Source organism: Yoonia sp. 2307UL14-13 (genome assembly GCF_037572755.1).
Taxonomy (GTDB): domain Bacteria; phylum Pseudomonadota; class Alphaproteobacteria; order Rhodobacterales; family Rhodobacteraceae; genus Yoonia.
This window is the reverse complement of sequence record NZ_JBBIFZ010000006.1, coordinates 152,501-238,658: the sequence shown is the minus strand read 5'-3', so window position 1 is coordinate 238,658 and position 86,158 is coordinate 152,501. Positions and strand designations below refer to the sequence as shown.

Annotated in this window: 94 protein-coding genes and 1 tRNA gene; 49 read left to right on the top strand and 46 right to left on the bottom strand. The window is 59.9% G+C overall.

Annotated elements, in window-relative coordinates; all coding sequences use genetic code 11:
- Positions 1-160 precede the first annotated feature (160 nt).
- Positions 161-1,021, bottom strand: a complete 861-nt coding sequence (locus V8J85_RS15680; RefSeq protein WP_339954699.1) for a replication-relaxation family protein — start codon at positions 1,019-1,021, stop codon at positions 161-163.
- A gap of 289 nt (positions 1,022-1,310) precedes the next feature.
- Positions 1,311-1,751, bottom strand: a complete 441-nt coding sequence (locus V8J85_RS15675) for a hypothetical protein (protein WP_339954698.1) — start codon at positions 1,749-1,751, stop codon at positions 1,311-1,313.
- A 496-nt stretch (positions 1,752-2,247) separates the two neighbouring features.
- Here V8J85_RS15675 and V8J85_RS15670 point away from each other — a divergent pair, with 496 nt between their 5' ends.
- Positions 2,248-2,448, top strand: coding sequence for a hypothetical protein (locus V8J85_RS15670; RefSeq protein WP_339954697.1), 201 nt, complete (start codon positions 2,248-2,250; stop codon positions 2,446-2,448).
- Positions 2,449-2,664: 216 nt separating this feature from the next.
- Here V8J85_RS15670 and V8J85_RS15665 read toward each other — a convergent pair whose 3' ends face one another.
- Together V8J85_RS15665 and V8J85_RS15660 are read right to left on the bottom strand one after the other, a co-directional pair.
- Positions 2,665-2,970: a hypothetical protein gene (locus V8J85_RS15665; RefSeq protein WP_339954696.1), complete on the bottom strand. Its 306-nt coding sequence runs from the start codon at positions 2,968-2,970 to the stop codon at positions 2,665-2,667.
- A gap of 49 nt (positions 2,971-3,019) precedes the next feature.
- Positions 3,020-3,778 carry a hypothetical protein gene (locus tag V8J85_RS15660; protein WP_339954695.1) on the bottom strand — a complete coding sequence of 253 codons (759 nt, stop codon included), beginning with the start codon at positions 3,776-3,778 and terminating at the stop codon, positions 3,020-3,022.
- Between the two features lie 233 nt (positions 3,779-4,011).
- Between V8J85_RS15660 and V8J85_RS15655 the strand changes: the two genes are divergently transcribed.
- The gene (locus V8J85_RS15655; RefSeq protein WP_339954694.1) at positions 4,012-4,635 is read left to right on the top strand and encodes a tyrosine-type recombinase/integrase; all 624 of its coding nucleotides are present in this window, start codon (positions 4,012-4,014) and stop codon (positions 4,633-4,635) included.
- 59 nt (positions 4,636-4,694) lie between these two features.
- Here V8J85_RS15655 and V8J85_RS15650 read toward each other — a convergent pair whose 3' ends face one another.
- From V8J85_RS15650 to V8J85_RS15630, 5 genes are all read right to left on the bottom strand, one after another.
- Positions 4,695-4,871, bottom strand: coding sequence for a helix-turn-helix transcriptional regulator (locus tag V8J85_RS15650; RefSeq protein WP_339954693.1), 177 nt, complete (start codon positions 4,869-4,871; stop codon positions 4,695-4,697).
- A gap of 204 nt (positions 4,872-5,075) precedes the next feature.
- Positions 5,076-5,151: transfer RNA gene (locus V8J85_RS15645), tRNA-Thr, on the bottom strand.
- Between the two features lie 44 nt (positions 5,152-5,195).
- A complete protein-coding gene (locus V8J85_RS15640; RefSeq protein WP_339954692.1) occupies positions 5,196-6,647 on the bottom strand; it encodes a heme biosynthesis protein HemY in 1,452 nt (483 codons plus the stop codon).
- Between the two features lie 11 nt (positions 6,648-6,658).
- Positions 6,659-7,861 carry a COG4223 family protein gene (locus tag V8J85_RS15635; protein WP_339954691.1) on the bottom strand — a complete coding sequence of 401 codons (1,203 nt, stop codon included), beginning with the start codon at positions 7,859-7,861 and terminating at the stop codon, positions 6,659-6,661.
- 87 nt (positions 7,862-7,948) lie between these two features.
- Positions 7,949-8,650 carry a uroporphyrinogen-III synthase gene (locus V8J85_RS15630; protein ID WP_339954690.1) on the bottom strand — a complete coding sequence of 234 codons (702 nt, stop codon included), beginning with the start codon at positions 8,648-8,650 and terminating at the stop codon, positions 7,949-7,951.
- 70 nt (positions 8,651-8,720) lie between these two features.
- Between V8J85_RS15630 and tsaD the strand changes: the two genes are divergently transcribed.
- From tsaD to V8J85_RS15605, 5 genes are read left to right on the top strand one after another with little or no spacing between them, the layout of a single operon-like run.
- On the top strand, positions 8,721-9,800 hold the full coding sequence (tsaD, locus tag V8J85_RS15625; protein WP_339954689.1) for a tRNA (adenosine(37)-N6)-threonylcarbamoyltransferase complex transferase subunit TsaD: 1,080 nt from the start codon (positions 8,721-8,723) through the stop codon (positions 9,798-9,800).
- The gene (locus V8J85_RS15620; protein WP_339954688.1) at positions 9,797-10,759 is read left to right on the top strand and encodes an NAD(P)H-dependent glycerol-3-phosphate dehydrogenase; all 963 of its coding nucleotides are present in this window, start codon (positions 9,797-9,799) and stop codon (positions 10,757-10,759) included. The genes tsaD and V8J85_RS15620 overlap by 4 nt, the downstream gene beginning before the upstream one ends.
- On the top strand, positions 10,760-11,032 hold the full coding sequence (locus V8J85_RS15615) for a YciI family protein (RefSeq protein WP_339954687.1): 273 nt from the start codon (positions 10,760-10,762) through the stop codon (positions 11,030-11,032). It begins immediately after the preceding gene.
- Positions 11,032-11,451 carry an EVE domain-containing protein gene (locus tag V8J85_RS15610; RefSeq protein WP_339954686.1) on the top strand — a complete coding sequence of 140 codons (420 nt, stop codon included), beginning with the start codon at positions 11,032-11,034 and terminating at the stop codon, positions 11,449-11,451. Before V8J85_RS15615 ends, V8J85_RS15610 begins: the two co-directional genes overlap by 1 nt.
- 56 nt (positions 11,452-11,507) lie before the next feature.
- Entirely contained in the window at positions 11,508-11,906 is a 399-nt protein-coding gene (locus V8J85_RS15605; protein ID WP_445285911.1) for a DUF1761 domain-containing protein, read from the top strand.
- Positions 11,907-11,961: 55 nt separating this feature from the next.
- Here the strand turns inward: V8J85_RS15605 and V8J85_RS15600 are convergent, their stop codons facing one another.
- From V8J85_RS15600 to ahcY, 3 genes are all read right to left on the bottom strand, one after another.
- Entirely contained in the window at positions 11,962-12,303 is a 342-nt protein-coding gene (locus V8J85_RS15600; RefSeq protein ID WP_339954685.1) for a DUF2853 family protein, read from the bottom strand.
- Positions 12,304-12,443: 140 nt separating this feature from the next.
- A complete protein-coding gene (locus V8J85_RS15595) occupies positions 12,444-13,229 on the bottom strand; it encodes an extensin-like domain-containing protein (RefSeq protein ID WP_339954684.1) in 786 nt (261 codons plus the stop codon).
- A gap of 6 nt (positions 13,230-13,235) precedes the next feature.
- Entirely contained in the window at positions 13,236-14,624 is a 1,389-nt protein-coding gene (gene ahcY / locus V8J85_RS15590) for an adenosylhomocysteinase (protein WP_339954683.1), read from the bottom strand.
- Between the two features lie 136 nt (positions 14,625-14,760).
- On the opposite strand from ahcY, the gene V8J85_RS15585 reads away from it, so the two are divergent.
- From V8J85_RS15585 to V8J85_RS15570, 4 genes are read left to right on the top strand one after another with little or no spacing between them, the layout of a single operon-like run.
- Complete coding sequence (locus tag V8J85_RS15585) at positions 14,761-15,324, top strand: HD family hydrolase (RefSeq protein ID WP_339954682.1); 564 nt, start codon at positions 14,761-14,763, stop codon at positions 15,322-15,324.
- Complete coding sequence (locus V8J85_RS15580; protein ID WP_339954681.1) at positions 15,321-15,818, top strand: GNAT family N-acetyltransferase; 498 nt, start codon at positions 15,321-15,323, stop codon at positions 15,816-15,818. Before V8J85_RS15585 ends, V8J85_RS15580 begins: the two co-directional genes overlap by 4 nt.
- Positions 15,815-17,020 carry an NAD(P)/FAD-dependent oxidoreductase gene (locus V8J85_RS15575; RefSeq protein WP_339954680.1) on the top strand — a complete coding sequence of 402 codons (1,206 nt, stop codon included), beginning with the start codon at positions 15,815-15,817 and terminating at the stop codon, positions 17,018-17,020. The genes V8J85_RS15580 and V8J85_RS15575 overlap by 4 nt, the downstream gene beginning before the upstream one ends.
- The gene (locus tag V8J85_RS15570; protein WP_339954679.1) at positions 17,017-17,790 is read left to right on the top strand and encodes an HpcH/HpaI aldolase family protein; all 774 of its coding nucleotides are present in this window, start codon (positions 17,017-17,019) and stop codon (positions 17,788-17,790) included. Before V8J85_RS15575 ends, V8J85_RS15570 begins: the two co-directional genes overlap by 4 nt.
- Here the strand turns inward: V8J85_RS15570 and hemH are convergent.
- The gene (gene hemH / locus V8J85_RS15565; RefSeq protein ID WP_339954678.1) at positions 17,782-18,867 is read right to left on the bottom strand and encodes a ferrochelatase; all 1,086 of its coding nucleotides are present in this window, start codon (positions 18,865-18,867) and stop codon (positions 17,782-17,784) included. The genes V8J85_RS15570 and hemH overlap by 9 nt on opposite strands.
- Positions 18,868-18,919: 52 nt before the next feature.
- Positions 18,920-19,747: a methyltransferase domain-containing protein gene (locus V8J85_RS15560; protein WP_339954677.1), complete on the bottom strand. Its 828-nt coding sequence runs from the start codon at positions 19,745-19,747 to the stop codon at positions 18,920-18,922.
- Positions 19,748-19,770: 23 nt separating this feature from the next.
- Between V8J85_RS15560 and V8J85_RS15555 the strand changes: the two genes are divergently transcribed.
- The 6 genes from V8J85_RS15555 to V8J85_RS15530 are packed head-to-tail and all read left to right on the top strand — an operon-like array spanning position 19,771 to position 23,229.
- Positions 19,771-20,493 carry a ComF family protein gene (locus V8J85_RS15555; protein ID WP_339954676.1) on the top strand — a complete coding sequence of 241 codons (723 nt, stop codon included), beginning with the start codon at positions 19,771-19,773 and terminating at the stop codon, positions 20,491-20,493.
- Between the two features lie 33 nt (positions 20,494-20,526).
- A complete protein-coding gene (grxC, locus tag V8J85_RS15550; RefSeq protein WP_339954675.1) occupies positions 20,527-20,784 on the top strand; it encodes a glutaredoxin 3 in 258 nt (85 codons plus the stop codon).
- Positions 20,781-21,611, top strand: coding sequence for a carbon-nitrogen hydrolase family protein (locus V8J85_RS15545; RefSeq protein WP_339954674.1), 831 nt, complete (start codon positions 20,781-20,783; stop codon positions 21,609-21,611). Before grxC ends, V8J85_RS15545 begins: the two co-directional genes overlap by 4 nt.
- Entirely contained in the window at positions 21,611-22,054 is a 444-nt protein-coding gene (locus V8J85_RS15540; RefSeq protein WP_339954673.1) for a MarR family winged helix-turn-helix transcriptional regulator, read from the top strand. Before V8J85_RS15545 ends, V8J85_RS15540 begins: the two co-directional genes overlap by 1 nt.
- Positions 22,051-22,833, top strand: a complete 783-nt coding sequence (locus V8J85_RS15535) for a GNAT family N-acetyltransferase (protein ID WP_339954672.1) — start codon at positions 22,051-22,053, stop codon at positions 22,831-22,833. The genes V8J85_RS15540 and V8J85_RS15535 overlap by 4 nt, the downstream gene beginning before the upstream one ends.
- Positions 22,834-22,854: 21 nt before the next feature.
- Complete coding sequence (locus V8J85_RS15530) at positions 22,855-23,229, top strand: DUF1428 domain-containing protein (protein ID WP_339954671.1); 375 nt, start codon at positions 22,855-22,857, stop codon at positions 23,227-23,229.
- On the opposite strand, the gene ubiG is transcribed toward V8J85_RS15530, so the two are convergent.
- Positions 23,226-23,966 carry a bifunctional 2-polyprenyl-6-hydroxyphenol methylase/3-demethylubiquinol 3-O-methyltransferase UbiG gene (ubiG, locus tag V8J85_RS15525; RefSeq protein ID WP_339954670.1) on the bottom strand — a complete coding sequence of 247 codons (741 nt, stop codon included), beginning with the start codon at positions 23,964-23,966 and terminating at the stop codon, positions 23,226-23,228. The genes V8J85_RS15530 and ubiG overlap by 4 nt on opposite strands.
- A 52-nt stretch (positions 23,967-24,018) precedes the next feature.
- Here ubiG and pip point away from each other — a divergent pair, with 52 nt between their 5' ends.
- The 10 genes from pip (at position 24,019) to V8J85_RS15475 (ending at position 34,474) form a co-directional block, all read left to right on the top strand.
- The gene (gene pip, locus V8J85_RS15520) at positions 24,019-25,014 is read left to right on the top strand and encodes a prolyl aminopeptidase (RefSeq protein ID WP_339954669.1); all 996 of its coding nucleotides are present in this window, start codon (positions 24,019-24,021) and stop codon (positions 25,012-25,014) included.
- Between the two features lies 1 nt (position 25,015).
- Positions 25,016-26,491: an ABC transporter substrate-binding protein gene (locus V8J85_RS15515; protein ID WP_339954668.1), complete on the top strand. Its 1,476-nt coding sequence runs from the start codon at positions 25,016-25,018 to the stop codon at positions 26,489-26,491.
- Positions 26,492-26,696: 205 nt separating this feature from the next.
- Positions 26,697-27,272, top strand: a complete 576-nt coding sequence (gene rimP / locus V8J85_RS15510) for a ribosome maturation factor RimP (RefSeq protein WP_339954667.1) — start codon at positions 26,697-26,699, stop codon at positions 27,270-27,272.
- A complete protein-coding gene (nusA, locus tag V8J85_RS15505; protein WP_339954666.1) occupies positions 27,272-28,888 on the top strand; it encodes a transcription termination factor NusA in 1,617 nt (538 codons plus the stop codon). Before rimP ends, nusA begins: the two co-directional genes overlap by 1 nt.
- Positions 28,889-28,913: 25 nt before the next feature.
- A complete protein-coding gene (locus V8J85_RS15500; protein ID WP_339954665.1) occupies positions 28,914-29,543 on the top strand; it encodes an RNA-binding protein in 630 nt (209 codons plus the stop codon).
- On the top strand, positions 29,540-32,020 hold the full coding sequence (gene infB / locus V8J85_RS15495) for a translation initiation factor IF-2 (RefSeq protein ID WP_339954664.1): 2,481 nt from the start codon (positions 29,540-29,542) through the stop codon (positions 32,018-32,020). The genes V8J85_RS15500 and infB overlap by 4 nt, the downstream gene beginning before the upstream one ends.
- A 144-nt stretch (positions 32,021-32,164) precedes the next feature.
- Complete coding sequence (locus tag V8J85_RS15490; protein WP_339954663.1) at positions 32,165-32,863, top strand: hypothetical protein; 699 nt, start codon at positions 32,165-32,167, stop codon at positions 32,861-32,863.
- A gap of 143 nt (positions 32,864-33,006) precedes the next feature.
- Positions 33,007-33,348 (top strand): hypothetical protein, encoded by a 342-nt coding sequence (locus V8J85_RS15485; RefSeq protein WP_339954662.1) that lies wholly within the window; start codon positions 33,007-33,009, stop codon positions 33,346-33,348.
- Positions 33,336-33,926: a protein-glutamine glutaminase family protein gene (locus tag V8J85_RS15480; protein ID WP_339954661.1), complete on the top strand. Its 591-nt coding sequence runs from the start codon at positions 33,336-33,338 to the stop codon at positions 33,924-33,926. The genes V8J85_RS15485 and V8J85_RS15480 overlap by 13 nt, the downstream gene beginning before the upstream one ends.
- An 83-nt stretch (positions 33,927-34,009) precedes the next feature.
- On the top strand, positions 34,010-34,474 hold the full coding sequence (locus tag V8J85_RS15475; RefSeq protein WP_339954660.1) for a hypothetical protein: 465 nt from the start codon (positions 34,010-34,012) through the stop codon (positions 34,472-34,474).
- Between the two features lie 2 nt (positions 34,475-34,476).
- Here V8J85_RS15475 and V8J85_RS15470 read toward each other — a convergent pair whose 3' ends face one another.
- A complete protein-coding gene (locus V8J85_RS15470; protein WP_339954659.1) occupies positions 34,477-35,667 on the bottom strand; it encodes an alpha-D-ribose 1-methylphosphonate 5-triphosphate diphosphatase in 1,191 nt (396 codons plus the stop codon).
- On the opposite strand from V8J85_RS15470, the gene V8J85_RS15465 reads away from it, so the two are divergent.
- Entirely contained in the window at positions 35,666-36,337 is a 672-nt protein-coding gene (locus V8J85_RS15465; protein WP_339954658.1) for a DUF1045 domain-containing protein, read from the top strand. The genes V8J85_RS15470 and V8J85_RS15465 overlap by 2 nt on opposite strands.
- Here V8J85_RS15465 and phnN read toward each other — a convergent pair.
- From phnN to phnG, 8 genes are read right to left on the bottom strand one after another with little or no spacing between them, the layout of a single operon-like run.
- Positions 36,319-36,861 (bottom strand): phosphonate metabolism protein/1,5-bisphosphokinase (PRPP-forming) PhnN, encoded by a 543-nt coding sequence (gene phnN, locus V8J85_RS15460; protein WP_339954657.1) that lies wholly within the window; start codon positions 36,859-36,861, stop codon positions 36,319-36,321. The two genes, V8J85_RS15465 and phnN, sit on opposite strands and share 19 nt — an antisense overlap.
- Positions 36,858-37,541, bottom strand: coding sequence for a phosphonate C-P lyase system protein PhnL (gene phnL / locus V8J85_RS15455; protein WP_339954656.1), 684 nt, complete (start codon positions 37,539-37,541; stop codon positions 36,858-36,860). The genes phnN and phnL overlap by 4 nt, the downstream gene beginning before the upstream one ends.
- A gap of 2 nt (positions 37,542-37,543) precedes the next feature.
- The gene (gene phnK / locus V8J85_RS15450) at positions 37,544-38,314 is read right to left on the bottom strand and encodes a phosphonate C-P lyase system protein PhnK (RefSeq protein ID WP_339954655.1); all 771 of its coding nucleotides are present in this window, start codon (positions 38,312-38,314) and stop codon (positions 37,544-37,546) included.
- Positions 38,311-39,162 carry an alpha-D-ribose 1-methylphosphonate 5-phosphate C-P-lyase PhnJ gene (locus V8J85_RS15445; RefSeq protein WP_339954654.1) on the bottom strand — a complete coding sequence of 284 codons (852 nt, stop codon included), beginning with the start codon at positions 39,160-39,162 and terminating at the stop codon, positions 38,311-38,313. Before V8J85_RS15445 ends, phnK begins: the two co-directional genes overlap by 4 nt.
- Entirely contained in the window at positions 39,162-39,758 is a 597-nt protein-coding gene (locus tag V8J85_RS15440; RefSeq protein WP_339954653.1) for an HAD family hydrolase, read from the bottom strand. The genes V8J85_RS15445 and V8J85_RS15440 overlap by 1 nt, the downstream gene beginning before the upstream one ends.
- Positions 39,755-40,840 (bottom strand): carbon-phosphorus lyase complex subunit PhnI, encoded by a 1,086-nt coding sequence (locus V8J85_RS15435; RefSeq protein WP_339954652.1) that lies wholly within the window; start codon positions 40,838-40,840, stop codon positions 39,755-39,757. The genes V8J85_RS15440 and V8J85_RS15435 overlap by 4 nt, the downstream gene beginning before the upstream one ends.
- On the bottom strand, positions 40,840-41,403 hold the full coding sequence (gene phnH, locus V8J85_RS15430; RefSeq protein WP_339954651.1) for a phosphonate C-P lyase system protein PhnH: 564 nt from the start codon (positions 41,401-41,403) through the stop codon (positions 40,840-40,842). Before phnH ends, V8J85_RS15435 begins: the two co-directional genes overlap by 1 nt.
- The gene (gene phnG / locus V8J85_RS15425) at positions 41,403-41,843 is read right to left on the bottom strand and encodes a phosphonate C-P lyase system protein PhnG (RefSeq protein WP_339954650.1); all 441 of its coding nucleotides are present in this window, start codon (positions 41,841-41,843) and stop codon (positions 41,403-41,405) included. The genes phnH and phnG overlap by 1 nt, the downstream gene beginning before the upstream one ends.
- 86 nt (positions 41,844-41,929) lie before the next feature.
- Between phnG and phnF the strand changes: the two genes are divergently transcribed.
- Positions 41,930-42,652 carry a phosphonate metabolism transcriptional regulator PhnF gene (gene phnF, locus V8J85_RS15420; protein WP_339954649.1) on the top strand — a complete coding sequence of 241 codons (723 nt, stop codon included), beginning with the start codon at positions 41,930-41,932 and terminating at the stop codon, positions 42,650-42,652.
- Between the two features lie 55 nt (positions 42,653-42,707).
- On the opposite strand, the gene V8J85_RS15415 is transcribed toward phnF, so the two are convergent.
- From V8J85_RS15415 to V8J85_RS15390, 6 genes are all read right to left on the bottom strand, one after another.
- A complete protein-coding gene (locus V8J85_RS15415) occupies positions 42,708-43,325 on the bottom strand; it encodes a chloramphenicol acetyltransferase (RefSeq protein WP_339954648.1) in 618 nt (205 codons plus the stop codon).
- On the bottom strand, positions 43,325-44,644 hold the full coding sequence (gene phnE / locus V8J85_RS15410) for a phosphonate ABC transporter, permease protein PhnE (protein WP_339954647.1): 1,320 nt from the start codon (positions 44,642-44,644) through the stop codon (positions 43,325-43,327). The genes V8J85_RS15415 and phnE (V8J85_RS15410) overlap by 1 nt, the downstream gene beginning before the upstream one ends.
- Positions 44,641-45,492: a phosphonate ABC transporter, permease protein PhnE gene (phnE, locus tag V8J85_RS15405; protein WP_339954646.1), complete on the bottom strand. Its 852-nt coding sequence runs from the start codon at positions 45,490-45,492 to the stop codon at positions 44,641-44,643. The genes phnE (V8J85_RS15410) and phnE (V8J85_RS15405) overlap by 4 nt, the downstream gene beginning before the upstream one ends.
- Before the next feature lie 58 nt (positions 45,493-45,550).
- Positions 45,551-46,459 carry a phosphonate ABC transporter substrate-binding protein gene (phnD, locus tag V8J85_RS15400; RefSeq protein ID WP_339954645.1) on the bottom strand — a complete coding sequence of 303 codons (909 nt, stop codon included), beginning with the start codon at positions 46,457-46,459 and terminating at the stop codon, positions 45,551-45,553.
- 32 nt (positions 46,460-46,491) lie between these two features.
- Positions 46,492-47,304, bottom strand: a complete 813-nt coding sequence (phnC, locus tag V8J85_RS15395) for a phosphonate ABC transporter ATP-binding protein (RefSeq protein ID WP_339954644.1) — start codon at positions 47,302-47,304, stop codon at positions 46,492-46,494.
- 131 nt (positions 47,305-47,435) lie between these two features.
- Positions 47,436-48,278, bottom strand: a complete 843-nt coding sequence (locus V8J85_RS15390) for a LysR family transcriptional regulator (protein ID WP_339954643.1) — start codon at positions 48,276-48,278, stop codon at positions 47,436-47,438.
- A 78-nt stretch (positions 48,279-48,356) separates the two neighbouring features.
- Between V8J85_RS15390 and V8J85_RS15385 the strand changes: the two genes are divergently transcribed.
- The 3 genes from V8J85_RS15385 to V8J85_RS15380 are packed head-to-tail and all read left to right on the top strand — an operon-like array spanning position 48,357 to position 50,318.
- A complete protein-coding gene (locus V8J85_RS15385; protein ID WP_339954642.1) occupies positions 48,357-48,494 on the top strand; it encodes a hypothetical protein in 138 nt (45 codons plus the stop codon).
- A gap of 12 nt (positions 48,495-48,506) precedes the next feature.
- Complete coding sequence (locus V8J85_RS20090; protein WP_445285913.1) at positions 48,507-48,653, top strand: YciI family protein; 147 nt, start codon at positions 48,507-48,509, stop codon at positions 48,651-48,653.
- 36 nt (positions 48,654-48,689) lie between these two features.
- Complete coding sequence (locus tag V8J85_RS15380) at positions 48,690-50,318, top strand: GMC family oxidoreductase (protein WP_339954641.1); 1,629 nt, start codon at positions 48,690-48,692, stop codon at positions 50,316-50,318.
- A 45-nt stretch (positions 50,319-50,363) separates the two neighbouring features.
- Here V8J85_RS15380 and V8J85_RS15375 read toward each other — a convergent pair whose 3' ends face one another.
- Positions 50,364-51,953 carry a hypothetical protein gene (locus V8J85_RS15375; protein WP_339954640.1) on the bottom strand — a complete coding sequence of 530 codons (1,590 nt, stop codon included), beginning with the start codon at positions 51,951-51,953 and terminating at the stop codon, positions 50,364-50,366.
- A 218-nt stretch (positions 51,954-52,171) separates the two neighbouring features.
- Here V8J85_RS15375 and V8J85_RS15370 point away from each other — a divergent pair, with 218 nt between their 5' ends.
- Positions 52,172-53,086: a hypothetical protein gene (locus V8J85_RS15370; protein ID WP_339954639.1), complete on the top strand. Its 915-nt coding sequence runs from the start codon at positions 52,172-52,174 to the stop codon at positions 53,084-53,086.
- Between the two features lie 238 nt (positions 53,087-53,324).
- On the opposite strand, the gene V8J85_RS15365 is transcribed toward V8J85_RS15370, so the two are convergent.
- From V8J85_RS15365 to V8J85_RS15355, 3 genes are all read right to left on the bottom strand, one after another.
- Positions 53,325-55,073 (bottom strand): peptidoglycan -binding protein, encoded by a 1,749-nt coding sequence (locus V8J85_RS15365; protein WP_339954638.1) that lies wholly within the window; start codon positions 55,071-55,073, stop codon positions 53,325-53,327.
- Between the two features lie 3 nt (positions 55,074-55,076).
- The gene (locus V8J85_RS15360) at positions 55,077-56,153 is read right to left on the bottom strand and encodes a biopolymer transporter ExbB (protein WP_339954707.1); all 1,077 of its coding nucleotides are present in this window, start codon (positions 56,151-56,153) and stop codon (positions 55,077-55,079) included.
- Positions 56,154-56,309: 156 nt separating this feature from the next.
- A complete protein-coding gene (locus V8J85_RS15355; RefSeq protein ID WP_339954637.1) occupies positions 56,310-56,834 on the bottom strand; it encodes a gamma-glutamylcyclotransferase in 525 nt (174 codons plus the stop codon).
- A gap of 72 nt (positions 56,835-56,906) precedes the next feature.
- Here V8J85_RS15355 and V8J85_RS15350 point away from each other — a divergent pair, with 72 nt between their 5' ends.
- Positions 56,907-57,584 carry a DNA alkylation repair protein gene (locus tag V8J85_RS15350; RefSeq protein ID WP_339954636.1) on the top strand — a complete coding sequence of 226 codons (678 nt, stop codon included), beginning with the start codon at positions 56,907-56,909 and terminating at the stop codon, positions 57,582-57,584.
- Between the two features lie 18 nt (positions 57,585-57,602).
- Here the strand turns inward: V8J85_RS15350 and idi are convergent, their stop codons facing one another.
- The 5 genes from idi to V8J85_RS15325 form a co-directional block, all read right to left on the bottom strand.
- The gene (idi, locus tag V8J85_RS15345) at positions 57,603-58,136 is read right to left on the bottom strand and encodes an isopentenyl-diphosphate Delta-isomerase (protein WP_339954635.1); all 534 of its coding nucleotides are present in this window, start codon (positions 58,134-58,136) and stop codon (positions 57,603-57,605) included.
- Positions 58,133-59,314, bottom strand: a complete 1,182-nt coding sequence (locus V8J85_RS15340) for a geranylgeranyl diphosphate reductase (RefSeq protein ID WP_339954634.1) — start codon at positions 59,312-59,314, stop codon at positions 58,133-58,135. The genes idi and V8J85_RS15340 overlap by 4 nt, the downstream gene beginning before the upstream one ends.
- A 2-nt stretch (positions 59,315-59,316) precedes the next feature.
- Entirely contained in the window at positions 59,317-60,597 is a 1,281-nt protein-coding gene (locus tag V8J85_RS15335) for a BCD family MFS transporter (protein ID WP_339954633.1), read from the bottom strand.
- A gap of 1 nt (position 60,598) precedes the next feature.
- Positions 60,599-61,513, bottom strand: coding sequence for a chlorophyll synthase ChlG (gene chlG, locus V8J85_RS15330; protein WP_339954632.1), 915 nt, complete (start codon positions 61,511-61,513; stop codon positions 60,599-60,601).
- 152 nt (positions 61,514-61,665) lie between these two features.
- Entirely contained in the window at positions 61,666-61,839 is a 174-nt protein-coding gene (locus tag V8J85_RS15325) for a hypothetical protein (RefSeq protein ID WP_339954631.1), read from the bottom strand.
- A 247-nt stretch (positions 61,840-62,086) separates the two neighbouring features.
- Between V8J85_RS15325 and V8J85_RS15320 the strand changes: the two genes are divergently transcribed.
- The 8 genes from V8J85_RS15320 to V8J85_RS15285 all read left to right on the top strand — a co-directional run bounded on the left by V8J85_RS15320 (position 62,087) and on the right by V8J85_RS15285 (position 70,324).
- Positions 62,087-62,869, top strand: coding sequence for a ThuA domain-containing protein (locus V8J85_RS15320; protein WP_339954630.1), 783 nt, complete (start codon positions 62,087-62,089; stop codon positions 62,867-62,869).
- Entirely contained in the window at positions 62,866-63,915 is a 1,050-nt protein-coding gene (locus V8J85_RS15315) for a Gfo/Idh/MocA family protein (protein ID WP_339954629.1), read from the top strand. Before V8J85_RS15320 ends, V8J85_RS15315 begins: the two co-directional genes overlap by 4 nt.
- A 120-nt stretch (positions 63,916-64,035) precedes the next feature.
- Positions 64,036-64,398, top strand: a complete 363-nt coding sequence (locus tag V8J85_RS15310) for a hypothetical protein (RefSeq protein ID WP_339954628.1) — start codon at positions 64,036-64,038, stop codon at positions 64,396-64,398.
- A 104-nt stretch (positions 64,399-64,502) separates the two neighbouring features.
- Positions 64,503-65,342, top strand: coding sequence for a flagellar motor protein MotB (locus tag V8J85_RS15305; protein ID WP_339954627.1), 840 nt, complete (start codon positions 64,503-64,505; stop codon positions 65,340-65,342).
- A gap of 84 nt (positions 65,343-65,426) precedes the next feature.
- A complete protein-coding gene (locus V8J85_RS15300; protein ID WP_339954626.1) occupies positions 65,427-66,761 on the top strand; it encodes a flagellar hook protein FlgE in 1,335 nt (444 codons plus the stop codon).
- Between the two features lie 15 nt (positions 66,762-66,776).
- Positions 66,777-68,213, top strand: coding sequence for a flagellar hook-associated protein FlgK (gene flgK, locus V8J85_RS15295; RefSeq protein ID WP_339954625.1), 1,437 nt, complete (start codon positions 66,777-66,779; stop codon positions 68,211-68,213).
- A gap of 3 nt (positions 68,214-68,216) precedes the next feature.
- Positions 68,217-69,224 (top strand): flagellin, encoded by a 1,008-nt coding sequence (locus V8J85_RS15290; RefSeq protein ID WP_339954624.1) that lies wholly within the window; start codon positions 68,217-68,219, stop codon positions 69,222-69,224.
- Positions 69,221-70,324, top strand: a complete 1,104-nt coding sequence (locus tag V8J85_RS15285) for a flagellar basal body P-ring protein FlgI (RefSeq protein ID WP_339954623.1) — start codon at positions 69,221-69,223, stop codon at positions 70,322-70,324. Before V8J85_RS15290 ends, V8J85_RS15285 begins: the two co-directional genes overlap by 4 nt.
- A 232-nt stretch (positions 70,325-70,556) precedes the next feature.
- On the opposite strand, the gene V8J85_RS15280 is transcribed toward V8J85_RS15285, so the two are convergent.
- Both V8J85_RS15280 and V8J85_RS15275 read right to left on the bottom strand, forming a co-directional pair.
- Positions 70,557-72,083, bottom strand: a complete 1,527-nt coding sequence (locus tag V8J85_RS15280; protein ID WP_339954622.1) for an ABC-F family ATP-binding cassette domain-containing protein — start codon at positions 72,081-72,083, stop codon at positions 70,557-70,559.
- A gap of 218 nt (positions 72,084-72,301) precedes the next feature.
- Positions 72,302-73,555, bottom strand: a complete 1,254-nt coding sequence (locus V8J85_RS15275) for a DNA polymerase IV (RefSeq protein WP_339954621.1) — start codon at positions 73,553-73,555, stop codon at positions 72,302-72,304.
- Between the two features lie 25 nt (positions 73,556-73,580).
- Between V8J85_RS15275 and V8J85_RS15270 the strand changes: the two genes are divergently transcribed.
- The 3 genes from V8J85_RS15270 (at position 73,581) to V8J85_RS15260 (ending at position 75,312) form a co-directional block, all read left to right on the top strand.
- On the top strand, positions 73,581-74,018 hold the full coding sequence (locus V8J85_RS15270) for an NUDIX domain-containing protein (protein WP_339954620.1): 438 nt from the start codon (positions 73,581-73,583) through the stop codon (positions 74,016-74,018).
- Between the two features lie 128 nt (positions 74,019-74,146).
- Positions 74,147-75,040, top strand: a complete 894-nt coding sequence (locus tag V8J85_RS15265; protein WP_339954619.1) for an SPFH domain-containing protein — start codon at positions 74,147-74,149, stop codon at positions 75,038-75,040.
- On the top strand, positions 75,040-75,312 hold the full coding sequence (locus tag V8J85_RS15260) for an NfeD family protein (RefSeq protein WP_339954618.1): 273 nt from the start codon (positions 75,040-75,042) through the stop codon (positions 75,310-75,312). The genes V8J85_RS15265 and V8J85_RS15260 overlap by 1 nt, the downstream gene beginning before the upstream one ends.
- Positions 75,313-75,668: 356 nt before the next feature.
- On the opposite strand, the gene pyrF is transcribed toward V8J85_RS15260, so the two are convergent.
- Complete coding sequence (gene pyrF / locus V8J85_RS15255) at positions 75,669-76,385, bottom strand: orotidine-5'-phosphate decarboxylase (protein ID WP_339954617.1); 717 nt, start codon at positions 76,383-76,385, stop codon at positions 75,669-75,671.
- 75 nt (positions 76,386-76,460) lie between these two features.
- Between pyrF and V8J85_RS15250 the strand changes: the two genes are divergently transcribed.
- Entirely contained in the window at positions 76,461-76,907 is a 447-nt protein-coding gene (locus tag V8J85_RS15250; RefSeq protein ID WP_339954616.1) for a HEAT repeat domain-containing protein, read from the top strand.
- A 58-nt stretch (positions 76,908-76,965) separates the two neighbouring features.
- Here V8J85_RS15250 and V8J85_RS15245 read toward each other — a convergent pair whose 3' ends face one another.
- Positions 76,966-77,139, bottom strand: a complete 174-nt coding sequence (locus V8J85_RS15245; RefSeq protein WP_339954615.1) for a hypothetical protein — start codon at positions 77,137-77,139, stop codon at positions 76,966-76,968.
- Between the two features lie 205 nt (positions 77,140-77,344).
- Here V8J85_RS15245 and clpB point away from each other — a divergent pair, with 205 nt between their 5' ends.
- Positions 77,345-79,957 (top strand): ATP-dependent chaperone ClpB, encoded by a 2,613-nt coding sequence (clpB, locus tag V8J85_RS15240; RefSeq protein WP_339954614.1) that lies wholly within the window; start codon positions 77,345-77,347, stop codon positions 79,955-79,957.
- Between the two features lie 30 nt (positions 79,958-79,987).
- Here the strand turns inward: clpB and V8J85_RS15235 are convergent, their stop codons facing one another.
- The 3 genes from V8J85_RS15235 to V8J85_RS15225 form a co-directional block, all read right to left on the bottom strand.
- Positions 79,988-81,109 carry an aminotransferase gene (locus V8J85_RS15235; protein WP_339954613.1) on the bottom strand — a complete coding sequence of 374 codons (1,122 nt, stop codon included), beginning with the start codon at positions 81,107-81,109 and terminating at the stop codon, positions 79,988-79,990.
- A gap of 103 nt (positions 81,110-81,212) precedes the next feature.
- Positions 81,213-83,234 (bottom strand): fasciclin domain-containing protein, encoded by a 2,022-nt coding sequence (locus V8J85_RS15230; protein ID WP_339954612.1) that lies wholly within the window; start codon positions 83,232-83,234, stop codon positions 81,213-81,215.
- 69 nt (positions 83,235-83,303) lie between these two features.
- Entirely contained in the window at positions 83,304-83,780 is a 477-nt protein-coding gene (locus V8J85_RS15225; protein ID WP_339954611.1) for a fasciclin domain-containing protein, read from the bottom strand.
- Positions 83,781-84,058: 278 nt separating this feature from the next.
- On the opposite strand from V8J85_RS15225, the gene msrP reads away from it, so the two are divergent.
- Entirely contained in the window at positions 84,059-84,958 is a 900-nt protein-coding gene (msrP, locus tag V8J85_RS15220) for a protein-methionine-sulfoxide reductase catalytic subunit MsrP (RefSeq protein ID WP_339954610.1), read from the top strand.
- Between the two features lie 3 nt (positions 84,959-84,961).
- On the top strand, positions 84,962-85,573 hold the full coding sequence (msrQ, locus tag V8J85_RS15215; protein ID WP_339954609.1) for a protein-methionine-sulfoxide reductase heme-binding subunit MsrQ: 612 nt from the start codon (positions 84,962-84,964) through the stop codon (positions 85,571-85,573).
- Positions 85,574-86,158: the final 585 nt, after the last annotated feature.

Genomic DNA, 86,158 nt, shown 5'->3' with positions numbered 1-86,158 from the left:
CCGCACCGTGATCTGATGCACCGCATCCCGCTTGAAATCGTCGCTGTAATTGCTTGTCCCCATGTCGGCCTCCTCGCCTCAAAGTTAGGGGGCAAAGCGTCTACAAATCTAGGGGCACCTCAAACTGACTTCTGCACGTGGTTAATCGTTACCTTCATCTCTAACTCCCTTTGATCAATCGATAGGTGGTTTGGTCTGCATGATCCCTCGATAACCAGCCATCATGCAGGACATTGCGGCACACAGTGTCGAGGGTGGAAAAGCGGTATAGGTGGTGAAAGGCGGCAGGCAGGGTAGCGGAAGCACTGCGCATATTCGCGACCCGCTGGTCGCTGGTGGTGACCATCAGGACATGAAAGCCCGTGAAGTGGCCCAGATGTGCAAATCGCTCTGTTACGCGGCCCGAAGCCAAGTATCGATCATACTGCGCCAGTTTGGCCACGATCGGCTTCACGTCAGCTTCATCTTGATCACTGGTTAGCGGGGTGGTGCCCCGATCCACCTCAATCATGAACAGAGCGCGTTTGCCACTAGCCACATGCTCCAACGAAAAGCCTGCATCGGGTACAATCCGGTTCTCTGCAATCTTGGTGTCGGTCACATAGTCGGTGGTTTCGCGCCGCCAGCGCGACCCGACCTTTTCGCGCCGATACTCAAACAAGGTGTCAACCAAGCGATACTCCGAGAGTGCCGCGCAATCCCGCTCCACTGCTGCCAAGACATCCAGCGTGGCCAGCCGATGATACATCACCGGCGACCACCGGCTGTTCGTCTTCTCTTGCTTGAATGGTGCTGTCTCAAGGCCGTCCGCCGACCGCTGCTCAACTAGGTGTCGATAGCCCGTGCGGGTAAGGAAGTAGACCTTGGGTGTCTTCCCGAACCCCCTGATCCCGGTATTGCCGAAACTACCCAACAGGTGATGTCGTTCCAGCCGCAGCAGTATCTCCGAAGCGGATTTTTCGGTAACGCCGACCATCACCGCCACCTGCTTCACGGTCAGGTATCGATACGCAAAGATCACGCTAAGGGCAGAGACAATCACCGGAGTGATTGAAAGGATAACAACCTGAGACACAGCAACACACCAAATACTCTACCTGAAATGGTGACGGATTTCGTACCGATCTGTCTAGCCCAAAGAATCTTTGTTTATCAGTGGCTTATCGCTTGCAGCACTGCCCGAGATAGAGGCCAAAGGCCGTCTATCCCGCCCACCACCCGTCGCGACGCAAGGGGATTCGGTGATGAACAGAGACGTAAGACTGCGCGGCAACAGGAAAAGGCCGATGATAAGTTTCCGGTCTATTGGCTCAGCTGTCCAAGTCTAGGCGCATCTCGTTGTATCGTTTTGCCCACCGCTCCAAGTCTTCGGCTTCGAACGTGCCTCGATCAATCTCTTGGGGTAGTATCTTCAAGAACGACAGGAGGTGTTGAACCTCGGTGATGAGGGCAAGCGGCAGGTCGTTTGCTTTTTCTTGTTCACTGCGCAATCGCGAAAATAAGAGTAGCAAGAATGTTGGCACCTCGTAGTGACTTGCGATGGCTTCAAGGTGTGAGTATTTCAGTGCTGTTCTGTCGTCTACGATGTTGTACAACGCGTCTTTGGTAAAAGGATTTGTTTTTGTCCGCAACCTATCTACCGGCTTGATCTGTTCAGCCGCCACATCATAGTTGCCACCGAATTTCGCTTCGACCACCTCGAATATTAGTTGTCTGAGCACCTGTGGATTAAGCCGATCCCCCGGCTCCACAGACCGGGCCTCTGTTCGTTTACGACCCCTCACAAGTTCCTCACTTTTTACGTACCGCTCGCAATTTTTGCGTCATAAAGTCGTGGATATGTCAATCAAAAAAGTTGCGTATTGTTATCTCGGTGCCATAATGCCGACGATGTGTAGTATGCGGCAACGATCCGCAAGGGGACAAGAACAATGTTCACGAAATTGAAAAAATTCGCTCTTTATCCAAGCTCACCCACGATGAGGTATTTGTCATGGACAAACCCACCAACGTAGCCGCATCCGAACGCTACAAGCGTCAAGCGCCGACGTCTTCGGCGTGTCTATGGTATATTGAAAAAACCCGCGACCTTTCGGACGCGGGTTTCGTTTATTTTCGCCGAGGTATCTCGGCGAAATGGCGGTCAAGGCAATGATGCCTTGATCTAACCGGAGGGACGGTGCGGGAATAAGTTTGACGGCTCAACCCGCATCGCCCTCCTTTTTCAGAAGCACAGGAGTTTAAACAATGCCTCTGATTCTTTGTTACCTCGCGCGGCTGTGTGCCAAAATCCAATCCGGTTTCCAACCGCATAATTTCACCCTCTGGTGCATTCATGCGACGGAAATCTACCACACCGCTGCTCATCACCCTGAGCAATGGACCCATCTGCACATGACCGTAGGTTATGCGTTGCTGGCCACGGCGGTAGATTGGCTTAAGGCTTAAGCCACAAGCTGTAAAATGGCGCTGTCGGCCAAGGACGTTTTCGTCGGTGGTCGGCAGCAAAGACTGATAACGCTGGCAGGGCCGGTCTGTCATGTCTTCGCTTTCTTAAGGTGCTCTAAACGTAAGGACTGACAGATCAAGCGTCAATATATCTCACGTTCTTGCCCACTTAGATGTTATCACAACCGAGGGCGTATTTAAATGTAAAACACACACTTAAAATGGCCGACGCTGCCGGATCGGCTGCCCATTCGGAGCGCAATCCGGCGGATTGGTCAGCCCAAAAGCCAGCGGCCCTCCGCCAGTGATGACACAGTTATACCGCCGTCCGTTGCTGGCACGCACGCTGTAATAGGTTCCGCTGCCAAACTCTGACCGCCTTTCTGTCACCGTCAGACTAGCTGGGCTAACCCCCAGGACGCCAGCGGCTTCGGAGGCGAGGCGCTGGTCGGTCAGGGTGGTTTCGGCGCAGCCGGTGATCAGTAAAGCGGTTAGTGCAGTGGCACATATCTTGATGTTCATGGAAACCCTCATGTTGGTCTGGTGAAAAGCGATAGGTTGAAGTGTTGGGTCAGTCGGCAGCGAAGACACCGTTCTCAAAGACCGCGCGATTGCCGGTGGCAGCACCGCGATGCTCCATGGTCACCGTCCCCACCGCACCATCTTGGAACACCAACCCCACGGTCGCGCCAACGCTGTCGCCGCCGGTTTGCGTGCCCCGGATCACCCCATCGGCATCAACCGTACCCAAAAACGCTAAACTCTCTTCCAGCTGGGCATTGTCGTACCCTGAGACATCGAAGTCCGTTTCGCGGTTGGTGATCGCCACTACCGCCGTCCCGGTGCTGAAGTTGGCAGTGACACGGGCATCACCCGTCACCGAATAGAATTGCGAGGTAAAAGGGCCATTGAGTTCGGCGTTGTATGAGCCCGTGTGATTGACGCTGCCGGTCGTGGGAGCAGCGGTCGCACCGCTGAGATACGAGCCAAGGTGTTCACCGGTGAAACTCATCCCGACGATCGCGTAGCTGACACCATCACTACCCGACGCGACCCGAAACACGTTGGTGCCATCGCTATAGATGTTTGAGTTGGCCACCGCCTGCAGGACGGGCGAGGATACGCCATCGACGGTCATACGGGTAGGGACAGCCATACCGTTCTCAAACGACACGCTGGCTGCTTCCAAATCGCCGGTGCGCACAATCTCAGCGCTGGTCGGGTTCGAGGTGTCGCTTCCACCGCCGCCGCCACCCATGCAAGCTGCTAAAACACTGCTGCTCGCCAGAGCCAGGCATGTCGTTTTGATCTGTCTTTGCACCGTCTTCATACCCAATACCTTCACACTCATTTGGTGGGAACGCAGCGGCATTCAGATCGGTGAATTTGCACCACTATTCCCAATTTTGTACAGTATTGGGAACGCTGAGTATTTTGGGATTGCGTGATCGAGTTCCCGCGCCTAAGCTGCTTAGTACTGCAGGCAAGTTGTTGGTTTTATTTGCTAATCAGCTCGCGTGCACCAAAATTGGGAATAGTGGTGCACACTCAAAACGGAGTGCTTTGACCAATCCCAACGCTTCCACACACATGTCATCTTCAGAGCCAGCGCCGCGCCAGATGCGGCTGTATGATCAAGCAGCCCGGCGGTTGTATCTCAACGCCGCTGAACGCACGCGATTTATCAATGCCGCCCGCCGCGCAACATTAGCACAGGAGAGCTTTGGTCTGACCCTACTCTATACCGGCTGCCGCATTTCTGAGGCGCTGTCACTGACCACAAGCTGCATCCAATTTGAAACCGAGGTCTTGACCATTCAAACCCTCAAACGCCGCCGGACAGATCACTTCCGAGAAATCCCGATCCCACCCGAACTGGCCGCAGTCTTGCAAGCCCAAGCAAGGGATGCCGAAGCAGATCAACTGCTTTGGAAGCACCAGAAGCAAACCCTCAATCGCAGCACCGGGTATCGCTGGATCAAGCGGTTGATGCGTGAAGCGGGCATTATCGGAGTACACGCTTCACCCAAAGGCCTGCGCCACGGATTTGGCATTCACGCGCTGCAATCAGACGTCCCGCTCAATCTGCTGCAGAAATGGATGGGCCACGCTGATATTGAGACGACCGCGATATACGCCAATGCCTGTGGCCCGGAAGAGCGAGCCATTGCCGCTAGGATGTGGTAAACGGTGGTCGGGCTGTGCACGCCCGACCACCAAACGCTCTTGTGGAGCGTCGGTTGGGTCTATCGGTTGTTCAGGCGGCTTTCGATCCAGTCCAAGACTTCCGCTTCAAGCCACCCCACCCGGTTTGGGCCAAGTTGTATCCGCTTGGGGAACGTCCCAACCTTCTCCAGACGGGCAATGTGTTGAGGGGAATAAAGAACCAAATCACTCACCTGACGTTTTGATAGTATCCGCATCACGATCTCTCCATGATTGAAGAGCATCGCGATGCCCTAGGGTTCAAATGAGCCCAGGCCGTACAACCCTAGATGCCAGCGTCTCACCTGCCAAGGCAGAACATAGTAACGTACTGTTTCGCACAAAATGGGGTGGACTAAAGGGTGGACCAGTATCGTCCTATACGGAAAATTTCAATAAAATCAGAATTTTGCGGGAGGAAGTGGTGCCTCAAGAGGGACTCGAACCCCCGACCTTGTCCTTACGAAGGACCTGCTCTACCAGCTGAGCTATTGAGGCATTTCGGCGTGTCTGTTAGCACCAAGCCCGCAAACGGAAAAGCCCTATTTTTCCGGTGTGTCTTCCACCACTTCGGCTTCGACCACATCCACGACGGCAGGCAAATCCTCTGCCTCTTTCTTCTGCCCCACAATTAGCGGCAGCATCTCCGTCCCCGCAGGCATCGACACCTCGGTTGCAGGCGGCGTCCGCCAGCTAAGTGTATCGAATGATTTGCAATTATCGCAGGTCGCCGCCCATTGCGCGTGAATATGCTGGCAGTTGTCACAAATCCATTGCGGGCCGCGCGGCGCTATCAATGCGCGGGTCAGCCAGCCACGCACGACCGAGTCATCCGCCCCCTCACCGCGCTCGATCGCAGCCATCAGCGTCAGGTTGCGCGCCGTCGGATCGGTCTCGACCAGATCACCCAAGGCCCGCTTGGCTTCGGGGAAATCCTCCGCGGCAATGTATAATTCCGCAAGCAACATCTTGGTTTCCGCATGATCCGGAGCCGTCTTGACCAGCGCCTTGAACCGCTTCAAACGGGCCTGCGCATCCTCCTCCGGCACGATATCCGCAAAGGCGGCGGCAAGATCAGGATGTGGCTGCACACTCCATGCCTTCGTCAGAACGCGGGCAGCATACCGGGCATTGCCGTCTTCGATATAACCACGGGCCGCCATCACGGCGGCGGGGATCAGATCGGGCGACAGCCTGTTCGCCTCGATCGCGGCCTCCTTGGCGTCGATACCTTTGTCGCCATCGACTACATCTTTCGCCTCAGACAAAGCCAGCACCGCATCACGCCGCTTGTGCACGTCACGCGGCAGATAACCGGCCTTCAGCTTGGCATTCAACGTCTCGCGCGCACCGCCCCAATCGGCCTTTTCCGCCTGCAGTTTCAGCAGGACATCCTGCGTCTCTTCATGCTTGGGCTTCAGCGCAAACGCCTTTTTGGCAAGGGCCATCGCCGTGTCGGTATCTCCATCCGCCAGCTTCTGCTTCATGATCCCACGCACACCGACAAAGCGGGTCTTTTCGTCGGTCAACAGCTGCTTATAGGTCTCTTCCGCTTTACGCTTATCGCCCGTCAACTCTGCCGCCTGCGCCGTGAGCAGGTTCGTCAAACGCGGCTGCTGCAGGTACTTTTCCGCACGCGCCGCCTTGGTCATCGCAAGGTGACCCTCACCCGAAGCAAGGGCCATCATCCCTTCGGACAGCGCCTCATACCCTTTCCGTTCCCGATTGCGGTCGAAATAACGCGAAATCGCAGTCTCGTCGCCGTTCAAAAACCGGAAGGTCGCGGCAAGCAGGGCCAGCACTTTCAGCCCCAGCCACACCAGAACCACCAAGGCGACAAAGGCAAAGACCAGTTGCAGCGGACTTAGCTCAAAGGCAATCCCGGCCACTTCGATGTTGGCACCCCCCTCGACATCCAGCAGCATCGTCGCACCGAATGTCAGCGCGGTGACGGCGGCAACGAACAGGATAATTTTTATCAAGGACCAAAGCATATGTTGCGCCTTCAGCTATCGTTCAAAGAGGTGGACAGGACTTCGACCGCATCGATGGCCGCTGCACGGGTTTCGGCCTGGGCCAGCCAATCCGACATTTCAACCCGGGCCTCTTCGGGCAAAGCCGCGATCTCGGCCAATGCATCGGACAGACGGCCAGCCTTCACCGCCGCTTCGGCGCGTGACAGGATCGCATCGGTCGTCGCGCCTTCTTGCGGTGTGGTCGAACGGACATTGAACTGGTTGCGGAAAAACGCCCCGGCACCGCCTGTTTCTTCGCCGGAAACACCTGCACTGCGGGCTGCGGCAAGGGCTGCTGTTGCGACCTCCGGGAAACTTTCCTGCAGGGCGGCAAGCGTCGGCACACCGCCTTGCGCATTCAAGAGGGCATTGGGCGCTGGTGCCGCGATCGCATCCTCCAGATCACCCAAAGCGGCCCCAAGCGGCGCGCCATCATTCAAAGACGTGCGGATGCGGGCAAGCGCGGCCCGTCCGGCGGCGGCCCGTGCCGCGGCTTCGGCGTTTTCTTCGATCGATTCTGCTTCGGCCCGAGCTTCGGCCAGCTGCGTCGCGGCACTATCCGACATCGTGGCCAGTTCCGCCCGCAGCGCGTCCAGCTCAGCCTCGAACGCGGAAATCGCACGTTCGGACATGGTGCCATCGCCCACAGGCAGGTTCTCCAGTGCCGCGAGCCGCTCATCAAGCTCGCTCAGGCGATCGCCAAAACCCGCAATTTCGGTTGCGAAATAATTTTGCGCCGTTTCGATCCCGCTGATATCGACGGTCGGCATATCGGCGACCTGGCTTTCAAGCGTGGCGATGCTTTCACCTTGCGCCGCGACCTGTTCGGACAATGCACCATCCGTCCCGTTCGGGTTCAGTACCCCGACAGCAAGGCCGATCGCACCGGCCAATAAACCGCCAAGCAGCAATGGAAAGAACCCACCACGTCGGGCCGGCTGCGGTTGGCTTTTGGGCGTTTCGGCACGCTTCGGGGCTGGTTTTTGTTCTTCGGCTGTCGCTACTTTTTCTGGCTCCGGCGCAGGCTTGACCGGCTTTTCCAACGCCAACGGCGCCGAAACCGCATGCACCTCGGGCGGGATCGCGTCGATCCGCAATTCCGTCACTAGCGATTCGTCTGTGGATTTGGCGTTTGCAGCCGTGTTTGTCGGCTTTTGAGGCGTCTTGCGCCCCTTGGCAGGCTGTTTTGCCACGTCTTTCACCCTTTCAGCGCCCCCACCTGCTGAATGACAGGTGATAGGGTACATTATCTCGCCTGTACCGCACCCTCAAGCAATGGGTCAAACCACATCGTTTGATAACGCATTGAGGCGGATGATGGTTGCATCCAACATCCCGCCGCCATCCGGGCGCGGGGCGATGATGACGTCCGCTGCAGCCAGATCGGGCACGGCGGCCTCACTGATCGCGACGACATGCAAAGGGGCGCGAAACGGCACCGCCTCGGCCAACAGCTTGGCTGTCCGCGGCGAAAAAACTGGCGCGATGATCGGGGCATCACCTGCGACCGCAGCGCACGCTGCGGCGTTCAGGGCGACAGGTTCCTGCCGGTAGGCCACCACATCGGCGCAGGTCAAACCAGCGCGCGTCAGCGCCTTGGCGATATCACCGCGCGCATGTTCGCCACGGATATGGATCAAACGACCAGAGGGCCGTTTTTCGCACACCATGGCCACCGTTCCTGCTGCATCGCCCGGCCCGACGACCGGTAAGAAACCCGCGTCACGTGCGGCATCCGCCGTCGTCGGCCCGACGCAATAGGCGGTCGTGCCAGCGGCCAAACCCAACCGCACCGCCTGCGCCACCCCATTCGCGGAGGTCAGAATCACCGCATCGCACGGCGGCAGATCGGCGGCGATCGGCGCGATCCGCAACAACGGCGACACAACGACATCCATCGCCCCATCCCAGGCCGCCCGCAACTTGGCGGCAAAGGCATGCCCTTGCGCTTCGGGCCGTGTGATCAGAACGGTCGGGGTCATTGCGATGCCATTGTTTGCGGGGTTCGGCGATGTTACCTGCGATGGGCAAAGACGCAACCGGAACCGCAGGATGACGCCGACACTCACTATATTGGGCATCGAGAGCAGCTGTGACGACACCGCTGCCGCAGTGGTGCGCGGCAACGACATCCTGTCATCGGTCGTGGTGGGCCAAATCGATCTGCACAAGGATTTCGGCGGCGTTGTCCCCGAACTCGCGGCACGGGCGCATGCGGAAAAGCTGGATCATTGCGTCGAAGGCGCGCTGCAGACCGCTGGCATTTCGCTAGGCCAGCTTGACGGGATCGCCGTGACCGCAGGGCCCGGCCTGATCGGCGGCGTTCTCTCGGGTGTCATGTGCGCCAAGGGACTTGCCGCAGCAACCGGCCTGCCGCTGATCGGGGTCAACCACCTTGCCGGGCACGCGCTGACCCCAAGACTGACCGATCAGATCACCTTTCCCTATCTCATGCTGCTCGTCTCGGGCGGGCATTGCCAGTTCCTGATCGTCAACGATTTCGATGATTTCCAACGCATCGGCGGCACGATCGACGACGCCCCGGGCGAGGCATTCGACAAAACCGCCCGGCTGCTGGGCCTGCTGCAGCCAGGCGGCCCCGCCATCGAAAAGGCAGCAACCGAAGGCGACCCGGACCGGTTCCCGCTCCCCCGCCCGCTGTTGAACCAGCCGGGCTGCGACATGTCCTTTTCCGGGTTGAAAACAGCGATCCTGCGGGCGCGCGACAGCGCGATCACCGACGGCAATCTGCATCTGCAGGACCAACGCGATCTCGCCGCCGGTTTCCAGGCCGCCATCGTCGATATCCTGACCGAAAAAACCAGGCGCGCGCTGGCGCTCTACCTCGATAACACCCCCGAAACCCCCAGCTTCGCCGTCGCAGGCGGGGTCGCCGCGAACGGCGCGATCCGGGACAGCCTGCAAAACCTTTGCAGGGACCATTACACCGCCTTCGTCGCACCGCCACTTGCGCTATGCACCGACAACGCCGCGATGATCGCCTATGCCGGGATGGAACGGCTACGTAACGGACAGATTGACGACCTGACACTCTCGGCCCGCCCGCGCTGGCCGCTTGACGACCGGGCGGCTCCGATGCTGGGGTCAGGGAAAAAAGGGGCAAAGGCATGAAAATCGGAATCGCAGGTGGCGGCGCGTTCGGGACAGCACTTGGCGTGGCTTTGGCCATGGACGGCAACCCCATCACGCTCTGGGCGCGCAACGCGGACGCTGTGCGGCAGATGACCGAGACACGCACCAACCCCAAACTGCCCGATGTCACGCTGCCCGACCGGATGGCCTTTACAGCCGAAACCACCGACTTGTTCACAAACGACATCCTCCTGCTCGCCATCCCATCCCAGACTGTCCGCGATTTCCTGACCACCCACCGCGATCACTTGGGAGGCAAACAACTTGTCGCCTGCTGCAAGGGGATCGACCTCGAACGGATGACGGGCCCGGCCAGCACGATAAACGCGCTGGTACCCGACGCCATTGCGGCGGTTCTGACGGGCCCGAGTTTCGCCGCCGATATCGCGCGCGGTCTGCCAACAGCGCTGACGCTTGCCTGCGCCGATGACGCGATGGGTGCGATCCTGCAAACGGCCCTTTCGACGACAGCGCTAAGGCTCTACCGGTCGACCGACACGATAGGCGCGGAACTTGGCGGTGCCTTGAAAAACGTCATGGCCATCGCCTCGGGCGTGGCGATCGGGGCCGGTCTGGGCGACTCGGCCCGCGCTGCCCTGATCACCCGTGGCTTCCCCGAAATGCAGCGGCTCGCGCAGGAACTGGGCGCCGCACCAGAAACGCTCGCTGGCCTGTCCGGCTTTGGTGATCTGGTGCTAACCTGCACATCCAAACAATCACGCAACTACCGCTATGGCCTCGCACTTGGTGCTGGCGAAGCCTTTGACAAAGGCACAACCGTCGAAGGGGCTGCCACCGCCCGCGCCGTCCGACAACTGGCGAAAGAGATGGACATCGACCTGCCGATCTGCACGGTGGTCGCCGACCTGATCGAAGACAAGACGGACGTGGCCAGCGCCCTGAACGCGCTTCTGTCACGCCCGCTGAGGGAGGAATGAATGCGGATTGCCGTGATCACCAAAGACAAACCCGATGCGTTGCAAACCCGGTTGGACAACCGGGATGCGCATCTGGCCTACATCGCGGACACCGGCGTGGTCGAAATGGCCGGGCCGTTTCTGGATGCGGACGGGCAAATGTGCGGGTCGCTGATCGTGCTTGACGTCGTCGATATGGCCGCCGCGCAGCAATGGGCCGACAACGACCCCTATGCCAAAGCTGGCCTATTCGAAGATGTCAAACTGCAGGCTTGGAAAAAGGTGATCGGCTGATGGTATATTGGTTGTTCAAATCCGAACCCGATGTCTGGGGCTGGGATGCGCAAGTCGCCAAGGGTGATGCGGGCGAAGAATGGGACGGCGTCCGAAACTACCAGGCTCGCAACAACATGCGGGACATGAAAAAGGGCGATCTGGGGTTCTTTTACCATTCCCGCACCGGGCTCGAGATCGTGGGCATCGTCGAAATCTGCGCCGAGGCGCATCCCGACAGCACCACCGATGACGAACGTTGGGAATGCGTCGATATCCGCGCGGTGCGGCCCTTTGCGAAGCCGGTCACGATGAAAGACATAAAGGCGGAACCGCGTTTGAAGGACATGGTTCTCGTCAACAATTCCCGCCTATCTGTGCAACCGGTCACCGCCGACGAATGGAAGATCGTCTGCGAAATGGGCGAGACGCAGCCCTAGGGCTGGCCTGAACTTCATCGCTGGGCCATAATTCCCTTATCAAGAAGGGGAGGGACATGATGGGTTATCTGTCCGTTGTCGTTGCTGCATTCGCGGGGTTCATCATCGGTGCCGTCTATTATGGCGCACTATCAAAACCATGGATGGAGGCATCCAGCATTCCCGTGGACGAGGATGGCAAGCCGCTCAATGCCAGCGATCCGACACCTTATATCGTGTCGTTCGTCATGATCCTGCTGGTGGCCGGTATGATGCGGCACACATTCGCGCTGTCGGGAATCGACACTGTTGGCAAAGGGCTGATGTCCGGCCTTGGCGTCGGCGCGTTCTTCATCGCTCCATGGATTTTCATCAATACCGGTTATTCCGTACGCCCTTGGAAGCTCGCCGTGATCGACAGCGGTTATGCCATTCTGGCCGCTGGGGCGATCGGCATGGTGCTGATGCTGTTCTAAAACGCAAAACGCCCGCGATACCATCTCGCGGGCGCCTGTCGGAATGCGGATCGGGTCAGCCGTAAACGGCTTCTTTCCCGAAATGCTTGGTCAGCATGTAATAGACCACGGCGCGATATTTGTTCCGCTCCGACTGGCCATAAGTCGTCAGGGCCGAGTCGATCGCCTTGTCCAGTTCCGGCCCATCCGACAGGCCCAGCTTTTTCATCAAAAAATTCTTTTTGACGGTTTCGATTTCCGCAGGTTGGCTTGCCGCCACAGTCGATGCATCCGCGTTGTAGATGGCCGGACCACACCCGATGGTCACTTTTGTCAGCAGATCCATATCCGGCGTCATGCCGCATTTGTTCTTCAGGTCATCCGCATACTTCGCGATCAAATCGTCTCTTTTACCCATTGGAAATGTCCCCAGTCATGTGTGTTCATGCATTATTGCGCGCAGCGCCAGGGCCGCGGTGCCCGCACGTTAAAGGGACCGTTCCTTCCAGGTAAAGAAAAAAGCCCCAAAGCGGCGATGTTTCGCCAGACCCCGCCGATCTAACGGCACAACCCCCAGCCGGTGGATTGCAGATGAAAATGATCCGCATGCAGGGCGTTGTAGTCCGGCGAAAGGGTCAGGTTGAACCAACCGCAGGCGCCGTTTTTGGCCGCGCGCAGAAAGTCTGCCATCTGCCCGCCGCTGTCCCAGTCCCGCAACAAGCGCGCGCTGCGTCCATCGGCAAAGCGAAAACCCGCAATGTCGATGGCATCGGCGGTCGCATGGGTGCTCCACCGGTTGCTCGTGCCTGCGGATGTCCGCATGCGGCGGCACGAATAGCTGCCGAAATGATCGATACCACTGACCTGTGTGCCCAGGATTTCCTGCGCGGCCGGTTGCAGACTGTGGCGCTCCCACATCGCCATTCGCAGGGCGAGCGCGCAGCGCGTTTCGACATCCGTCAGGTCTGCCTGCCCGACCGATCGCAAATCGATCCGACCACGGATGTGGCATTGATCTGTATTCTCCAGATCGCTCATCGCCCGCCAGCTTGCGTGACCGGCAAGCGTCGCGGTGCATTGATCGATAGTGGCCACCGCCCGGTTCAGCTTCCACCCCGTCAACGGAGTCACCGGATCACTGATCTGAAGGGGTTGTGTCGGGTTCCACGCCGCGGGAAGCGGCGTGTCCGGGTGCATCAGCGCCTGATAACCGCCATATCCCAACGCTGCCGCAAAAACCAACGTGGCCACCGCGCGATATAGCGGGTGGCCACCGGATTTCTTTTTCGCGGCTTTCTTCTTTGCGGCGTCCTGCGCAATCTCTTGACGCTTGGCATGCCGCATGAAGATTTAGTACCGGTAATGCTCTGGCTTGAACGGTCCTTCGACGGTGACGCCGATATAATCCGCCTGCTCTTTCTTTAGCTCGGTCAGCTTCACGCCGATACGACCCAGATGCAGGCGGGCCACCTTTTCATCCAGATGCTTCGGCAGGATATAGACCTCGTTCTTGTAATTCTCACCATTCTTCCACAACTCGATCTGCGCCAGCACCTGATTGGTGAACGATGCCGACATCACAAACGAAGGGTGACCCGTTGCATTGCCAAGGTTCAGCAGACGCCCCTCGGACAGCAGGATCAGACGATTGCCCGAAGGCATCTCGATCATATCCACCTGTTCCTTGATGTTGGTCCATTTGTGGTTCTTCAGCGCAGCCACCTGAATTTCATTATCAAAGTGACCGATGTTGCCGACGATCGCCATATCCTTCATCTCGCGCATATGCTCGATGCGGATCACGTCCTTGTTGCCGGTTGTGGTGATAAAGACATCGGCCGAGTCAACGACATCTTCCAGAACGACAACTTCAAACCCGTCCATCGCCGCTTGCAGCGCACAGATCGGGTCAACCTCGGTCACTTTTACCCGGGCACCGGCGCCAGCCAAAGACGCGGCAGAGCCTTTGCCCACATCACCATAACCCATCACGACAGCGACCTTGCCCGCCATCATCGTGTCGGTTGCACGGCGGATGCCGTCGACCAGCGACTCCTTACACCCATACTTGTTGTCGAACTTTGACTTGGTGACCGAGTCGTTCACGTTAATCGCCGGGAACGGCAGCTGGCCCTTCTTGTGCAGATCATACAGACGATGCACACCGGTCGTCGTTTCCTCGGACACACCCTTGATTGCATCGCGCGTCTTGGTGAACCAACCGGGGCTTTCCGCCATCCGTTTCTTGATCTGGGTCTTGATCACCTCTTCCTCTTCCGAGGTCGGGACTGCCAGCACATCCTCACCCGCTTCCATCCGCGCACCCAACAGCACGTACAGCGTCGCATCGCCGCCATCGTCGAGGATCATGTTGGGACCGTCGGGGAACATGAAGGACTTATCAAGGTAGTCCCAATGTTCTTCCAGCGTTTGCCCTTTCACTGCGAAAACGGGTGTACCACCCTTGGCGATCGCCGCCGCCGCATGGTCCTGGGTGGAAAAGATATTGCACGATGCCCAGCGCACATCGGCGCCAAGCTCAACCAGCGTTTCGATCAGAACCGCCGTCTGGATCGTCATGTGCAGTGACCCGACGATGCGCGCACCCGCCAGCGGCTTGCTCTCACCATATTCCTCGCGCAGCGCCATCAGGCCGGGCATTTCGGTTTCGGCGATATCCAGTTCCTTGCGCCCGAATTCGGCCAGCGCGATGTCCTTCACGACGTAGTCCAGCGACATGTCATTCTCCTGTTCCAGTTGCGGCCCCTTTAGCATCGCACTTGTCTTGCGACAATGCGGTGAATTGGATTACCCAAGAGGTCGGATTGGTGGGATAAGTGATCGGATGTCAAAGCAACCACGGGCATGGCAAAGAATGCTGTCAGGACGGCGGTTGGACCTGCTGGACCCGACGCCTGTCGACATCGAAATCGCCGACATCGCGCATGGCCTCGCCTTCGTCGCCCGGTGGAACGGGCAGACGAAGGGTGACTTTGCCTACTCGGTTGCGGAACATTCGCTGCTGGTGACAGATATTTTCACCCAGCAGAACCCGAACGCGCCTATCAAATGGCAACTCGCCGCGCTCCTCCACGATGCGCCCGAATATGTCATCGGCGACATGATCAGCCCCGTGAAGGCCGCTGTTGGGTCGGGCTACGGCGAACTTGACGACAGGCTGACCGCCGCCATCCATTTGCGCTTTGGCCTGCCCGCGCAAATCCCGCAAAACATCAAACGGCAGATCAAGAAGGCGGACAAACTGTCAGCATGGCTCGAGGCCATCCAGATCGCCGGTTTCACCAAAGCCGAGGCCGACAAGTTCTTTGGCAAACAAGATCCGGCACTGGCTCAAAACCTCACGATCACCCTCCGCCCCCCGATTGAGGTCCGCGATGCGTTCACCGCACGGCACAACCACCTGATGGAGGCCCTATGATCATCCGCCGAGCCAACCCCGATGACGCCGCTGATATGGTCGCCGTGCTGAACCCGATCATCGCGGCAGGTGACACGACAGCGCATCAACGCCTGTTCGACGAGGCACGCATGGTCTCTCACTACATCACACCTGAATATCTGGTCTGTTGTCACGTCGCTGAAATCGACGGACAGGTCCTCGGGTTTCAGTCCCTCGAATGGCCGGACCCTTCGCAAGGCGATGTGCCCAAAGGCTGGGCCTTCATCGCCAGCTTCGTCGCGAACGAGGCCGCAGGCAAAGGTGTCGGGCAACACATCTTCGCCAAAACGAAAGAGGTCGCCATTGCTGCAGGGGTCCAAACGATCGACGCCAAAATCCGCGCCGACAATGTTCCCGGCCTCAAGTACTACACCGGTCTCGGCTTCAAAGACCACGACCGAGTCGTGGACGTACCATTGCGTGACGGGACCTTGGTTGACCGCATCCGCAAACGCTATGATCTGACCCCATGACCCAAGCGCCCCGGCATCACACATACGATATCATCATTGTCGGCGGGGCGATCATGGGCTCGTCCGCCGCGTGGTTCCTGACAGACAACGATTTCAACGGGCGCATCCTGGTCATTGAGCGCGACCCGACGTACCAGTTCGCCTCGACAACGCACACGAACAGCTGCATGCGGCAGCAGTTTTCCGAAGAACTGAACGTCCGCATCTCGCAATTCGCCGCGGATTTCGTGAAGAACCTGCGCGAATACATGGGCGGGGATGACCGCATCCCCGACCTTAAAATCCGCTCCTTCGGCTACATGTATCTGGCGAATACCGAAGGCTTCGCCGATATCCTGCGCGAAAACGTCAAAGTCCAGCACGCCGCAGGCGCCGCCACGCAACTCATGACCCCAGAACAGATCAAAGCGGCTTACCCCTTCTACAATGTCGATGACATCCTACTCGGCTCCATCAACCGCGTAGACGAAGGCTATTGGGACGGCGCCGCCGTCTTCGATTGGTGGCGCAGGCAGGCGCGCGAGCGTGGAATCGAATACATCGAAAACGAAGTCGTCGGGATGACGCTGAACGCCACCGGCACCCGCGTCGAAAGTGTCACCCTCAAATCCGGCGAACAGATCGGCTGCGGGCACGTCATCAACGCCTCCGGCCCCCGCGCGGTCGAGACCAGCCGCATGGCCGGGATCGACATTCCCGTTGAACCGCGCAAACGCTACTCATGGGTCTTCACCGCCGAAAAACCGCTGGACCGAGATCTGCCCCTCACGATCGACCCCTCTGGCGTCCACGTCCGCGAAAACGGCGGCGGCACCTATCAGGCTGGTGGGCATTCCGACATCGATCCCGCCGTTGCCTACGACGACTTCGTGATGGACCACGATATCTGGCAGGATCACATCTGGCCCGTCCTCGCCACCCGTATCCCGCAATTCGAGGCGATCAAGGTGCAGTCGGAATGGGCCGGGCACTATGCTTACAATACCTTCGACCACAATGCGATCATCGGGCCGCATGATCAGGTCACCAACTTCCACTTCCTGAACGGGTTCTCGGGCCACGGCCTGCAGCAATCCCCCGCCATGGGGCGCGGCATTGCCGAATTGCTGACCCACGGGGACTACCGCAGCCTTGACCTGTCACCCTTCGGCTACGCGCGGATCAGGGCGCAGCAACCCATCGCAGAAAAGGCCGTGATATGAACCTCGCTGAAAACCCCTTCGCCCGTGCAATCGCCGCCGACACCCCGCAAATCGGCGTCTGGATCAGCCTGTGCAATAACGTCTCGGCCGAGGTCATGGCCCATGCCGGTTTCGACTGGGCGGTGATCGACATGGAACACACCGTTAACGACTACGCGAGTGTCCTGTCCCAGCTTCAGGTCTTCTCCGCGTCGCCAACGACCGCCATCGTGCGGCCCGAATGGAACGACCCGGTCATCGTCAAAAGACTGATGGACCTCGGCGTGCAGGGTCTGCTGTTCCCGATGATCCAAACCGTGGAAGAGGCGCAAAAGGCGGTCGCCGCCACCCGCTATCCCCCCAAAGGCATCCGGGGCGTGGCAGGGGCAACCCGCGCCAGCAAATTTGGGCGCATCACGGACTATTTGGACCGGGTGGATGACGAAACGACTGTGATCCTGCAACTCGAATCCGCGGCAGCCATTGCCAAAGCCGAAGACATCGCATCGGTCGACGGTGTCAGCGGCATCTTCTTCGGCCCCGCCGACATTGCCGCTGATCTGGGGCTGGTCGGGCAACCCATGCATCCCGATGTCTGGGCCCTGATCAAACCGGCGGCCAAGCGGCTGCGGACCATAGGCATCCCCGTCGGCACGCTGGTCCTCGACCCTGATTTCGCGACAGACCTCCTGAAAGAAGATTTCACCTTCGTCGCCTGTGGCATCGACACAAGCCTGCTGGCCCGCGCGGCGGATGGCGTGCTGGCACAGGTCAAAGACGGTTTAGGCTAGCCACCCTTTCAGGTTCCGATCGATCACGCCACACAACGCATCGATGTGGGCGGCATCATCATTCAGACACGGGATATAAGTGAATTGATCACCGCCCGCCTCTTCGAAACTCTCTTTGATCTCTTCGTTGATCTCTTCCAGCGTCTCGATGCAGTCAGCTGAAAAGGCCGGGGCGCAGACGGCAATGTTCTTGACGCCGTCCTCCTCCGCCAACCGCGCGACTTCATCAACCGTGTAGGGCTTCAGCCACTCCTCCGGCCCAAAGCGGGACTGGAAGGTCGTCACGATCTGTGTGTCATCCCACCCCAACCGCTCTTTCAACAGGCGCGTCGTTTTCTGGCACTGGCAATGATAGGGGTCACCCTCGCGCAGATACCGCTCCGGCACGCCGTGATAGGAACACACCAACTTCTCCGGCTTCATCTCGGCCTCGGCATACGCACGCTCGATCGACTGCGCCAAGGCCTCAATATAGGCAGGTTCATCATAGTAAGGCTCAACGATCCGGGAAATCGGCTGCCATTTCTCTTCCATCAACGCGCGAAAGAACTGGTCATTGGCGGTGGCTGATGTGGCCCCCGCATAATGCGGATACAACGGGAAAAAGAGGATCTTCTGGCACCCCGCCTCAACCATCTCGCGCACCTTCGATTTGGTCGATGGATTGCCATAGCGCATGCAGAAATCGACGCGCACATCGTCACCGTACCGCTCAACCATCTGCGCCTTGATCGCGGCGGTCTGTGCCTTGGTGATCGTCATCAGCGGGCTTTCATCCGCCTCTTCATTCCAGATCGACTTATAGGCGGCACCCGATGAAAACGGCCGTTTCGACAGGATCACAAGCTGCAAGAGCGGCTGCCAGATCCAGACGGAATAGTCGATGACGCGCTTGTCGGACAAAAACTCATTCAGATAGCGACGCATGGACCAGTAATCGGTCCCATCCGGCGTCCCCAGATTAGCCAAAAGGATACCGACACGCGCCGGTTTGATCTTGGGATGATCAGGTCCAGCGTGGACCGGACATGTCGCTGGGCGTTCCGTCGCCTGGCTTTGGGCATCGAACATGTTCATGTCCCTCTCAATATCGCGATTAGTGCTGCAGTTAAATGGAATACGGCCCGCGTCAATCTTTGGACCTATCAAGAGGCATCTCGAACGTGCCCAATGCGTCGGCAAGTCGCGCCTTCGCGCTACCGGGGCGGAGCGGCTGCGGCTGATCGTCGGAGGGGGCCCAACCGGTCAATGTAATGATCTCAAACGTCGCATCGACGCGGCCGTCATCATTGCTGAAATTCGACGCATAGATGCTGGCCGCCTCGGTCAGCACATTGCGACGGGTCGAATGTTTGATCCGGCCAGTCAAGGCGTTGCCTTCACCCATCTTGCGCAGATCATGCATCAGGTGAAACGCATGGGCATACGAGGCGGTCATGGGCATACTATCGGCCACGGGTAGCGCAAAACCGGCCCGTTGGAGCAGCGCCCCAAGGTCTCGAATTTCACCCATCGGTGCGATGCGGGGTGACAGGCCGCCCGTGATGGCAACCTCAGCCTCTGCCAAGGCGGCCCGCAATTCCTGCAACGTCTGCCCGCCAAGGCAAGTCGCCAACAGCAACCCATCCGGCTGCAGTGCATGGCGGCACTGGACCAACTGCCCCACCGGATCATTCGCCCAATGCAGGCACATCGCATGCACGACCAGATCATGCGCTTTGGGTTGCAGCGGCAGCGTCTCATCGTCCGGTACGATCACCGCCTCAGGATACCGCGCCGCCCAGAAATCACGAAAACCCGTCACAATCGCCATCGACTGAAACGTTCTGTTAACCTCGTTCAGTCTTTCTTCGACCTCATCCGCAACGGCCCCTTGCAGGAACAGGGCGTCAGCATCGGCACGGGCGCGGTTGCGGGCCAAAGCTGCGCGGTCGATCAGGTCGGGCATTTTTTCCATGGGCCATCATCTAAGGTGCCGACATGTATATGCAAAGCGTCATTCGCGCCATTTATCCCCCGCAATGTGTCGCGTGTGGCGATCTGACCGACAGCGCATACGGGCTCTGCGGGCCATGCAGGCGCGATGCGCATTTCATCGGCGACACGATCTGCGACAGGTGTGGCGTGCCGCTGCCGGGCGAATCTGACGGGCACGACCTGCAATGCGACGATTGCATGCGTATCGCGCGACCTTGGGATCAGGGACGCGCGGCGCTCGTCTATACAGGCACCGGGCGACGACTGGTCTTGGGGCTGAAACACGGGGACAGAACCGATCTGGCACGTCCAACGGCAGAATGGATGGCGCGCAAAGCGAAACCGCTTGTGCGAGATGACACGGTATTGGTGGCTGTCCCTCTGCATCGGTTCCGGCTGGCGCGGCGGCGCTATAACCAAGCGGCGCTCCTCGCGCACGCTCTGGCCAAGCTGATGAACGTGGCCATCTGCCCCGACGCTTTGCTGCGTCCCATCCAGACCAAACCACTGGAAGGGCATAGCCGCGATGCGCGCTTCATCGCGCTTGCCGATGCGATCATCCCGAACCTCAGACGGGCCGACCGGATCGCAGGCAAATCCGTTCTTTTGGTCGATGATGTGATGACATCCGGCGCCACCTTGGCCGCCAGCGCAGAGGCGGCGCGCACAGCCGGTGCCGCAAACGTGTCGATTGTGACACTGGCGCGGGTGATGAAGGACGCATAAATAGCGGTCAAACGAACGTAAGGACCGCAAAAGATGTCACATGTCGAAATCTACACGAAACCCACCTGCGGGTTTTGCTTCATGGCCAAACGCCTTCTCAAAAAGAAAGGCGTCAGCTTTGCCGAAACCAACATCTCTGCGCAGCCGGACAAGCGGACCGAGATGATCCAGCGCGCGAACGGTGGCAGCACCGTGCCGCAGATTTTCATCGATGGTCAGCATATCGGCGGTTGCGATGATCTGATGGCACTTGAGCGTGGCGGTAAACTGGACGCCTTGCTGGCGGCATGAAGGCCGCGCTGCTGCAACTGACATCGGGCGATGATCCGGCAGCCAATCTACCGGTCACGCTTGATCTGATTGCACAGGCAGCGTCTCAGGGCGCGGGCTTTGTGCTCACGCCCGAGGTCACAAACTGTGTCTCGCAGAATCGCAAACATCAGATCGCGGTCCTGCAGCATGAGGCCGAGGATCGAACCCTCGCCGCCCTGCGCAAGGCCGCGATCCAGCACAACATCTGGCTATCCGTCGGCTCGCTTGCCCTGAAAACCGATGACCCGGATGGTCGTTTCGCCAACCGATCCTTCCTGATCGACCCCGCGGGGCAGATTAGTGCGCGATACGACAAGATTCACATGTTCGACGTCACCGTGTCGGAAAAGGAAACCTACCGCGAATCAAAAGGTTACCGACCTGGCACCCAAGCCGTCATCGCCGATACACCCTTTGCGAAGATCGGGCTGAGCATCTGCTATGACGTTCGTTTCGCCTATCTCTACCGTGCCTTGGCGCAATCGGGCGCGCAGGTTCTGCTGATCCCCTCTGCCTTCTCCACCGTCACCGGCGCGGCCCATTGGGAACCCCTCCTGCGGGCCCGCGCCATCGAAACGGGTTCTTACGTGCTCGCCGCCGCCCAAACCGGCGCGCACCCTGTCCAATCGGGCAAACCGCGCGAAACTTATGGGCACGGCATGGCGATTTCGCCTTGGGGAAAGGTGCTTTTGGACATGGGCACCGAAACCGGCATCGGTCTGGTTGATCTTGACCTAGGGGAAGTGTCAAAAAGCCGCCAACGTATCGCGGCCTTATCCCATGACCGCCCTTTCGAAGGACCCTGATGGCAGACACCCCGACCAGCCTTGCCGTCTCGCTCTTCAGCGAGATTTTGGCCGTTGATCAGCTCGCACGGGCCAATCTCGCGCGGGTACTGCCCAAGGGGATGGAGCTGTCGCATTTCTCGGTCCTGAACCACTTGGCCTATGCAGGCGCTGAACGGTCGCCTGCGCAGCTGGCCAAAACGTTCCACCTGACACGCGGCGCGATGACGAATACGCTCCACAAACTGGAATGGGCAGGCTGGGTCCACATCCGCCCCGATTGGGACGACGCGCGGCGCAAGATGGTCTCGATCAGTCCGTCCGGACTGGCAGCACGCAATGCCGCCGTCGCCGCGATCGCGCCCGTCATCGCGGAAGTGGTCGCAAAGGTCGGCGACGACAAAGTGCGCACGGCGCTGCCGGTGCTACGCGAAATGCGGGCCAAGCTCAGCGATACGGAATGACCTACCGCTCCCTCGCGCTCGCCAGCGATGCCGTGACAATGCAGGGCCTTTCGACGTTTGAGGATCACGGCGACCACATCGTACAACGTACCCGGGCAGAGCCAGATTACTGGCACGGCAATATCGTGATCATGAAGGATTGCCGCAATCCGCTGGCGGATGTCGGCCACTTTGCGCGTCATTTCCCCGACGCGACACACCACGTGACGGTCTGGGATATCCCCAATCTGGACCCCGCGCCAATCGCGGCCGTTCTGAAGCCGCAGGGGTTCGACATCGACACGTTCGACGTTCTTGCGCTGAACGGTCCGCTCAGCGACGCGGCGATGCCGTCAGGCATCATCCTGCGCGAACTCAATCATAACGATTGGCCCGCACTGACCGACCTCCAAATCGAAGTCAGCCGTGAAGACGGCTATGACCCCGCCTCTCACCGCCCCTACCTCGAACGGCGCAACATCGCGCGCCAAAGGCAAATCGCGGAAGGACTCGGCACGTGGTTCGGCGCCTTCGACGGCGACCTCATCGTCGGCTCTATGGGCCTCTTCCACGACACCAGCATCGCCCGCTACCAAGCTGTCGAAACCCGCGCCTCCCACCGACGACGCGGCATCTGCGCCGCCTTGCTCAGCCATAGCCACCAATGGCTCCATCCCCGCGCCCCGCAGGCAACAACCATCATTGTCGCCGAGGCCGACAGCAACGCTGGCAGGCTCTACCGTCGCGCCGGGTTCACATTGGCCGAAACCTTGGTCGAAGCGACGAAACCGGGCTATTGATAAAGGGAAAGGAGGCCCACCATGTCCTATTTCGACGGCTTCGTGATCCCTGTCCCAACGGAGAACAAAGACAAATTCAAGGAATACGCGGACGAGATCGACGCGATCTTCATGGAATACGGCGCGACCCGCATCGTCGAATGTTGGCCGGACGACGTCCCCGATGGCGAACACACCGATTTCCGCAAAGCGGTGAAAGCCAAACCCGACGAAAGTGCGATGTTCTCGTTCATCGAATGGCCCAACAAGGCGACCCGCGACGTTGCCATGGGCAAGCTGCATCACATGATGCAAACCGATCCACGCTTTGACGAAAAAACAAATCCGCCACCGTTCGACGGGCTGCGGATGATCTATGGCGGCTTCGCGCCTCTGGTCGACCTCAAGAAAACCTAAGCCGGCTTCGTCGCCGCCGTCACATAATTCACCGACATATCCTTCGCCGAGATCGACCACGTGAATTGCAGGAAGTTGAACACGAAACCCTTCCGGTCCACCGGCTCCATCCCCGCATTGCGCAGAAAATCGAACAACTCATCCGGCGTGATGAACTTCTTCCACTCATGCGTCCCCTTCGGCAGCCACCGCATCACGTACTCCGCCCCCACAATCGCCATGGCAAAAGACTTCGGGTTCCGGTTAATGGTCGAACAAATATGAATCCCACCCGGCTTCATCAGCGCATGGCAGGCGTTCAGATAAGCCTGTGGGTCGGCCACATGTTCAACCACTTCCATATTCAGCACTGCGTCAAATTGCTCACCCGCCTCCGCGAGCGCTTCGGCCGTCGTATGGCGATAATCAATCTCCAGCCCCGATTGTTCCGCATGGATGCGCGCCACGGGAATATTCCGCTCGGCGGCATCGGCACCGACAACGGTCGCCCCAAGCCGCGCCATGGGCTCACACAAAAGCCCCCCACCACAGCCGATGTCCAAAATCCTCAACCCATCAAACGGCTTATCCCCGTTCAAATCCCGCCCAAACTCCGCCGCGATCTGCGTTGTGATATAGTCCAGCCGCACCGGGTTCATCATGTGCAGCGGTTTGAATTTGCCCTCCAAATCCCACCACTCAGCGGCCATTGCCTCGAATTTGGCAATCTCGGACGGATCGACGGTTGTGGCAGACATTTCTTGGCCTCGCATGATGGTCACTGTTCCTGATACGCGATATAAGTCGCGAATGGACAAAGTCGTAGGACAAAAACGCGCGGCCACGCATCTGTATCAGCCGATTGATCCCTTTGATCAACGGATGCTGGATGTGGGCGACGGCCATCGGATTTATGTCGAACAATGCGGCAACCCGAATGGCGTTCCGGTTGTGGTCCTGCATGGGGGGCCGGGTGGCGGCTGCAGCCCGGCGATGCGCCGCTATTTCAACCCGAATGTGTTCCGGATCATCCTGTTTGATCAGCGCGGCTGCGGCCGGTCGCGGCCTCATGCGAGTGTTGAGGCGAATACGACATGGCATTTGGTCGCGGATATCGAGCGCACCCGCGCGGTGCTGGGCATCGACCGCTGGATCGTCTTCGGCGGGTCCTGGGGTGCGACGCTGGCGCTGATTTATGCGCAAGCCCACGCGGACCGCGCCGCGGCGTTGGTCCTACGCGGCGTCTTCCTGATGACCAAGCCGGAGCTGGATTGGTTTTATGGGGGCGGCGCGGGCAAGTTCTGGCCCGAACTGTGGGAGAAATTCACAGACCTGATCCCGGCTGACGAACAAGACAACCTGATCGCAGCCTACCATCGCCGCCTGTTCTCCGGCGATATGCCGATTGAGACGCGCCATGCCCGCGCCTGGGCCTCGTGGGAGAATGCGCTCGCCTCCATCGACAGCGACGGGATTACGGGCGAAAGCCCCGCCGACTACGCCCGCGCCTTCGCACGGCTCGAAAACCACTATTTCCACAATGCCGGTTTCCTGTCCGAGGATCAGCAGATCCTGCATCCCGATCAGATGGCAAAAATCGCCGACACACCCGGCGTGATCGTCCAGGGTCGCTACGACATGATCTGCCCGCCTTTCTCGGCGCATAACCTGTCGAAAGCCTGGCCCAAGGCACGGCTGACGTTCATCGGACGGGCCGGGCATGCGCTGTCAGAGCCGGGGATCAGCGCCGAACTCGTCCGCACAATGGACATGTTGGGCGGGCAAAGCGTGCGGTTGGGGCTGTAAGATGGATCAGCGGCAAGCCCGGATCGAAAGACGCCGCCTATTTCAAACAGGTGTTGCCGCAGGCCTGCTGGCGCTGACGGGCGTGCCATTGCGCGCACAAACACGGCGCGGTCGGTTCACTGCGGCACTGGGCGAGGCACGGGTCACGGATAACTGGGACGCCCGCACGCATGCCGGTCTCTTCATGATGGCGGCGGGTCATGGCGCGATCTTCGACTGCCTGACCGAGATCGCGGCAGATGGATCAATCAAGTGCGAACTGGCCGAAAGCTGGGAAGCGTCATCTGACGCGCGCGTCTGGACCTTCAACCTGCGCAAGAACGTGCGGTTTCACGACGGGCAGACCTTCTCAGCAGACGACGTGATCGCCTCGCTCTGCTGGCACATGGCCGATAACGTGGTCTCACCGGCACGTCCTCTGATCAGCCCTATCACCGAGATGCGCAAGATCACCGACCATCAGGTCCAGTTCACCCTCGCCGCAGGGAACGCCGATTTCCCCTATCTGATGTCCGACTATCATCTGGTGATCTACCCGGCGGATCGTTTGGGTGAACCCGTCGGCACCGGCCTCTACCGCCTGAAATCTTTTGATCCCGGCGTGCAAATGACGGCGACCCGGGTCGACGACCACTACAAAGGCGACAGCGCCGGGTTCTTCGAGGAAATCCGTTTCCTCGCGATGAACGACCCGCTTGACCGGATGAATGCGATCATGACGGGTGAAGTCGACGCGATCAGCGGGATTGACCTGCCGACCCGCGCCCGGATCAAGGCGAACCCATCGTTGCGGATGCATGATGTCGCTGGAAACCGGCACTATACCTTTGCGATGCCGACGGATGCGCCGCCGCTGGATCAGTTGCATTTGCGCAAAGCGCTGAAATACGGGGTCGACCGGCAAGGCATGGTCGATACTTTGCTCCGCGGTTATGGCCAAGTCGGGCGGGATACACCGATTGGCCCAGCCAACCAATACTTTGCGAAGGACATCGCGGCTTTTCCATATGATCCCGACCGCGCGCGCTATCATCTGCGCAATGCGGGTTTGGATCGGCTTCAGGTTGGCATTGCTGACTTTAATGACGTTCTTGCCGACACGATGGCCACCGCGGGAATCGACCTCAAGACCTCGGGCGTCCCGACGCTAAAATTCGCCGAATGGTCGGGCCGTCTGACCGAAGACTGGATGTTCGCCATGGGCTACACCCCTGCCGCGCCGTGGAACGATAGCGGCTGGGATCACGCGCAATTCAATGCGCTGATGGAAACGGCACGGTCGGAACTCGACAGCATCAAACGCCGGGCGCTTTATCGCGAGATGCAGGTCATCCTGCGCGACGAAGGCAACATGCTGATCCCGATGTTCGCCAACGATGTCCACGCGGTAAACAACCGGATCTGGTCGCCGCAAACCATCGGCAATCAGTGGCAAATGGACAACGCGCGGATGGCCGAACGCTGGGCGCGGGCCTGAAAATCCGATAAAAAGTCATATGAAATTCATATGCTTTTCATATGCAATTCCGATCGCCTGAATCACGCCCCTTGCAGACTCAGGACCGCTTGCGTATATGCATCCCAACAGCGGCGCGCTGGCTTCCAAAACCAACGCTCCACCGGGAAAGATCAACGGGCCGCGCGCCCGTTTTTTTGTGCCGCGATCAAGGCGGTTTTGAACAATGAATGACCTGATAGCCAAAGCGGCGATTGATCGCCGCATCGCCGAGATCATCACCCCCGTCGTCGAAGACATGGGGTTCGAGGTCGTGCGCGTGCGCCTGATGTCCAAGAAAGACACGATCCTGCAGATCATGGTCCAGCGCCCCGACGGCCAGATCGAGGTGGATGAATGCGGGCAGATTTCCACCGCGCTCAGCGCTGTTTTGGACGTCGAAGACCCTATTTTGGACGAGTATAACCTTGAGGTCTCAAGCCCCGGCATCGACCGCCCACTGACGCGGCTGAAGGATTTTGAGCAATGGGAAGGTTTCGAAGCCAAGATCGAAACCGAACAGATGATTGATGGCCGCCGTCGCTTCAAAGGCCCGTTGGCCGGGACCGAAGGTGACGAGGTTCTGATCAACATCGCCGAAGGTACGGTAGGTTTGAAATTTGATTGGCTTTCAGATGCAAAGCTGGTCCTGACAGATGAATTAATCCGCGACGTACTGCGCGGACGCAAAGACGCGGGTCAGATCGACGAGACCCAGTTCGATGAAATTGAAACAATAATCGAAGGTGAGGAGAACACCTGATGGCAATCACATCAGCCAACCAGTTGGAGCTGTTGCAAACGGCCGAGGCCGTGGCCCGCGAAAAGATGATCGATCCCAATCTGGTGGTCGAGGCGATGGAAGAATCGCTCGCCCGCGCGGCAAAGTCGCGTTACGGCGCGGAAATGGACATTCGCGTGTCCATCGACCGCAAGACCGGCAAGGCGACGTTCACCCGCGTCCGCACCGTGGTCGAGGATGAAGAGCTTGAGAATTATCAGGCTGAATTCACCGTCGAACAGGCTAAGCAATACATGGAAAACCCCGAGGTCGGCCAACAGCTGATCGAAGAAGTGCCGCCGGTGGAACTGGGCCGGATCGCCGCGCAATCCGCCAAACAGGTCATCCTGCAAAAGGTCCGCGAGGCCGAGCGCGACAAGCAGTACGAAGAATTCAAGGACAAGGCCGGTACGATCATCAACGCCCTCGTCAAGCGCGAGGAATACGGCAACGTCGTTGTTGACGTGGGTGCCGGTGAAGCCGTCCTGCGCCGCAACGAAAAGATCGGTCGCGAAGCCTATCGCCCGAACGATCGCATCCGCTGCTACATCAAGGAAGTGCGCCGCGAACAGCGCGGCCCGCAAATCTTCCTGTCGCGGACGGCGCCGGAATTCATGGCCGAACTGTTCAAGATGGAAGTGCCTGAAATCTATGAAGGCGTGATTGAGATCAAGGCCGTCGCCCGCGACCCCGGTTCGCGCGCGAAGATCGCCGTGATCAGCTATGACAACTCTATCGATCCCGTTGGTGCCTGTGTTGGTATGCGGGGATCCCGTGTGCAGGCCGTCGTGAACGAATTGCAGGGCGAAAAGATCGACATCATCCCGTGGAATGAGGACATGCCGACCTTCCTAGTGAACGCCCTGCAGCCTGCCGAGGTCGCCAAGGTGGTTCTGGACGAAGAGGCCGGCAAGATCGAAGTCGTCGTGCCGGAAGAGCAACTGTCACTCGCTATCGGGCGCCGTGGTCAGAACGTGCGTCTGGCGTCTCAACTGACCGGGCTCGACATCGACATCATGACCGAGGAAGAGGAATCCAAGCGGCGTCAGGCCGAATTCGAAGAGCGGACCAAGATGTTCATGGATACGCTCGACCTGGACGAATTCTTTGCGCAGCTGCTCGTATCCGAAGGGTTCTCAAGCCTTGAAGAAGTTGCATATGTCGAACTTGACGAACTTCTGGTGATTGAAGGCGTCGACGAAGGCACTGCCGGCGAATTGCAGGCCCGCGCCCGTGATTACCTCGATGCGCAGGCGAAAAAGGCGATGGAAGTCGCGATTGCCGCCGGTGTCGAACAAAGCCTTATTGATTTCGAAGGCCTGACACCCCAGATGCTGGAAGCGCTGGGCAATGATGGTGTGAAAACGCTGGAAGACTTTGCAACATGCGCCGATTGGGAATTAGCTGGCGGTTGGACGACGATCGATGGTGAGCGCGTCAAGGACGACGGTGTGCTGGAACCATTCGATGTTTCGCTGGAAGAAGCACAAGACATGGTCATGACGGCCCGCGTGATGCTGGGCTGGGTTGATCCGGCCGATCTGGAAGCCGACGCGGCGGAAGACGAAGACTCCGCTGAAGAGGAGGCGGAGGCCTGATTTCAGGCCTTCGGGTTCGCAGCAGATGGCGCGAGGCGGCCATAACAAAGAGCGCGGCGATGCGGAGCGTAAATGCATCGTCACGGGCGAGGTCCAGCCAAAGGCGGGGCTGATCCGTTTCGTCGTGGGGCCGGACGATCAGGTCGTGCCGGATGTGCTGGGTAAGTTGCCCGGGCGTGGGATGTACGTGACGGCGGACCGCGCAACGTTGGACAAGGCCGGTAAAGGGCAGTTTGCCCGGTCGGCGAAAAAGGCGGTCAAGGTGCCGGATGGGCTGGCCTATACAGTCGAACAACTGCTGGCCCGCCGCACGGTTGATCTGATCGCATTGGCCCGCAAGGCGGGCCTGGCGGTCTGCGGGTTTGAAAAGGTAAAGGGCTGGCTTGCCGGTGGCGAGCGGGTCCGCGTTTTGGTTCAGGCCTCTGACGGGTCCGAACGAGGGAAAACGAAGCTCTGGACGCCCGAAGGCGCCCGTTATTTCGGCTGTTTGACAGCGGCGGAATTGGGTTTGGCATTCGGGCGGCAAACTGTGATACATGGCGCGCTTGCCACTGGTGGACTCAGCAATCGTGTTGTAGAGGAAGCCACAAAGCTACGCGGGCTACGCGAAAACGGGGGCGATGGGGCCCTCGGGAAGGATAAAGAAGCTAGATGAGCGAAAACGACGGTAAAAAGAAACTGGGTCTGGGTGGTTCACGTCCAAGCAACGTGAAGCAAAGTTTCAGCCACGGGCGGACCAAGAACGTCGTGGTGGAAACCAAACGCAAGCGCGTCGTGGTGCCCAAGCCGGGTGCGGCCAAACCAAGTGCTGCGGCTGCGAAAGCTGTGGCCGGTGGTGATCCGTCCAAACGGCCCGCCGGTATTTCGGATGCCGAGCTGGAACGCCGGATGAAGGCGCTGGCCAAAGCGAAAGCGCGCGAGGCAGAAGACACCGCCAAACGTGAGGCCGAAGAAAAGGCCCGCGAGGAAGAACGTGCCGCCCGCCGTGCCGAGGCAGAGGCGAAAGAGGCCGAGGATCGCGAACGCGAAGAACGCGCCAAAGCGAAAGCCGAGGAAGAGTCGCGCAAGAAGGAAGAAGCGGCCCGGAAAAAGGCTGCCGCCGATGCGCCACCCGCCGCGGCGGCAGTGCCCGGCGAAACCGCTGTGGACCGTCCGACCCGCAGCAAGGTCGACCGCGAGCGTGAAAAGAACGATCGCACGACCAAGGCCAAGCCGGGCCGTGGTGACGATGGCCGCCGGTCTGGCAAGTTGACGCTGAACGATGCTCTGTCCGGCCGTGAAGGTGGTCGCCAGCGGTCGATGGCCGCGATGAAGCGCAAGCAGGACCGCGCCCGCCAAAAGGCGATGGGCGGCCAGGTCGAACGCGAAAAGGTTGTGCGCGAAGTGCAACTGCCCGAGGCCATCGTGGTGTCTGAACTGGCTAACCGGATGGCTGAACGTGTGGCCGATGTGGTCAAGTCACTGATGACAAACGGCATCATGGCGACGCAGAACCAGACGATCGATGCGGATACTGCCGAACTGATCATCGAGGAATTCGGTCACAAGGTTATCCGGGTGTCCGACGCTGATGTCGAGGATGTGATTCAGCAGGTTAAAGATGACGACAAAGACCTGAAAGGTCGTCCTCCGATCATCACGATCATGGGTCACGTCGACCACGGGAAAACGTCGCTTCTCGACGCGATCCGCAATGCAAAGGTCGTCGCGGGTGAGGCCGGTGGCATTACCCAGCATATCGGCGCGTATCAGGTGAAAACGGATGGCGGCGCCGTCCTGTCTTTCCTTGATACACCCGGCCATGCGGCCTTTACATCGATGCGGTCGCGTGGTGCGCAAGTCACTGATATCGTTGTACTTGTCGTCGCTGCCGACGATGCGGTCATGCCGCAGACGATAGAGGCGATCAACCACGCCAAGGCGGCTAACGTGCCGATGATCGTCGCGATCAACAAGATCGACAAGCCCGAGGCGAACGCCGACAAGGTGCGCACGGACCTGCTTCAGCATGAGGTCATCGTCGAAAAGATGTCCGGTGAAGTGCAGGATGTCGAAGTCTCCGCAATCTCGGGTCAGGGTCTGGATGAATTGCTTGAGGCGATTGCCTTGCAGGCGGAAATTTTGGAACTGAAGGCCAACCCCAACCGCGCCGCCGAAGGCGCCGTGATCGAGGCGCAGCTTGACGTGGGCCGTGGTCCCGTCGCGACGGTTCTGGTGCAGAACGGCACCTTGCGCCAAGGCGATATCTTTGTCGTGGGCGAACAATACGGCAAGGTCCGCGCGCTGATCAACGATAAGGGGGATCGCGTTGATGAGGCTGGTCCGTCCGTCCCGGTCGAGGTGCTTGGCCTCAACGGCACGCCCGAGGCTGGCGACGTACTGAACGTTGTGTCCACCGATGCCCAAGCCCGCGAGATCGCCGAATACCGCGAGAAGGCGGCGAAAGAGAAACGCGCAGCGGCTGGTGCGGCCACGACACTTGAACAGCTGATGGCAAACGCCAAGGCCGACGAGAATGTCAGCGAACTGCCAATCCTGGTAAAAGCCGATGTGCAAGGCTCTGCCGAGGCGATCGTGCAGGCGATGGAAAAGATCGGCAACGACGAGGTCCGCGTGCGCGTCCTGCATTCCGGCGTCGGTGCCATTACTGAGACGGATATCGGCCTGGCCGAAGCATCCGGCGCGCCGGTCTTCGGCTTCAACGTCCGCGCCAATGCCTCCGCCCGCAACACGGCGAACCAGAAGGGCGTGGAAATCCGCTACTATTCCGTGATCTACGACCTCGTGGATGATGTGAAAAAAGCGGCCTCCGGCCTGCTGTCTGCCGAGATCAAAGAGACGTTCATCGGTTACGCCAATATCAAAGAGGTGTTCAAAGTCTCGAACGTGGGCAAGGTCGCCGGTTGTATCGTCACCGAGGGCGTCGCCCGCCGCTCTGCCGGTGTGCGCCTTCTGCGCGACAACGTGGTGATCCACGAAGGGACGCTGAAAACGCTCAAGCGCTTCAAGGACGAAGTGCCTGAGGTTCAGTCGGGTCAGGAATGCGGGATGGCATTCGAAAACTACGACGACATCCGCCCCGACGACGTGATCGAAATCTTCGAGCGTGAAGAGGTCGAACGCGAACTTTGATCGGCGATGAGGCTCTTGGCGGTACAGCGCGCCGCCAAGAGCGCATCAGCTGAAAAGTCTTGTGAAAGCCTTACTTCCGACATGTTGAATTAACCAATTCGATGGCAAGCCACGCCAGACCTTTAGTTTTTGCGTGGATCGAAAATGAAAAAACCCGTCATCGCGTTAATCGCACCCCTCATGCTGCTCTCAGCCTGCGCTGGCGGAGGCGGCAGCAGCAGTGAAGACGTTGTCAGCCTGCAGACCTTGGTCGCGCGTGGCCAGGCATACGAACGCGCCGCCGAATTTGATGAAGACAACGGCGAGCCGATACCGACCGCATTTACGGATTTGCCCACCAGTGGCAGTGTGAACTATGAGGGCATCGCGACGATCAGCGAACAACGCACCGTCACCACTGTAGAGGGTGGCGGCGCAATCATCACCAGCGAGTCGGACACGACCTATCTTGCTATCGGTTCCGCGACCGCGACAGTCGATTTCGCCTCGACCGAATTTTCCATCGTGGGCAGCGACTTTTACGAAATAGACCTCAGTAGCCTCGACGGCGATAACCCTGATGTCTCTGACGTGTCCGGGACGCCGGTGGACGGGACGCTGACGATCGACATGTCACGCGACGTGATGGGCGAAAACAGCTACCGGGCGCAGGCCACTGGTAGCATTACCGCTGTTGACGGAACCGTTCGCACCGTAGACGAAACCGGCGGCGGCTTTTTCACCGGCGACAACGCAGCCGCGCTGTTCGTCGAAGCCTTCGATGACACCGAAATGGAAGATTTGCCCGACGGCACCTATATTGACGAAAGCATGAGTGCCGGGGCCGGCCTGGTACGGCGCTGACAGGCACCGCGTCGCAAAAAAAGGCGGTCCACACGGGGCCGCCTTTCGTTTTTCAAAGGTTAGCACCCTCCGGTATTCCGCCATTTGACGGCGCACACCTGCTTTGTGATACTGCCCCTGTTTCAAACAGGCATGTATCCTAAATGATTTTCAAAACGGAACAGATGAACAGCTTTCGGCGCATGGCCGAAATCAAGTTTCGACGGGCAGTGATTGACCAGATGCGCGCCGATCATCCCGGCTTCAAATCGCTGACGACCGAACAACAGCAATCCTTTATCGATCCTGCCTTGGCCTGGGCGCGGCATTTCGGCTTTACCTCGGAACGCGCGTTGGCCTTCTGGTCGAACGTCACCTGGGTGCTGCAGCCGCAATGGCACGAACATGTGGACCTTCAGCCCGTCCTAAATGACCTTGCCCCTAGCGAACCGGAACGGCTTTTCCGCCTGAAAACAGCGATCGAGACCGCCCAATGGAATGGCTAAGCAATCTCTGGGACAAGGTCACATCTATCTTTTCGGACGAACCCGCCGATTCCCCCGCCACGCCCTGCGACGGCGCGCTTAGCCCCGAAGAGGCGCAGGCGCTGCACGATGAAATGGCAGCACAGGACGACATCCCCTTCGATTACGCGCCCGATTGCTGCTATGCCCGCGCGCAACGCATGTCGCGGCTGATGGCGCGCATGGGCATCGCCAGCAAAAAGGCATGGGCCTATGGCAGTATGCTCAGCCCCCTCAGCCCCGTCGATACCAGCGGCAATCCGATTTCACTGGGTGGTCGGCAGGTTCAGTGGGGCTATCACGTCGCCCCTACGGTTCTTGTGCGCGGGGCCGACGGTGTATGCCGCGACATGGTGATTGATCCCTCACTGCGCGACCACCCCATGACCGTTGATGAATGGGAAGGGATCATGGGCGGTGCCCGCAGCTCTGCCACCACCGGCCCAAATGTCTACTACCGCAACCCCGCCGGGGGAGAGATGCGAGCACCCCCACCTGCCGAGGTTGACGCGACATTCGCCGAACACCGCGCCAGCCTTGCTGCCGCACGGGGCCGATAGGTATGGCATGGCGGCCCCTCATTCTTGCACTAAGCCTCGCGCTTTGCGCCTGCTTTCCCGCCGCCCAGACACGGAGTGACGACATGACGCTTTCGCTACAACCCATTCAGGATCTCGCCTGGGGACCCGAGCGCAGCACGATAGAAATCACCTTGGCATCCGGCGAAACGGCGACACTGGAACAGGGCGACAAACCAACCCCGCTTCAAGACGACTGGGCCTGGCTGCAGCGCAGTTTCGAACTGGGCAAACCCATCGCGGTGACGGCGGGGGGCGATGCCGCGCTGCCATCAACCGTCGTGCTGTCGGTTGAGGTGAACGCCCCCGAAGGCAGCCAGACAGCGCAGGTCTTCGGACCACCGCGCCCCGGGCTCATGCAACTCGACCTCGGCACGCCCACAGGGCCAAAGCTGCTTAGCCTGCTGCAACAGGCGCAGACATCACAATCGGCCGTCGTGCTCGCCCTGCGGGAGGGCGTCATGATCGAAGACGCACAAATCCTGTCCCAGGAAGACGCAACGCGCCTTCTGGGCTTTGCATCGCAGTAACGCTACCCAACCCTGCGGCCTGCGCACCACACACTGCGCAAGACCGGCGTATCACCGAACCGGTGCACCCGCGCGATATCCGCGCGCTGCCCCTTTGCCAGTACACCACGGTCTGTCAATCCGACGGCACGGGCAGGGTTGGCCGTCACGCACCGGATCGCGCGCGGCAGATCATCCCAGAGCGTCGCCAACCGAAATGACGACGATAGCAAAGCGGCGGGCACATAATCCGACGACACGATATCCAGCAGGTCCATCCGGGCCAGTTCTGGCGCCGAGACATTTCCCGAATGCGACCCGCCCCGGATGATATTCGGCGCGCCCATCATGATCGCGATACCCGCATCGCGGCAAGCCTGCGCAGCCTCGACCGTGGTTGGAAATTCCGCCAGCCGGATGCCATGCCGTGCCGATACCGCCACCTGTTCAGCGGTCGTATCATCATGGCTGGCCAGCACCGCGCCCAATCGGTTTGCGGCGGCAACCGCCCCGGCCTCATGCTTGGCCCCGATGCGTTCCTGCAAAGCCTTTCGGGCGGCAACAAGCTCTGCAAACTTGGCCTCGCTGCCGCCGCGCTTGCCAATATGATACGCCTTCAGCTTTTCCAGATCGCGAAACTGGCGTTGCCCCGGCGTATGATCCATCAACGACACCAGGCCAACGCGGTCCTCTGGCCCGAACGTGTCCAATTCCTCTAGCAAAGTCTCTGAACAAATCTCGGCCCGCAGGTGGATATGGTGGCTGATCCTCAGCGCGCCCGCATCGCGCAACGCAAGCAATTCCGACGACAGGTTCCGGGCATAGGCCTTATAATCCCGCCCGTCCGTTGAACTGCCGACACGCATCGCATCGAACACGGTCGTGATCCCGGTCGAGGCCAACTCGCCGTCATGTGCGATAATCGCCGCATCATGGGGCCATTCCACGGATGGGCGGGGCTCGATATGACGTTCGAGGTTATCTGTATGCAATTCGACCAGACCGGGGATCAGAAGGTCACCCGCACAGTCGATGGCACCAAACGGCACGTCAGCCGTTTCCTCCAACCCCGCGATCATCCCGCCCTCAACGATGATCTGCCCGGTGACCACACGGTCCTCCAGAACCAGACGGGCATTGGCGAGGCAGAAATTTTCTGTCACCTCCACGTCACGTGCTTCCGGCAATGGGGTCTGGGACAAGGGACGGTTCATGATGAATTACTCACGTTTTGCAATCTATTACCTGCCGACCGGGGCGCTGGCCAAGGCCGGGGCCACTTGGCTGGGTTGGGACGTAGACGAGGGCACGCCCTGCGATCAGCCCGATGTGACCGGGATTGGCGACATAACAGCGACACCGCGCAAATACGGGTTCCACGGCACCCTGAAACCCCCGTTTCGGTTGGCCGAGGGCACTGATGCCGATGGATTGGCGGACGCCGTCCAAACGCTCGCCACGACGGCGGCGCCTGTCAGCATCGATAGTCTTCACGTGTCGGCCATCGGCCGTTTTCTGGCGCTGATCCCAAGGGGTGACACCACCGCGCTTGCCAACCTGGCCGCGCGGATCGTGCAAGACCTGGATGCATTCCGTGCACCACCCAGCGCCACGGAATTGGCGAAACGGCGCGCCGCGGGCCTGAGCCCCGCGCAAGAGGCGAACCTGACCAGATGGGGCTATCCGTACGTCCTGAACGAATTCCGCTTCCACATGACGCTTAGCGGCAAACTGGACGACACTCAACGACAGATCGCGCAAACCGCGCTGACCCACCACCTGCCGCCGCTGCCCGCGCCGTATGTGATCGACCAGATCGCGCTGGTGGGAGAGCGTCAGGACGGCATGTTCCAAACCATCCATCGCTACGCCCTCACCGGTTGAATGGCGCGCAAAACTGCGGAAACCGTTTGATCCAACGGGCCGTCGTTGCTGATATCCGTCACCACCACACCATCGGGAAAGGCCGGCACCGTCCGCGCCAAGCGCGCACGGATATCTTCGACACTTTCCCGGCCACGATCAGCCAAACGGGCCGCCAACGTTTCGGGGCGGGCTGTCAGGTTGATCACCTGAAAGTTGGGAAAAACCTCATACGCCTGCGCCAAAACCTTGCGGGACAGGTTCACAAGAAACGACTGGCCCGACTGCGCCTGCTCAGCGACCTGCGCTGGAATGCCGTAAAACAACCCGTGCGCGGGCCAATGCAGGCAGAACGCGCGGTCATCGACCGCCTTCTCGAAATCAGCGACCGTCATCGGCACATAATCCTCACCGCCAAGGCCCGGTGCCCGTGTAATGACCCGCTGCACAATGGCCAAATTCGACACCGCCGCCATGCCCGCCATCACACTGTCCTTGCCCACACCCGACCGGCCGACCACGGCAATGACCCGACCCGGCTTCATGCCGCCCGCCCTGTGGTAAAGGCCCCCAGATCAACCTCGCGATCGCACAATTCTTCCCGCGCGGCCTTATCGTGAAAGATCCCGATGATCGCCGCACCCCGCGCCTTGGCCTCATGAACCAGCACCAGCACCTCGGCGCGGTTCACCGGATCAAGGCTCGCCGTCGGTTCATCCAACAACAAGGCGGGGTAGGGATGTGCGAAACCGCGCGCGATATTCACCCGCTGCTGCTCACCCCCGGAAAACGTGGTTGGTGACAGGCCCCACAACGTTTCGGGAATGTTCAATCGCGTCAGCAATTCACGCGCCCGATCCTGCGCCACATCAGAATCGACCCCAAGCGCCAGAAGCGGCTCTGCCACCACATCCAGTGTCGGCACACGTGGGACGACCCGCAGAAACTGGCTGACATAGCCCAATGTCTCGCGCCGCAGCGCAATGATCTCGCGCGGGGCGGCTCTCACAACATCCAACTCACCGACCTGGATCGCCCCTGATGCCGCCAGATAATTCCCATAGATCATCCGCATCAACGTCGATTTCCCGACGCCCGACGGCCCGGTCAGCGCGACGCATTCACCGGGTCCCACAGACAGGGCCGCGCCGCGCATTACCTCGATCGCGGCACTGCCCTGATAATGCAGTGTAAAGGTCTTGGATACGTTTTCGACGCTGATCATGATCACACCTGCAGAACGGAACTGACAAGAAGCTGGGTATAGGGCGCCTGCGGATCATCCAGCACCTGATCGGTCAGCCCCGCCTCGATCACATGCCCGTCCTTCATCACCATCAACCGATCGGCCAACAGGCGCACGACAGCCAGATCATGGGTCACGATAATGGCCGACAGGCCCATATCGCGGACCAGACCACGCAACAGGTCCAGCAATCGCGCCTGCACCGACACATCCAAGCCCCCGGTTGGTTCATCCATGAACACCAGCCGTGGCCCCGTCACCAGATTGCGCGCGATCTGCAAACGCTGCTGCATACCGCCCGAAAACGTCGTCGGGCGATCATCCACACGATCCGCGCTGATCTCGACCCGGCCGAGCCAATCGACCGCGCTTTTACGAATATCGTCATAGTGCCGGGCCCCCACGGCCATCAGCCGCTCACCCACATTGCCGCCCGCACTGACATTCATGCGCAAACCGTCGCGAGCGTGTTGGTGGACAAAGGCCCAATCGGTGCGGCCCAGCATCCGTCGCTCTGGCTCAGACATTTTCAATGTGTCACGTGGACCATCCCCCCGCGTGTCAAAGACCACCTCACCAGCATCCGGCGGCAAATGACCCGACAGACAATTCAAAAGGGTCGTCTTCCCCGAGCCGCTCTCACCAACAATCCCCATGACCTCGCCGGGGTACAGGTCGAATGAGACGTCAGCGCAGCCGATATGGGGACCGTATCGTTTGGAAACATCGCGAACTGACAAAAGCGGGGTCATGCCGCCTCCTCCCCGCGATAACCCGCCGCGCGGCGGCCTTCGCAATAATCCGTGTCCGAGCAGACAAATATCCGCCCGCCCTGATCATCGGTGATCACTTCGTCCAGATAGGAATCCATCGCACCGCATAACGCACAGGGATGATCGGCCTTCGACGCCTCAAACGGGTGATCCTCAAAATCCAGGCTGACCACCTGCGTGTAAGGCGGCAGCGCATAGATGCGCTGCTCACGCCCCGCACCGAATAGTTGGATGGCAGGCATCTCCATCTTCGGATTATCGAATTTCGGGATCGGGGAGGGATCCATGACATAGCGCCCCTCGATCTTCACCGGATAGGCATAAGAGGTCGCGATATGGCCATGCTGCGCGATGTCTTCATACAGCTTCACATGCATCAGGCCGTATTCCTGAAGGCTATGCATCTTGCGGGTCTCGGTCTCGCGCGGTTCAAGAAACCGCAAAGGCTCGGGGATCGGCACCTGATAGACAAGGATCTGATCCTCTCCCAACGGCTCTTCCGGAATGCGGTGGCGGGTCTGGATGACAGTAGCCTCAGACGTCTTTGTCGTCGTTGCGATCCCCGCGGTGCGCTGAAAGAAAGACCTGATGGACACGGCATTCGTCGTATCATCGGCCCCTTGATCGATGACCTTGAACACATCATCCGGGGTCAATGTCGCAGCAGACACCTGCACACCCCCGGTCCCCCAGCCATAAGGCATCGGCATCTCGCGGCTGGCAAACGGGACCTGATAGCCAGGGATCGCGAGACCCTTAAGGATCGCGCGGCGGATCATCCGTTTTGTCTGTTCGTCGAGATAGGCGAAGTTATAGGCCTGATCCATCACAAAACCCCCCGATCAACCAAAGCAACGCGCAACGCATCCGCCCCCGTGAAATGGATCGCATCCATCCCAAAGGCCTTCGCGCCATCCACATTCGTCGGGCTGTCATCGATAAAGATGCAGTCCGCCGCAGCCACACCGGCCCGCTCGCAGAGCAATGCAAAAATGCGCGGATCAGGCTTCAGCACCTTCTCATGCCCCGAAACGACGGTGACACCAAACACTGTGGCCAAACGCGGATGCGCCTTGTGCCCCTCGGGCCAGGTCTCAGCCGACCAGTTGGTGATCGCGTGCAGCGGCACCCCTTTCGCGCGCAAATCCTCAAGCACGTCCCACGTACCCGGCACCTCGCCCACCACCATCCGCGCAAACCGCGACACATAGCTGGCAAATAGCTCTCGATCCGCTGGATCATCCAATTCCTGCGCCAGATCGGCAAAGCGCTCACCCTGATCCCCGCGCAGGTTCTTCCCCTTGAAATCGGTTCGGTCCAGAAACGCCAATGCCTCGGCTTCGGTGGCGAACACATCCAGATACCCCAAATGCGGCTGCCAATCGACCAGAACGCCGCCAATATCGAACACAACGTTCTTCATTCCGCGGCCTCTTGCACTGATGACATCGCCTCGGCCCGCAATTTGCGGACCAGTTCCAGCTCGGCCTGAAAATCCACGTAATGCGGCAGCTTGATATGCTCCAGAAACCCGGTCGCCTGAATGTTGTCACCATGTGACAGGACAAATGCCGTGTCCTGCGCGGGCGCACCGGCATTATCCTCGCCCAACTCTTTCCAGCGCAGGGCACGATCTACCAAGGCCATGGAAATCGCCTTGCGCTCGGTCTGGCCAAAGACCAACCCATAGCCCCGCGTGAATTGCGGCGGCTCGGATTTGGAACCCTTGAACTGATTGACCGTTTCGCATTCGGTCAGCGTGATCTCGGCAATTTCGATGGCGAAACCCAATTCCGGTATCTCCATCTCGACCGTGACCACTCCGATCCGCAGCTCACCCACAAAGGCATGATTTCGGGCGTATCCCCGCTGGGTCGAATACGCCATGCCAAGGGTAAACCCCTCATCCGCCCGGGTCAGCGCTTGCAGGCGCAGCGGCCTGTCCGCGGGAAATTCCAACGGCTCCCGGGTCAGATCGGAGGGCGCTTCATCGCTATGCACCGCCTCTTCAATCAACCCCTCGCGGTTCAAAAACCCGGTGACATGCGGCTTCTCCGCCTTATCCGGCACCCCCTTTTCGGCGCGGGGCGGTTCACCATTGGCGGCCAGCGTGAAGTCAATCAACCGAAGCGTATAATCAAATGTCGGCCCAAGAACCTGCCCACCCGGCAGGTCCTTGAACGTCGCAGAAATGCGCCGCTCACAGGCCATCGCGCCTGTATCGACCGGCAGGCTGGCCCCAAAACGGGGCAATGTCGTCCGGTATGCGCGGATCAGAAAGATCGCCTCAATCAGATCACCCCGCGCCTGCTTGATCGCCAAAGCGGCAAGGTCCGGGTCATAAAGCGACCCTTCAGCCATCACCCGGTTCACAGCCAATGATAACTGTTCGCGGATCTGACCGGGTTGTATTTCCGGCACATCCACGTCGCCGCGCCGTGCCTCGGCCAGCCAGCGATGCGCATTCGCGATCGCGCGCTCGCCCCCTTTCACGGCCACATACATCAGGACACCTGGGTTGAGCGGGGCAGGGCCGCGATGCGGTCCCCTGCCGTGAAGATGAAGTCGAGACCCAATGGGAATTGTCCATGATTGCGCTGGAACGCATCAAGGTCGGGCAAAGACAAACGCGCCTCGATCTCGATCCCCGGTCCGCGCAGAGTCGCGCCTTCGCTAGCCAGCACATCCATCTCGGCGATCAAGGTCGCGGACCGATCGGGGTATTCCAGCGTTCCGGTCCGAAACCGCTCCAACGGCTGCAATTCGTGCCACCGCCCGACGGCGAAATGTGCGGCGCTTGTCGGACCAACGGGTGCACCAGTGTGAAAACCGATCCATTCCCGCACCGCCAGACTGTCGCATGAGGGCGCGAGATACAGCGCCGTATCCGGATCACACAGCGTCATCAGCACAGTGGCCGCGGCGCGGGACAAGGGGGCAGGACCCTCCGCCCCGACAATCGTCTCGATCCGTCCCGGACGGGCCATCGCGTTCATGATCCCGCGAAAGGCGAAGGCGGCATCAGGTGCAGGGTCCGCAAAACCGCCAGACAGAACTTCCATGCCCATCAATCCTCTCCCCGGACCATGGTAAAGAACTCAACCTTGGTCGCCGCTGCCTTGGCCGCACACGCACTACGGCGCGCATCACGCTCGGCCGCCAAAACATCCAGCACATCGGCCTGTACCTGCGCAGCCGTATCCGTCTGCATCAACGCATCGACAATCGCGGCCACCTCGGCATCCATCTTGCGTCGACCCTGCACATAGCCATGGCCGACCGTGCCATCGGCCAGTTGCAGGCTGCACCGGGTCACCGTGACCTCACCCAAATTGAACGGGGCGCCCGTCCCACCAGCCCGTCCACGTGTCATGACGCTGCCGATTTCCGGCGCACGCAACCACGTAAATTTCGGCGACTCAGACAGCAAAGCCGCCGCCCGCCCCTCTGGCGCGGTGGCCAATACGCTCAGCCAGGCCTTCCGATCGGCATTTTGTTGATCCAGCATCTCGACATGTCCAGATGTTACTATACAACTAGACACATCATGCGCTATTCCATGACAAAGCACCAGCCCTGTTTCGTGAAACTTCCATGACAAAACTGCGTAAAACACCCATCTGGCAGGCCATCGCACGCGCCCTGACCGCTGAAATCGCCGACAAGATCTATGTGCCCGGCGACAAGCTCCCGACCGAAGCGGAACTTGCGGATCGTTTCGGTGTGAACAGACACACCGTGCGGCATGCGATCAAGGCGATGGTGGACGAGAAACTGGTGCGCACCCGTCGCGGTGCGGGCGCCTATGTTACGGCCAGCCCAACGGAATATCCCATCGGCAAACGGGTGCGGTTTCACCAAAACATCCTCGCCGGCGGTCAGACGCCTGAAAAACAAGTGCTGCAGATCGAAGAACGCCCCGCGACTCCGAAAGAGGCCGCGCGGCTCGACATTCCACCCAAGTCGCCATTGGTGATCTATCACGGTCTGTCGCTGGCCGACGGCAACCCGATCGCCCTGTTTTCCAGCCATTTCCCCGGCGCGCGCCTTCCCGGTATCGTCGCCGCCCTGACCGAGGAAACGGGCGTGACCGAGGCGCTCAAACGCTGCGGCGTCGATGACTACACCCGCGTCTCAACAAGGATTAGCGCGCGGGCCGCGACAGCAACGCAAGCGCTGCACTTGCATGTCGATGAGGGCGCGCCGTTGGTCTACACGACCAGCCTGAACGCGGATGCGGATGGCAAACCGATCGAATACGGAATGACATGGTTTGCGGGGGATCGGGTTACGCTGACGATTGACGGCTTGGCATAACCCGCCCCGGGGCCTCCCGGTCAAGTTGCCGGGTCAAGCCCGGCACGGGTAAACCTCACCCACCGTACCGCTCCAAAAACGCCTCAGCCGACAGCGCCCGAAAATCCGCCAACGCACCTTGCAACCGCCCATGATCCCAATCCCACCACGCCAGCGCAATCAGCCGGTCGGCGATCTCATTCGGCTGCCGTTCCCGCAAATGCACCGCAGGCGTCCCTGCCACAATCGTGTAAGGGGCCACATCCTTGGTCACCACCGCGCCCGCCGCCACGACCGCACCATCGCCAACCGACACTTCCGGCTTGATCATCGCACCGTGGCCGATCCACGTGTCATGTCCGATAAGGGCCCGGCGCGACCGGCGATGCGCAAAGAACGCCTCATCCACCTCCGCATCGTCCCAATAATCCGCCGACCGATACAGAAAATGATGACACGAGGCAGTCTGCAACGGATGATCCGTCGCCCCGATCCGCACGAAACTCGCGATATTGGCAAACTTGCCCACAGTCGCATTAGCGATATCGGCATAGCGGTCACAATAGGAATAGTCGCCAATCTCGCTATAAGCGATCCGCGATCCTTTCCCGACCTCAGTAAACCTGCCAAAGGTCACTTCTGTCAGGTCGACATCCCCATGCAGAAACGGCGCATCCGCTTTCAGCCGGGCCATCAATGCTTATCCTCGGCCCGCCCGATCAGCTTGCCCCGCAACCAGCCCGAGAACCAATCCATGATCATCACCATCAGCACCACCAGCAAGATGTAATATGCGACCTCTTCCCAGTCCTTCTGGGTCTGCATCGCCTGCGTCAGCAACAGACCAATGCCACCCCCCGTAATCGCCCCGATGATCGTAGCGGAGCGGGTGTTGGACTCAAGGAAATACAAAATCTGCGCCAGCAGCACCGGCACGATCTGCGGGATCACCCCAAAGCGATAGCGCTGCACCGGCTTCGCCCCGGTCGAGGCGACCCCTTCGATCTGCTTCTCATCGACATTCTCCAATGCCTCAGAGAAGATCTTCCCGAACGTCCCCGTATCCGTGATCAGAATGGCAAGCGCCCCGGTCAGCGGCCCCGGACCGAAGGCACGGGCCAGAACCACTGTCCAGATCAGCGCATCGACACCACGCACAAAATCAAAGATGCGGCGCGTGATGCCGCGAATGATCGCCACGGGCGCAAACCGTTTGGCGGCCATAAACGCCAGCGGCAGCGCGATGATCGCCGCGCCAAAGGTGCCCAGAAACGCCATCAGGATCGTCTCGCCAATCGCCCACAGCACATCACCATGACGCCACATCGCATTGCCCCAGAAATCCTCCCACGCGCCTGCGACATTACTGCGGTCCGGGTCGATCTGATCGCCGAACAGCACCTGCGAGACCGGCACATTGTGATAAGGGGAGTCCAAGGTGAAATAGAACAACTCCCACCCGCCCGCATAGCGGAAGATCTCGGTCTTGGACCGGGTAATCGTGACCCGCCCATTCTCGGTCCGGATCGCGACGCGACGCGGGCTCGCGTTGATCCATTCAGGCACATCGTCGGCAAGGTTGGTCCGCACCTCACCATCAATCAACGCCGCTTCGATGACGCCAAAATCGGGGATCGCGATCTCGGTCCTGTTGTCCGGCAGCAGGCTGACAACGGCCCCATCGCCCAACGCGACCGTCAGCGTGTCACCCTCACCGGTCACCCAGTCCGGGCGCTGACCGTCCGGATAACGGCCCTTCCGCTCACCCTCGATTGCATATTCAATGTTATCGCCGCGATGATCACGGGTGACATGCGTCTTGTACGACCAACTGTCCGAGGCGAGGGTAACCGCATTGTCCCACTTCGCCCGCTGCGCGAGGCTCGGGATGTCGAAGGCGAAAAAGACGTAAACCAGATAGACGAAGATCACCGCAGGCACGCTGAACGCGACTAACTTCTTGCGGTTGAACAGGGCAGCGGCATTCGCCTGCAGGGCAGTCACATCACTCATGCCGCAGCCCCTTCGGTCAAACGGTTGCGGTAGCGGCTGGAGATCTGATCAAACAAAACAATCGTCCCGAACAGCAGGACAAAGATGGCAGCCGCCTCATCAAACCGCCCGGGGCCCCAGGACATCGCATTGCGCAGCTCATAGCCCAGGCCACCCGCGCCGACGAAACCCAGAATGGCCGAGGCGCGGATGTTGATTTCGAACCGCAACAGCGTGTAGCTCAGGTAATTCGGCGCGACATGCGGGATCACCCCCAGGATCATCTGCTGTGACCAGTTGGCCCCGGTGGACCGCAAACCATCGACCGGCTTCAGGTCCGCATTCTCGGCCACTTCGGAAAACATCTTGCCCAGCGCACCCGCCGTATGAATGGCAATGGCAATCATCGCAGGCACCGGGCCGCCGCCCAGAACAAAGATCAGCATCAGCGCGATCACGATCTCGGGGACAGCGCGCATAATATCCAGCAATCGGCGGAACAGCGGGATCAGGCGCGGCCAGCGGGCCAAGCCACGGGTGGCAAGCAGCGAAAACACGAGTCCGGCAAACGCACCGATCAGGGTAGACACAGCCGCGATATTGATCGTCTCGATCAAGGCCGGGAAAAATTGCGCGAGCAACCCGGGTAAATCGGCCCGTTTCTCCCACGCCTCTGACAGCACATCGGCAGGATAATCGCCGATCTTGCTCAGCCCTTCCCAGAACCCGCCTGCATTGCGGGCATCGGCGATGTTGAAACCGCTGACCATCAGGATGACGAAAATCAACAGCGTCAGACCGCCGTAAAGGCGGCGGCGATGGGTCAGGGCCATGTAATTGGCCTGTATCTGGGCGGTGGCGTCTGTCATGGGAAACCCAAACGAAATAAAGGGGCGCCAGATGGCACCCCTTTTCTTGTACTGAAAATTATCCGCCGATCTTCGCGCGGCGTGCTTCAATCACAGAGGTGTAGGTGTCATGCGTGACAGGCTGGAAACCCAGCGTCTCGCCAGCAGCCACACCATAGGCGCAATCGACGTCACGCTCATAAAGACCATCGACCAATGCGGTCATCTGCGCCTTCACATCGTCCGGCAGGGCCGAGCGGACAACAACCGGACCTTCAGGAATGACGTTCGATTTCCAGATCTGCACCATCTCGTTCATATCGACCAGACCCGCATCAACCGCCTTGCGCAGCGCGCCCGAGTTATAGCCGTCTTCCCATTCGCCCTGACCGTCGGCCCAGGTCACACCGCCGTCGATGTCGCCGTTATAGACGGCAACAATGGTCTGCTCGTGCCCGCCGGTGAACTTGACCTCTCCGAAGTAATCACCGCTTTCCATGGTCGCACCAGTGGCCTGTGGGATTTCGATGGATGGGATCAGATAGCCGGATGTCGAGTTCGGATCACCAAAGCCAAACACCTTGCCCTGCATATCCTCGAGCGATGCAATATCGCTGTCCGCACGCGCAAAGCCGATTGAGTGATATCCAATCGACCCATCCATGTTGACCTTCACCAGCACAGGCTCAACCGCGTCCGGGTCCTGCAGGTGGATCGCCGCATAAGACGACGCACCCAGCCAAGCCATATCCAGCGTGCCGCCCAACAGGCCCTGGATCACACCATTGTAATCAGCCGGTGCAAACAGCTTGGTCTCAACATCCAGCAATTCCTCGGTGTATTCCTGCAGGCAGGAATAGCTGTTCAACCGATCCTGCGCGTTCTCACCGCCCAGGATGCCGATGCGGAACTCGGTGATGTCCTGACCAACGGCAGCAGAACTCAGCACCGTTGTCGTGGCAAGCGCAATGGCAAGTGTCTTTTTCATAGGTCGTCTCCATTTGTGAAAAAGAGGGAAAGTCAGGCCGGCACCCGCTGCGCAGGTTGCGGCCGTTTGTGGGGTTCGATCGCGGTCGAGGTCGCGGCTTCGGAAAAATCAGCACCCGCGCCATAGATGTCGCGCGCCACGCCTGTGGTCAGCTGCGCAGGCGTACCATCGAAATAGATGCGGCCCATGCGCATCCCGATGACCCGGTCGCAATAGCGACGGGCGGTATCAAGGGTGTGCAAGTTGCAGATGACGGTCCGCCCGTCCTCATCATGAATACGGCGCAAGGCATCCATCACGATCTGCGCATTCATAGGGTCGAGCGAGGCAATCGGCTCATCCGCCAGAATGATCTCTGGGTCCTGCATCAGGGCCCGCGCAATCGCGACACGCTGCTGTTGACCACCCGAAAGCGCTTCGGCCCGTTTGGTCGCCTGTTCAGCGATACCAAGGCGATCAAGAATTTCGATGGCTTCATGGATATCCGTCTGCGGATACAGGTTGAACAGCGTCGCCAGGGTCGACCGGCGGTTCAACGTCCCATGCAATACGTTCGACACCACATCCATGCGCGGCACCAGATTGAACTGCTGGAAAATCATCGCGCAGCGCGACTGCCACGCGCGGCGTTTGGCACCTTTTAGGGCACTGACCTCTTCACCTTTGTACGTGATCGTCCCGTCCGACGCATCCGCCAACCGGTTCAGCATCCGCAACAACGTTGACTTTCCTGCGCCGGAGCTGCCGATCACCCCGATCATCGCTGGCTTCTCCGCTGTGAAAGACGCATGATCCACCGCGACCTTGTCACCAAATCGCTTGGTCAGTCCGTCAACCACTAACATGTATCTGCCCCCATATCGCGGGTGCAGCGTTAGGCGCGGTCTGAGTCCGTTTGGTGAAAGTTTTGAAACAACCTCGTGAAAGCTGCGTTACGGAAATATGACGGCTAGACTGATTGCAACCACTGGTCGTTTCAGTGCCAATTTTGACTGGCCAGCCAGGTCTTGAAAGCATCAACCGCGCCGCGTTTCGGATCATCGGCATGGGAAAGAAGCCAAATATCCCGTATGACCGGGGACATATCGGTCACAGATTGCAGCCGCGGATCATCTTTCACGGCAATGATCGGCAGCAAGCTCCGCCCCAACCCCGCCGCCACAGCCTCCAACGCTGTTTCGACATCGGCGACCCGCAATTTGCTGACAGCACCCTGTTGCCGCTGCAGCCACCGCGCCTGCGGCAGACTGTCATGCGCGTCGTCATAGGCGATCCACGGCAAATCCGGCGCGGTGCTGGCAGGTCCAAAAACACCAAAGGCCAGCGCCCCCAGTTTCCGCGCCCTGACCCGCAAGCCACCGGCCACGGGTCGGGCAAAGCGGATCGCCAAATCCGCCTCGCGCCGGGTCAGATCGAGGTTCCGCGCCTCTGGGGCCAATTCGACCTGCACCTCCGGATAGGTCTCCCAAAACTTCGGCAACCGCGGCACCAGCATACGGTTGATCAGCACCGGCACCGAACTCACCCTCACGACCCCAGCTAGATGTGCCCCTTTGCGCCCGGCCAACGCCTCGATCTCTGCATTGGCCCGCGCAACCGCCTCGGCCTGCGCCAGAACCTCCGCCCCCTCTGACGTCACCCGATAGCGCCCCGCCTGATCGCGGGCGAACAACACGATGCCCAGGTCACTTTCCAACGCCTTGACCTGCCGGGCGACGGTCGTGTCGCTGACGCCCAAGGCCCGCGCCGCTCCCGTCAACGTGCCCGCCCGAGCCAGCGCCAACAGCGATTTCAAAGCGTTCCAATCATGATCCTGCATTTTTGCAGATTAGGGCAGCAAACTTGTCCGCTCAACCTGCACCGACACCGTGCAAATATGCAGATGAAAGGAGCCACCATGACCCACATCATCATCTTCGAAGACGCCCCCGATGCCGACCCGGACATCCGGAAAAAACACATGGCTGCCCATCTGCAATTCCTTGAAAACAACGCGGACACGATCACCGCAGCCGGACCTTTGCACGACGATTAGGGGCGCAACGGCCTGTGGATCGTCGAAACTGACGACCCGACCGAGATCGAGGCACTGATCAAGGCCGACCCGTTCTGGCCCACCGGTCTGCGCAAATCCTACAGCATCATCCCCTGGACTCAGGTCTTCGCGAACGGCAAGCGCCTGATCAAACCCTGACTTGCGCACCCCCACGCGACGCCCTACCAATCCGGTATGGCGGCACAATTTCCCGACAGCTTCGACTATATCATCGTGGGCGGCGGCTCGTCCGGGTCGGTCCTTGCCAACCGACTTAGCGCCGATGGCAAAAGCACTGTCTGCCTGGTCGAGGCCGGGGGCAAAGCCAACGGTATCCTCACCCGGGCACCTATCGGGGCCTTCGCCACCATGCCTGCGCATCTGGGCATCAAAATCCAAAACTGGGCCTTCAACACCGTCCCCCAACCCGGTTTGAACGGCAGGCGCGGGTACCAGCCACGCGGCAAGGGCCTGGGCGGGTCGTCCATTCTGAACGCGATGATCTACATCCGCGGCAACCGGCATGATTACGAAAACTGGGCGGACATGGGCTGCACCGGCTGGGGCTATGACGACGTGCTGCCCTATTTCAAGCGGTCCGAAAACTTTGCTGACGGGGCCAGCGACCATCACAACGATGATGGAGAACTACACGTCACCGACCTGGCCAGCCCACACGCGATCACGGACGATTTCATTCAGGCCGCCCTGTCCACACAGCTCCCGCACAACACCGACTTCAACGGCCCCAGCCAAACCGGCGTCGGGCCGTTCCAGGTCACCCAATTCCATGGCAAACGGCGGGGCGAGCGTTGTTCATCCGCCGCCGCGTTCGTACATCCGATCACATCCCGAAAGAACCTGACGATCGTGACCAACGCGATGGCGCAGAAAATCCTCTTTGACGGCACACGCGCCACCGGGCTGCAGATGGATACGCCTAAAGGCCCGCAAACGCTTACCGCCGCCAAGGAAATCATCCTCTCAGCAGGCGCGTTCCAATCGCCACAACTGCTGATGCTGTCGGGCATCGGCAACCCCACGCACCTCAAACACCACGGCATCGATGTCATCGCCGACCGGCCAGCGGTTGGTGAAAACATGCAGGACCACGTCGACCTGACGCTCAACTACGGCGTCAAAACACGCGATGTCATCGGCATCGGCCCCGCCGCCACGTGGCGGCTGATCAAAGGCATGGTCGAATGGCGACGCAGCGGGCACGGCCCCATCGGCACCAACTTTGCCGAGGCCGGGGCGTTCTTCACCACCGGCGACGCCCCGCAGGATTGGCCCGACACCCAGCTGCATTTCGTCGTCGCCCGGGTCGAAAACCACGCACGCAACCTCAAATGGGGCTACGGCGTCTCGTGCCACGCTTGCGCGCTGCGGCCGCACAGCCGGGGCAGCGTCAAACTGGCCACCGGCAACGCGGATGACGCCCCCATGATCGACCCGCAATTCCTGACCGACGACCGCGACCTGGACCTACTGCGAAAGGCCACGCGCCGCGCCCACGACATCATGATGGCGCCACCCATGCGCGATCAGATCACGCAAAGCCACACGATCAGCGGCGATGAAAGCGACGCGGCGCTCGACCAGATCATCCGCAACAAAGCTGACACGATCTATCACCCCGTCGGCACCTGCCGGATGGGCGGTGACGATACATCGGTGGTCGATCCGCAACTGCGCGTGCGCGGGGTCGAGGGCCTGCGGGTGGCGGACGCATCGATCATGCCGCAGATCATCAGCGGCAATACCAACGCGCCTTGTATCATGATCGGGGAAAAGGCGGCGGACATGATCCAAGCCGGATAAAACCCCGGCCCACCGCATTGGCGGGCAGGGGTCGTGGTGTCACCACTATAGCATCTTGCGCAGCATCCGCTCCACATCGGCACCATTGGCACGGAAACTCTCGACAAATGTCTCGACACCGCGCCTGCTGCTGTCGCGCAGCACTTTCTCGAACGCGGCCCCGTCATCATCGATCAGCTTCTCGGGGTCCTTCACATCGCCGAATGTTTCCAGCGCGCCGTGAATGGCCGCGCCAAGCGCCACAGTCTCGAACTCTTCGAAATCCAGACCACCCGGCGGGTCGATCTCGGGGCGGCGGCGGTCGGGGATGAACGGGTTCTCAAGCTCGATAAATTCACGCGGGAACAGGATATCGAGGATCCACAGCGTCAGCTGACACCGGCTGGCCGACCGACCCAGCGCATCCTTGGCAAAGGTGCCCAGCTGCCAGAAATACAGCTGATGATCCCGCACACGGTTCAGCGGTTGGAACGTGATCGCGATATCGAAATCACCCAGCGTGCGGATCCAGCCACCATTTCGGATACAGCGCTGCAGGCTCGGACGCGCCAGCCAGACGGCGACATTGCGGAAATACTCCTGAATCTCGCGCCACTTGGCCACGGTCGCAGGGGTATAGGACGGATGCGCCGGATCCGACGCATTGGCATAAGGCATCGTGTTGATGTTGAACCAATGGTGCCACGTGGCATCCACCACAACCCGGCCCACATCGGCGCGATGACCGTCATAAGCGCCCAGCACGCCGAATTCCTGCGCATTCACGTTGTTATCGGCGTAGGCAATGACTTCGGGGCGGACCTGCACGCCATTGCTGTCATCGGGATATTCGGTGAATTCCTGCCCGTCGAACGTCCAGCTGTTGCCCAGATCATCCGGGACCTCGCACAGACCTTCATGCATGTGGTCGGGAAGGTAATTCAGAATGCCGCTCGGCCCGCACAAAACCGGGTGCGGATAGCGCACGACCTTCTTCAGAACCGACCCCGCCAACAACGTGCGCTGATACAGACGCGGACGGATCATCTGCGGATCGGGATCGGTCTGCGTACCGCCACCCACAAGCGTATCGTGACGATCGGCACCGGATTGGGCGGGTGCCACAGGCTCTCCGTTCGGGCCGGGGTTGGAATACCACCATCGGCGCATCGACCGGACACGCGGCACCTCTGCACACATCGAATTGCCCAGATCCTCGTGATCACCCGTGGCGAAAACACCGCCACCACCGTCCATGAATTCGGACACGGCCCGTAGCTCGGTTTCACTCAGCGGAGTGCCATTATTCGTCCGTTCGATACCGAACATCCAGATCTGACTATACTGATCCAGATCGTGATCATCGAACCGGAAATTGTCGATCACATCATCCTCGCCCGACTGGCCACGATGGGCCTTGGCGAAACTGAATTGAATATGGCTCCACGGATCGGCATTCACGATCGCAAGGGCCTGACCCAGATGAAACCCGGCGGTCATGCCGAAACCGCCCGCGAAACTGTCGGTAACAACAAGGATTTTGACGCGACAGCGAAATAGCCAGCGGCGGTCGAAAACAACTTCGGGGGTCAGTCTGTCTCGGATCGAAAGGTCGCGCACAGGCACACCCAGATCCTGGATGGGAAAATTGAACATTGAAATGGCCCTTAAAAAATAAAGTTTTCAAAAAAAGTATTAGCGCTAATGGAACTAGCTTACCAAAAAACGCATTTTCGGTCAAACACGACGCGCGCAGTGGTTGCGTTGATCAAATCATTCAAGCGCAAATTTTGTATCCATAAACGTATACATAAAGGTTGACCCGGGCGCGTCATCACTTACTAAACCTGCAACGATACCAATGAGGCCACCACATGCGCATAGCTTGCAAAAACACTTTCACCACAGCGACGGTTCTTGCGCTCAGCGCGTGTGGCGGTTCCGGCGGGGGCGGCGGCGCGGGCGGTCCCGGTGACCTGTTTTTTGGGAGTACGACAGCAACAGCGTCGGGCAACGGTTTGCAATTCGCCAACTTTGGAGGAAGCGCAGCAGACCTCGACGGCCAGACTGTGAATATCCGCCTTCCACGCACCATCGTTCGCGACGCCCCCGGCGAAACCGAAAAAGGTGTGTTTGACGGGGTGATCACCTTCGATGATGGTCAGACCCTCGTCGTCGATGGTGAAACCCTCGTATTCACGGGTGGCACGGCAACCCGGGCTGACGGTTCCGAAGTCCGGATCAACACCTTCTCCACCGGTTTCGGTTTCGAACCACAGGTCTTCCGCGTCCTTGCCGACGGTGAGCGTGGCGGTCGCGCGGGCGAAATCGAATTCGCACACTTTATCATCGGCGCCGAAACCGTCCCGGATGCCATTCCTGAATTGACCGGCAGCGTGTCATACACCGGCAATGTGTTCGGTCTCCTTTCCGTACGCGGCATAGCCGACGCCAGTGAAGTATCCGGAACGATCAATCTTACGGCGACCTTCGACGGCGGACAGGTATCGGGTGACGCTGCTTTGAGCTCGGGCGGCGCAACCTTCGATTTCGAACTGACCCCGGTTGGGATCACTGGCAACGGGTTCGTCGGCGACTTGAACGTCACGGCGTGCAGCACCGGGCCATGCACGTCCGACAGCCAGATTGGCGGGGTGTTCTTTGGCCGGACAGCGGGCACGATTGGTGGCATTCTCGATCTCGACCTGACGCTCGAGGACCCCGACGGCGTTGTGGACGACATCAACCTTGTCGGAAATGCAGGTTTCGTGGCCGGCGAAACGCGGTAATCGCAGACCTGCATTGTATGACCATTCATACGGACTGCGCACATCATTGACCTGACCCCAACCAAGCAGGCTCAGTCCACCCTCCCAAGGGTTAACGAACGATACAACCTGCTGCACGCAAGCGTCTGACGAAACGCCGACACGGGTCCGATGGTATGATGCGCCAATTAAAAGCGCTTTTTGCGCCACCCGTCGGATAGCGCACCTCACCCATCCAACCTTGACCAAACATCAACACCTAACGCTCAGTCAGCTTCAACTCGATCCGCCGGTTCTGGGCCCGCGCCTCCTCCGTATCCGCCGGATCTATCGGTTGGAACTCACCAAAACCATTCGCCGCCAGCCGTGTGGGAGGGATACCCAGATCTTCGGACATGAACCGGACGACGGACAGCGCCCGCGCCTGGCTCAATTCCCAGTTATCGCGATAGCGGTTGCCGGACCCCACGGGAATATCGTCGGTATGACCGTCCACGCGAATGATCCAATCGATGCCCGGCGGGATCTCGTCCGCGATCGACCGCAGGATCCCGGAAATGTTGGCGATCTCTTCACGCCCGGCTGGTGACAATGTCGCGCTGCCCGGCTGAAACAATACCTCCGAGGCAAAAATGAAACGATCACCCACGATCCGCACCCGATCCTGCCCCTCCAGCACCCGCCGCAACTGGCCAAAGAAATCCGACTTGAAGGTCTCGAGGTCCTGCGCCTCGGCAGCAAGCCGCGCGGCTTCTTCCTCAAGCCTGCGCCGCTCGGCCTCTTCGGCGGCGCGGCGTTGGCGTTCCTCGGCCGCGACCCGTGCAAGAGCCGTGTTCAACTGGGCGCCCAGCGTTTCGATCTGCACCTGCGCCTCGCGATCGGCGTCTTCGGCAAGGTTCAGCAGAGATTGCAGATTACCCACCTGAGTCCGCAATTCCGTCACCTGTTCGTTCAGAAGCGCCACCTGCCTTTGGCTTTCTGCAGACAGGGCCTCTTCCTCGGCAAGGGCCGCGTTCGCTTGGGCCAAAAGGGCGGCTTGCCGTTCCGCTTCGGTCACCTGCTCATCCTGCGTGCCTTCGGCGCGGGACAGCGCGGCTAATGCATCGGCCAGCTGTTGTTCCATATCGGCGGTATCCGCCTCTGCAGCGCGCCGCGCCAGTTCGGCCTCGGTCAGGTCCTGCTCGATCTCGGATTGCGCCGCACGGATCGTCGCCAGTTCCGCATCCAACTGCGCCCGCGCTGCCCGCGCGGCAGCGAGCAGCGTCAGCGTCTCCTCCGCCTCACGCCGCTGCTGTTCCAAATTCAACGTCATCGCGGTCAGTTCGGTATCGGCATTGGCCAACCGCTCGCGCAAGGCCTCTGCCGCCGCAGCATCGGCCAGCCCTTCGGCTTCCAGATCACTGATCCGGTCCGCATTCACCGCATTTTCGGTTTCCAGATCGGCGACCAGCGCTTCCAGCGCCTCGCGCCGGGCCGCGGCCAAACGGGCCGCCTCCGCGCCTGCGTCGATCTCGGTCCGGGCTTGGGCAAGCGCCAAATTCAGCGCCTCCTGCTCGTCCAGCAAGTCATCCCGCGCACCCTCCAATGCGGCGATCGTATCGGCATCCGCCGCACGATCGGCCAAAAGCCCGGCCACCTGCGCCTCGAACGCCGTGATCCGGGTCTCGGCATCGGCCAGCACTTGATCCTGCGCTTCGCGGGCAGCGATGAGCCCGGCGATCCGGCTTTCCTGTGATGCTGCCAGTGCTGCCGCAGCATCCAGATCGGCCGTCAGCGCCGCATTGCGATCCTGCGCGATGCCAAGCGTGCTGGTCAGCGTCGCGACCTCATTGCTGAGCTGATCCAGCTCACTTTCCTGGCCGGTGATCTGTTCGCGCAGGACGAACTGAATGACCATGAAAATGGTCAGAACGAACATCAGCACCAGCAAAAGACCTGTCATCGCATCCACGAAACCGGGCCAGATCGCGTTCTGAAATCTGTTTGATGATCTGCGGCTCAGCGCCATGGATCAACCGCGCTCTTTCAACGAAGAGGCCAGATTGGCCAGCTCACCGCGCAATTCGCCAATGCTTTCCTGACGACCCGCGGCCATTTCTTCCAGAATCCGCAGCAGTTGCACATCGATTGACCGCAGACGCATCCGGCTTTCGGCGTCGATCCCGTCCATGCCGGCTTCGCCCAGTTTGGCGATCAGGGCCTCTTGCCCCTCGGCGACGCGGGTCAGCAAAGCGTCGGTGCGTTCGTCCTGCAGACCTTGTTCGATCGCGGTGGTCAGCGCGGCAAAGCGGCGTTCGTTTTCTTCCCGGTCAGCATCCATCTGGCCCATGCTCATCTGGATCGTGTCCATCAATTCACCCAGTTGATCGACAAAGGCGACCATCGCGCCGCCATCGGCCACGGTGCCGGACTCATCGCCTTCCAGCCCGACCCGTGTGATGGTCGACATCCATTCTTCCAATTCGCGATAGAACCTGTTCTGACCGTGCCCTGCGAAAAGTTCGAGCAGGCCAACCACCAACGATCCGGCCAGCCCAAGAAGCGAGCTTGAAAAGGCCGTCCCCATACCGCCAAGTTGGCTTTCCAGCCCTGATTGCAGACGGGCAAAGATATCCGCCCCATCCTCACCTTCACCTGGGTTGAGCGATCGGATCGTTTCGACCAGTGCCGGAACGGTCGTGGCAAGGCCATAGAACGTGCCCAGAAGGCCCAGGAAAATAAGAACATTGCCGATATAGCGCGTGATCTCGCGATCTTCGTCGATCCGTTGCGCGACGGAATCCAGGATCGACCTGCTTGAGGTCGATGATATCTGCGTACGCGCGCCGCGCGACCGCAACAATGTGGCCAAGGGGGCCAGCAGCGATGGCGCGGCGATGTAGGAATGCCCACCGGCATCGCGCGCGAACCGTTCGATCCAGCGGACCGATTTGATCAACAGAAATACCTGATTGAAACAGGACAGAACGCCCAGAACGAAGACTGCCAGAATCACGCCATTCAGGTATGGATTCGAGTTGTAGATCGCGATGATCTGCGCCTGACCCAGATAGAACCCCGCCCCGATCAGCCCGATCACGACGAACATGAACAGGATTTGACGGATCGGTTGCGAAAACTGTGGTTGCGCCTTGGGTGCCTTTTTATCCGACACGTGCGTCTTGCCTTATGATGGTTAACTGCCCTACCCGAAGTGAATCATAGGTGCAGATGGCGCAAAACCCCAGCAAAATCGGGGGCATCGTCATGTTGCCGTCAAAGCACGGACGCGCGCGACCAGCCATTCGATATCCGCGTCGCGAATGCCCAGCTCGGCCAGGTGGGTCGCGGTATTGAACAGGTATTCCGTATTCGGCCCGCGCCCGCCCACCGCATGGGCAATCATCTGGGCCTGTTTTTCAAGGGCGAACTGGCAGTATTGGCGATGATCCCGGTCGATGATGTAGGCCAGTGCGGCGATGGTTTTGTCATCATCGGTGGTCAGCGAAACGGTATCTTCGTAATACGCGGATGAGATCAATTCGCGTTCGCGCAAATCCGCCAAGACCTGCGTCTCGTCTGCGGGCGCAACCTCGAACGCAACCCCCGTACATTGCCCGCCCGGATCACGGTCAAGCGCAAGGACAAGCCCCGGATCCTCTTCGGACCCGCGGTGATGGATCGATAACATGCAAAAGCTGCGATGGTAATCGGGCAGGACGGCCTTCACCCGCCGCACCGGCGCAAAGCCCGGGTTCCATAGCAGCGACCCGTATCCGAAAACCCACATGACATCATCCTTTTATCCGCTTTAGCATCGCATGGTTTTGACCGTAAGGGCCTGGTATGCTGATCTGGTGTCATGAGCCATGCGGCGATCATCGACTGGCTAAAGGCGGCCGGCAGCGCCGACGGCGTGGAAAGCCTGACCCGCTACGGCATCCCGAATGACGACGCCTGTGGCGTGCCGATGGGTGTGATGAAGAAAAAGGCCAAAGCGCTGGGTATCCGGCACGACACGGCCTTGGCACTCTGGCGTGAAGGCATCTATGAGGCGCGGACAATGGCGGTTTTTCTCGCCGATCCAGAACGACTGACGTCGGCAGAGGCGGATGCCTGGTGCGCGGATTTCGATAATTGGGCGATCTGCGACACCGCCTGTTTCTCACTGGTCGACCGAACGCCCTATGCCTGGGACAAAGTGCACCACTGGGCACCGGACGCGCGTGAATTCGTGCGGCGGGCAGGCTTCGCGCTGATCTGGTCCTTGTCCGTGCATGACAAGGCGGCTGGGGATGATCGGTTCATCGATACCTTCGATCTTATCCGACATGCCGCCACCGATGATCGGCCTTTAGTCAAAAAGGCCGTCGATATGGCGCTGCGTGCGACAGGCAAACGAAACAAGGCGTTGAATACGGCCTCGATCGCTCTTGCCACGGAACTGGCGGAACAGGACGACAAGATCGCCAAATGGATCGGCAATCACGCCGTGCGCGAATTGCAAAGCGACAAGGTTCAAGGCAGATTGAAGGGGTAATGTGGCTCAAGAGCCACCTTACGACGCCCGTACCAGATCCCCGAAAATTGCGTCCTGATGTTCCTGCAGGTAGATCCGCAGCCACGGCGTATAATCCGCCGGATACCGCGCCACTTCGGCGGATAGGTCATAGAAATTCACCCACCGGGTCGCCATGACTTCATCCGGGTTCGGAACGATCCGCAGATCATCCGCAGCGTCGGCCACAAAGACTTCGACAACCTCGTGTTCGATCAGGCCACCACCCACGTCGGCCCGATACTCGATCTGATCGCGATACGCAGGATAAAGCCCGGTGATCCCCAATTCCTCATTCAGGCGCCGCACGGCGCAATCGGCCGGGTCCTCGTCCCATTCAGGATGGGTGCAGCACGTATTCGCCCAAAGTCCCGGCGTATGATACTTGCCCATCGCCCGCTGCTGGATCAGCACGCGACCCCGGTTCATCACAAAGACGCTGACGGCTTTATGGCGCAGCCCGCGTTTATGCGCGTCCAGCTTTTCCACGGGGATCAACGTGCCGTTTACCCAGGCCGGGATCATGATCGTCATGTGCGCAGCGGCGACACCAGCCGTGTCAGATGGGCAAGGTTCTTGATACCGATTTTCAAATGGGCCAAGGGACGTGCTTTCACAAGTTTCTTGTTCATATACGCCTCGAACGTCAGCTTTTGCACGTCGACATCATGACACAGGGACACAAAGCGTTCGCGTCGTTCGTCGCTGCGGTAATAGGCGTTCTGCATCGCGCCCAAAACCCGAAAGACCTGCTTGTGCTCGCGCATGAAAAGTTTCCGGGCCAGTTGCAAATCTTTTACGCGCCCTGATGACAAAGTGGCCGCTGCCGCAGTGGCCGCGACCCGACCGCCCATCATGGCATAGTAGATGCCTTCACCGGAGGACGGGGCAACGACCCCTGCCGCATCACCGGCCAGCACCACGTCTTTCCCATTGTCCCAGCGGTCCAGAGGTTTCAGCGGGATCGGCGCGCCTTCCTTGCGGATCGTCTTGCACGCGGTCAGGCCCGACGCCGCGCGCAGATCAGCCGTGGCTTGCTTGACGTCTACTGATTTGACCATGGACCCCATGCCCACGCTCGCCTGCCCGCCATGGGGAAAGACCCAGCCATAGAAGTCAGGGGAGATTTTGCCGTCATAAACCACGTCGCATCGCATCGGGTCATAGGTTTCTGTCGCATCCGGCGCTTCGATAATCTCATGATACGCGATCACATAGGGGATCGTATCACCGCCTTCGACCTCGGCCCTCGCGACATCAGACCGGGCGCCATCGGCACCAATTACCAGCTTTGTCTCAAGGCTCAGAACATTCCCGCTGATCTTGTCGCGATAGCGCACTTGGACACCGCCATTTTCCCGCTCGATCCGGGTGAACGTGCCGGTGTAACGATGCGCACCAGCCTCTTTCGCGCGGACCCGCAGGAATTCGTCAAAATGCTCGCGGTCGACCATCCCGACGAAACCGTTCTCGATCGGGATATCGACCCGCCGCCCGGTGGGCGAGATCATGCGGGCGGTGTTGACCTTGGCCACAAGCTGATCATCGGGAATATGGAAATCGGCGATCAGACGGGGTGGGATCGCTCCGCCGCACGGTTTGATCCGCCCGTCCCGGTCGATAAAGGCGACCTTGTGCCCGGATCGGGCAAGGTCTTCGGCGGCGGTCGCCCCGGCAGGGCCCCCGCCCACGACTACAACATCGTATTGCATGATTACTCTCCCGGAACCAAAGTGGCGGTTGGCATTTTGCGGTCCATGATCTTGGCGGCCATTAGGGTGGCGGCGATGAATAGGGACGCCTCGAACAGAAAGACCGATCCAAAGGCCTGTGCGTCGGTCAGGCTGAGGCGCAACAGATCGACCATGCCGGCGCCGACCAATCCGCCAAAGCCCGCGGCGATGGCCTGCGCCGCGCCCCAAAGGCCCATGCGGGTGCCCTCGCGCCGCTCGCGCCCTTGACCGGCGAGCGCCATCATCGATCCGATAGCGGCGACAGCGAACATGCCGTTGAAGAACCCAAGCGCGACGACAGCTGGCATCAGCGGTGCACCCGGTCCCAAAGGGCCGAGTAGCGCGATCAGCGCGAGCGCCCCGGCAGATCCCATGCACCCCGCCATGACCCAGTTGCGCAACGCCCCGATTTTCAGGCCCGTGGCCATGATTCCGACAGTCAGCATCCCGATGAAGACACCGCCGTTTTGCGCGCCAGATAGCGAGGTGGACTCACCCGGGCTAAAGGCAAAGACAAGGCCTGCATATGGCTCGAGGATCAATTCCTGCATGAAATAAGCGGTCATCGACAGGAACACGAACAGGGTGAAATTGCGCGCTTTCCGCTCTTGCCAGACCTCGGCCAAGCCTTCGCGGAATGATGCCGTGTCGGGTTTGCGGATGGCGACCAGCTTGCGCTCGATCCCCCAAACGGCAAGGCAGGTCATACCAACGGCGATCAGGACGACGATCGCAACGATACGAATCAGTAATTCAGGCGAGTACGGATCAAGCTGCGCGCCAACGATCCCCGCCGTGGCGGCGATGCCAAAGATCATCATCAGCCATGTGATCGTCGCCGCTGCCGCCCGCCGGTCCGGCGCCGTTGTCGTGGCCAAAAGCGCCAAAAGCGATGTGCCCGAGGCACCCACACCCAGCCCGATCAGCGCATAGGCGATCACCGAAATAGCCATGCCCATGGCAAAGCTGCTTTCCAGCACCATGACACCAATGGCGGCCAGCATCGCGCCAGCGGCAAGCGCGACCATGCCACCAATGATCCACCGCGTCCGCTGTCCGCCCTTGTCCGAGGCAAAGCCCCAATGCGGTCGCGTCATCTGGATCCCGTAATGCAGCGCGACCAGCGCCCCCGGCAGAACGGCCAACAGTTCCAATTCGACCACCATCAACCGGTTCAGGGTCGAGGTCGTCAGCACCACGATCGCGCCCAATGCCATTTGCACCAGGCCCAACCGGAATATCTGCACCCATGATAATGTCATCCTAGCCCCCAAGGCTGCGCAGCGCGGTCGCCGCGATCATCATTCCGCTGATGTAGAAAACAATGCCCATGCCCTGATACCAGGGCGTCTTGCCCTCCGGGTCGCGGAGGAGAACGCGCATCGCCCCAAGCTGCACGGCCAGCATCGCCGTAACACCGAGCGCGTGCAGCGGTTTGTCCCAGATTGCCAGCAACCCGATCACCGCGACCTGTGGTACGGCCATGACACAACAGGCCACTCTTGCTGCACCGCCCGGTCCCAGAATCACGGGCAGGGACCGCAGGCCAGTGGCCCGGTCCCCTTCGATCGCCTTGAAGTCGTTGAGCGTCATGATGCCATGCGCACCCAGCCCGTACAGCACCGCGATCACGATGACCGGCCAACCGGGCGCACCGCCCGCCACAATGGCCGCCCCGGTGATCCACGGCAATGTCTCGTAGGCCAGACCGCATAGACCTGGCCCCCAAAGACCCGACCGCTTCGCGCGGACCGGTTCGGCGGAATAAGCCCAGGCCGCCAGCACCGCCAATACGGTCGCGCCGAACCCCCACGGACCCAACTGATACCCGACCAGCAAACCAAGCACGGTCATCATCAGCGCGATATAGAAGCCCCAGCGGCCAGGAATGCGCCCCGACGGGATCGGACGACCGGGTTCGTTGATTGCGTCGACATGCCGGTCACACCAATCATTCGCCGCTTGGCTCATCCCGCACACGATCGGACCGGCAAGGATCACGCCCAGAACCACCGGCCACCATGCTGACGCACCCGACAGCCCTGCCGAGACCGCGCCGCACAGATAGGCCCACATCGGCGGGAACCATGTCACGGGCTTGATCAATGTCAGCGTCGCCCGTGGTTCGGGCCAGCGCCGTGTCGCGATCTGTGGGTGTAAATCTGACGTGACACTCATGTCGTCACTTTAGTGTGACATATGAGAGTCGGGCAAGTGTAAACGCAATCTGACACCCTGTGTCAGATTGGCGCTGTCGGATCGACTGTCCTTGCGCGGAAAATCAGGAAAGGCCGCGTTGGCAAAGCGTGTCGCTGTCCATTTCCAATGGGTTAGTTTTTCTTGGTGCCCAGATAATGCTCGCGTGTCTGCATGAAGGCTTTGACAAGCCGCGGGTCGATTGCACCCATTTCTTTCAGTTGCGCGACAAAAGATTGTTCATTTTGCCCGTAAAATACTTCGGCAGCCTGCTGTGCCGCAAGCGACATGGTTTGGGTCGACATCATCACACCTCATTCGTTACACCCTGTTCCTTGCTTCCCTTTAGGGCATTTATTGGGCAAATCGTTGAAACTGACCAAAAAGACAGGGTGCCAGGACTGGCAGGCTAGGGGTCGAAACGGCTGTTAATCATTTATTAACCATTTCTTTACCTTATCGTCAGTCGAGTTTCCAGCGCCTCCATCACTTGCGGTCTTGTCTTCTGTGCGCAGCGGTCGCAAAATCAATCCAAAGCGCTTTGAGGGGGTGGTCATGACGATACGTGCAGTGGTCTGGGGCGAGAACGTGCATGAGCAGACAAATCCCCTTGTGGCCGACATCTATCCCGACGGAATCCACGGTACGATCGCCACAGCGCTCGACTGTGACGAAATCACTGCTGAAACCGCCACCTTGCAGGATCCTGACCATGGCCTGTCTGAAGACCGTTTGACGCAAACCGACGTACTGCTGTGGTGGGGGCACGCGGCGCATGGCGACGTGTCGGACGCCGTCGTCGAACGGGTCGCCCGGCACGTCCATGCGGGCATGGGTCTGATCCTGCTGCATTCGTCCCATTTCGCCAAGGTTTTCAAACGGTTGATGGGCACACCCTGCAATCTCACCTGGCGCGAAGCGGGCGAAAGGGAACGGTTATGGGTCACCGCCCCGAACCATCCGATCGTCGCCGGATTACCCACCCATTTCACGCTCGAAAACGAAGAGATGTATGGCGAACCGTTCGGTGTGCCCGAACCGCTCGAGACAGTGTTTATCAGTTGGTTCCAGGGGGGCGAGGTCTTTCGGTCCGGCCTGACCTATCGGCGGGGTGCGGGCAACGTTTTCTACTTCCGTCCGGGGCATGAAACCTATCCGACATATCACGATCCGAACGTGCAAAAGGTCCTGCGCAATGCAGTCCTCTGGGCGCATAATCCGGCCCCCAGGCTGCAGAATGTCGGTGATGCCCCCAACGTGCCGGTCAACGCCGCGCCCGAGCCGATCGTGGCCCGTGGTCCGAGCCTGCACCAGGACGGCGAAGAGGGCTTTCGGTGATTCGGCTGCTGGTCGTCGGTACGGGGGGGATGGCCGACACGCATGCCAACGCCTTCGCCGCTATCGAGGGCGTCAGCATTGTTGCCGGGGTCGATACAAACCCGGAAAATCTGCGAAACTTTACAAAGAATCACAATATCGCCCATGGTTTCGCAACGATCCAAGAGGCGCTGGCTTGGGGCGATTTCGACGCCGTCTGCAACGTCACCCCTGATGCCGTTCATCATCGCGTGGCCATGCCTTGCCTCGCCGCGGGCAAACACATGCTGTGTGAAAAACCGCTGGCCACCAGCCACGCCGATGCGTCCGAGATGGCACAAGCCGCCGCTGCTGCTGGCATCGTCAACATGGTCAATTTCACCTATCGCAACAGTCCGGCACTGATGAAAGCGGCCGAAATCGTGGCAGCCGACGGGATCGGTGACATGCGCCATTTCGAAGGATCGTATCTGCAAAGCTGGCTGACCCAACCCGCGTGGGGCGATTGGCGAACCGAGGATCAGTGGCTGTGGCGTTTGTCCAAGGGACATGGGTCACACGGGGTGCTGGGCGATGTCGGGATCCACATCCTCGATTTCGCAACTTATGCCGCTGGGGCGAATGTGGCACGTGTATCCTGCCGCTTGGCCACGTTTCCCAAGGCGCCCGATGACCGGATCGGCAACTATCGTCTCGATGCGAACGACAGCGCCATGATGCACGTGACCCTCACGAACGGCGCTGCCGGGGTCATCCACGCATCCCGCTTCGCCAGCGGGCACCTCAACGATCTGCACTTGCGGCTGTTCGGCACAAAAGGTGGGCTGATCGTGACCCATACGCATGGCAAGGATCATTTGCAGATGTGCGCGGGCGACGACCTGATCACCGGCACGTGGGTGGATATCGAAACACCCCCTGTCCCGACGATCTTTGAACGTTTCATCGCCGCGATCCGGGGTAAGGGCGACAGCAGGCCCAGCTTTGCCCATGGGGCTGATCTGCAGCGCGTCCTTGATGCCGCCGTCACCTCAGACACAAATCAAAGCACCGATCAAGTGGTCTGATCGGGCACCGTGCGGTGCCTTTTTTGACAAAAAACGCGCGGTGCTTTTCAGTTTTGGGATGATTTTACCTTTCCGCGCCAGACTGCCGGTCATGTTCGCTTCATCCGTCTGTGATCCCGCATGAACCAGATCTGTGTTCCCCTCTCGCCCGTCGACGCGATCGAACGGCTTGCCATACTGACCCTGCGCTACGACAGCGCCATCGTCGCGACTGAAAGGGCGCGGCTTCGGGGCGAACTCACCACGCTGGGCCGGGCGATCGATCGGATTTTGCCGGACAGTGCCGACCCGAAAAAAGCATTTTACGAGGTTCATGCCGACCTTTGGTCATTGCAGGATGATCTGCGCGCCTGTGTGGCGCGGGGTGATTTCGGACCGGCATTCCTGGCTTTGGCGCAGTCGCACATCGCCGTTCTCGATCAGGCAGAGGCGCTGCGCCGCACATTGGCAGATGAACTTGATAAAGGCGGATCGATCCAATGATTTCCTGCCAAAAAGATCGAAATTTATCATAAATCCGCACCTTAAGCCTCCTTTCATCCCCGCCGCGCTAGGCCCTTTGCGGGGGCCCGAGGAAGGTGGGAAAAATGAGCGCTGGCAGAAATGCACCGGTCATCATCAAACGCAAAAAGATCGTCGCCGGCGACGGCCATCATGGTGGCGCGTGGAAGGTTGCTTATGCGGATTTCGTCACCGCGATGATGGCGTTCTTCATGCTGATGTGGCTTTTGAACGCGACCACCGAACAGCAGCGCAAGGGCATCGCCGATTACTTTTCCCCCACGATTCCCATCAACCGCGTCTCGGGCGGCGGGTCCGGCGCGTTCGGCGGCGACAACATCTTTACCGAAAATGCACTGGCGCAAAGCGGAACGGGCATCAACCAACCGACGATCGGTGACAAACCCATGCGGTCGACAACCGAACTCGGCGGGGAAGATGCCGAGCAAGCCGCGCAAATCGCGGCCCTGCAACAGGTCGAAGATATCCTGTTCGGTCGCGGCGGGGAAAGCGCCGTGTCGGAACTGGCCCTGCGCCATATCATCACGCGCCTCACGGATGAGGGGCTGATCATCGAAATCTTCGATCTGCCGCAGGCGCAGCTTTTCCTGGCCGACAGCACCACGCCCAACCCGATCGCACAAGATATCGCTGCGATGCTGTCGCGCGTGTTTCAGCGGGTGAAGAACCCTGTCGCGATCAAGGGGCACCTCGCGGCCAAGCCGATCCTTGCCGTCGACAACCCGGTCTGGGACCGGTCGATCGGCAGGGCCATGGTGATGCGGACATTGATGGAAGAGGCCGCGTTCGACCCAAGGCGGATCGTGCGAATCACCGGCGCAGGTGACCGGGAGGCTGCGGTGCGCGATGCAACGGCCCTGCGCAACAACCGGATCGAGATCATTCTTCTGCGGACGGATCGGTGACAAGTACGGAAAGTTTTAAGCATTAGGCTGACGTTAAGCTCGCACCTTTAGGAAAGCGGTAATCTCGATCCAGAAAGGCACAATATGACGATTTCCTCTTCCCTGAATGCCAGCGTTGCCGGTCTTGCCGCAAATGCCTCGCGGTTGGCGACGATCTCCGACAACATCTCGAATTCGTCGACCTATGGCTACAAACGGGCGATCACCGATTTCCAGTCGATGGTCATCGAAAGCGGGCGGGGGACCTATTCCGCCGGGGGGGTGCGGACAACGTCATCGCGCCTGATCGACGAACGCGGCGCGCTGGTATCGACATCCAACCCCACCGATCTTGCGGTCCGGGGGCGGGGCATGCTGCCGGTCACGACCGAGGTATCGGTCAATGTGAATAACGGTGAAAATCCGCTGATGCTGACGACGACCGGGTCCTTCCGGCCAGATGCCCAGGGCTATCTGCGCAGCCCCGGTGGTCTGGTGCTGATGGGTGTCCCAGCCCAACCCGACGGAACGATCCCGAACTATCCGCGCGACTCGGTCGATGGACTGCAGCCGATCCGCATCAACGCCAACCAATTCGCGGGTGAGCCGACGACACGGGTCGATCTTTCGGTCAACCTGCCAGCGACGTCGACGCGCGAAGGGGCGGTGGGCAATGCAGAATCACTTTCCATCGAATATTTCGACAATCTGGGGGCGTCCTCTAATCTTAGCTTTACCTTCACACCCACGGTGCCGGCCAATGGTGCGTCCAACGAATGGACGATGACCATCCGGGACAGCGAAACCGATATCAATAACAACGGCACGCCGGATATCGTGGGTGAATACACGCTGACCTTCGACGACAGCCGCGGCGGCGGCGGCACCTTGGCAAGTGTCGGCTTCGCCAACGCGGGCGCGCCCATTGGCGGACCCTACGACCCTGCGACCGGTATCCTGACCATCGCCGTCGACGGCGGCCCGATGGAAATCAATATCGGTGAGGTTGGCAGTTCCATCGGCCTCACCCAACTCTCCGACGCCTTTGCGCCGGTCTCGATTTCCAAGAACGGCACGCCCGTGGGCAGTCTGACCTCGGTCGAGGTCGATCAGAATGGCTTTGTCCGCGCGTCCTTCGATATCGGCATCAACCGGGTGCTGTATCAGATCCCGCTGGTCGATGTGCCGAACGTCAATGGGCTCGAAACGCTGGATCAGCAAAGCTATCGCGTCACCCCGGATAGCGGCACGTTCTTCCTGTGGGATGCCGGTGACGGGCCGACAGGTGACATCGTCGGCTTCGCCCGCGAAGAATCCGCCACCGACGTGGCCGGTGAGCTGACCGAACTGATCCAGACCCAACGGGCCTATTCCTCCAACGCCAAGGTGATCCAGACCGTGGATGAAATGTTGCAGGAAACGACCAACATCAAACGCTGATAGGCGGACCATGACATGAGCATTTCCGGCGCCCTCAACAACGCGATCTCGGGCTTGACGACAACCTCGCGCATGGCCGAGATCACGTCGTCCAATCTGTCGAACGCCCTGACCGACGGCTATGGCCGCCGATCGCTGGACCTGTCCGCGGCAGAACTCGGCGGCGTCCGGGCGACAGGGGTGCACCGGCATGTCGATGCGGGGCTTTTGGCCGACAGGCGGCTCGCCGATGCGGCGCTGGGTGGGCAACAGCGCAGCGCGGGCATGCTGGCCCGACTGGAACAGACCATCGGCACGCCCGAGGATCAGGGCGGCATCGGCGCGCGCCTCGCCGCGCTCGAACAGGCCCTGATCAGCGCGAGCAGCGATCCGGCCTCTGAAAACCGGCTGCGCAATGTCGCGGGCCGCTTGCAGGATGTCACGGACACGCTGAACGGTAACGCGCGCCAGATTCAAACGCTCCGGGTCGAGGCCGATCGGGCCATCGCCGACGACATCAACGATCTGAACAACGCACTGGTTCAGGTGGGCGACCTGAACCGCGATATTCAGCGGCTGAAATCAACCGGCAGCGACATCTCTCCACTGCTCGATGCGCGGCAAAAGGTGGTGGACAAAATCGCCGAGATCGTGCCCGTCCGCGAAGTACGACGCGACAACGACACGATCGGGCTGATGACCGTATCGGGCATGACGTTGCTGGATGGACGACCAGCGCAATTTGGTTTCCAACCCACGCCCACGATTACTGCAGACATGACGCTCGCGTCCGGGGCGCTTTCAGGGGTCACGCGGGACGGCGTCTCACTCGATCCTGCGGGCGGCATCGGGAGGCTGGACGGCGGCACGCTGGGCGCATCCTTCGCACTACGCGACCGCACATTGGTCGACGCCCAAGCAGGCCTCGACAACGTCGCTGCTGATCTCATCGCCCGGTTTCAGGATCCGGCGACCGATCCGACATTGATGGCAGGCGATGCCGGTCTTCTCACCGATCAAGGCAATCCGCTGGACCCATTGGACCTTCCCGGCCTCGCCGGGCGGATTGGCATGAACGCCAGCATTGATCCCGCGCAAGGCGGCGATGTCACGCGCTTGCGCGACGGGTTGAACGCCGCCGCGCCCGGGCCAACAGGCAGCCCAGCCCAGATCGACCGCTGGCTCAGCGCATTGGGCGAAAGCCGCGCCGATCTGCCCGGCACACCTGCGCGCAGCGCCGCCGGGCGGGCGGCGGATTTCATCCGCGATGTCGGACAAACGCGCCTGCAGGCCGACGAAACGCTCAGTTTCGCCGCGGCACGCCACGACACCCTGCGCGAGGCCGAACTGGCCCAAGGCGTCGACAGCGATCAGGAATTGCAGACCCTTTTGCGCGTCGAACAGGCCTATGCCGCCAATGCCCGCGTTATCCAAACCATCGATTTCATGATGCAACGCCTGATGGAGATTTAGACCATGCCCGTGACTTCCCTGGGCGACATGTCCCAGCATTTTTCGGCGGCACGCCAGACCGGTGTGATCAAATCCGATCTGGCCGATCTGGCGAAAAGCCTTTCCACCAGGCAGGTCACCGACGTCACCGCTGCGCTTGGTGGTGAAACGACGCGATTGTCGGGGATCAATCACAGCCTTGCACAGCTGGACGGGTACGGGCAGGCAGGGACGGAGACGGCGCAGATGCTGACCGGAATGCAGAATATCCTGTCCCAGATTGATCAAATACGCGGCGATAGCGCCAATAACCTGTTGTTGGTGACGCAAGAAAGCTCCCCCGCGCAGGTGGACGAGGCCGGGCGCGCCGCCGCCGATGCATTCGCCGACATGGTGCGCGGCATCAATACGCGGGTCGCTGACCGCGCATTGATGGGTGGTGCCGCGGTGGATACCGCGCCGCTCGCCAATGCCGACGCGATGTTCGCCGATCTGCAAACTGCGATCGGCGGCGTAACCGACGCGGCCACGATCATCGGCGCCGTCGATACGTGGTTCGACGATCCTGCCGGTGGCTTTGCTACGATGGGTTATCAGGGCGATGACGGCGCTCCGCTCAGTCGGCGCATCTCTGAAAACAAGACCGTCACGCTAGACGCGCGCGCTGATGACCCCGCGATCAGGGACGTGCTGAAAGCGGCCGCACTGGCAGCAGTGGCCGATCGCGCCACCGGCATCGACCAAGACACGAAGGCAACGCTGTTACGCACAGCAGGCGAACAGCTTTTCACCAGCGCATCGGGCCTCGTCGCCGTCCAATCACGGTTGGGCTATGTCGAACAGCAGGTCGATACCGGGTTGGCGAAAAATGCGGCGCAGAAAACGGCGCTGGGCATCGCTCGTAACGATCTGATCCAGGCCGATCCATTCGAAATAGCGACCCGGTTGCAGGACGTGCAGTTGCAACTGGAAACGCATTTCAGCGTCACGGCGCGGCTATCACGCCTCAGCATTTTGGATTTCATCCGATGAAAGCGCTTATCGCCCTTCTGATGTTCTTCGCGCTCCTGCCTCTGTGCGCCACCGCGCAACCAGTGCGGATCAAGGACCTCGTCGAATTCGACGGTGTGCGTGGCAACGATCTGGTTGGTTATGGCCTTGTCGTCGGACTGAACGGCACGGGCGATGGGTTAAGGAACGCGCCGTTTACCGAGGAAATGCTCAGCAACATTCTCGAACGGCTTGGGGTGAACGTCACCGGCGAACAGTTCCGGCCCAAAAACGTGGCCGCCGTCCTTGTCACCGCCAGCCTGCCGCCCTTTGCCCGGGCGGGCAGCCCGATGGATGTGACCGTATCGGCGATCGGGGACGCCAACAGCCTGCTTGGCGGAACGCTGATCATGACACCGCTGAATGCGGCGGATGGAAATATCTATGCTGTGGCGCAGGGAACGATCATCGCAGGTGGCGCCGCCGCCACCGGTGACGCGGCGAGTGTGATCCAGGGCGTGCCGACGGCGGGTGTCATCCCCTCGGGGGCCACAATCGAACGCGAGGTCGATTTTGATTTCGGCGGGATGAATACGCTGCGGTTGGCGCTGCGGACACCCGATTTCACCACCGCCGGACGGATCGAACAAGCGATCAACCAGAACTTCACGCGCCCCGTCGCGGTGATGCTGGATGCGGGAACGGTCGAATTGAACATCCCCGCCACCAATATGCCTTCGCCCGCTCACGCGCTGGGCCGGATCGAAAACATCCTGGTCGAACCGCAACGTCGTGCGCGGGTTGTGGTCGATCAACGGTCGGGCACAATCGTGATGGGCGAAGACGTGCGGATCAGCCGGGTCGCCGTCAGTCAGGGCAATCTGACGTTGCGTATCCAAGAGGAACCGCTGGTCGCGCAACCCAACCCCTTTGCGCCGGGGGAAACGGTCGTCGTTCCACGGACCGAAACGGCGATCATCGAAGAACCTGGCATCGGCCTGGCCGAGGTGCGGGGTGGCACATCGCTTAGCGAGGTCGTCGCGGGGTTGAACGCCCTTGGCGTCGCGCCGCGCGACATGATCGACATCCTGAAAAGCATCAAGGCCAGCGGCGCGCTGCATGCCGAATTCGTGGTGCGGTAAGGCCAGCCCATGGTGATCTGAAGCGCCCGAATGGTGTGACCTTTGCAGGGCCGGGCAGGCCGAATGCTGGTTTTGACGTCGTGGCAACGGACGAAGACGGCAATCAGATATCGTTAATGAAAGGTCACCGTCCGTTGCGTTAATCCGGCACCGACCGGTCGCGACGGTCCGATGAAATTCCGATGGAATTCCGATACTATTCCGATTGCCGATTTCGGGATGCCGCACCTTGTTAACCATCGCCCGGTTTCGTCATCTCGGCCCTCAGAAATGGCTCTGGATCATCAACCTCAACCAGCCTTTTCCGGTCGATCTGCCAAAACCGATTGCCGACATTTCGCAAGAACTGCCGGTCGTGACTGACCAACAGACAGGCGACATCATGGGCGATAAGCTCGGCCTCAAGCGCCTCTTGCCCCGCGATATCAAGGTGGTTCGTCGGCTCGTCCAACAGGTAGAAATTAGGCATTTGCAGCCGCAAAACCAGCATCGCCAACCGTGCCCGTTGCCCACCTGACAGCGCATCGATCGGGCCATCCTGTTTATGGATCGCGATCCCGGCCCCGGCCAAAACACCCCGCGCCCGCTGATCACCGATATCGAACCGGTTGGTGATCGCCTGCATCGGTGATCGGTCATCCGCGAATTGGCTAAGGTGTTGATCTGCATAGCCTTCTGCAATCGTCGGCGCGTAACGGATACCGGCAACCTCGCCGCCGATCGCGTGGTGAATCAGCTTGATCATCTGGGTCTTGCCGGTCCCGTTGCTGCCCAACAGAACAACACGGTCGCCTTGCGCGATCCACTGCTTTCCGGTCCGGTACAGCAGGTTGCCGTCTGGCGTTGTGACATCGACATTATCCAACGATACCAGTGCCTTGGCATGTGTCCCGCGATTGGTGAGCCGGATATCCCCTGCGGATCGTTCGTCATGCGCAGGCTTGGCTGCGGCCTCGATCTTGGCCGCGCGTTCGGCCAGCTGTTTTGTCTTGGTGATCAACAGGTCCGAGCCGGAATTAATCCCGATATTCTTGAGCTTCGCGGCCTGTTTGCGCAGTTGGTTCGCCTTGTTGAGATCATTGGCATGACGACGCTCATCCGCCGCATCGGCCTCATCCAGTGCCGCGCGGGCCCTCGAAAACGGCAGTGGAAAGACGCGGGAGGCGGTCTCGCGCAAGAACAGGGTGCGGTTTGTCACAGCATCGAGGAATTCCCGGTCGTGCGCGGTGATGATCACGGGCACATCGCGCGGCAGGCGCGACAGCCAATCCTGCAGCAGGCCGATCCGATGCAGGTCAAGGTGGTTAGTGGGCTCATCGAGTAGCAGCAGATCGGGCTCCGTCACCCAGGCGGCGGCGAGAAGGGCGGTGCGCTGCCAACCTCCGCTGAGTTCCGACAAACGCTTATGATGAAAATCGACGGGAACAGATAGATCATCAAGAACGACATCGACACGCCAGCTTTCATAATCCTGCTGTTCTGGTGAAAGTGACGTAAGCACATGATCGTAAATAGTTTTTTCAAGCGCTTTGGTTGGGACGTCTTGGCTGACATAGCTGACCCGTAGCCCCCGGGCGCGGGTGATGTCACCACTTGTCGGCTCTGCCAGTCCGGCAATGCAGTGTAAAAGGCTGGATTTTCCCCTGCCGTTGGCGGCGATCAAACCGATCCGGTCGCCTTTGGAAATCGTCAGGTTCAGGTCGGTGAAAAGCGGATCGCCCAGCGTTACGCCAAGCGCGTTGAGATTGAGAATGGTCATATCGGTCTCTGGTCAAACGAAATTGGGCCGCAGCGCGGCATTGGGCGGACCGTGGGGGCGTTGTTCCCTGATCAGCCCTGCAAACGGATTTGCAGGGCGTGGCGGGGACCATGCTGAAGTCGGGGTGCGATGCGCATATTCAGCAGTTGCCCTCCCGTTGTTTGCGTTTCACCAAGTCAGGCGATCGTAGGGCCGGATGTGCCCCCGCGTCAATCCATCTACCGCAGTGCGCGCCCTTTGATGATCGCGTCTGCGCCATATTTCTCGCGGATGCGGTCGGCGGCCTTTTCGGCCTGCGCGCGTTTGCCCGCATCAGGATCAAGAAGGTCACCTTCGCGGTCGGCCCCGTCGGCGGCGACGATTTCGGACAGTCCGACACCCAGCAACCGATAGGCGCCCCGATGATCCACCTGGTCGAACAATCCGCGGGCGGTCCGGTAGATCACGTCGGCGATCTGGGTCGGGTGTCGCAGGCTGATCCGGCGCGTGATCCCTTTGAAATCATGTGTTTTCAGCTTGAGCGTTACGACCCGCCCGGCCTTGTCCTTGGCCTTGGCGCGGGCACTGACCTTTTCAGCCATGCGCCAGATATGTCCGTCGAGGATGTCGGGGTCGCTGGTATCTTCGTGAAACGTCGTCTCGTTCGACAGCGACTTGACCGGGTTGCGGGCCGAGATACGCCGCCCGTCCTCGCCCCGGGCGAGTTGGTAGAGGCGCTCGCCCATCCCGCCGAACCGGTCGTGCAGGTCCCGCCTGTCCCAGCGTAGAAGATCGTCGAACGTGCGAATACCGGCCTTGTTCAGGCTGCCCTGAGCGGCGGGGCCGATCCCCCAGATCAGGCGGACGGATTTCGGGCGGAGGAATTCCATTGTCTCGGCTTTGCCGATGATCGAAAAGCCGCGCGGTTTGTCGAGGTCCGACGCGACTTTGGCCAGAAATTTGTTATGAGACAGACCGATGGATCCGGTCAGCCCCAATTCGTCCCGCATCCGCTTGACCAAACGCGCGAGCATCACGGCGGGCGGTGCGTGATGCAGCCGGGCAGTGCCGGTGAGGTCCATGAACGCCTCGTCCAGCGACAGCGGTTCGACCACGGGGGTCAGTTCGTCCATCATGGCGCGGATGGCGCGCGAGGCTTCGACATAGGCATCAAAGCGCGGGCGGACGACGACGGCGTCGGGGCAGAGCTTCAGCGCCTGAAACATGGGCATCGCGGATCGAACGCCCTTGATCCGGGCGACGTAGCAGGCAGTGGACACGACCCCGCGTCGTCCACCCCCGATGATGACGGGTTTGTCGGCCAGTTCCGGATTGTCCCGCTTTTCGACCGAGGCATAGAAGGCATCGCAATCCATATGCGCAATGGATAGATCGAACAATTCCGGGTGTCGCGTCACGCGGGGGGAGCGGCATTGCGGGCAGCGGGTTTCGCTGTCAAACGTGGTCAGGCAATCGCGGCAAAGGGCGGGCATGGCGCCAATCTAAGGGCGGAACGATATGACGACAACGGGCCAGCATGACGGGGCGAAGGTCGCGCTTTTTCTGGGTGACAAGCTGGTCAGCATTCTGCGGGATGACATCCCGACGATTTCCTACCCGAACCTGTGGGATCTGCCAGGCGGCGGGCGCGAGGGCGATGAAAATACGTTTCAGACCGTTGCACGCGAGTTGGAAGAAGAACTTGGCCTGGTGCTGCCGTCAGAGGCTGTCTTGTGGGAAAGCGCATTCAGATCAGTGAGCGAACCGACCGCATGGGTTGCCTTTTTCGTGGCGCAGATGCCACCCGAGAGCGCGGACCGGATCGTTTTCGGCAATGAAGGGCAGCGGTGGGATCTGTTTGACTTTGACCACTTTCTTGCCCTCGAAAACAGGGTGCCGTCATATGGCGCGCGCTTGCAGAAATGGGTCGCGCAGACGGGCGGTTTGCCCCGCTGAAAAGGGCGCATTTCGGACTGGACACTTCGCGCAACAGGGTATGGAAAACCATACGGCATACTAGTGCATACATTGAAACAGGGTGAAACAGTTCTTATCTGTCGCATACAACAAAAAGGGACAGATATATGCCGATTGATCAGTTGATCTCCGAATTTTTGGGCCAGAATATCCTTTATTTATTGCTCGCCGTCTTCATTATCGTCTGCATTCTCACCGGTGTGCGGATCGTGCCGCAATCGCAAAAATTCGTGGTGGAACGGCTTGGGCGGCTACGCTCGGTTCTGGGGCCGGGGATTAACTTTATCGTGCCGTTTCTGGATCGTGTGCGCCATAAAGTGTCGATTTTGGAACGTCAGTTGCCGGCGATGACGCAGGATGCGATCACGTCCGACAACGTGCTGGTGCAGGTGGAAACATCCGTTTTCTACCGGATTATCGAGCCAGAAAAGACGGTATACCGGATCCGAGATGTCGATGGCGCGATTTCGACGACCGTTGCCGGTATCGTCCGGTCCGAGATCGGCCGGATGGAATTGGACCAGGTGCAGGCGAACCGTGCCAATCTGATCGACGCCGTGCGGCAGCAGGTGGCGCAGCAGGTCGACGATTGGGGGATCGAAGTGACACGCGCTGAAATCCTGGACGTGAACCTTGATCAGGCGACACGCTCGGCCATGTTGCAGCAGCTGAACGCCGAACGCGCCCGCCGCGCACATGTGACCGAGGCCGAAGGGCAGAAACGCGCCGTCGAATTGCAGGCAGATGCAGAGCTGTATGCCGCCGAGCAAGAGGCAAAGGCACGCCGGATCGCGGCAGAGGCCGAGGCTTATGCCACGCAAGTGGTCGCTGCGGCGATTGCCGATAACGGGTTGGAGGCCGCACAGTATCAGGTCGCTTTGAAACAGGTCGAGGCATTGAATAAACTTGGGGCCGGGCAGGGTAATCAGACCGTCGTTCTGCCTGCCGATGCGGTCGATGCGTTCGGCAATGCCTTCAAAATGCTGAAAGGACGCAGCTGATGGTACTTTGGACGGAATGGTGGGCGTGGATGTCAGCCGCACTGATCCTGGCTACGCTCGAGGTGCTTATCCCCGGGTATATCTTCCTTGGATTCGCCATCGGTGCCGGGGTCATGGGCCTGCTGATCCTGCTGGGTATCTCTGCGAAAGGCCTGGCGTTGACTTTGGTGATCTTTGCGACGCTGTCGCTGATTTCCTATCTGATCATGCGCAAGGTGTTTGGATTGCGCAAAGGTCAGGTCAAGATCTGGGAAACCGACATCAATGAATGAAAAAAGCCCGGCGTCTCAAACGCCGGGCAAGTATGATCAAGCAGCTTTTACAATATCGAGGGGACAGAGGCAGATATTGCAGACTTGATCGAGACAGCTTCAAATGCGGGAATCGGACATCTTCAATGCGCGCCGATGCAGGTTGGCAATAACGATTGCAGGTTCCATGTTGCGAGGTCCCGGCACTTCGCAGGGATAGCGGAACGTACGTCCGGCGCGTTTTATATCGACGGAAGCCTGAAACAGGCCATCGACAGGATCATATCGCAAGTTTCGAATTTGCATCGGTTCAACCTTTCCTTTGCTTGCCGAAACAATGCATGACGGCGAAGAAGGTTCCCGATGACGGATGCCGTTCAGAAATTCGGCGATAGGGCCTGGGGTGATCGAAGTTCGGTCAAGATGTTCTCTGCAGCCTGCTGTGGATCGGCGGCCTGCCAAATGGGCCGCCCTACGACGACGTGATCCGCACCATTGGCGATGGCCTGCGCTGGCGTCATGACCCGCTTTTGGTCGCCTAACCCGGCCCCAACCGGGCGGACGCCGGGCGTGACGATCAAGCGTCCCTCGGCCTCGGGCATTTTTCTGATGAGTGCCGCCTCGTGCGGAGAGCAGATGACGCCATCGGCGCCATTGCGCAGCGCGATCCCGGCGCGTTCCTGTACAAGGCCGGCGACCGAACCGGATTTGATGCAGGATGCGTCCAGATCGTCCCGTTCGAGCGAGGTCAGGATCGTGACAGCAAGGATTTTCATATCCGACGCGCCTGCACCCTCTTTTGCCGCGCGCACCACGTGTGGATCACCATGGACCGTCAGAAAATCCAGGTCGAACTGCGCGACACCGCGCACAGCGGCTTCGACCGTGGCACCGATGTCGAAAAACTTCATATCGAGAAAGATGCGTTTGCCGTGGTCCTGTTTCAGCTCATTGGCCAGCGCCAGCCCGCCGCCCGTCAGCATGCCGAGCCCGATTTTGTAGAAACCGACCCGATCGCCCAGCTTTTCCGCCAGGGCAAGCCCGTCCAGCACGTTGGGGACATCCATGGCAACGATCAGGCGGTCATCTGGCATGCTGCATTCTCCGGGCAGGTGTTTTGCGCGGTCTAGCTGCTGGCTGGGCTTGGCGCAATCGCGTAGGCATCGATCATGGACATGATGACGGTTTTCGCGACTTGGGATGGAAAGACGACCGCGGAATTGAAAGACGTCGCGGCGTCTTTGACAGTGGATGACCATCCGACGCTGTTATCGGCTTGCGATGCCGGGGGTAAAACGGGGCGCGCAGCTACCTGGGTTCTCAAGTCAGCCTACGAATCCGGGGCGTCGATCGCGTTTCCCGAGGATGTCCTGCGAGGAAACCCACATTGGGAGGTCGCTTTGCATCTGCTGCAATCGGTCAAGTATGCGGGCGCCCGGGTTGCACCCGAAAGCGTACGGCCGTTTCTGGATCACAAAAAACCGATGGTGCGGGCCTGGGCACTGGATGCCTATGTGTTGTTGGATGGGCCGGATGCCGCCAAATACCTGCGGCAGGCGTCAAATGACCTTGCGGCTTCGGTACGGGCACGGGCGCGCAATCTGCGGAAAAAATAGAAAGGCGCAGCCTGTCCCGGGGCTGCGCCTTGTCGTCCGTCTCTCGCATGCGCCTTGGCTACGCGGGGCGGACCAGCCGTGAGTGGCCTTCGTATTCGTTGTCATCCGACACGACGAGTCGGATTGGTGGTGTGTCGTTCGGCGCGCGCAGGGCGCGGACCGCGTCGGGGCTAAGCGGGAATAGCTGCATCGTTACCTTTGCCGCCTGCGTCTGGATCGTCACCTTGGTCATCGTCGTCTCCTCCACGCTGTCGATATGATCCAAAGCGGTTTGAATTACGCGGGGAAAAGCCTTTTGGCGCTCCCCGTCTGGAATTCCATACCCTCGCATCTTGCACCGGACACGCGGCGTTCCCATCTAAATGTCGAGGCCCGAAAATGGGTGTGCCGCGATGCCGGGCACCTGCGATACAGGGCGCTTAACAAAGGAGAGACCGATGAACTTGGATAAGTTCACTGAGCGGTCGCGCGGTTTTGTCCAAGCCGCCCAGACGATCGCAATGCGTGAGAATCATCAAAGATTCGCCCCCGAACACCTTCTCAAAGCCTTGATGGATGATGAGGAAGGGCTTGCATCGAACCTGATCAGCCGTGCAGGCGGCAATGCCACTGCCGTGATGGGCGCGGTCGAGACCGCATTGGCCAAACAGCCCAGGGTCACCGGCGATGCCGCCCAGGTGTATCTGGACAACACTACCGCCAAGGTCATCGACGAGGCCGAACAGATCGCCAAAAAGGCAGGCGACAGCTTTGTGCCCGTCGAACGGTTACTCACGGCACTGGCCGTCGTGAAGTCCAAGGCCAAGGATGCACTGGATGCGGGTGGTGTGACCGCCAAGGCGCTGAACGCCGCCATCAACGACATCCGCAAAGGTCGGACCGCAGATAGTGCGACTGCAGAAGACAGTTTCGAAGCACTTGCCAAATATGCCCGGGACCTGACCGAAGCAGCCGAGCAAGGCAAGATCGACCCGATCATTGGTCGGGACGAGGAAATTCGCCGCGCGATGCAGGTGCTTTCGCGTCGGACCAAGAACAATCCGGTCCTGATCGGTGAACCCGGCGTGGGGAAGACCGCGATTGCGGAAGGATTGGCGTTGCGCATCATCGATGGCGACGTGCCCGAGAGTTTGCGGAACAAGAAGCTGATGGCGCTTGATATGGGTGCCCTGATTGCCGGTGCGAAGTATCGCGGTGAGTTTGAGGAACGGCTGAAGGCCGTCTTGAAAGAGATCGAAACCGCGGCGGGTGAGATCATCTTGTTCATCGACGAGATGCACACCCTTGTCGGTGCGGGCAAGACGGATGGCGCGATGGACGCGGCCAACCTGATCAAACCGGCGCTTGCGCGGGGGGAATTGCACTGCGTCGGCGCTACGACCTTGGATGAATATCGCAAATACGTCGAGAAAGACGCGGCCCTCGCCCGCCGGTTCCAGCCGTTGATGGTTGAGGAACCGACCGTGACCGATACCGTCAGCATCCTGCGGGGGATCAAGGAAAAGTATGAACTGCACCACGGCGTCCGGATTTCGGATAGCGCTTTGGTTGCCGCAGCGACATTGTCTCATCGCTATATCACCGACCGGTTCCTGCCCGACAAGGCGATCGACCTGGTTGATGAAGCGGCGAGCCGTCTGCGCATGGAGGTCGACAGCAAGCCCGAGGAACTCGATGCGCTCGACCGTCAAATCCTGCAGCTGCAGATCGAGGCCGAGGCGCTGAAGAAAGAGGATGACAAAGCCTCTGTCGACAGGCTCGAACGGTTGGAAAAGGAACTGGCTGACCTGCAGGAACGTGGATCCGAGATGACCGCGAAATGGCAGGCCGAACGCGACAAGCTGGAAGGCACGCGCGCCGTCAAGGAAAAGCTGGACCGCGCCCGCGCCGATCTGGATATCGCCAAACGCGAGGGCAATCTGGCCAAGGCTGGCGAGTTGTCTTACGGCGTCATTCCGGCGCTTGAACGACAGTTGGCCGAGGCCGAGGAAAACGATGATCTGATGGTCGAAGAGGCCGTGCGCCCGGAACAGATCGCCGAGGTCGTCGAACGCTGGACCGGTATTCCGACATCCAAGATGCTGGAAGGTGAGCGTGAAAAGTTGCTGCGCATGGAAGAAGAACTGGGCAAGCGGGTCATCGGTCAAAAGGCTGCCGTCACGTCGGTTGCCAACGCTGTTCGCCGCGCGCGTGCCGGTCTGAATGACGAGAACCGCCCGCTGGGGTCGTTCCTGTTCCTTGGGCCAACCGGTGTGGGTAAGACTGAACTGACCAAGGCGGTTGCCGAATACCTCTTTGACGATGACAGCGCGATGGTTCGCATCGACATGTCGGAGTTCATGGAAAAACACGCGGTCGCCCGTCTGATCGGTGCACCTCCGGGCTATGTCGGCTATGACGAAGGCGGGGTGCTGACCGAGGCTGTGCGGCGCAGGCCGTATCAGGTCGTGTTGTTTGACGAGGTCGAAAAGGCCCACCCTGACGTGTTCAACGTGCTGCTGCAGGTCCTTGATGACGGCGTGCTGACCGACGGTCAGGGCCGCACCGTGGATTTCAAGCAGACGCTGATCATCCTGACGTCGAACCTGGGTGCGCAGGCGCTAAGCCAATTGCCCGATGGTGCTGACCCCGCACAGGCCAAGCGTGACGTGATGGACGCAGTGCGGGCCCATTTCCGCCCGGAATTCCTGAACCGTCTGGATGAGACGATCATCTTTGACCGTCTTGCGCGCGACGACATGGCGGGGATCGTGCAGATCCAGTTGGCACGGTTGGAGAAACGGCTGGCCAGCCGCAATCTGCAAATCGTGTTGGATGAGCCTGCGCTGAAATGGCTGGCCGATGAAGGATACGATCCGGTCTTTGGTGCACGCCCTCTCAAGCGGGTGATCCAGCGGGCGTTGCAAGACCAACTGGCCGAGATGATCCTGGCTGGGGATGTCATGGATGGTGACACGATCAATGTCTCTGCCGGTGCGGATGGCCTGATCGTGGGTGATCGTCTGTCGGCGTCGAACCGACCACGACCGGATGATGCCGTCGTCCACTGATCATGATGCCCGGCCCATGTGGCGGGGCATTTACGTTTGGCGGTTCAGGAAATCCGATAGCCGCCCCAACCCGTCGCTGAACGCAGATTCCGGATTGCCAAAACCGATCCGCACATAACCCCCCATACCAAAGACTTCGCCCGGGGTCAGCATGACACCGGTCTCTTGCAGCAGCCCGACGCAGAAATCGCGGGATGACATCGGCAGATCGTACTTAAGCAGTGTCGTGGTCCCTGACCGGGGTTTGATCCAGCTGAGCAACGGTTGATCGTTCATCCACGCCTCAAGGGTCGCCAGATTGCCGCGCGTGATGTCTTTGCTGCGGGCCAGCACCTTGTCATGATGTTCAAGCGCGACCATCGCCAAATAGTCATCAATCTGCCCGACCGAGATCGTGTCATAGTCGCGATGGATCATCACCGCCTCAATCATCTCGGGCGGTGCGACGACCCAACCCAGCCGTAAGCCAGCGAGCGAGAATGCCTTGGACATGCCCGCCGTCCCGATCCCTTTCTCGTAGATATCCGCAATGGATGCTGTAGTGCCGTCACCGGTTTGGTCGATCCCGCGATAGACCTCATCGCAAAGAATCCAGGCATCCGCAGCGCGGGCGATCTTCGCAATCTGTTCAAGCATGGGCTGGTCGATCAGTGCACCGGTTGGATTGTTGGGGTTGGTCAGCGCGATCAACTTTGTATCTGTCCCGACCAGATGGCGCAGGTGGTCGAGATCGGGCAGGAAACCGTCCTCTTCCCGCAGATAAAAGTGATGGACATCCGCGCCGAGGCTCGCCGGGATCGCGTCGTGTTGCTGGTAGGTCGGCATGATCGAAACGACCTTGTCACCCGCGCTGACCAGCGCCTTGTGCACCAGCATGTTCGCCCCGATCGTACCGTGGGTCACAACCACATTGTCCGGCGATTGTCGGTCGTAAAGGGCCGCGATGGCGCGCCGTAACCGGTCAGACCCCTTGATCGGGCCGTAAGTCATATGCATCGATAGGATGTCGGAAAGATCGTCGCTGTTCTTGCCGACGACCTCAAACAATTCCGCGACCGTCAGACTGTGGACGCAGGTTTCGGCAAGGTTCAGGTCGCACTTGGTCTCCCATTCGTTCATCCAGATTTCGACGCCGAAGGGGGTGATGTGCATGGAAGTGACCTGCCTGGTGAATTGTCCACCCACAGTACCGCGGGGAGGCATTCCCGCAAATCAAATGTAATGCCCGGCGACCAGCGACCGCCGGGCATGGTGTTTAGAAGATAAAGTTGTCTTCCGTCAGGCTGGACGTACGGACCCAGGACAGATCAATACTGTCACCGTCACCCAGATCGATATGGGTGCCGAACCAGCCACCGCTGATATCGAGATCATCGATACCGGTCAGGCCCAGATCGCTCAGATCGATCACATCTTCATGCACGTTGAAGTCGCGGATCTTGTCGCGTCCGTCACCGTCGTTGAAGACAAACGTGTCGGCACCCGAACCGCCAAAGAGCTTGTCACGCCCGGCGCCGCCGATGATCGTGTCATCACCCGATCCACCATAGATACGGTCACGGCCCGCGCCGCCGTCCAGATGGTCATCGCCGCTCCACCCGCTGATCAGGTCGCGCCCGGCACCACCAAGGCCCACGTCATCGCCTGAGCCGAGAAAGATGAAATCTTTCCCTCCCTTGCCACTGACAAAGTCATCGCCGCGCCCGGTGTAAAAGAAGTCACGCCCATCATCACCGATTTCAAGATCGACATTGTCGCCGACCAGCAGATCAACGGGGATCAACACCTCGTCGATGACGTGGACGACACCGTTATTCGCCTGAATATCGGTGGCGATCAGGTTGGCGTCAAACGTGTCAGGGTCATTGTCGATCAACGACGTGCCCGACACCTCAACCGTGCCTCCCTGCAGGGTCTCGATATTCTCGAGCCCCAAGACCTGGCTGGCCTGCAAGGACTGACCCGAGACGTGATAGGTCAGCACATCCGTCAAGAGAGGGATTGGGTCTCCCTTCCCCAGCAATGTCAGCACATCGACGAGGTAAGTCCACGCGCCGGCCTCATCCGTGCCGTGAAAACCGACATCCTGCGCCAGTTTGACGAAGGCATCATCGTTCGGGGCGAAGACGGTCAGATCAACCTCTGCGCTGGCCAGCGTGCCCGCCAACCCAGCGGTTTTGACCGCCTCGAGCAAGATGTCGAAATCCGCATTGTTGTCGTCGAACCCGTCGCCCGACGCCGCCACGATGTCCGTGATGCTGGGCGCATCATTGTCCGGCAGGTCGACGGGCAAAAGAACGCGGTCGATCACGTGGACGATCCCGTTGGACGCGGGAATATCTGTTGCCACCAGAGATGGGTCAATCAGGTCAGGTTCTTGATCTGTCAGTGTCGGCAATTCGCCCGCACCGATTTCCGCCCCTTGCAGCGTGCTGACCGTGCCACTGGCTGCGATATCGGCCGCGGTTTGGGCTCCGGGTGACACGTGATAGGTCACAACGGCATTCAGCGTCTCGACCGGAACATTGGCCACGATGAACCCGGTCACAGCCTCTGCGTCGGCAGGATCACCGTCAAAGCCCAGATCGACGGCCAGTTGGCCGAAGGCCGCGTTGCTGGGCGCGAAGACGGTCAGGGATTGCGATGCGTCCGCCAAGGTGCCGACCAGGTTCGACCCCTCGAGGTTCGCGTCGATGTATTGCAGTGCTGCGACGAGGATACTGAAATCAGCGCTGCCGAGTGCGATGTCGACGATGGTCGGGTCGGGCTCTGGCGCGGGTTCGTTACCTGGCAGATCGATTGGTAACAGCACCCGGTCGATGACATGCAGAATGCCGTTGTCGGCAGCGATGTCGGTCGCAACAAGCGTGGGATCGGTCAGGTCCGGCTCATTGTCTTTCAGGGACGGCAGGTGCCCGGCGTCGATCGTGCCACCCTGCAGCGTGGTCACCGTACCCGCAGCACCTATGTCTGCCGCGTTGAGCACGCCGCCGGCTACATGATATGTCACGACGGTATTCAGCGTCTCGACCGGTACGTTGGTGACGAGGAATGCGGTCACGGCCTCGGTATCGGCGGGATCGCCGTCAAAGCCCAGATCGGCGGCCAGTTGACCGAATGCGGCGTTGGTGGGTGCGAAGACGGTCAGCGATTGGCTGGGGTCGTTCAACGTCCCGACCAGATCCGAGCCTTCGATGTTGCTATCGATGAATTGAAGCGCCGCGACGAGAATGCTGAAGTTTTCATCGTCGCTGGCGATGCCAACGAATGTTGCCATGGTATTAGCCCCTGATGATATTGGAAAGAAAAAGGGCGGCCCGCGGGCCGCCCGAAACAGATCACTGGTTTAGCTTGGTGGCAGGATCACCTTATCGATCACGTGGATTACGCCGTTCGATGCCTCTACATCGGCGGTGACCACATTCGCGTCGTTCACCATCACGCCACCCTCGGTCATGATGGTCACGTCAGCGCCGTTGACGGTCGCCGCTTCCATATCGTTGCTCAGATCACCGGACATCACCTTTCCGGCCACGACATGATAGGTCAGAACCTCGGCGAGTGCCTCGGGATCGGCCAGCAGCCCGTCAACCGTACCCTCGGGCAGTGCGGCGAATGCTTCATCTGTCGGCGCAAATACCGTGAATGGACCGTCGCCTTTCAGCGTGTCCGCCAAACCGGCTGCTTCGACGGCCGCAACCAGTGTTGTAAACGTGCCAGCCTCGACCGCCGTATCGACGATGTCTTTGCTCTTATCGCCTGCATATGCGGCTGTTGCGATCGCCGCTGTTGCGGTCAGTGCCATGAATGTTCTGCGTAGCATTTATGAACTCCTCTGTTCGGACGCCATTTCGTTTGGCATCGCGGTTTTTACGCAGCGGAGGGGGTGCAGATCACAGGGGAAACATGCTGGTGTCGCTTGACCTGCGACATCAGCGGACTAAGCCGTGGCGTCGCATGATTTCCAATCACGGTTCTGTGATGCGCTGTGACCAAAAGCAGCATTTTGTGTGAAGTATTTCATCCCGCTGGCGGCATCGTGAGACACTTTTCAATCTTTTCATCCTATATGGTGGCTTGATGAAAAGGACGGAGATTTGAATGGCCCATCGTTGGACCAATACTTTGACCAAGGCGGATGTGACGCCAAAGGCTGCATATCTGAACCGCCGCCAGATTCTGGCAGGCACCGTTGGGCTGGGTGCGATCGGTTTGGCCGGCGCGGCGCAGGCGGATGAGCTTGAGCTGAACACGCTGGAAGAAATCACGACATACAACAACTTTTACGAATTCGGGACCGGGAAAGGCGACCCTGCCGCCAACGCGCACAAACTGGTGACCAAACCCTGGTCGATCAAGATCGACGGCATGGTCGACAACCCGGGTGAGTATGCGCTGGCCGATCTGCTGGATGGGCTGCCGGTGGAGGAACGCATCTACCGCTTTCGTTGTGTCGAGGCCTGGTCGATGGTCATTCCGTGGAACGGGATCGAGTTGGCCGACATCCTCAATAAGGTCGGCGTGCAGGACGGTGCGAAATACGTCGCCTTTGAAACGGTGGTCCAGCCGGACAACATGATCGGTGTGCAGCGCCGCGTTCTCGACTTCCCCTATGTGGAAGGTCTGCGTCTGGACGAGGCGATGCATCCGCTGACGATCATGGCCACCGGCATCTATGGCGAACCCATCGCCAATCAGAACGGCGCACCGATCAGGTTAGTGGTGCCATGGAAGTACGGGTTCAAATCTATCAAATCGATCGTGCGGATCACGCTGACCGATCAAGAGCCACCCACAAGCTGGAACAAGGCCAATGCGCGGGAATATGGCTTCTACAGCAATGTGAACCCAAACGTGGATCATCCGCGCTGGTCGCAGGCGACTGAACGGCGCATCGGCGGCGGCCTGTTCGCACCGCGGATCGATACGCTGATGTTCAATGGGTACGAAGAAGAAGTGGCCAGCCTCTATGAAGGCATGGACCTGTCGGAGTTCTACTGATCCATGGCGCCTTCCCAAACAATCAACGGCGCGCTGCGCAAGGTTCCAGCGTGGACTATATATATAGTCTGCGCTGCATGGACAGTCTGGCTGTTCTACCTCGCGCTGACCGGTGGTCTTGGGGTGGAGCCTATCAACGCGCTGGAGCGTGAATATGGTGAGTTGGGCCTGATCCTTCTTGTCGTCGGTTTAATGGTCACCCCCTTGCGGAAATGGACCGGGGTCAACCTGCTGAAGTTCCGCCGCGCGATTGGCGTCAGTGCGTTCTTTCTGATCCTCGCGCATTTCCTTGTTTGGGCGGTTCTTGACGTGCAGACATGGGGAAGGGTTTGGACCGAGATCGTGAAGCGGCCCTACGTGACGATCGGAATGGTCGGCTTTGTCCTGATGATCCCACTGGCGCTTACCTCGAACAATCTGTCGGTCCGCAAGCTCGGGGCGGCGACTTGGCGCAAGCTGCACAAGCTGACTTATCCGGTCGCGGTCCTCGGGGCTGTTCACTACCTTTGGTTGGTGAAAGGCTTTCAGATCGAACCGATCATCTATTTGATCGTGATCTTGGGTCTGATCGCGACTCGGTATGTATCGCTCGGATGGAAACGACAGGCCGCCTGATACAAAACCGCCACTGAATCGAAGGCCCGGCGCGAAAAGTGCCGGGTTTTTTGATTCCTGATCGGGTGAATCCCGGCACGAGTCGGCGACCCGTAGGTTAACAAGGGGTGAATCGGTGCGATTCAGACCAGAATTCGGCCCCGAGTCTGCCCGAGTCTGCCAGACTCTTGTGGGGGACTCTGTGGATAACCCAAAATCTTGTGTGTTCTGTTTCCATTCCGCCTAAGAAAATTGCGATTGAACCCGACGTCGGCGCATCGAAATTGCCCTAAACCCCTTAAAACATACAAAAAATCGGCTTTGTCACAAAAAATGCATTTTTCTCGAAAAAAGGGGTTGCGGGCACCCCGCACTAACCGTAGAACCCCCCTCACCGGCGGCGCTGAGGCGCACAACGGGACGCCAAACGGGCCACACTGAAGCGGAAACGCAGACGAACGGCAACGCGGCGGAACTAAGAAATTCTGAGGTATTCGAGGCGAGGCGCGCCAGAAAGTTAGGGCGCATCTAGTCTCATTTGTCTCTACGTTGTTTGAAATTGATATATCTGAAGAGATATGTGGGCGGTTTGGTTCATTCGATGGA

Bases quoted from the DNA above. Each gene is read 5' to 3' on its own strand.
- V8J85_RS15250 (WP_339954616.1), top strand. From the start codon at position 76,461: ATGGACATGATGACGGTTTTCGCGACTTGGGATGGAAAGACGACCGCG.
- V8J85_RS15545 (WP_339954674.1), top strand. From the start codon at position 20,781: ATGAAGGCCGCGCTGCTGCAACTGACATCGGGCGATGATCCGGCAGCC.
- V8J85_RS15615 (WP_339954687.1), top strand. From the start codon at position 10,760: ATGCGGATTGCCGTGATCACCAAAGACAAACCCGATGCGTTGCAAACC.
- clpB (WP_339954614.1), top strand. From the start codon at position 77,345: ATGAACTTGGATAAGTTCACTGAGCGGTCGCGCGGTTTTGTCCAAGCC.
- phnG (WP_339954650.1), bottom strand. From the start codon at position 41,843: ATGCTGGATCAACAAAATGCCGATCGGAAGGCCTGGCTGAGCGTATTG.
- V8J85_RS15620 (WP_339954688.1), top strand. From the start codon at position 9,797: ATGAAAATCGGAATCGCAGGTGGCGGCGCGTTCGGGACAGCACTTGGC.
- V8J85_RS15235 (WP_339954613.1), bottom strand. From the start codon at position 81,109: ATGCACATCACCCCCTTCGGCGTCGAAATCTGGATGAACGAATGGGAG.
- phnN (WP_339954657.1), bottom strand. From the start codon at position 36,861: ATGAAGCCGGGTCGGGTCATTGCCGTGGTCGGCCGGTCGGGTGTGGGC.
- V8J85_RS15585 (WP_339954682.1), top strand. From the start codon at position 14,761: ATGCTGTCAGGACGGCGGTTGGACCTGCTGGACCCGACGCCTGTCGAC.
- V8J85_RS15260 (WP_339954618.1), top strand. From the start codon at position 75,040: ATGGTACTTTGGACGGAATGGTGGGCGTGGATGTCAGCCGCACTGATC.
- phnK (WP_339954655.1), bottom strand. From the start codon at position 38,314: ATGACCCCGCTTTTGTCAGTTCGCGATGTTTCCAAACGATACGGTCCC.
- V8J85_RS15500 (WP_339954665.1), top strand. From the start codon at position 28,914: ATGGCGCGAGGCGGCCATAACAAAGAGCGCGGCGATGCGGAGCGTAAA.
- phnF (WP_339954649.1), top strand. From the start codon at position 41,930: ATGACAAAACTGCGTAAAACACCCATCTGGCAGGCCATCGCACGCGCC.
- hemH (WP_339954678.1), bottom strand. From the start codon at position 18,867: ATGAACATGTTCGATGCCCAAAGCCAGGCGACGGAACGCCCAGCGACA.
- V8J85_RS15595 (WP_339954684.1), bottom strand. From the start codon at position 13,229: ATGCGGCATGCCAAGCGTCAAGAGATTGCGCAGGACGCCGCAAAGAAG.
- phnC (WP_339954644.1), bottom strand. From the start codon at position 47,304: ATGTTAGTGGTTGACGGACTGACCAAGCGATTTGGTGACAAGGTCGCG.
- V8J85_RS15480 (WP_339954661.1), top strand. From the start codon at position 33,336: ATGGAATGGCTAAGCAATCTCTGGGACAAGGTCACATCTATCTTTTCG.
- phnH (WP_339954651.1), bottom strand. From the start codon at position 41,403: ATGGGCATGGAAGTTCTGTCTGGCGGTTTTGCGGACCCTGCACCTGAT.
- chlG (WP_339954632.1), bottom strand. From the start codon at position 61,513: ATGAGTGTCACGTCAGATTTACACCCACAGATCGCGACACGGCGCTGG.
- V8J85_RS15360 (WP_339954707.1), bottom strand. From the start codon at position 56,153: ATGTTCGTCGTGATCGGGCTGATCGGGGCGGGGTTCTATCTGGGTCAG.
- V8J85_RS15560 (WP_339954677.1), bottom strand. From the start codon at position 19,747: ATGGAAAAAATGCCCGACCTGATCGACCGCGCAGCTTTGGCCCGCAAC.
- V8J85_RS15465 (WP_339954658.1), top strand. From the start codon at position 35,666: ATGATGAATTACTCACGTTTTGCAATCTATTACCTGCCGACCGGGGCG.
- V8J85_RS15670 (WP_339954697.1), top strand. From the start codon at position 2,248: ATGCCTCTGATTCTTTGTTACCTCGCGCGGCTGTGTGCCAAAATCCAA.
- V8J85_RS15535 (WP_339954672.1), top strand. From the start codon at position 22,051: ATGACCTACCGCTCCCTCGCGCTCGCCAGCGATGCCGTGACAATGCAG.
- V8J85_RS15580 (WP_339954681.1), top strand. From the start codon at position 15,321: ATGATCATCCGCCGAGCCAACCCCGATGACGCCGCTGATATGGTCGCC.
- grxC (WP_339954675.1), top strand. From the start codon at position 20,527: ATGTCACATGTCGAAATCTACACGAAACCCACCTGCGGGTTTTGCTTC.
- V8J85_RS15285 (WP_339954623.1), top strand. From the start codon at position 69,221: ATGAAAGCGCTTATCGCCCTTCTGATGTTCTTCGCGCTCCTGCCTCTG.
- rimP (WP_339954667.1), top strand. From the start codon at position 26,697: ATGAATGACCTGATAGCCAAAGCGGCGATTGATCGCCGCATCGCCGAG.
- V8J85_RS15270 (WP_339954620.1), top strand. From the start codon at position 73,581: ATGACGACAACGGGCCAGCATGACGGGGCGAAGGTCGCGCTTTTTCTG.
- V8J85_RS15320 (WP_339954630.1), top strand. From the start codon at position 62,087: ATGACGATACGTGCAGTGGTCTGGGGCGAGAACGTGCATGAGCAGACA.
- V8J85_RS15600 (WP_339954685.1), bottom strand. From the start codon at position 12,303: ATGGGTAAAAGAGACGATTTGATCGCGAAGTATGCGGATGACCTGAAG.
- V8J85_RS15245 (WP_339954615.1), bottom strand. From the start codon at position 77,139: ATGACCAAGGTGACGATCCAGACGCAGGCGGCAAAGGTAACGATGCAG.
- V8J85_RS15370 (WP_339954639.1), top strand. From the start codon at position 52,172: ATGCGCATAGCTTGCAAAAACACTTTCACCACAGCGACGGTTCTTGCG.
- V8J85_RS15380 (WP_339954641.1), top strand. From the start codon at position 48,690: ATGGCGGCACAATTTCCCGACAGCTTCGACTATATCATCGTGGGCGGC.
- V8J85_RS15305 (WP_339954627.1), top strand. From the start codon at position 64,503: ATGAGCGCTGGCAGAAATGCACCGGTCATCATCAAACGCAAAAAGATC.
- V8J85_RS15665 (WP_339954696.1), bottom strand. From the start codon at position 2,970: ATGAACATCAAGATATGTGCCACTGCACTAACCGCTTTACTGATCACC.
- V8J85_RS15265 (WP_339954619.1), top strand. From the start codon at position 74,147: ATGCCGATTGATCAGTTGATCTCCGAATTTTTGGGCCAGAATATCCTT.
- V8J85_RS15325 (WP_339954631.1), bottom strand. From the start codon at position 61,839: ATGATGTCGACCCAAACCATGTCGCTTGCGGCACAGCAGGCTGCCGAA.
- idi (WP_339954635.1), bottom strand. From the start codon at position 58,136: ATGACGATCATGATCCCGGCCTGGGTAAACGGCACGTTGATCCCCGTG.
- V8J85_RS15310 (WP_339954628.1), top strand. From the start codon at position 64,036: ATGAACCAGATCTGTGTTCCCCTCTCGCCCGTCGACGCGATCGAACGG.
- V8J85_RS15300 (WP_339954626.1), top strand. From the start codon at position 65,427: ATGACGATTTCCTCTTCCCTGAATGCCAGCGTTGCCGGTCTTGCCGCA.
- V8J85_RS15230 (WP_339954612.1), bottom strand. From the start codon at position 83,234: ATGGCAACATTCGTTGGCATCGCCAGCGACGATGAAAACTTCAGCATT.
- V8J85_RS15490 (WP_339954663.1), top strand. From the start codon at position 32,165: ATGAAAAAACCCGTCATCGCGTTAATCGCACCCCTCATGCTGCTCTCA.
- msrP (WP_339954610.1), top strand. From the start codon at position 84,059: ATGGCCCATCGTTGGACCAATACTTTGACCAAGGCGGATGTGACGCCA.
- V8J85_RS15440 (WP_339954653.1), bottom strand. From the start codon at position 39,758: ATGAAGAACGTTGTGTTCGATATTGGCGGCGTTCTGGTCGATTGGCAG.
- V8J85_RS15475 (WP_339954660.1), top strand. From the start codon at position 34,010: ATGACGCTTTCGCTACAACCCATTCAGGATCTCGCCTGGGGACCCGAG.
- phnD (WP_339954645.1), bottom strand. From the start codon at position 46,459: ATGAAAAAGACACTTGCCATTGCGCTTGCCACGACAACGGTGCTGAGT.
- V8J85_RS15515 (WP_339954668.1), top strand. From the start codon at position 25,016: ATGGATCAGCGGCAAGCCCGGATCGAAAGACGCCGCCTATTTCAAACA.
- V8J85_RS15485 (WP_339954662.1), top strand. From the start codon at position 33,007: ATGATTTTCAAAACGGAACAGATGAACAGCTTTCGGCGCATGGCCGAA.
- V8J85_RS15605 (WP_445285911.1), top strand. From the start codon at position 11,508: ATGATGGGTTATCTGTCCGTTGTCGTTGCTGCATTCGCGGGGTTCATC.
- V8J85_RS15390 (WP_339954643.1), bottom strand. From the start codon at position 48,278: ATGCAGGATCATGATTGGAACGCTTTGAAATCGCTGTTGGCGCTGGCT.
- ubiG (WP_339954670.1), bottom strand. From the start codon at position 23,966: ATGTCTGCCACAACCGTCGATCCGTCCGAGATTGCCAAATTCGAGGCA.
- V8J85_RS15640 (WP_339954692.1), bottom strand. From the start codon at position 6,647: ATGCTTTGGTCCTTGATAAAAATTATCCTGTTCGTTGCCGCCGTCACC.
- V8J85_RS15660 (WP_339954695.1), bottom strand. From the start codon at position 3,778: ATGAAGACGGTGCAAAGACAGATCAAAACGACATGCCTGGCTCTGGCG.
- V8J85_RS15290 (WP_339954624.1), top strand. From the start codon at position 68,217: ATGCCCGTGACTTCCCTGGGCGACATGTCCCAGCATTTTTCGGCGGCA.
- V8J85_RS15630 (WP_339954690.1), bottom strand. From the start codon at position 8,650: ATGACCCCGACCGTTCTGATCACACGGCCCGAAGCGCAAGGGCATGCC.
- phnE (WP_339954647.1), bottom strand. From the start codon at position 44,644: ATGAGTGATGTGACTGCCCTGCAGGCGAATGCCGCTGCCCTGTTCAAC.
- V8J85_RS15355 (WP_339954637.1), bottom strand. From the start codon at position 56,834: ATGTGGGTTTTCGGATACGGGTCGCTGCTATGGAACCCGGGCTTTGCG.
- V8J85_RS15385 (WP_339954642.1), top strand. From the start codon at position 48,357: ATGACCCACATCATCATCTTCGAAGACGCCCCCGATGCCGACCCGGAC.
- tsaD (WP_339954689.1), top strand. From the start codon at position 8,721: ATGACGCCGACACTCACTATATTGGGCATCGAGAGCAGCTGTGACGAC.
- phnE (WP_339954646.1), bottom strand. From the start codon at position 45,492: ATGACAGACGCCACCGCCCAGATACAGGCCAATTACATGGCCCTGACC.
- V8J85_RS15470 (WP_339954659.1), bottom strand. From the start codon at position 35,667: ATGAACCGTCCCTTGTCCCAGACCCCATTGCCGGAAGCACGTGACGTG.
- V8J85_RS15275 (WP_339954621.1), bottom strand. From the start codon at position 73,555: ATGCCCGCCCTTTGCCGCGATTGCCTGACCACGTTTGACAGCGAAACC.
- flgK (WP_339954625.1), top strand. From the start codon at position 66,777: ATGAGCATTTCCGGCGCCCTCAACAACGCGATCTCGGGCTTGACGACA.
- V8J85_RS15650 (WP_339954693.1), bottom strand. From the start codon at position 4,871: ATGCGGATACTATCAAAACGTCAGGTGAGTGATTTGGTTCTTTATTCC.
- pyrF (WP_339954617.1), bottom strand. From the start codon at position 76,385: ATGCCAGATGACCGCCTGATCGTTGCCATGGATGTCCCCAACGTGCTG.
- phnL (WP_339954656.1), bottom strand. From the start codon at position 37,541: ATGATCAGCGTCGAAAACGTATCCAAGACCTTTACACTGCATTATCAG.
- V8J85_RS15280 (WP_339954622.1), bottom strand. From the start codon at position 72,083: ATGACCATTCTCAATCTCAACGCGCTTGGCGTAACGCTGGGCGATCCG.
- V8J85_RS15225 (WP_339954611.1), bottom strand. From the start codon at position 83,780: ATGCTACGCAGAACATTCATGGCACTGACCGCAACAGCGGCGATCGCA.
- msrQ (WP_339954609.1), top strand. From the start codon at position 84,962: ATGGCGCCTTCCCAAACAATCAACGGCGCGCTGCGCAAGGTTCCAGCG.
- V8J85_RS15610 (WP_339954686.1), top strand. From the start codon at position 11,032: ATGGTATATTGGTTGTTCAAATCCGAACCCGATGTCTGGGGCTGGGAT.
- V8J85_RS15375 (WP_339954640.1), bottom strand. From the start codon at position 51,953: ATGTTCAATTTTCCCATCCAGGATCTGGGTGTGCCTGTGCGCGACCTT.
- V8J85_RS15555 (WP_339954676.1), top strand. From the start codon at position 19,771: ATGTATATGCAAAGCGTCATTCGCGCCATTTATCCCCCGCAATGTGTC.
- V8J85_RS15530 (WP_339954671.1), top strand. From the start codon at position 22,855: ATGTCCTATTTCGACGGCTTCGTGATCCCTGTCCCAACGGAGAACAAA.
- V8J85_RS15540 (WP_339954673.1), top strand. From the start codon at position 21,611: ATGGCAGACACCCCGACCAGCCTTGCCGTCTCGCTCTTCAGCGAGATT.
- V8J85_RS15445 (WP_339954654.1), bottom strand. From the start codon at position 39,162: ATGGATCAGGCCTATAACTTCGCCTATCTCGACGAACAGACAAAACGG.
- V8J85_RS15575 (WP_339954680.1), top strand. From the start codon at position 15,815: ATGACCCAAGCGCCCCGGCATCACACATACGATATCATCATTGTCGGC.
- pip (WP_339954669.1), top strand. From the start codon at position 24,019: ATGGACAAAGTCGTAGGACAAAAACGCGCGGCCACGCATCTGTATCAG.
- nusA (WP_339954666.1), top strand. From the start codon at position 27,272: ATGGCAATCACATCAGCCAACCAGTTGGAGCTGTTGCAAACGGCCGAG.
- V8J85_RS15570 (WP_339954679.1), top strand. From the start codon at position 17,017: ATGAACCTCGCTGAAAACCCCTTCGCCCGTGCAATCGCCGCCGACACC.
- ahcY (WP_339954683.1), bottom strand. From the start codon at position 14,624: ATGTCGCTGGACTACGTCGTGAAGGACATCGCGCTGGCCGAATTCGGG.
- infB (WP_339954664.1), top strand. From the start codon at position 29,540: ATGAGCGAAAACGACGGTAAAAAGAAACTGGGTCTGGGTGGTTCACGT.
- V8J85_RS15340 (WP_339954634.1), bottom strand. From the start codon at position 59,314: ATGCAATACGATGTTGTAGTCGTGGGCGGGGGCCCTGCCGGGGCGACC.
- V8J85_RS15350 (WP_339954636.1), top strand. From the start codon at position 56,907: ATGAGCCATGCGGCGATCATCGACTGGCTAAAGGCGGCCGGCAGCGCC.
- V8J85_RS15335 (WP_339954633.1), bottom strand. From the start codon at position 60,597: ATGACATTATCATGGGTGCAGATATTCCGGTTGGGCCTGGTGCAAATG.
- V8J85_RS15365 (WP_339954638.1), bottom strand. From the start codon at position 55,073: ATGGCGCTGAGCCGCAGATCATCAAACAGATTTCAGAACGCGATCTGG.
- V8J85_RS15435 (WP_339954652.1), bottom strand. From the start codon at position 40,840: ATGTATGTGGCCGTGAAAGGGGGCGAGCGCGCGATCGCGAATGCGCAT.
- V8J85_RS15415 (WP_339954648.1), bottom strand. From the start codon at position 43,325: ATGGCCCGGCTGAAAGCGGATGCGCCGTTTCTGCATGGGGATGTCGAC.